The sequence below is a fragment of the Streptomyces sp. NPDC127197 genome (genome assembly GCF_042672405.1).
Classification (GTDB): Bacteria; Actinomycetota; Actinomycetes; order Streptomycetales; family Streptomycetaceae; genus Streptomyces; species Streptomyces flavusporus.
Window position 1 is genome coordinate 57,035 of the sequence record NZ_JBHXVG010000006.1, and the last position, 113,539, is coordinate 170,573.

Consider the following 113,539-nt stretch of genomic DNA (forward strand, 5'->3'; position numbering starts at 1 on the left):
GCCTTCGGAGGGGACGATGCCCACCGGGATACCACGGCCGTTGTCGACGACCCGCACCCCGCCGTCGGCGAGGATCGTGACGTCGATGGTGTCCGCATGCCCGGCCAGCGCCTCGTCGACGGAGTTGTCGACGACCTCCTGCACAAGGTGGTGCAGTCCGCGCTCACCGGTCGAGCCGATGTACATGCCGGGTCGCTTGCGGACGGCGTCCAGACCCTCGAGGACGGTGATGGCGCTGGCGTCGTACGAAGCCGTGACCTCGCCGTTCAAGGCGATGGCCGCGGCGTTCACGTCGGCGTCGGTGGACGGGATGTTCTCGTTGGGGTTGCCGGAATCGGCCACGAAGCGCCCTTTCTGGCACAGCACGAGCCGGGCTCGTCGGCGGGTTGCCGGAGCGGCTGCGGCATGTTGCGTTGGTAAGCCTTGATCAGCGTTGCTCAGCTTTTCCCGGACGTCCCCACGACGGGGGCGGGATTGCCCTCCAGTCTACCGGTAGCGCCGACAGTGATGGGGGTTTGCGGGCACCTGAGTCCTCATGTGGCGCCCTGAACCATCCTCGGCCGGGTCCCGATATGCGGATGGGGGCTCCAAGAGGCTCACAGAGGCACTCAGCGCTTCCGGATGTCAACCCTTTGCTACTCCAGGGCCAGGCCGATATTCGCAACTGTGTCCGGTCATGCGGCAGTAGGCGTTCCGCGGTCGCACCGACGCACCTACGACGGCACCGACGTGATGTCGGTCACTCCTGGCAGACCCGGGCGGCCAGGTCACCCATAGGTGTCGCCGGGGCCCCTGCTGCCGGGCGCACGCAGCGGGCCGTAGCGGCGGGCGGGGCCGCCGGGCCCGTACACCTTGATCTGCCTCACCGCGCCGTGACCGAGGTCCTCGTTGAGGCGGGCGACCAGCGTGGGCGCGAGCAGCCGCAGGTTCGTCGCCCAGGCCGTGGAGTCACACCGCACGACCAGCACCCGCTCGTCCTCGTCGTACTTCTCCGGAATGCAGTGCTTGGCCACGTCCTCGCCGACGATCTGCGGCCAGCGGCCCATCACGCCGCCCACCGCGGCCGGGGCCTCCCAGCCCCGCTCGCTGATCAGCCGGTTGATCGCCGCGCCGAGCGCCATCGGGTCACGGCCGTCGGCGCGCGCCCCGGAACGCAGGCCGCCACGCCGCGCCTGCTTCTTCTGCTGCGCCGCGTCCCCACGCGCGCGTGCCTGCTCCTTCGCCGCCCGCAGCGCGACCCGCGCGAGGTCGACGCCGGAAGGGGTCCCCTTGGGTGCCGGTTCATCGGTGGTCATACGCGCTCCACCGTCCCGTCCGACACCGTGTACCGCACCCCCGCCAGCACATGCGGTACGTCGTCGTCGACCGCAGCCGTCACCAGCACCTGCTCGCCGGGCGCGACCAGCTCGGCCAAGCGCTCGCGCCGGCGGGTGTCCAGCTCCGCGAAGACATCGTCGAGGATCAGCACAGGCTCGTTGCCCTCGGCGCGCAGCAGGTCGTACGACGCGAGGCGCAGCGCCAGCGCATAGGACCAGGACTCCCCATGGGAGGCGTATCCCTTGGCAGGCAGCTCACCGAGTTTGAGAATCAAATCGTCCCGATGGGGCCCTACGAGGGTGACGCCCCGCTCGATCTCCTGCTTACGGGCCTCGGCCAGCGCGGCAATCAGCTGCTCGAAGAGGGCCTCCCGGGTGTGCGCGTCGCCCGGGGACGACGCCTTGTACTCCAGGGCGACCGGGCCGCCCCCAGGAGCCAGCTGCTCGTACGCCTTGTCGGCGAGCGGCTGAAGCGCGGCGATCAGATCGAGGCGCTGGGCGAGCAGCTCGGCGCCCGCGCGCGCGAGGTGCTGATCCCATACGTCGAGGGTGGACAGGTCCATCGAGCGGCCCCCGTGTCGGCGGGCCAGCGCGGCCGACTTCAGCAGCGTGTTCCGCTGCCTGAGGACACGCTCGTAGTCGGAGCGCACGCCGGCCATGCGCGGCGAACGGGCGGTGATCAGCTCGTCGAGGAAGCGGCGCCGCTCCCCGGGGTCGCCCTTCACCAGGGCGAGGTCCTCGGGCGCGAACATCACAGTGCGCACGATGCCGAGCACATCACGGGGCCTGACCTGCGAGGACCTGTTGATGCGGGCGCGGTTGGCCTTGCCGGGGTTCAGCTCCAGCTCGACCAGCTGCTGCCGGTCGCCCTGGCGGACCTGCGCGCGGATGATCGCGCGGTCGGCACCCATGCGGACGAGGGGGGCGTCGGAGGCGACCCGGTGGCTGCCGAGGGTGGCGAGGTAGCCGACGGCCTCGACGAGATTCGTCTTGCCCTGCCCATTGGGCCCGACGAAGGCAGTGACGCCCGGGTCGAGCGGGACCTCGACCCGGGCATACGAGCGGAAGTCGGCCAGCGACAGATGCGTGACGTGCATGGTGGTGCGCCGGCCTCCCCCGGTGTCCTGTATTGCTCGTTACTTCTTCTCGACTGCGTGGCCGCCGAACTGGTTCCGCAGCGCCGCGATCATCTTCATCTGCGGAGAGTCCTCCTGACGCGACGCGAACCGCGCGAAGAGGGAAGCCGTGATCGCGGGCAGCGGCACGGCGTTGTCGATGGCGGCTTCCACAGTCCAGCGGCCCTCGCCGGAGTCCTGTGCATAACCCTTGAGCTGCTCCAGATGCTCGTCCTCGTCGAGGGCGTTGACCGCAAGGTCGAGCAGCCAGGAGCGGATGACAGTGCCCTCCTGCCAGGACCGGAAGACCTCCCGGACGTCGGTCACGGAGTCGACCTTCTCCAGCAGCTCCCAGCCCTCGGCGTAGGCCTGCATCATCGCGTACTCGATGCCGTTGTGGACCATCTTCGCGAAGTGGCCCGCGCCGACCTTGCCGGCGTGCACCGACCCGAAGTCGCCCTTCGGCTTGAGCGCGTCGAAGATCGGCTGCACCTTGGCGACGTTCTCCGCGTCGCCGCCGTACATCAGCGCGTAGCCGTTCTCCAGGCCCCAGACGCCGCCGGAGACGCCGCAGTCGACGAAGCCTATGCCCTTGGCGGCCAGCTCCTCGGCGTGCTTCTCGTCGTCCGTCCAGCGCGAGTTACCGCCGTCCACGACGACATCACCGGGCTCCAGCAGCTCGGCGAGCTCGTCGATGGTCGACTGGGTGGGTGCACCGGCCGGGACCATCACCCACACGACCCGCGGGCCCGTCAGCTTGCCCACAAGCTCTTCGAGGCTGTGGACATCCGCGAGGTCCGGGTTGCGGTCGTATCCGACGACGGTGTGGCCCGCGCGGCGTATCCGCTCGCGCATGTTGCCGCCCATCTTGCCGAGGCCGACGAGACCGAGCTCCATCAGTTGTGTTCCTTAGGTTGCTGTGGCGTGTGAGGCACCTTCGTACCCACGTCCGAGCCTAAACCCGGACTGTCACGCACACCTGTGGGCATACGCGCTCATACGTAGCCCCTCACCTGCGGCTTTCGACGGCCGGGCGGGCCTGGTCGTCCACTCGGAACGCACAGCCTGTGGACAACTGGGGGCAGCGTCAGCCGCTCAGGCGCACCGGCATACTGCGAGCTTGTGGGGGGATAACCCCCACACCCCCAGCAGTCGCCGCGGCTGGCCCGGTTCACACGCTCAGCCACTCAGACGCACAGGCATGATCAGGTACTTGTAGGCCTCGTCCGCCTCGGCATCCAGCGCCGGCTTGCCGCTGAGCAGCGCGGGCTTCGTGGACGTCGTGAACGACAGCTGGGCCACCGGGGAGTCGATGGCGCTCAGTCCGTCCAGCAGGAACGTCGGGTTGAAGGCGATCGAGATGTCGTCGCCCTCCAGCTGGGCGTCCACCCGTTCCACAGCCTGTGCGTCGTCGCTGGAGCCGGCCTCCAGGATGAGCACGCCCTGCTCGAAGCTGAGCCGCACCGGAGTGTTCCGCTCGGCGACCAGGGCCACACGCTTGACGGCTTCCACGAAGGGCGCGGTCTCGATCACGGCGACGGAGTTGAACTCGGTCGGGAACAGCGTGCGGTACTTCGGGAGGTCGCCCTCCAGGAGGCGGGTCGTCGTACGTCGACCGGCGCCCTCGAAGCCGATCAGACCCTCGCCCGCGCCCGAGCCGGACAGCGCCAGGATCACGCTGTCACCGCTGGTCAGCGCCTTGGCCGTGTCCAGGAGCGTCTTGGCGGGCACCAGGGCGACCGCAGAGGCGTCCGGGTTCTCCGGCTTCCAGAGGAACTCGCGGACCGCGAAGCGGTAGCGGTCGGTCGAGGCCAGGGTGACCCGGTCGCCCTCGATCTCGATGCGCACACCGGTGAGGACGGGCAGCGTGTCGTCACGACCGGCGGCGATGGCGACCTGGGCGGCCGCGGCGGCGAAGACCTCGCCGGGGACCGTGCCCGTGGCGTTCGGCATCTGCGGCAGCGCCGGGTACTCCTCCACAGGCAGGGTGTGGAGTGTGAAGCGCGAGGAGCCGCAGACCACCGTCGCCCGTACACCGTCTGTGGAAATCTCCACCGGCCGGTTGGGGAGGGCGCGGGAGATGTCGGCGAGCAGTCGGCCCGAGACGAGGACCGTGCCCTCCTCCTCGACCTCCGCCTCCACCGACACGCGCGCGGAGACCTCGTAGTCGAAGCTGGACAGGCTCAGCTGGCCGTCCTCGGCCTTCAGCAGCAGGCCGGCGAGGACAGGCGCCGGCGGACGGGCCGGGAGGCTGCGCGCCGCCCAGGCCACTGCCTCCGCGAGTACGTCGCGTTCCACCCGGATCTTCACTGTTGCCGCCTCCTGCTGTTGCCGGCGCTTCTCGCCCTGCCTGGCTTCGTCGTCTGTCTCGGTGTCGCGGGCCCCTGGGACGGGAAGGACACCGGGGAACAGTCTGACGCACAGCACTGACAGTAGGTGCCTCTCGGGGTCAAGTCGTGACGAGGGGCAGCAGGGCGCCGAAGAGCGAGTTGTGCACAGGGCCCTCTTCGAAACGGATTCCCAGCTCTCTCTAGTTGGGAGTAGTAGTAGGGCCTGTGGATACCGTGGATAACTACGTTATCCCAGCTCAGGGCGGAAATTTTGTCCACGGCGCCTGTGGGCGGAGGCAGTGGACAACTGAACACTTCTGTGGAGAACGGAAAGTTCTGCACACCCCATGCACAGGGTGGGGCGAGTTCTCCCCAGCGCCGTCCCCAGCTTTACCCATGTTTCCCACAGCCCAACCCGGCAGCTTTGTGTGACGCCTTTCACTCGGCCTGGTGAGCAGGCGCGTCGCGTTGCCGAACAGTGGACAGAGCTGTGGAGAAGGTAGGCGTCACTGGGGACAACCTTCCCCGGCCTGTGGGTGGCCGGTGGACAACTCCGTGCACAGTCTGTGGATCGCCTGCCTGTCCACAGACTGTGGAGATCCTTCGTCCACCGGTCCACAACCACCTGACCTGGTCTGATGGTCCTTCAACAGGTCAGGCTGTGGACACGATCTGGACAACTTCGCAGTCCCCAGGATGTGGACGGCAGAAAGTCACCGAATCTGTGGAGAGCGGCCGTAACTCGGCTCGTAATCGAACCGCGGGTGGCCGACGAACGACGAAGGGCGCCCGGGGACCTCGTCCCGGGGCGCCCTCAGAGGCGTAGGACGGCTGCCGTCAGCCGTTCTTGATGCGGTTCGTCAGCTCGGTGACCTGGTTGTAGATGGAGCGCCGCTCGGCCATCAGATTGCGGATCTTGCGGTCGGCGTGCATCACCGTCGTGTGGTCGCGGCCGCCGAACAGCGCGCCGATCTTCGGCAGGGACAGGTCCGTCAGCTCGCGGCACAGGTACATGGCGATCTGCCGGGCCGTCACCAGCGCGCGCCCGCGCGAGGTTCCGCACAGATCCTCGACCGTGAGGCCGAAGTAGTCGGCGGTCGCGCTCATGATGGCCGTCGAGGTGATCTCGGGGGCGGTGTCCTCGCCGCCGGGGATCAGGTCCTTCAGGACGATCTCCGTCAGGCCCAGGTCCACCGGCTGCCGGTTGAGCGACGCGAACGCCGTCACCCGGATCAGCGCGCCCTCCAGCTCGCGGATGTTGCGCGAGATCCGCGAGGCGATGAACTCCAGTACCTCCGGCGGGGCGTTGAGCTGCTCCTGCACCGCCTTCTTGCGCAGAATCGCGATCCGCGTCTCCAGCTCGGGCGGCTGGACGTCGGTGATCAGGCCCCACTCGAAACGGTTCCGCAACCGGTCCTCCAGCGTCACCAGCTGCTTGGGCGGCCGGTCGCTGGAGAGCACGATCTGCTTGTTGTCGTTGTGGAGCGTGTTGAAGGTATGGAAGAACTCCTCCTGCGTCGACTCCTTGTCCGCCAGGAACTGGATGTCGTCGACGAGCAGGATGTCCATCTCGCGGTACCGCTTGCGGAAGCTGTCGCCCTTGCCGTCGCGGATGGAGTTGATGAACTCGTTGGTGAACTCCTCCGAGCTCACGTACCGCACACGCGTGCCCGGGTAGAGGCTCCGCGCGTAGTGTCCGATCGCGTGCAGCAGGTGCGTCTTGCCGAGCCCTGACTCCCCGTAGATGAACAGGGGGTTGTACGCCTTGGCCGGCGCCTCGGCGACGGCCACCGCAGCCGCGTGCGCGAAGCGGTTCGAGGCGCCGATGACGAACGTGTCGAAGAGGTATTTGGGGTTCAGTCGCGCGGTCGGCTCACCGGGGCCGGTCGCCGGCGCGGGCTGCGCCGCCAGCGGGCCTGGCGCGCCACTGGACGCGGGCAGCGAGGTGCCCGCCGGGCCGCGGTGCGCGGGCCCGGCGCTGCCCTGCTGCTCGGGCAGTTCCCGCCGGGCGTCGCGCTGGTCGTAGTCGCCGCGTGACGGGTCGTAGTCGGAGCGCTGCTGGTCGTACGACGGGCGCTCCATGCCCTGTTGGCGGTACTCCTGCGAGGGCAATCCGTACGAGTCCTGCGACGGGGATCCGTAGGAGTCGCGGGACGGTGATCCGTAGGAGTCCTGTGCGTGGGATCCGTACGAGTCCTGCGACGGTGATCCGTACGCGTCCTGTGCGTGGGATCCGTACGAGTCCTGCGGCGGCGTTGCATAGGGGTCCCGTTCCGGGAAGCCGAGCCGCGGCTGCTGCCAGCTGTACTCGTCCTGCGCCGACCGCGGCCAGGCGCCCGGCTCGGGGCGCTGGTACTCCGCCGGGTAGGCGGGGCGGGCCGTGGGGAGCTGGTCGCCGGACGTTCCGGGGCGCTGTTCGGAGCGGTGCCGGCCGTAGCCCTCGTACTGGCCGGACGGAGCGGGGAGTTCCGGCTCGTCGTAGCGCGGCTGGGGCTGGGTGGGGGGTGCCGGCGGGGCCGGGGTCTCGCCGACGGAGTCGTCGACGGTGATCGCGATGCGGATCGGGCGGCCGCACTCACGGCTCAGCGTCTCGCTCACGATCGGGGCGAGGCGGCCCTCGAGCACGCCCTTCGCGAACTCGTTCGGTACGGCCAGCAGGGCGGTGTCGGCGACCAGCGCGAGGGGCTGGCAGCGCCGGATCCAGTGCTCGTCCTTGGCTTCGACGTCCTGCCCGCGGCCGTCACCGAGAAGCTGCTCGAGAACTCGTGGCCACACTGCGGCAAGATCGGCAGGTACGTCAGCCACAGGGCACGCTCTCTCACGGGTCCCACGAACGTGTGGTTGTGGGACGGGTCGGGATGTAAGTCGGGTTCCGCAGGGATAAGGGAACGAATCGGAGTCCAGCCACGGTAGTCAGGGCGACCGCTGTGGTTCAAGTTATTGTCCCCAGCCTGTGGATAGTGTCTCCCCGCGGCCGCCGGTTTGACCGGATGGCGTAGCCCCGCGTACCGTAACCAGGTCGAGTTGTCGATGGCTGCTGCCGCCTGCCTCCGATGGGCACAGATCGCGTCAAGGTGATCGGAAAGCGGTGCACTCGGGCGTAACGCGAGCTACTCGTGGGCGCACGGTGACAGCCAGGACGGCACCCCGCCACCACCGATTTCTTTCTGGAGCCCCCGAGTGAGCAAGCGCACCTTCCAGCCGAACAACCGTCGTCGCGCGAAGACCCACGGCTTCCGGCTGCGTATGCGCACCCGTGCCGGCCGCGCGATTCTCGCGTCCCGCCGTAGCAAGGGTCGCGCCCGTCTGTCCGCCTGATTCCGGTCAGGTCATGACGTCGTGCTGCCCACCGAGAACCGGCTGAGGCGGCGCGAGGACTTCGCGACCGCGGTTCGACGAGGACGCCGGGCCGGACGCCCACTTCTCGTCGTCCACCTTCGTAGCGGTGCCACGGACCCGCACGCGCCTGGGGAGAGCGCTCCCCCGACGCGTGCGGGTTTCGTCGTGAGCAAGGCCGTGGGTGGCGCCGTCGTGCGCAACAAAGTCAAGCGCAGACTTCGCCATCTGATGCGTGAGCGAGTCGACCAGCTGCCCCCCGGTAGCCTGGTAGTCGTACGAGCGCTGCCCGGTGCGGGTGACGCTGAACATGCACAGCTGGCCCGAGACCTGGATGCCGCTCTTCAGCGGTTGCTGGGAGGGGGCGCGCGATGAAGTACCCGCTGCTGGCGCTGATCAAGCTGTACCAGTGGACGATCAGCCCGCTGCTCGGGCCGGTGTGCAAGTACTACCCGTCGTGTTCCCACTACGGCTACACGGCTATTGACCGGCACGGTGCCCTCAAGGGCACCGCACTCACGGCCTGGCGCATCCTGCGCTGCAATCCGTGGTCGCTGGGTGGTGTGGACCATGTCCCGCCGCGCAAGCGTCCGCGGTGGCACGAACTGCTGCGCAACGCATGGCGCGCACGCAAGGGCGGGCCCTCCGCCGCCGAAACGGCCACCGAAGAGAATGTTTCTTCGAGCAACGTTCCTTCGAGCCCGGCCGCAGAGACCTCGTCCCATGCCCAAGGAGCATGATTAGTGGACACGATTGCCAGCCTCTTCAGCTTCATCACCACACCCGTTTCGTGGGTCATCGTTCAGTTCCACTCGCTGTACGGTGCGATCTTCGGCCCTGACACGGGCTGGGCCTGGGGCCTGTCCATCGTGTCTCTGGTGGTCCTGATCCGTATCTGCCTGATCCCGCTCTTCGTGAAGCAGATCAAGGCGACCCGGGCCATGCAGACGCTCCAGCCCGAGATGAAGAAGATCCAGGAGCGCTACAAGAGCGACAAGCAGCGTCAGTCCGAAGAGATGATGAAGCTGTACAAGGAGACGGGCACCAACCCGCTCTCCTCGTGCCTTCCCATCCTGGCGCAGTCGCCGTTCTTCTTCGCCCTGTACCACGTGCTCAACAGCATCGCGCAGAACAAAAAGGTCGGCGTGATCAACGACCGGTTGCTGGAGAGCGCGCAGCAGGCCCATATCTTCGGTGCTCCGCTGGCCGCGAAGTTCACGGACAGCTCCGCCAAGGTCGAGGCACTCGGCTACTCGATCACCGATGTGCGGGTCGTCACCGCCATCATGATCGTCTTGATGTCGCTGTCGCAGTTCTACACGCAGCGTCAGCTGATGACGAAGAACGTCGACACCACGGTGAAGACGCCGTTCATGCAGCAGCAGAAGATGCTGATGTACGTCTTCCCCGTCATCTTCGCCGTCTTCGGCATCAACTTCCCGGTCGGTGTCCTCGTCTACTGGCTGACCACCAACGTGTGGACCATGGGCCAGCAGATGTACGTCATCCACAACAACCCGACCCCGGGTTCCAAGGCCCAGGCCGCCTACCTGGACCGCCTGTACAAGCACGTCACGCACCACGGCAAGGCCCGCAACCGGCGTGAGCGCGCCATCGTGAAGGCCATCGTCGCCAAGGGGCGCGACCGCAACGACTACGAGCGCAAGTTCATCAACGGACTGAGCAAGGCGGGCCTCGCGGCCCAGGCCGACGGCTCCGTTGTGAAGAGCGAGGCTGCCGTGGCCACCGTGACCGAGGACGGTACGCCGGCCACCGCCGCTCCCAAGCGGCAGCAGCCCAAGCGGCAGCCCAAGTCCAAGCGCCAGGCCGGCGGACCGAAGCCTGCCGGAGGTGCCGAGAAGACGTCCTCGCCGTCGACCTCGCTGAGCAAGTCCGGCGACCCGGAGGACGCCAAGCCGGCGGGGTCCGCTGGGAAGGCGGCCCCCAAGTCCGGAGGCGGTTCCCGCAGCCGGGCCCAGTCCGGCCAGCGCAAGGGTCCGCAGCGGCCCAAGTCCTCGTCCAAGAAGTAAGAAGGAGTCCATCCCGTGACGGAAGGCACCACCTCCGCCGCTACCGAGGGTGCAGACACCCTGACCCGCCTGGAGCAGGAGGGCGACATCGCGGCGGACTACCTCGAGGGTCTGCTGGACATCGCTGATCTCGACGGCGATATCGACATGGACGTCGAGGGTGACCGCGCTGCTGTCTCGATCATCAGCGACACGGGGAGCCGCGACCTGCAGAAGCTGGTCGGCCGGGACGGTGAGGTGCTGGAGGCGCTTCAGGAGCTCACGCGCCTGGCCGTGCACCGGGAGACCGGTGACCGCAGTCGGCTGATGCTGGACATCGCGGGCTACCGGGCCAAGAAGCGCTCCGAGCTTTCCGAGCTGGGCGCCAAGGCCGCCGCCGAGGCCAAGAGCAGCGGCTCGCCCGTGAAGCTCAAGCCGATGACGCCGTTCGAGCGCAAGGTCGTCCACGACGCGGTCAAGGCCGCTGGTCTGCGCAGCGAGTCCGAGGGCGAGGAGCCCGAGCGCTTCGTCGTCGTTCTGCCTGCCTGATTGGTCCCTACGCTCCACCGGCCCCGTCTGTTGCGCAGACGGGGCCGAACTTTGTCAGCCTGGTGGTCAGCGCCCAGTGCGCTTTTGCAGTACGGAAGGACGGTCCCCCGTGACGGAGGCAGCGGAGCTCCCCCCTGCGCCCGAGCAGGCACGCGACGTGTTCGGTGATCGCTTCGCGGATGCGGTGAGGTACGCCGAGCTCTTGGCCGAGGCCGGAGTGCAGCGTGGGCTCATCGGCCCGCGTGAGGTGCCCCGTCTCTGGGAGCGGCATCTACTGAACTGCGCCGTACTCTCGGAGGTCGTTCCCGAGGGCGTGACTGTGTGCGACGTGGGTTCCGGTGCCGGTCTGCCCGGGATTCCCCTGGCGCTGGTGCGGGACGACTTGAAGATCACGTTGCTCGAGCCGCTGCTCAGGCGGACGAACTTCCTGACCGAGGTCGTGGAGCTGCTGGGCCTCGATCATGTGACCGTCGTGCGCGGCCGTGCCGAGGAGGTCATGGGCAAGCTGCCGCCGGTCCATGTGGTGACGGCACGGGCTGTGGCTCCGCTGGATCGGCTGGCCACCTGGGGGATTCCGTTGCTGCGCCCGTACGGCGAGATGCTCGCGCTCAAGGGCGACACCGCGGAGGAGGAGCTGAAGAGCGCGGCCACTGCTCTGAGCAAGCTCGGTGCGGTTCAGACGTCCATCCTGCATGTCGGTGAGGGTGTGGTGGATCCGATGTCCACGGTCGTGCGTGTGGAGGTCGGGGAGAGCCCGGGCGGTGTGCGGTTCGCGGCGAAGCGTGCGAAGGCGGCACGTACGGGGCGGGCGCGGAGGCGGCGCTGAGATCGGTGTGTGCTGGGCCGTGGTGCCGTTCTCCTGAGGTGCCTGCTGATCCGCCCTGAGGGTGAGACGTACTCCACACAAGCTGCCAAACCTATGCATGACGGAGTGTCGCGACAGTCCGGCCCCGGTCGCTGTGCATCGTGTTTCACGTGAAACGTCGCTCACTGCTCCACGGCATCATCGGCCGCGGCCGCGCCGCGGCCGAACCTCGTGACCGCAAGCCTCTCGGTTCCCTGGGCGGGGAGGCTCCTCCCGATTCGGGTGACACTCCGTCTCCCTCCAGAGGCATGGAGTTGTCCACAGCGGTGGATTTCTCCACAGAACACCAGGCCTCACTGGTTCGCGACCCCGAAGACATGGGAGGCTCTGTTCATTGCGAGCCTGAAGTCGAGGAGAGTGAATCCTTGCGGTCCGACGCCAACATCGCGGGACCGATGACCGATCCGGTCCCCGGTCCCCGTACCGAGTCGCCGGGGGAGGATGTTTCACGTGAAACACCGCCCCCGATGGACGACACTCCCATCGGTCGTGCTGCCCAACTGGCGGTCGAGGCTCTGGGCCGGGCCGGTGAGGGTCTGCCACGACCCGAACAGACCCGTGTCATCGTCGTGGCCAACCAGAAGGGTGGGGTCGGCAAGACGACGACGACCGTCAACCTGGCTGCTTCGCTGGCTCTGCACGGCGGCCGGGTCCTGGTGATCGACCTTGACCCGCAGGGCAACGCGTCCACCGCTCTGGGGATCGACCATCACGCCGAAGTTCCTTCCATCTACGACGTGTTGATCGAGAGCAAGCCGCTCTCGGAGGTCGTTCAGCCGGTCCCCGATGTCGAGGGTCTCTTCTGCGCGCCTGCCACGATCGATCTCGCCGGTGCGGAGATCGAGCTGGTGTCCCTGGTGGCGCGGGAGAGCCGTCTCCAGCGAGCGATCCAGTCCTACGAGCAGCCACTGGACTACATCCTCATCGACTGCCCGCCGTCACTCGGTCTGCTCACGGTCAACGCGCTGGTGGCCGGCCAGGAGGTCCTCATCCCGATTCAGTGCGAGTACTACGCGCTGGAGGGGCTGGGGCAGCTGCTGCGCAACGTCGACCTGGTGCGGGGACACCTCAACCCTTCGCTGCATGTATCGACGATCCTGCTCACCATGTACGACGGTCGGACGCGGCTTGCGTCACAGGTCGCGGACGAGGTGCGCAACCACTTCGGCGACGAGGTGCTGCGGACGAGCATTCCCCGCTCGGTCCGTATCTCCGAGGCGCCGAGCTACGGGCAGACGGTGCTGACTTACGATCCAGGATCGAGCGGTGCCCTCTCCTATCTTGAGGCGGCACGAGAAATCGCGTTGAAGGGTGTCGGCGTCAGCTATGACGGGACGCACGCCCATATCGGCGCTCAGAGCGACCAGAGCATGGTGGAGGGGATCCAGTGAGCGAGCGACGGAGGGGGCTGGGACGTGGTCTCGGCGCGCTGATCCCTGCGGCCCCGACCGAGAGGACGCCGGCGCAGACTGCGGTGGGAGGCGCTGCTTCCACGTCCCCCACGGCGGTGCCGGTGCTGAACAATGAACGCGGGGTGGCCGCGGCGAAGGTGGCCACGCTGCCGCCTGTTTCACGTGAAACCGAGGAGCCGTCGGTGAGCGGCGCCGTGGAAACGCCCGCACCTCCCATGGGCGCCCACTTCGCCGAGATCCCCCTTGGCTTCATCACGCCGAACCCGCGGCAGCCGCGTGAGGTCTTCGACGAGGATGCGCTGCACGAGCTCGTCACTTCCATCAAGGAGGTCGGACTTCTCCAGCCGGTCGTCGTACGGCAGCTGGGCATCGACCGCTACGAGCTCATCATGGGTGAGCGGCGTTGGCGGGCCTGCCGTGAGGCGGGACTCGAGGCGATCCCGGCGATCGTGCGGGCCACGGAGGACGAGAAGCTCCTCTTGGACGCCCTGCTGGAGAACCTGCATCGGGCCCAGCTGAACCCCCTCGAAGAGGCGGCCGCCTACGACCAGTTGCTGAAGGACTTCAACTGTACGCATGACCAGTTGGCGGACCGTATCGGTCGGTCCCGCCCGCAGGTCTCCAACACGCTGCGTCTGCTGAAGCTGTCGCCGGCGGTCCAGCGCCGGGTGGCCGCCGGAGTGCTCTCCGCCGGACATGCGCGGGCCCTTCTCTCCGTCGAGGACTCGGAGGAGCAGGACCGGCTGGCGCACCGGATCGTGGCCGAGGGGCTCTCGGTGCGTGCCGTCGAGGAGATCGTGACCCTGATGGGATCGCGGCCCAAGGCGGCTCAGCGCTCCAAGGGCCCCCGGGCCGGGACCCGGGTCTCTCCGGCACTGACCGACCTCGCCACTCGTCTTTCGGACCGCTTCGAGACGCGGGTGAAGGTCGACCTGGGCCAGAAGAAGGGCAAGATCACCGTGGAGTTCGCCTCCATGGAGGACCTCGAGCGGATCCTCAGCTCGCTCGCGCCCGGTGAGGGGCCGGTCCTGCAGAAGAGCCTTCTGGAGGGCGACTCCGAGGAGGCAGAGGACTGAGCCTCGGGCGGCGGGGTGGTTCCGCCCAGCAGTGCCGTCAGTGCGGGCCGTGTCCGGTGTGTACCGGAACGCGGCCCGCACTTTGCTTTTTGGCGGTATCGATGGAATCGCATCGTGGATACGATGCGTTCGGATATGGCGCATCCACCTGGGAGTAGGCTCTAAGGGGAGGCGGGGTCATGCGACCGATGAGCCGGACCGGACTGGTGAGCGCGGGACTGGGGCTGGGCGCGGTCGGCGGGTTCGTCGGCAGCCTGCTCAGGGAACGGAGCGCACTGACTGCCGCCCGCGATGCGGCGGGCGAAGGAAGCGAGGAACAGCCTTCATGGGGCGTCGGCTCGTACCGCTCACGCTGGACAACCTTCCGGACCTTCCCAAGCGCTGTCGCACGTGCGTCTTCTGGGAGTTGGATCCAGTCAGCGGTGAGGCAGCGGTAAAGGCGGGCACGTCCGCGCTGGAGAAGGAGGCCTGGATCTCCGCCGTGCTGTTGGACTGGGGATCCTGCGGGCGGGTCGTCTATGTCGATGAGGTACCGGTGGGCTTTGTGCTCTACGCGCCTCCGGCCTACGCTCCCCGCTCCACGGCGTTCCCCACGAGCCCCGTCTCGCCCGACGCCGTGCAGTTGATGACCGGGTTCATCGTGCCGGGTTACCAGGGGCAGGGGCTGGGCCGAGTGATGGTCCAGACAGTCGCCAAGGATCTTTTGCGGCGCGGCTTCAAAGCGATCGAGGCGTTCGGGGACGCCCGGTGGAAGGAACCCGCCTGTGTGCTGCCCGCTGATCATCTGCTCGCGGTCGGCTTCAAGACCGTCCGCTCCCATCCCACGTATCCGCGGATGAGGCTGGAGCTGCGCACGACGCTCTCCTGGAAGGAAGACGTGGAGCTGGCGCTGGACCGGCTGCTGGGGGCGGTGCAGAAGGAGCCAGTCCTGAGGCCGCTCTAGAACGCCGCACATCACACGAATGGGCCAGCCCTCTCGGGCTGGCCCATTCGTGTTTCACGTGAAACATGGTGCCGTCTGCTCGACGGCACGGCGTCACTCAGCGATGAAGTCCTCGAGGTCGCGGACGATCGCGGCCTTCGGCTTGGCACCGACGATCGTCTTGGCGACCTCGCCGCCCTGGTAGACGTTCAGCGTCGGGATCGACATGACACCGTACTTGGCGGCCGTACCCGGGTTCTCGTCGATGTTCAGCTTGACGACCTCGATCTTGTCGCCGTACTCGGCGGCGATCGCCTCGAGGGACGGCGCGATCTGGCGGCACGGACCGCACCAGGCGGCCCAGAAGTCCACCAGTACGGGCTTGTCGCTCTTGAGGACGTCCTGCTCGAAGGAGTCGTCGGTCACATTCTTCAGGGTGCCGGCCACGGCGGGCTCCTAACTGGTTGGTGCGTGGGGCGGATTGAGGGTTCAGACAGAGGTCTTCTCGGGCTCGGCCTTCTTCGCGTCCGCGAGGGCGGCGAGGAAGCGCTCGGCGTCGAGGGCGGCGGAGCAGCCGGTGCCGGCCGCCGTGATCGCCTGTCGGTAGGTGTGGTCGACCACGTCACCGGAGCCGAAGACACCCGTCAGGTTGGTGCGGGTGGAGGGCGCGTCGACCTTCAGGTAGCCCTCCTCGTCCAGGTCCAGCTGGCCCTTGAACAGCTCGGTGCGCGGGTCGTGGCCGATCGCGATGAACAGGCCGGTCACCGCGAGATCCGACAGCTCGCCGGTCTTGACGTTGCGCAGCTTCAGGCTGGAGAGCTTCTGATCGCCCTGGATCTCGGCGACCTCGCTGTCCCAGACGAACGAGATCTTCGGGTCGGCGAAGGCGCGCTCCTGCATCGCCTTGGAGGCGCGCAGGGTGTCCCGGCGGTGGACGACCGTGACGGATTTGGCGAAGCGCGAGAGGAAGGTGGCCTCCTCCATTGCGGTGTCGCCGCCGCCGATCACGGCGATGTCCTGGTCCTTGAAGAAAAAGCCGTCGCAGGTGGCGCACCAGGAGACACCGCGGCCGGAGAGCGCGTCCTCGTTGGGCAGGCCGAGCTTGCGGTGCTGGGAGCCGGTGGCGACGATGACGGCCTTCGCGTGATGCACCGTGCCCGCGGTGTCGGTGACGGTCTTGATCTCACCGGTCAGGTCTACGGAGACGATGTCGTCCGGAACGAGCTCGGCGCCGAACCGCTCGGCCTGGGCGCGCATGTTGTCCATGAGCTCGGGGCCCAAGATGCCGTCCTGGAAGCCCGGGAAGTTCTCCACGTCGGTGGTGTTCATCAGCGCACCACCTGCGGTGACGGCACCCTCGAAGACCAGTGGCTTCAGCGACGCGCGCGCGGTGTAGAGCGCCGCCGTGTAGCCGGCGGGCCCGGAGCCGATGATGATCACGTTACGGACGTCGCTCACGGCTTGATTCCTCGTCTCTGGACTGCGTCGTTCGACCGGGGGAGCCCCTTTCAGAACTCTCACCCCACCCAACGGATCCTAAGGGGCGCGCATTCCCGCTGTGCCCGGGCACACGGAGTGCTCCCTCGAGGAGATACCCCGCGGGAGCAGAGGCCGGGCGACAGGAGGAGGCGGTGGGTCCTCAGGGGCGAGTGTAGGACTGCTCCAGCAGAACCTTGGCCGTAGCGGACGACGACTGATCCACACAGGTCGCGTCGACGACGTAGGCCGTGACCCGCGCGGGGTTCGAGGTGTCGGGCAGGACCACGAGCAGGGCGCTCGTGCCCTGATAGGTTCCGGGCTCGGTCGCCAGGGCGGCGTCGCTGCGTCCGATGCCCTGCTGGACGCACTCGGGGACCCGGACCGTGGGCTGCTGAAAGACGCGGTTCCGGTCGGTGCTGGGGGCGGACTCCACACCGAAGTCGTCGGGAGTGCGGGAGCCGTTCCCGGAGCTCTGGCCCTTGGCGAGGAGATCCACGACCTGCTGCTCCAGCTTCCCCTCGGAGAAGGTGTCCGCGGAGGCGGACTGCTGCTCGTGGGCCGTGGTGCCCGGCTCCGACCCGGTCAGCGAGGACACGAGGACGGAACCGAGCCCCAGAGCGGCGGCAGAGAAGACCGCACCCAGGACAGCCACCCTGCGGCGCCCGCCCCGCCTGCGGTTCTTACGCCCGGGACCGGTGGTGGAGGTGCCTGCGTGGCCAGAGGGGCGAATCGTGGCTGCCGATGTTTCACGTGAAACACGCGTGCCGTCGTCCGTGTCGGAGGTCGTGCGGGCCGCGTCGACGGGTGCTGAGGTGCTCATCGCATCGGGTGCGGTGGTGTTGAGGAGAGCCTCAGCGGCGAGAGCGGCGTCGATCCGTTCGGCGACGTCGGCGGGCATACGCGGCGGACCCGGCAGTGTGCCGAGCAGCCCCCGGATCTCTTCCAGCGACGCGAGGACATCAGCGCAGAGTTCGCACTCGTCCAGATGCCGTCGTACGTCTGCGGTCCGGTTCGGGGGGAGCAGGCCTTCGGTGAGGTCGGAGATCTCCGTGACGTCCGGGTGCCCGGCCGTATCCGTCGTGGATGTCACGCTCGCCCACCTCCGCCCTTCACAGCAGCTGAATCGCTTGGCCCTGCACCCCGTGGTCCCGCACCGTGCGGTCCCGCTGCCGGTGGGACGGATGTCCCCTGCGCCCGGTTCCGCCCCGCGGCCGGCTCTTCGCCGCGACCGGCGTTTTCCGGACGTAGATGGGTGAGCAGCGGGAGGAGTCTGGCTCTGCCGCGTGCGCAGCGGCTCTTCACCGTCCCGGTCGGGACGTCGAGCATGCGGGCGGCCTCGGCGACCGGGTAGCCCTGCATGTCCACGAGGACGAGGGCGGCGCGCTGGTCGGGCGGGAGCGTGCCGAGCGCTTCGAGGAGCTGGCGATGCAGGTCGTTTCGCTCGGCGGGGGCCGACGCCGACTCGTGCGGCTCCAGCAACTGCTCCAGCCGCTCGGTGTCGTCGACCGGCGAGGTCTTGCGGGAGGCCGCCTTGCGGGCGCGGTCGAGGCAGGCGTTCACCGTGATCCGGTGCAGCCAGGTTGTGACGGCCGACTGGCCGCGGAAGGTGTGGGCGGCCCGGTAGGCGGAGACAAGGGCGTCCTGGACCGCGTCAGCGGCCTCCTCGCGGTCCCCCAGCGTCCGCAGCGCAACCGCCCAGAGCCGGTCGCGGTGCCGCCGCACGATCTCACCGAAGGCGTCAGGGTCGCCTTCCACATGGCGGGCGAGCAGATCCCGATCGCTCACCGCGTCGTACCCGGCGCCTTCCGCCATCGGCCCCCTCCCCCTTCGGTGAGACGTCAGCCCGTGAACTTCACTTCGGTGATGGCCTGCTTGTAGCCCTGGTTGCTGTAGTTGGCCGGATCGTCACCGGAGTACGGCAGCGCCGTCAGCCACACCAGGACGTACCGGCTCTTGACCCGCTTGTCGACCGTCACCTTCGCGGAGGTGCTGCTCGTTGTCGTGGTACCGAGATTCGTCATGGAACTCAGCGGCGTGGACGAACTCAGGGAGTCGGTGGCGTACAGCCCGACCGTTGTGTGGTCGCCGCCGTACCGCAGCGAGAACGTGGCGGCGGATACTTCCTTGGTGGAGCCGAGGTCGTAGACGATGCCGACGCCGGGCTTTATCACCATCTTCGGTCCATCCAGGTAGCTGCTGGTCCGCCAGCCCGTGGACGTGTCGCCGTCGTAGGTCTTGTCCACGTCGGCGGGATGCTGGGAGTCGCCCTTGGCCACGTACTCCTCAGCACCCTGGATGGCGATCGGCTTCGGTGTCTCAGGCTTCTTGTCCTTGTCGTTGCCCTCGGGGTTCTGCGGCTGGTTCGTGTCGTCGGACGAGGTGCCGCCCCGCTCCATGAGGGCGTCTGCGAGCTGCCAGCTACCCAGCCCGAGCGCGGCGATCAGCAGGGCCGACACCGCCCACTTCAGTGCCTTGCCGGTGCGGCTCTGAAGCGGGGGCGGTGGGGTGGGTACCGGCCGCGTGGCGCTCGGGTGGGACGTCTGGCGGCCGTACGTGCCCTGCTGGTACGTCGTGCGCTGATACTCCGGCGGTGCGGTGAACGCGGGCTCCGGCGGGCGGATGCGGGGCATCTCGCCGATCGCCTTCACCAGCTCCTCCGGCGTCGTGCAGGGGGACTCGTGCCGGGAGGCGGTCGCGCCGTCGTTGGCGAGCGCGCGCATGGCGAGCTCCGACAGGCCACGGTGGACGCCGGCGCGCACCTGGTCGGGGGCGATGAGACCGACGTCCTTGGGCAGCCCGGCCAGTCCGTAGGCGTCGTCCTCGTACGGCCAGCGCTGGGTGAGCGACGCGTACAGCAGCGCGCCGATGGCTTCCGTGTCGGTGCGCTGCGGGGTGTCGGAACTGATGCCGCGCAGCGCGGCGTTCACGGCGAGACCGCGGATGCGCCACTGCCCGGAGGAGGTGCGCAGCACGGCGTTGGGGTTCAGCCGTAGGTGGGCCAGACCTTCGCGGTGGGCGGCGGCCATGGCGGCGGAGACCTGGCTGACCATCTGGTAGGCGTCGTGCGGCTCCAGGGGACCGGAGGAGAGGAGCGTGGTGAGCTCCGTGGCGTCCGGCAGCCATTCGTGCACGACGTACACGAGGTCGTTCTCCTCGACGGCGTCGAGGACCTGCACGAAGCGGGGGTCGCCGAGCAGCGCGGAGGAACGGGCTGCGGCCAGGACGGAGCGGGCCCGGGAGTGGTCCGCGGGCAGTACGTGCACGCCGACGGCGCGGCGGAGTTTCTCGTCCACCGCACGCCAACTGCTGAAACCGTCCAGACGGGTGACGCAGTCCTCGAGGCGGTAGCGTCTGGCGAGCTTGTGGCCGCTGTGCAGCTCGGGCGGCGAGGCTTTCGTTCCGGGATCCTCGGCCCCGCTACTCCCCTGTGCCTCGTCGCGCTCCGTGTCCCGCTCCCGGTTGTTGGCCACCCCGTCGGCCGTGGACTGGTCCGCCTGGTCCGCCTTGGCGGTCAGCGGCTCATCGCCGCTGTTGTCTGCCACGTCGACGGCAGCCGTGCTCCGTTCCGCCACCGTCGTTCCTGCCTCCCCATTCGTTGCGCGCCGGCCGACTCCGTTGCGCGCCGTCCGACGCCGAAACCAATTGTGCCCACAGTCCGCCGCTATGCACGACACACGGTGGCGGACGATGGTTGTGCGCGTACCCCCCGATTCAGCGACCCAGACGCCCGCGGACCATGCCGACGAGCGAGTTCAGCTCCGCGATCCGCATGCGGCGGGCGGCGACGTAGAAGATGCCCAGCAGGATGGCACCGCCGGCCAGCAGCGCGGCGAAGGAACCGGCGATGCCCTGGCCGAGGGCCTGGGTGATGCCGTAGCAGGCGGCACCGCTCAACAGTGCCGCGGGGACCGATGCGATGCTCAGCCGCGCGTACGTCCGCAGCACGCGGGTGCCGTCGAGGTCACCGCCCAGCCGCTTGCGCAGCCGGCGCCAGGCGACTCCGACGCCGATGGCATAGGCGAGGCCGTAGGAGGCGGCCATGCCTACGACGGCCCAGCGGGACGGGATCAGGAAGAAGCACAGGGCCGAGGCGCCGGCGTTGACCGCGGCCACGATCACTGTGTTGTAGAAGGGCGTGCGGGTGTCTTCGTACGCGTAGAACGCGCGCAGGACGACGTACTGCACGGAGTACGGGATCAGGCCGAGGCCGAAGGCCATCAGCATGTAGCCCATGTTGGTGGCCTCGCTGGTGCCCGACGAACCGAACATCAGCGTGCACATGGGGATGCCGAGTGCCAGGAAGCCGAAGGAGAGGGGCACGATCGCGACTGCCGTCGTCCTCAGTCCCTGCGAGATGTCGTCGCGGACGGCGCCGCCGTCGTCCTCCGCCGCGGAGCGCGCGAGGCGGGGCAACAGGGCGGCCATCAGGGAGACGGTGATGATGGCCTGGGGCAGGCCCCAGATGAGCTGGGCGTTGGCGTAGGCGGCGAAGCCGGTGCCGTCGACGGGCGAGTCCTTGCCCGCCGCCGTGGACAGTTGGGTGACGACGAGCGCGCCGGCCTGGTTGGCGAGGACGAACAGGACGGTCCACTTGGCGAGCGTCACGGCCTTGCCGAGGCCGTGACCCTTCCAGTCGAAGCGCAGCCGAAGCCGGAATCCTGTCTCCCGCAGGTACGGGATCATCGCCAGAGCCTGCACGACGAGGCCGAGCACCACGCCGATGCCGAGGAGCCGTTGGCCCTCCGGTGGAATGTTCGTGACCGTCATGCCTGAGTGCTCGGCAGTTCCGTACACCCAGAGGAACATGCCGAGTGTCACGATGATGACGATGTTGTTCAGGACCGGAGTCCACATCATCGCGCCGAAACGGCCACGGGCGTTGAGGATCTGACCCATCACCACATGGATGCCCATGAAGAAGATCGAGGGCAGGAAGTAGCGAACGAACGTGACGCCGACCTCGTTGGCGGCGGGGTCGCTGGCGACCGCGTCGGACATCAGGCGAATGAGAAGTGGCGCACCGAAGACGGCGAGCACAGTGAGCGCACCGAGCGTCACCATGACCAGCGTCAGAAGCCTGTTCGCATAGGCCTCGCCGCCGTCCTCGTCGTCCTTCATGGCCCGCACGAGCTGCGGCACGAAGACGGAGTTGAGGCCACCGCCGACCGTCAGGATGTAGATCATGGTCGGCAGCTGGTACGCGACCTGGAAGGTGTCACCGAGCAGGCCGACACCCAGCGCCGAAACGATCATCGCCGACCGTACGAACCCCGTGAGACGGGACACCATCGTGCCCGCCGCCATCACGGCGCTGGACTTCAGCAGGCCTCCGGCCCGTCCGCCCTTCTTCGCCGCCGCGGGTGTCTCGTCGGCGGGCGGGGACGGAGGCGCCTGATACTGCCCGGCAGGTGCCTGGTGCTGCTCCGGCGACGTCTGGGCGCCGCCGTACGGCCCGGCCGCGGCATAGGTCCCGCCGTACCGCCCCGCCGGCCCCTGGTCCGTGCCGGGTGCGGCGCTCGGACCCGGCACACCGGGGTGCTGCATCGAAGGATGGGCACCGCCCTGCTGCTGGTCCCGGAAGAGGTGCGCGAAGGCGTCCGGCTCGTGGCGCTCGCCGCCGACCTGGGTGACCAGGTCGTCGACGCCGACGTACTGGGTCGTGCGGGGGTCGTCGCCGTACGGCAGGTACTGGGTGGGGCCCTCCGGCTCGGGCGGCGGGGTCTGGGCCCACACGCGGGGGTCGGGGGCGTACGGCGACTGGGGCGGCTGGGCGTACAGCTGTTGCGGCGACTGGTACGTGCCGGGCGGCGGCGGGGGGTGTGCGGCGCGGTCGTAGAGCGCCTCGGCGACCGGGTCCTGGGCCGAGAGGTCCCGGTCCCGGTAGGGGTCCTGGTCGTAGGCGTCCTGGAGGTACATGTCCGCGGGGTGCTGCGGCGGCACCTGGCCGTGCTCGGGCGGCGGGCCCTCGGGGTAGCCCGAGCTGCCCGCGGCCTGGCCGCGGTCACCGTCGTACGGCGCGTTCATGGTTACCCCACCTCATCGTCCCGGGCCCACCGGCCACGACATGTCAACGGTCCACTCTCTCACCCGTCCCGGACGGGTCGGCGTTTTCCGCTGGGGTGTCCGGTGTCGGGTCACTCGGCTGCTCCGGGGCGCCTGCCCCGGGCCGGGCGCCCGACTCCTCCCTGAGACGGTGTTCGGGGCTTTCGGGGTTCTGCGGACCGTCGTCGGGCTCGTCCGCGGTCTCGGGAGCGTCCCCGTCGGCCTCGCGGGCGGCCGCACGCTTGCGCTGGGTGTACATCCGGAAGCCGGCCAGGACGAGCAGCAGGACACCGCCGCCGATGACCAGCATCACCGTGGCCGTGATCTCGGTGACCTTCACGTCGAAGCGGACGGGTGCGCCGTACGCATGGCCGTCCTTCGTGAACAGCTGGGCATACACGGTCACCCGGCCGTTGGCGTTGGCGGACGTGGTGAACTTCACGGACTGGCTGTGGCCGCCGGAGACGGCGACGGGCTGCTCGTCATAGGCCTTGCCGTCGATCTCGAGGCGGGTCGGGCTGGTCGAGGTCAGCCGCAGGACCAGGTTGTCGACGCCCTGGACCAGGTTGTTCTGCACGGTCACCGGGATCGTGGCGCTGCGGCCGGAGAGTTTGGTCTCCGACTTGTCGATCAGCGTGACCCCTTCGGACAGGTCGTCGAGATACGACTCCACGCCGTCGCGGTAACCCTGGGCCTCGGTGGCCAGGCCGCGCCACGACGTGGACATCTCGCGGTTTATGGCCCGTCCGAAGGGGGTCACCACCCGGGACTGCTGGGTGAGGATCACCTTGAAGCTGTCGAGCTTGTCCTGCGTCTGCGCGATCTGTTCGAAGGCCGAGCGGGGCAGTTCCTGCTTGCGCAGCGAGGACGGGTAATCGGAGGTCGACGCCACGTTCGTGGTGGCGCCGGGGTCCGGCTTGGCCCTGGCGGCCGCGGTGAGCTCCTGGGCCTCGGTCCAGGTGCCGGCCTGCAGGGCCGTGACCGCTTCGGCCATGGCCCGGGCCTGGCTGGCGGTCGGCATGCGCTGCGGGGCGATGACGATGCTGCGCTGCTGATTCGTCTGGAGGTTGAGGGCGAGGCTCTGGGCGAGGAACTTCTGTACGGCCAGTGTGTTGGCCGACGCCTTGGTCAGGTCGCCCTGGAAAGCCGTCGACAGCCGCGCGTCCGCGACCACCGCCGTGGTGCCGCCGCCGATGGGGCGGGCCGCGGAGGGCGTGTACGGCAGGCCGCTGGTCTCCTCCAGGCTGTCGCTGCGGGCGATCACCTTGTCGGCGCCGGCGGAGGTGGCGACCTTGACGATCGACGGGTCCACGGCGCCGTCCACGGGCCAGGCGAAGTCGGTGCTCGGTGTCACGTGGAGCACGGTTTTCACCGTGGTGGCGGCGACGTCGGTGGCCGCCTTGAACTGGCTCAGTGAGCCGGTGACGTCCGTGCCGTTGTGGGCGAGGGAGGCGAGGTCCGGGTCGGCGAAGGGCAGGGCGACGACCTCCTTGTCCGCCACCGCCTTCTGCAGGTCGGCCAGCCACTGCTTCGCGACCGCCTGGCGGGTGCCCGCCGTGGGGGTCTCGCCCTCGCCCTGGACCCGGTAGCCGCGCGTCATCGCGTCGACGGAGGCCAGGAGGTCCGGGTCGATCACCCAGGTGACGTCGAGGTCCTTGCCCAGCGACACCAGCTGCTCCAGACGGCCGCCCGGAGCGATCTCCTTGGCGAGGTCGTCGTTGAGGAAAACCGGCGTCTGCTGCTCGTTCGAGCCCGTCTCCGCCGTCATATGGGCGGTGGACACCAGCGGCCACAGGACCGTGGTCCTCGTCCTTGCGTCCGCTTCGTCGGGCTGCCACGGCAGGAACGTCCGCTCGATGCCCAGCACCTGCTCCCAGGGCTGCGCGGCCGTCTCGCCGGACAGCGAGACGCCGAGCTGGTAGACACCGCTACCGCCCAGGTCCAGGTCGTCGACCGGTACGGAGATACTGAAGCGCTCGCCGACGCCCGGAGTCAGCTTGGCGAACTCCTGCGTGAACGAGCCGCCGATCGCCGTGCCGTCGGCGCCCGGTACGTACCCGGTGCGCTTGGCGGCGGTGTCGATCGCGGAGCGGGTGGTCAGCTCAGGGCCCACACGCAGGTCCACATGGGCGTCGGTGACCGCCTGCTTGCCGTTGTTGGTCACTGTGCCGGAGACGGTCAGCGTGTCGCCCTCGGTGGGTGCGCTGGGGCTGAGCGAATCGAGGGCGACGGTCACCGTGCGGGAGCCGGAGGCAGCCCGCGCGGAGGTCTGTCCGGCGGCGTCCGCGGCAGGGGCGGCGGGGAGCTGGAGCAGGCCCGCCAGCAGGGGCGCACTGGCCAGCAGCGCCGCGGTGCGCCTCATCCACCGGCGGGCAGGTGAGGGACTCGTCCCCTGGAAGTCTGCCGCCTCGGCCACGCGCTAGCCCGTCCCTCGTCGTCGTCAGTGGTCGTCGGAATGTGCGTCCACGCATGGTAACGATGCGCGCTGAGGGGAAGTGCCGCGGACTGCTCCACAGGATCGGGGAAGGCGGGGCCGCGTCCCGTATGTGCGCGTATAAACGCGTCCCGTATGTGCGCGTAATAAATGCGCGTATCAAGAGGAACGCCTGCGTACGTCGTGAGGGCTGACCTTGTGCCCGTATCGACGGTGGGGTTCGCGTGTGGTTAATCGAGGCGCTCGCGGTCGTCCGGGCCACGTACCCTCTTCTGTTGTGCCGAACGCCAACGATGACACCAGTGCCCTGAGCCAGGTGCGGCACCGCGCGGTGAGTGAGCCGCTGCGGGTCGCCCCGGTCGCCGACGACCTCGCCCGCCGCTTCCAGGACGCGGGATTCTCACTTGCCCTGGTCGGCGGCTCGGTCCGGGATGCGCTGCTGGGCCGACTCGGCAACGACCTGGACTTCACGACCGACGCCCGCCCCGAGGACGTCCTGAAGATCGTGCGGCCGTGGGCGGACTCCGTGTGGGACGTGGGCATCGCCTTCGGCACGGTCGGTGCCCAGAAGGACGGCTTCCAGATCGAGGTGACCACCTACCGGTCTGAGGCGTACGACCGGACGTCACGCAAGCCCGAGGTGTCGTACGGCGACTCCATCGAGGAGGACCTCGTCCGGCGTGACTTCACCGTGAACGCGATGGCCGTCGCGCTCCCGGAGAACGAGTTCATCGATCCGTACGGCGGGCGGGACGATCTGGCGACGCGGGTCCTGCGCACTCCGGGCACGCCCGAGGAGTCCTTCTCGGACGACCCGCTTCGGATGATGCGGGCGGCCCGTTTCGCGGCCCAGCTCGATTTCGAGGTGGCCCCCGAGGTCGTCGCGGCGATGAAGGAGATGGCCGGGCGCATCGAGATCGTCTCGGCCGAGCGGGTGCGGGACGAACTGAACAAGCTGATCCTCTCCGCCCACCCGCGCAAGGGGCTGGCTCTGCTGGTCGACACCGGGCTCGCCGATCATGTGCTGCCGGAGCTGCCGGCGCTGCGGCTGGAGCGTGACGAGCACCACCGCCACAAGGACGTCTACGACCACACCCTGATCGTCCTGGAGCAGGCGATCGCGTTGGAGGAGAACGGCCCGGACCTGACCCTCCGCCTGGCCGCGCTGCTGCACGACATCGGCAAGCCGCGGACGCGCCGCTTCGAGAAGGACGGCCGGGTCTCGTTCCACCACCACGAGGTGGTCGGGGCGAAGATGACCAAGAAGCGCATGACGGCCCTGAAGTACTCCAACGAACTGGTGAAGGACGTCTCACGCCTGGTCGAGCTCCACCTCCGCTTCCACGGCTACGGGACCGGGGAGTGGACCGACTCCGCGGTCCGGCGTTACGTAAGGGACGCGGGGCACCTTCTCGACCGTCTGCACAAGCTGACCCGCTCGGACTGCACAACGCGGAACAAGCGCAAGGCGGCGGCGCTGTCGCGGGCGTACGACGGCCTGGAGGAGCGGATCGCCCAGTTGCAGGAGCAGGAGGAACTGGACGCCATCCGGCCTGACCTCGACGGCAACCAGATCATGGAGCTCCTGGACATCAAGCCTGGTCCTGCTGTGGGTCGCGCCTACAAGCACATGCTGGAACTGCGCCTGGAGAACGGGCCCATGGAGCACGATGCGGCTGTCGCGGCACTCAAGGAGTGGTGGGCCGCGCAGGGCTGAGGCTGTGAAACGGGGTCATGTTTCACGTGAAACATGACCCCTCGCCAGATGTGGAGAGGGCGGTGTTTCACGTGAAACACCGCCCTCGGCAGGTCTGAGGTTCTACTTGGCCGAGTAGTCCTCCAAGCAGAGGGTGAATTCCTCGCTGCCGCCCGTCTCGGTGTACTCGCTGTACTTGGTGCGGTCGCACCCCTCCAACGTGCCGTCCTTCTTCTCGGCGACCTTGTACTCCGCCTTCGAGTCACTGCAGTCGACGACCTCCAGTCCCGGGTCGGTGGTGCTGTCCGGGTTGGAGATGCTCATGCAGTCGCCGACCTTCGCCGTGTTGGCGTCGTCCCGGCTCGCGATCCAACCGCCGATGACTGCGGTCAGGACGGCGATGGCGATGACGACGTTCTTGATCGTCTTGAAGCTGAACCGGCGCCGGGGCTGCTCCGGTGGGACCGGGGCGTACGGCGCGGCACCCTGCGGGGGGAAGCCGGGCTGGCCGGGCTGCTGCGGGTAGCCGCCCTGCGGCGGGTACGGAGCCTGGGGCTGCTGGCCCTGCGCGTAGGGGTTCTGGCCCTGCGCGAACGGGTTGCCCTGGGGCGGCGGAGTTGTCACTTGTGGGTCCCCCTGGAACGTAGGTGTGTGGCGCGAAAGCACGCGCGCATAAGACCCACGTAAGTTATCGGGCCCCACTGACAACTCCGCAGCCGGGAGTGACTCTGTGGCACTGGTGTGACACTTACCGGAGTTCAAAGCGGGCCATAGCCGCCGCAACCGCCCCGTAGAGCGCAGCCACCGTGAGGACCAGGTGCACCGAGCGCCCGTCCGGCGGCAGCATCAGCGCGGCAGCACCGGCGGCGCTGACGAAGGCGATGTTGAACAGGACGTCGTAGAGGGAGAAGATCCGGCCGCGGAAGCCGTCGTCGACCGACGACTGCACGATCGTGTCCGTGGAGATCTTTGCGCCCTGCGTGGTGAGGCCCAGGACGAAGGCCGCGACCAGGACGGGTGCGGTGGCGAACGGGAGGCCGAGGGCGGGCTCCAGGACGGCGGCGGATGCCGCGCAGACGACGATCCAGCGTCCGGGGCCGAGCCGTCCCGCGGCCCAGGGGGTCAGCACGGCCGCCGCGAAGAAGCCGGCGCCGGAGATTCCCACCGCCAGCCCCAGCAGGGCGAGTCCGTCGTCCGTGTTCGTGGTCAGGGCGTACCGGCAGAGCATCAGCAGCATGACCGTCAGGGCGCCGTAGCAGAACCGCATCAGCGTCATCGACGTGAGCGCCCAGACGGCTTCCCGGCGCGTCGGCGCGGCGAGATGGCGTACCCCGGCCACGAGACCGCGGGCGGTTCCGGAGAGCGCCGCCGCCAGGCGTGGCTGCACCAGATCACGGTCCGGACCCAGCAGGTCCCGGGCGATACGCAGGGACGCCAACGCCGAGCACAGATACAGCGTGGCGCCCACCAGCACCACGACGGCATCCGAGTCCGCGATCAGCAGCCGTACGGCGAAGGCGAGGCCGCCGCCCGCGGTCGCGGCGAGGGTGCCGGCCGTCGGGGACAGGGAGTTGGCCATGACCAGGCGGTCCTCGTCCACCACACGGGGCAGCGCGGCGGACAGGCCCGCGAGGACGAAACGGTTGACGGCGGTGACACAGAGGGCGGAGACGTAGAAGAGCCAGTCCGGGACGTGGCTCAGCATCAGCACCGCCGTCGCCGACGCCAGCAGGGCGCGCAGCAGGTTGCCGTACAGAAAGACCTGCCGGCGACGCCAGCGGTCCAGCAGGACGCCGGCGAAGGGGCCCACCAGGGAATACGGGAGGAGCAGAACCGCCATGGCCGAGGCGATCGCGGTGGCCGAGGTCTGCTTCTCCGGGGAGAAGACGACGTAGGTCGCGAGCCCGACCTGGTAGACACCGTCGGCGCCCTGGGAGAGAAGCCGTACGGCGAGCAGGCGCCGGAAGTCCCGGAAGCGGAGCAGGACGCGCAGATCGCGCACGACGGCCATGGGCACAGCCTCACATACGGGGAGGGTCCCCGGGACAGTGCCCGGGGACCCTCAACCGACCGTGAAAGGAGTCGACTTAGCGCTCGACTTCGCCCTTGATGAACTTCTCGACGTTCTCGCGAGCCTCGTCGTCGAAGTACTGGACCGGCGGGGACTTCATGAAGTAGCTCGACGCGGAGAGGATCGGGCCGCCGATGCCGCGGTCCTTGGCGATCTTCGCGGCGCGCAGGGCGTCGATGATGACACCGGCGGAGTTCGGGGAGTCCCAGACCTCCAGCTTGTACTCCAGGTTCAGCGGAACGTCACCGAAGGCGCGGCCCTCGAGGCGGACGTACGCCCACTTGCGGTCGTCGAGCCAGGCGACGTAGTCGGACGGGCCGATGTGGACGTTCTTCTCGCCGAGGTCCCGGTCGGGGATCTGCGAGGTGACGGCCTGCGTCTTAGAGATCTTCTTGGACTCCAGGCGCTCGCGCTCGAGCATGTTCTTGAAGTCCATGTTGCCGCCGACGTTCAGCTGCATCGTGCGGTCCAGGATGACGCCCCGGTCCTCGAACAGCTTCGCCATGACGCGGTGCGTGATCGTGGCGCCCACCTGCGACTTGATGTCGTCGCCGACGATCGGGACGCCCGCCTCGGTGAACTTGTCCGCCCACTCCTTCGTACCGGCGATGAAGACCGGGAGAGCGTTGACGAAGGCGACCTTGGCGTCGATGGCGCACTGGGCGTAGTACTTCGCCGCGTCCTCGGAGCCGACGGGCAGGTAGCAGACGAGGACGTCGACCTGCTTGTCCTTGAGGACCTGGACGATGTCGACCGGCTCCTCGGCGGACTCCTCGATGGTCTCGCGGTAGTACTTGCCGAGACCGTCGAGGGTGTGGCCGCGCTGGACGGTCACGCCGGTGTTCGGCACGTCGCAGATCTTGATGGTGTTGTTCTCGGAGGCGCCGATGGCGTCCGCGAGGTCGAGGCCGACCTTCTTCGCGTCGACATCGAACGCGGCGACGAACTCCACGTCACGAACGTGGTAGTCACCGAACTGGACGTGCATCAGGCCGGGGACCTTGGACGCCGGGTCGGCGTCCTTGTAGTACTCGACTCCCTGCACCAGCGACGCGGCGCAGTTGCCGACGCCGACGATGGCTACGCGAACCGAACCCATTCCGGTTGCTCCCTGTGTGTACTCGGTGAGGCCCTGACGGGAACCTCACATGGCGGTGTCGTCGGGCGAATCCGGCCGGGAGGTGTCCCCGGGCCGGGGCAGGTCGCCCGACGCTCCAGATGTGGTGTCCTGCTGAGCGGGCCCCCCGGTGGCGGAACCACGAAGGTCCCGCCCGGCCCGCTCGCTCTCGATGAGCTCGTTCAGCCAGCGCACTTCGCGCTCCACGGACTCCATTCCGTGGCGCTGGAGCTCAAGGGTGTAGTCGTCGAGGCGCTCCCGGGTGCGGGCCAGGGAGGCCCGCATCTTCTCCAGCCGCTCCTCCAGCCGGCTGCGGCGGCCCTCCAGTACGCGCATGCGTACGTCCCGGGAGGTCTGGCCGAAGAAGGCGAACCGGGCGGCGAAGTGCTCGTCCTCGTACGCGTCGGGGCCCGTCTGCGCGAGCAGCTGCTCGAAGTGCTCCTTACCTTCCGCCGTCAGCCGATAGACGATCTTGGCGCGGCGTCCGGTCAGTGGGGCGGCGAGGGCTTCCTCGGATGTGTTCCCCGGTTCCTCGATCAACCAGCCGTTGGCGACCAGCGTCTTGAGGCAGGGATAGAGCGTCCCGTAGCTGAACGCACGGAACACGCCCAGTGACGTATTGAGTCGTTTGCGCAGCTCGTAGCCGTGCATCGGTGACTCGCGGAGCAGGCCGAGTACGGCGAACTCGAGGATCCCGGAACGCCGGCTCATCGTCGCCCCCTCTCTGCTGCGGTCGGACCGTCACGGTCTTTATGCCGTGCTGATGTATCGACTCGATACATCAGCACGATAGAACGGTGTTGTGGATGCGACAAGAGCGTGGACGGTGAACGGGATCACATCACTGATTCGTTGCAAGTAAGTTGCCTGATTTGGGGTGAATTTCAGACCTAGGTGGGTTTCGTGGCTGCGTAGTCTGTGCGGCATGCACACCACCGGGAACCGAGTTGCGTCTGGGGGCGTCCTCGTCCTCGGTGCAGTACGGGTGAATGCGGGACCGACCACATCCGTACTTCGGGGGGACCGGAAACCAGCCGCCGTTTCCAGGCGCGCCAGGGTGCGCCTGCCCTAGGAGTAGTCGTTCGATGAGCGAGCACCGTCGCAAACCGCCGCAGCCGCAGGGAGGCGGACGTGCCGCGGCCCGACGCGGCCAGTCCGGTGCGTCCTCCGGCCGCCGTGCGGCACCGCGAGGCGCCACCGGGTCCCCATCCGACTCTTACGGGTCGGGTTCCCCCGGGCCGGGAGGCGAGGAGCGGCCGTTCGGCGGCCGCGCCGAGGCCCGGCGCGCGGCACAGAGAAGCGTGGGTGGCCGCCGCAGAGCGGCGGACCCCGGCCGGAGTGGCCGGCGGGCCGTCCCCGGCGGCCCGAACGGGCCCGGGCGGGGGCGCGCGGCGGCCTCCGGCAGAAAACGGCTCGTCGACTATCCGCGGGCGGGACGGTACGGCTGGCGCCGCTGGGTGCCGTCCTGGAAGCTGGTCTCCGGGCTGTGCCTTGCCTTCTTCGGCAGCCTGGTGGCCGTGGCGGGTATCGGCTACGCCATGGTCACCGTCCCGAACGTCGCGGACACCGCGAAGGCGCAGAACAACGTCTACTACTGGGCGGACGGCACCGAGATGGTGTCGACGGGCGGCGAGACGAACCGGCAGATCATCAACCTGTCGCAGATCCCGAAGGACATGCAGAACGCCGTCATCTCCCAGGAGAACAAGACCTTCCGGACCGACAGCGGTATCGACCCGAAGGGCATCGCCCGAGCCGTGTTCAACATGGCCCGGGGCGGCGAGACCCAGGGCGGCTCGACCATCACCCAGCAGTACGTGAAGAACGCGATGCTGGACGACCAGTCGCAGACGATCACCCGTAAGTTCAAGGAGCTGTTCGTCTCCATCAAGGTGGGCGCCTCGGTCGACAAAGACAAGATCATGGAGGGCTACCTCAACTCCGCGTACTACGGCCGCAACGCCTACGGGATCCAGGCTGCCGCGCGCGCGTACTTCAACAAGGACGCCATCGATCTGGACGCGGGCGAGTGCGCGTTCCTGGCGGCCACGCTCAAGGGCGCCACGTACTACGACCCGGCGGGCGCGAAGTCCATCGACCCGGTCGGTGCCACCCCCGAGGCCAACAGGAAGCGAGCCCTGCGCCAGATGCAGGACACGCTGGAGAAGATGGTCGAGTACGGCCATCTGGACGCCGCGGAACGCGCCAAGTACACGAAGCTTCCCAAGGTCCAGAACCCACGCTTCAACACCGCGCTGAGCGGCCAGATCGGCTATCTCGTCGACCTGGCCAACGCCTACCTCATCAACAACAGCGACACGACCGGCATCACCGAGCGGAAGCTGCGGGAGGGCGGCCTCTCGATCAAAACGACCTTCGACAAGAACAAGGTCGATGAGCTCGAGAAGGCAGTCAAGAAGGTCCAGAAGGCCAACATCAAGCCCAAGGAGCGTCCCGACACGGACACCCACGTCCAGTTCGGCGGGGCCTCGGTGAACCCGGACACCGGAGCCATCGAGGCCATCTACGGCGGTGAGGACGCGACCAAGCACTTCACCAACAACGCCGACGAAACCGGCGCCCAGGTCGGTTCGACGTTCAAGCCGTTCGTGCTCGCGGCGGCGATGAAATGGGGCGTGCGCGATCCGGACCTGGAGCCGACGCAGGCTCAGGACGAGCGCACCGTCGTCTCCCCGAAGAGCCTGTACAGCGGCAAGAACAAACTCAAGATCAAGGACTACGACGGGTCGGTCTGGCAGAACGAGAAGGGTGAGGAGTGGCTGCAGGTCAACGACGGTGACAAGTCGGAGGGCAGCCCGCCGAACTACCAGATCGACCTCCGTGAGGCGATGCAGTTCTCGGTGAACTCCGCCTTCGTACAGCTCGGCATGGACGTCGGTCTGGACAAGGTGAAGGAGGCCGCCCTCGACGCGGGCGTGCTGGAGAGCAGTCTGGCCGGCACCGACTACCCGTCGTTCTCCCTCGGCATCTCCAAGCCCAGTGCGATCCGCATGGCGAGCTCGTACGCCACGTTCGCGGCGAGCGGCGAGAAGCGTGATCCGTTCTCCGTCTCGAAGGTCACGGACAAGGACGGCCCGGTCTTCGAGCACGAAGTCAAGACCACGCGGGCCTTCGAGTCGAAGGTGGCCGACAACGTCACCGACGTCCTGAAGACCGTGGTCGAGGACGGTACTGGTACCAACGCCCAGCTGCAGGGTCGTGAGGTGGCCGGCAAGACCGGTACCACCGACGGCAACAAGTCGGCCTGGTTCGTCGGCTACACCCCGCAGCTGTCGACGGCGATCAGCATGTTCCGGTATCCCGACGACGAGACCATCAAGAACCGCACGTTCCTCGAGATGTATGGAACGGGTGGGCAGAAGTCGATTCACGGTGCCTCGTTCCCTGCTCAGATCTGGCACGACTACATGGAACAGGCGCTGAAGGGCGAGAAGGCCGAGAAGTTCCCGACCCCCGAGCCCATCGGCGAGGTGGTCAACGACGTTCCGCCCCCGAGCCCCACTCCCACGGTCACCGAGACCGAGGAGGAGGAGAGCCCGACGCCGACCCCGACGCCCAGCGAGTCGCTGATCACTCCCACCCCCTCGGTGACGGAGACCTGCGGCTTCTTCGGCTGCGAGGAGCCCGATGGCGGCACCGACAACGGCGGTACCGACACCGGAGGCACGGATGGAGGGGTGCCCGTCTCACCATCGCCCACGGATACGGGCGGGGAGAACGGCAACAACGGCAATAACAACGGTGGCAGCCTCTTCGGCGGGACCGGTTAGCAGCCGTATCGCCGGACAAGGGTGTTTCACGTGAAACAAGGGCCGCCGCACCCCCAGGTGCGGCGGCCCTCGGCGTACTCCTGGGCGCGTACGGCAGGATGTGCCCCATGCCCAGTGCAGAAACGACGCAAGCGAGCGCGCATGAGCCGGACCAGGTGCGGCCCACCACGGCCGACGAGGTCGCCGCGAGCGGCAGTGAGCTGATCGGCGGCCCCATCGGGCGGCGCGCCCTGCTCGGGACGTCCTGGTGGATGCCCGTACGGGTGATCGCTCTCGTGGCGATCGGGATGTTCGTCCTCGGACTGGTCCAGAAGGCGCCCTGCTACAACGGCGCCTGGTTCTTCGGCGCCAGTTCGCAGTACACGCACGCGTGCTACTCGGACATTCCGCACCTCTACAACGGGCGCGGTTTCGCCGATGGGCTCGTGCCGTACTTCGACAAGCTCCCCGGCGACATGGAGTACCTCGAGTACCCGGTGCTGACCGGTGTGTTCATGGAGGTGGCCGCCTGGCTCACGCCCGGCAGCGGCAGCATCCAGGACCAGGAGCAGTGGTACTGGATGGCCAACGCCGGGATGCTGATGGCCTGTGCGGCCGTCATCGCCGTGTGCGTGACCCGGACGCACGCCCGGCGCCCCTGGGACGGCCTGCTGGTCGCCCTGGCGCCCGCCTTCGCGCTGACCGCCACCATCAACTGGGACTTGCTGGCGGTCGCCCTGACGGCCGCGGCGATGCTGATGTGGTCCAGGGGCCGCTCCCTCGCCTTCGGCGTCCTCCTGGGGCTCGCCACGGCGGCCAAGCTCTATCCTGTCTTCCTGCTGGGGCCTCTGTTCGTGCTGTGCTGGCGCGCCGGCAAGTGGCGGGACTTCGGCAAGGCGCTGGGAGGCGCGGCCGTCGCCTGGCTGGTGGTCAACGGGCCGGTGATGCTCTTCGCCTTCGAGGGCTGGTCGAAGTTCTACACGTTCAGCCAGGAACGGGGCGTCGACTTCGGGTCCTTCTGGCTGATCATGGCCCAGAACTCCAGCGACCCGCTCAGCACCGAGACCGTCAACACCCTTGCCACCCTGCTGATGCTGCTGTGCTGCGTCGGTATCGCGGTGCTCACGTTCACGGCGCCGCGCCGCCCGCGGTTCGCCCAGCTCGCCTTCCTGATCGTTGCGGCGTTCATCCTCACCAACAAGGTCTACTCGCCGCAGTACGTCCTGTGGCTGGTCCCCCTGGCCGCGCTGGCCCGGCCCAAGTGGCGGGACTTCCTGATCTGGCAGGCGTGCGAGGTGGCGTACTTCCTGGGGATCTGGCTGTACCTCGCGTACACGACCAGCGGTGACGCCCACAAGGGGCTGCCGACCGACGGCTACCACTGGGCGATCGGGGTGCACCTGCTGGGGACGCTGTACCTGTGCGTCATCGTGGTGCGCGACATCCTCGTGCCGGACCGCGACGTGGTGCGCCGGGCCGGCGAGGACGACCCCTCGGGCGGTGTGCTGGACCGTGCGGCGGATGTCTTCGTCCTCGGCCCTGCGGCCCATCCGCCGCAGCACGCGGCCCACTTCGAGGCAGCACAGGTGGAATGGGGCAGCGGGAAAGCGACCGGCGGTTCGCTCTGAGCGAACGGGCTCCGGAGGTGTCGTAGGCCGCATGACCGGCCATGTGAAAGGCCGTACACGGAGATGCCGTGTACGGCCTTCTGGTTGCCGTGGGGCAGGTCCGCCGCGGTCAGCGGTCCATGAGCCGGTCGAACTGCGTGGTGGTGTGCCGCAGATGGGCCACCAGTTCGTCGCCGACCTTCGGTTCGGGGGCGTCGGCCGGAACGAACAGGATGGACACCTGCATGTGCGGTGGCTCGGCGAACCAGCGCTGCTTGCCGCCCCAGACGAACGGGGAGAGATTCCGGTTGACCGTGGCGAGGCCGGCCCGGGCGACGCCCTTGGCGCGCGGCATGACGCCGTGCAGCGCCTTCGGGGCCTCCAGGCCCACCCCGTGCGACGTACCGCCCGCCACGACCACCAGGAAGCCGTCGGAGGCCGCCTTCTGCTGCCGGTAGCCGAAGCGGTCGCCCTTGGTGACGCGGGTGACGTCCAGGACCGCGCCGCGGTACTCGGTGGCCTCGTGGTCCCCCAGCCACAGCCGCGTGCCGATACGGGCGCGGAAGCGGGTCTGCGGGAACTGCTGCTGCAGCCGGGCGAGTTCGTCCGCCTTGAGGTGGCTGACGAACATCGTGTGCAGCGGCAGCCGGGCCGCACGCAGGCGGTCCATCCAGCCGATGACCTCCTCGACGGCGTCCGAGCCGTCGGTGCGGTCCAGCGGCAGGTGGATCGCGAAGCCCTCGAGACGGACGTTCTCGATGGCGGCGTGCAGCTGCGGCAGGTCCCGCTCGCTGATGCCGTGCCGCTTCATCGAGGACATCACCTCGATGACCACGCGGGCGCCCACGAGGCCGTACACGCCGTCCACCGACGACACCGAGCGGATGACCCGGTCGGGCAGCGGCACCGGCTCCTCGCCGCGCCGGTACGGCGTCAGCACCAGCAGATCACCGCCGAACCAGTCCTTGATGCGCGCGGCTTCGTACGTCGTGCCGACGGCGAGGATGTCCGAGCCCAGCCGCGTGGCCTCCTCCGCCAGCCGCTCGTGCCCGAACCCGTAGCCGTTGCCCTTGCAGACCGGGACGAGCCCCGGGAACTGCTCCTGCACGTGCTTGTGGTGCGCCCGCCAGCGCGCGGTGTCGACGTAGAGCGTGAGCGCCATGGCCGGACCTGGAACCTTTCTCGTGGCTGCGGTGTATCAGAGGTGTGGAAGCTATCGAAGCAAACGTCCGGGGCTCAGCGGCGCGACATGTAGATGTCGAGCGCCTTGTGGAGCAGCTTGTTCAGTGGGAAGTCCCACTCGCCGAGGTATTCGGCGGCCTGCCCGCCCGTGCCGACCTTGAACTGGATCAGGCCGAAGAGGTGGTCGGTCTCGTCCAGCGAGTCGGAGATGCCGCGCAGGTCGTAGACGGTGGCACCGAGCGCGTAGGCGTCGCGCAGCATCCGCCACTGCATCGCGTTCGAGGGCCGGACCTCACGGCCGATGTTGTCGGAGGCACCGTAGGAGTACCAGACGTGCCCGCCGACGATCAGCATCGTCGCCGCCGACAGGTTCACGCCGTTGTGGCGGGCGAAGTACAACCGCATGCGGTTGGGGTCCTCGGTGTTGAGGGCCGTCCACATGCGCTGGAAGTACGACAGCGGGCGGGGCCGGAAGTGGTCGCGCACAGCGGTGATCTCGTACAGCCGCTGCCACTCCTCGAGGTCGTGGTAGCCGCCCTGGACGACCTCGACACCCGCCTTCTCGGCCTTCTTGATGTTGCGGCGCCACAGCTGGTTGAAGTTCTTGTGCACCTCTTCCAGCGAGCGGTTCGCCAGCGGCACCTGGAAGACATAACGAGGCTGTACGTCGCCGAAGCCGGCGCCCCCGTCCTCACCCTGCTGCCAGCCCATGCGGCGCAGCTTGTCGGCGACCTCGAAGGCGCGCGGCTCGATGAAGTCGGCCTCGATGTCACGCAGGCGCTTGACGTCGGGGTTCTGGATGCCCTGCTTGATGGACGAGGCCTCCCAGCGCCGGATGATCACCGGCGGGCCCATCTTCACGGAAAAGGCGCCCTGCTGCTTGAGGTGCGCCAGCATCGGCTGAATCCAGTCGTCGAGATTCGGCGCGAACCAGTTGATGACCGGACCCTCGGGGAGATAGGCGAGGTAGCGCTTGATCTTGGGAAGCTGGCGATAGAGAACCAGGCCCGCACCGACCAGCTCGCCGGTCCGCTCGTCGAACCAGCCGAGGTTCTCCGAGCGCCATTCCGCTTTGACGTCCGCCCAGGCCGGGACCTGCATGTGACTCGCCGACGGCAGGCTCTGGATATAGGCCAGATGCTGCTCGCGACTGATGGTCCTCAGGGTCAGGCTCATTCGGGGCGCTCCTCGGGCTGGTGTGTCCCCATGGGTACAGGGGCTCCGGCTCTCGCGCCGAAGCCTACTGCGCCCTGCGAGCGCCCCGACTGGGCACACGGGACTTAGCCCCGGCCTGTCGCGGCCGGGGCGATGATCAGCGTGCCCCGAGGGGCTCTGTGCGGTGTCGGCCGGTCAGAAGAGGCCGCCGAAGAGGCCACCGTGGGCCATGCCCAGGAAGAAGCCGATGGCCGAGGCGCCGAGGCCCAGGATCAGTCCGGAGCGTTCGCGGGTCGTTTCCGAGATCCACAGCCCGTACGCGCCGGTCAAGATTCCCACCAGACCGGTCCACGAGCTCAGCAGATGCAAGCTGTGGAACATCGCCGTGATGAAGGAGACCGCTCCGAGTACCAGGGTCACCGCGAGCAGCGCGTCCTGGACGGGGTGGGGCCTGTCGTCCGTGGCGAAAAGGGATCCGGCGGTGTTGGGTCGCAATGCCTGTGCCATGGGGCACCTCCTGCGGAAGACGGCGCATCGTAGCGCCATACACACCCGATGTGTACAGATTGACGGTCCTCACGGCCGGATTTCAACCGGAAGCCGGTGTGCGGGTACTCTGTACCCTCTGCACCGGTGTCTGCCCAGGCCGCGGCCGGGAAGCCCGATCGGGCCCCCGATTGTCAGTGGTGGCCGATACCGTTGCTTACGCATCACAACCCTCCTGCCACGGAACGACCGTGGCCGCTGAGTCCAAAGGAGGTGGGTTCCACATGCGTCACTACGAGGTGATGGTCATCCTCGACCCCGATCTCGAGGAGCGCTCTGTCTCCCCGCTGATCGAGAACTTCCTTTCTGTCGTCCGTGACGGTGGCGGAAAGGTCGAGAAGGTCGACACCTGGGGCCGTCGTCGTCTCGCGTACGAGATCAAGAAGAAGCCCGAGGGCATCTACTCGGTCATCGACCTGCAGGCCGACCCTGCGGTCGTCAAGGAGCTCGACCGCCAGATGAACCTGAACGAGTCGGTCCTCCGGACCAAGGTCCTCCGTCCCGAGACCCACTGAGCTCTTCCGCTCAGCTGATCTCGGGATTCGAGTAGCAGCACAAGCAGCCAGCAGCACACCCGCCGAGAGGTTCCCCCATGGCAGGCGAGACCGTCATCACGGTCGTCGGCAATCTTGTCGATGACCCCGAGCTGCGCTTCACCCCGTCCGGTGCGGCGGTCGCGAAGTTCCGTGTCGCGTCCACCCCCCGCACCTTCGACCGCCAGACGAATGAGTGGAAGGACGGCGAAAGCCTCTTCCTGACCTGCTCGGTCTGGCGTCAGGCGGCGGAGAACGTCGCCGAGTCGCTCCAGCGAGGCATGCGCGTTGTCGTGCAGGGCCGGCTGAAGCAGCGGTCCTACGAGGACCGTGAGGGTGTCAAGCGCACGGTCTTCGAGCTGGACGTCGAGGAAGTCGGTCCCAGCCTGCGCAACGCCACGGCCAAGGTCACCAAGACCACCGGTCGCGGTGGCCAGGGCGGTTACGGCGGCGGTGGCGGCCAGCAGGGCGGCGGCTGGGGCGGTGGCCCCGGCGGCGGTCAGCAGGGCGGCGGCGCTCCTGCCGAAGACCCGTGGGCCACCGGCGCACCCGCCGGTGGCCAGCAGGGTGGCAGCGGCTGGGGCGGTGGCTCCGGCGGCAGCGGCGGCGGCTACTCGGACGAGCCCCCCTTCTGAGCCGTACGGCTTCAAGGGTGGGTCGTACCCAAACTTCTTGATCACACAGGAGAAACACCATGGCGAAGCCGCCTGTGCGCAAGCCGAAGAAGAAGGTCTGCGCTTTCTGCAAGGACAAGGTCACGTACGTGGACTACAAGGACACGAACATGCTGCGGAAGTTCATTTCCGACCGCGGCAAGATCCGTGCCCGCCGCGTGACCGGCAACTGCACGCAGCACCAGCGTGATGTCGCCACGGCCGTCAAGAACAGCCGTGAGATGGCGCTGCTGCCCTACACCTCCACTGCGCGCTAAGGGAAGGGTGACCAACACATGAAGATCATCCTCACCCATGAGGTCTCCGGCCTCGGCGCCGCGGGCGACGTCGTTGACGTCAAGGACGGTTACGCTCGCAACTACCTCATCCCGCGGAAGTTCGCTATCCGCTGGACCAAGGGTGGCGAGAAGGACGTCGAGCAGATTCGTCGTGCTCGCAAGATCCACGAGATCCAGACCATCGAGCAGGCCAACCAGGTCAAGGCCCAGCTCGAGGGTGTGAAGGTCCGTCTGGCCGTCCGCTCCGGCGAGGCCGGCCGTCTCTTCGGTTCCGTCACCCCGGCCGACATCGCCTCGGCGATCAAGGCCGCCGGCGGCCCCGAGGTCGACAAGCGTCGTATCGAGCTCGGATCTCCGATCAAGACGCTGGGCGCTCACGAGACGTCCGTGCGTCTGCACCCCGAGGTGGCCGCCAAGGTCAACATCGAGGTCATCGCTGCGTAAGCGCTGCGCTCGCTGAAGCAGTCAGTGGGGCCGCATCCTCTGAGGTGCGGCCCCACTGGTATGCCCGGGGCATGGCGGCGTGTTTCACGTGAAACGCCGTCAAACATTGCTGTGTTTCACGTGAAACCGAGCAGAACGGGCGCGTCTCCTCGCGGCTCGCTCAGCGCGTGGCGCCCGTGACGAGCCAGCGTCCCGAGCGGGCGCGGATCCACAGCGTGAGCATCCGAATCATCATCATCAGCGTCATGGTGATCCAGAGCGCGGTGAGCCCGCCACCGAGGGCGGGGACGAAGAGTGCCACGGGCGTGAAGACGGCCAGGGTGAGGAGCATTGCCCAGGCGAGGTAAGGCCCGTCGCCAGCGCCCATGAGGACGCCGTCCAAGACGAAAACCACGCCGCAGAGCGGTTGGGAGAGCGCCACCACCAGCAGGGCGGGGAGTGCGGCGTCCTTCACGGCGGAGTCGCTCGTGAACAGGGGGAGGAAGGCCGGGCGGCTCACCACGACCAGGACGCCGAGTGCGAAGCCGACCACGATGCCCCACTGCACCATGCGGCGGCAGACGTCGCGGGCTCCCTCGGCATCATTGGCACCGAGATAGCGTCCGATGATGGCTTGTCCGGCGATCGCGATGGCATCGAGCGCGAAGGCAAGCAGGCTCCACAGGGACAGGATGATCTGGTGCGCAGCGATATCGGCGTCACCGAGGCGAGCAGCGACGGCCGTGGCGATCATCAGGATCGCCCGCAGTGAGAGCGTGCGGACCAGCAGCGGTACGCCGGCCTGTGCGGACGCCTTGATCCCGGCGGCGTCGGGACGCAGAGAGGCGCCGTGCCTTCGGGCCCCGCGGACGACAACCACGAGATAGACCGCGGCCATGCCCCACTGAGCGATCACGGTGCCCCAGGCGGAGCCCGCGATGCCGAGGCCGGCGCCGTAGACGAGGCCCGCGTTGAGGACGGCGTTGGCGACGAAACCCGCGACGGCGACATAGAGCGGTGTCCTGGTGTCCTGCAGGCCACGCAGGACACCGGTCGCGGCGAGTACGACGAGCATCGCGGGTATGCCGAGGGCCGAGGTCCGCAGATAGGTGGTCGCGTACGGGGCCGCCGTGTCGGAGGCGCCGAAGAGTTCCACGAGGAACGGGGCCATGGGCAGGACGATGGCGATGACACCGGCGCCGAGCAGCAATGCCAGCCAGATGCCGTCCATGCCCTGGCGGATGGCTGCAGGGAGTTCGCCTGCGCCCACGCGCCGGGCCACGGCCGCCGTGGTGGCGTATGCGAGGAAGACGAAGATGCTGACCGCGGTGGTGAGAAGGGCGGAGGCGACGCCGAGTCCGGCGAGCTGCGCTGTACCGAGGTGGCCGACGATAGCGCTGTCGGCGAGTACGAAGAGGGGCTCGGCGACCAGTGCGCCGAAGGCGGGGACGGCCAGCGAGATGATCTCTCGATCGTGCCGGCGTCGGACGGCCTTGAGGGGCGCGGGAGCCTGTGTCATGAGCACCAATCTAATCGTCCACAGGTAAGAGATGCAAAGCGGTAGAGACCCTTACTCTCCGTCTCGCGGTGTGTGCTGTCGTACACAGTTCGAAGCGATCTTGGGCCGACTGGGAAAGTTTTTCTTCTGCACAGCCGGTGGATGGGAAAGGTGCAGGTCAAGGCGGGTCCTTCGCGTCGACTGGGGGCTTGTTCACAGGGCTGTCCACCGCGTCGTGCACAGGTTTCGGGGAGTTCTCCACAGCATCGGGGCCGTCGTCCACATGGCCTGTGGATAACCGGATTGGCTGACGGTGCCCGGGGGCCTACCGTGGTCCGGCGCTCACTCCGTCCGCCGGCTGGGAAATCAGTACAAAACTGACGCGGGCAGAACCGGAGTTGAGCCTCTCATTTGTCAGTGCTGTGCCGTAGAAAGAGGGCATGGCGAGGTCCGCTCGGCGGACGGGAGGAGGTGGCTCGGTGAGCATTTCCGAGCCCTTGGACGACCCGTGGGCCGACAGCGGTCCCAGCGATCGTCTGCCCTCCCGCCGTCGCGGCGACGGTGGCCCCGGACGCGATGAGCAGCATGAGCGAGGCCGGGACAACGGGGCGTGGGACGGCGGAGGTTCGTCCTTCGAAAGGGTCCCGCCGCAGGACCTCAACGCCGAGCAGTCCGTCCTGGGCGGCATGCTCCTGTCCAAGGACGCCATCGCCGACGTCGTCGAGATCCTCAAGGGCCATGACTTCTACAAGCCCGCCCACGAGACGATCTACCAGGCGATCCTCGACATCTATGCGAAGGGCGAGCCGGCCGACCCGATCACGATCGCCGCGGAGCTCACCAAGCGCGGCGAGATCAACAAGGTCGGCGGCGCATCGTATCTGCACAGCCTCGTGCAGACGGTGCCGACGGCCGCGAACGCCGAGTACTACGCGGAGATCGTCCACGAGCGTGCCGTGCTGCGCCGTCTCGTCGAGGCCGGTACCCGCATCACTCAGATGGGATACGCGGCCGACGACGACGTCGACGAGATCGTCAACCGGGCCCAGGCTGAGATCTACGCGGTCACGGAGCAGCGCACGAGCGAGGATTATCTGCCGCTCGGCGACATCATGGAGGGTGCGCTCGACGAGATCGAGGCGATCGGCTCACGCACCGGCGAGATGACCGGGGTGCCCACGGGGTTCACCGACTTCGACTCGCTCACCAACGGCCTGCACCCGGGCCAGATGATCGTCATCGCCGCGCGTCCCGCGATGGGTAAGTCGACGCTTGCGCTGGACTTCGCGCGGGCTGCATCGATCAAGCACAACCTGCCCAGCGTCATCTTCTCTCTCGAGATGGGGCGCAACGAGATCGCGATGCGCCTGCTGTCGGCCGAAGCCCGCGTCGCGTTGCACCACATGCGATCCGGCACGATGACCGACGAGGACTGGACGCGTCTGGCCCGCCGGATGCCGGATGTCTCCGCGGCCCCGCTCTACATCGACGACTCCCCGAACCTGTCGATGATGGAGATCCGCGCCAAGTGCCGCCGCCTCAAGCAGCGCAACGACCTCAGGCTGGTCGTCATCGACTACCTCCAGCTGATGCAGTCCGGTGGTTCCAAGCGCGCCGAAAGCCGTCAGCAGGAGGTGTCGGACATGTCCCGAAACCTCAAGCTCCTGGCCAAGGAGCTGGAGATTCCCGTCATCGCGCTCTCCCAGCTGAACCGTGGCCCCGAGCAGCGCACCGACAAGAAGCCGATGGTCTCGGACCTGCGTGAGTCCGGCTCCATCGAGCAGGACGCCGACATGGTCATCCTGCTGCACCGCGAGGACGCCTACGAGAAGGAGTCGCCGCGCGCCGGCGAGGCCGACCTGATCGTGGCCAAGCACCGAAACGGTCCGACCGCGACGATCACGGTCGCGTTCCAGGGCCACTACTCGAGGTTCGTGGACATGGCGCAGACCTGATCCGGTGCCCGGCGCGGCGGCACGGACGGGCAGGCGGAAATGCGCTCGACGTGCGCTGTCCGGCCGGATGAACTGTGGGCATGACGACAATTCAGGAAGAGCTGCTCCCGGGCACACGCCGGGCGCTGCTGCACCGCATCGCCGTGGCCCAGTCCGAAGGGCGTTCTCCGTCGCTGGTCGCAGCGGTCGTGCGGGACGGGCGGACCGTGTGGCACGGTGCGCGGACGTCGGTGGACGGACACGCGCCGGACGAGAACGTGCAGTACCGGATCGGCTCGATCACCAAGACGTTCACTGCGGTGCTCGTGCTGCGTCTGCGCGACGAGGGCCTGCTCGATCTCGGCGACCGGCTGGAGAAGCATCTGCCCGGCACCGGTGCGGGCGAGGCCACCATCGCCGAACTGCTGGCGCACACCAGTGGTCTGGTCGCCGAATCACCCGCTCCGTGGTGGGAGCGCAGCCCGGGGGTGCTGCGTCCGGAGTTGGCCGATGTGCTCGGCGATGATCCTTTCCTGCATCCGATCGGGCGCCGGTTCCACTACTCGAACCCCGGCTACACGCTGTTGGGTGCCCTGGTTGAGCAGCTGCGCGGGGCTTCCTGGGAGGAGGTACTCCGGCGCGAAGTGCTCGAACCTCTGGGCCTCAACCGAACGAGCGCACAGCCGTCGGCCCCGCATGCGGGCGGCTGGGCGGTGCATCCCTGGGCCGATGTGCTGCTGCCGGAGCCTGCGGAAGATCTCGGCCGGATGGCCCCGGCCGGTCAACTCTGGTCCACCACGGGAGACTTGGCCCGATTCGCGGTCTTCCTGGCGCAGGGCGACGATCGGGTGCTGAGCGCGGAGACTGTGCGGGAGATGCGGATGCCCGCCGCGCCGGCAGAGGCTGCTGATGTCGCGGACGGGGTCACCTACGGGCTCGGGCTCCAGATCCAGCACCATGACGGGCGTCTGCTCGTCGGCCACTCCGGGTCGCTGCCGGGCTTCCTGGCGAACCTCACCATCAGCGTGGCGGACGACGTCGCGGTGGTGGTGCTGGCCAACTGCACCTCCGGTCCGCTGTTGGCCGCCGTGGGCGCGGACCTCGTGCGTATCGTCGCCGAGGCAGAACCGCGGATTCCCGAACCATGGAGCCCGCTGTCGGACGTCGACGCTTCCGTCCTGGAGTTGGCGGGGCAGTGGTATTGGGGGACTTACGCGTTTGCCCTGCGGCTGACCGGCGACGGAGGTGTGTCGCTGGAGCCGCTGTCCGGCAACGGCCGCCGTTCGCGCTTCCGGGCCAATGGTGACGGCACCTGGACGGGCCTGGAGGGCTACTACGCCGGAGAACTTCTGCGTGCCGTGCGCCGTCCGGACGGGTCCGTGAGTCATCTGGACCTCGGTTCGTTCGTGTTCACGCGTCAGCCGTACGACGAGAACGCGGAAGTGCCGGGCGGAGTGGACGCGGAGGGGTGGCGGGGAATCAGGTAGCGTCACCGTCCCGCGACATGAGGAGGGCTGTGTTTCACGTGAAACACAGCCCTCGTTCGTTCAGAGCGCGAGCTTGAAGCCCACGTGGGACGCCGTGAATCCGAGCCGCTCGTAGAAGCGGTGGGCGTCCGTACGTGAGGAGTCGGAGGTCAGTTGTACCAACTGGCAGTTCTGGTTCCGGGATTCATCGATAGCCCACTGAATGAGCTGGGTGCCCAGCCCACTGCCGCGCTCATCGGCATGAATCCGTACACCTTCGATGATCGACCTGGTGGCGCCGCGCCTGGACAGCCCGGGAACGATCGTGAGCTGGAGCGTGCCGACCACGCGGCCCTCGCGAACAGCGACCATCAGATGCTGGTTCAGGTCCGCGCTGAGCCGCTCCAGCGCTGCGAGGTACGGGGCCAGGTCGTCCGGTGACTCGCGCCGGGCGCCCAGTGGGTCGTCCGCGAGCATGCCGACGATTGCGGGGATGTCGTCGGTGACCGCGGCTCGTATCTCGAGATCTCCCATGGCTGCACCCTATGCGGGCACCTTCACCGACTCCACAACCCGGACCAGCGGGGCAAGTTCGGGGTTCTTGGCGGCCTCGTCGAGCGCCTCACGCAGGGCCGCGTCGTTGGTCGGCCGCGCCTCCTCCAGCAGCTTCAGGCCCGCCTCGGTGACGTTGGTGTAGATGCCCCGGCGGTCGGTGGGGCACAGGTAGCGCTCCAGCAGACCGCGGTCCTCGAGCCGGGTGACCAGGCGCGTGGTGGCGCTCTGGCTGAGGACGACCGCGTCCGCGACCTGCTTCATCTGCAGGTGCCCGCCGTCGCCGTCGTGCTGTCGGCTGAGCACGTCGAGCAGGGAGTACTCGCGCACGCTGAGGCCGTGCTGGGCCTGCAGGGCGCGCTCGATGTGCGCCTCGATCCTCCCGTGCAGCAGGGAGAGGGCGCACCAGCCCTGGGCGAGGGCGGTGAGCGCGGGGTCCGTCGCTGTCATTGGCGTTTCCTCCGTCCCGGAGCGGCTGGAATCCAGGATAGAGCACGGCTGCAATAGCCTGCGGTTGCACATAACAAGCGCATGCAACTATTGTCGACGCACGTAAAGCGCTCCTGCAATCTCTGGGAAGGTGTACACCCCCATGCCTCTCGCGCTTCTGGCCCTCGCGATCGGGGCCTTCGGAATCGGCACGACCGAATTCGTGATCATGGGCTTGCTGCCCGAGGTCGCGGCCGACTTCGGGGTCTCCATCCCGACCGCCGGCTTCCTCGTGACCGGCTATGCGCTCGGTGTGATGTTCGGTGCCCCGCTGATGACCGTGCTCGGCACGAAGGTCTCCCGCAAGCGGATGCTGATGGTGTTGATGGGCCTGTTCATCGTCGGCAACCTGCTCTCCGCCATCGCTCCCGTCTTCGGGCTGATGCTCGTCGGCCGCGTGGTCGCCTCCCTCGCCCACGGTGCCTTCTTCGGTATCGGCTCGGTTGTCGCGGCCGAACTGGTCGCCCCTGACAAGAAGGCCGGAGCCATCGCGATGATGTTCACGGGTCTGACCGTCGCCAATGTCGTGGGCGTCCCACTGGGCACGCTCGTCGGGCAGTCCGTCGGCTGGCGGGTCACCTTCGCCATCGTGGCCGTGCTGGGCGTCGTCGGTCTGGCCGGCATCGCCAAGCTCGTCCCGGAGATGCCCAAGCCCGAGGGCGTGCACCTGCGCCACGAGCTGGCTGCCTTCAAGAACGTCCAGGTTCTGCTCGCCATGGCGATGACCGTCCTCGGCTTCGGCGGAGTCTTCGCGGCCATCACCTACATCGCGCCGATGATGACCCACGTCGCCGGCTTCGCCGACGGCTCCGTCACCTGGCTGCTGGTCCTCTTCGGCCTCGGCATGGTCGGCGGCAACCTGGTCGGCGGCAGGTTCGCCGACCGCGCCCTGATGCCCATGCTGTACGTCTCCCTGGGCGCCCTGGCCGTCGTGCTCGCGCTCTTCACGCTGACGGCACACGACAAGATCCTTTCGGCCGTGACCATCGCGCTGATCGGTGCCCTGGGTTTCGCCACCGTCCCGCCGCTGCAGAAGCGCGTTCTCGACCAGGCGCACGGCGCTCCCACCCTGGCCTCCGCGGTGAACATCGGCGCGTTCAACCTCGGCAACGCCCTCGCCGCCTGGCTCGGCGGCCTCGTCATCGCGGCCGGTCTCGGCTACACCGCCCCCAACTGGGTCGGCGCCGTCCTCGCCGCGGCCGCTCTGGTCCTCGCCTTCCTCTCGGCCGCTCTGGAGCGCCGCGAGAGCGCCCCCAGTGCCGTGGTGGCGTCCGGTGCGCCCACCGAGCAGCGGGCTGCCGTCCACCACTGACCCGCCGACCCCCCTCGCCAGTCATACCCGCAAGGAGAAGTCCCGCATGACCACGTCCACCACCGTCGCGCCCCTGACCATCCAGGACGCCGAGATCCTCGTCACCGTGGCCCGTCGCGCCGCCGAGGCCGCCGCAGCGACCGTCAGCGTCACCGTCCTGGACGCCGGCGGTCACCTGCTCGCGTTCCGGCGCGACGACCGGGCCGTGCTGATATCTGGCGAGACCAGCACCCGCAAGGCGTACACGGCCCTCCAACTGAACGCGCCAACCGCCGACCTCGTCGACGCGGTCAAGCCCGACGGGCCCTTCCACTCCCTGCCCACCGCGCTCGACCGGCCGCTGCTGTTCATCGCGGGCGGTCTGCCGATCCATCGCGACGGGCGACTGATCGGTGCGATCGGTGTCGGCGGAGGCGCACCGGATCAGGACCATGGCTTCGCCATGGCCGCCGCGGAGGCACTCGCCTGACCTGGCCCCGATTAGCGGGTAACGCCGGTTCCCTGGAGGGACCGGCGTTACTCGTGCCGGAGTATCAGCCGGCAGCCACCGTCAGCGGAGCGAAGCGCCGGCTCCAGTCACCGGGCAGCTCCGCGACCCCGTACGTCATGACCGCGTTGAAGGCGACCGACGCCAGCCCTCGCTCCTTCGCCCACGCCAGCAGCTCCTCGTGCCGTACGTCGATGTCGGTGCGCAGCGGGCGGTCGGTGTGGGCGGCGAGCGAGGCGATCAGCGCCTTCGCCGTTTCGGTGTCCCGGGCGATGAGCGGGCCCACGACATGGGTGTGCATGTTGGGCCAGGCAGCCGCGTACCCGATGATCCGGCCGTCCTCCTCAGCGACGCGGACCTGGTCGGCGAAGGCCGGCAGCCGGGTGATGATGTGCGTGCGATCGGCGCCGAACACCTCCAGGTCGAGCCGAAGGAGCGTGGTGAGGTCCTCGGCTGTCGCGGGGCGGGTGGCCACTGTGAGCTCGGGGCCGCCCGGCATGAAGGGGCCGCGCAGCATCTCCGCACGCCCAGTGACCTTGAAGCCGAGTTCCTCGTAGAGCGGGCGGCCGTTCGGGGTCGCGTGCAGGGTCAGGGGTGTGGTGCCCATGATCGAGATCACATGGCGCATCAGTCGCCGTCCGACACCCTGGCGGGCGTGCCGCTCGGCGACCAGGACCATACCGACAGCTCCGAGCTCAGGGCGTTCCTGCGGCCCGTATTCGGTGACCGTGCATGCGGCGACGAGCCCTCCGTCGGGGTCGTCGATGCCGTATCCCTTGCCGGCGGTGAGAAGGAAGCCCCACCTGTGTTCCTCTCGCGGCCACCCCCGGTCCTCGGACAAGTCGGCGCAGGCGGTGAGGTCGCGGAGCGTCAGACGGCGGATCGGCAGAGCGGCGAGGGCAGGAGTAGGCACGCAGGTCAGGCTGGCCGACCGATGCCCCCGACGTCCACTGGTTTCAGGAGAGACGTAAGTGCTTTTGGCCATTGTCGTGGCGAGCAGCGGAGTGGGTGGACAGGCGCGGGGTGTTTCACGTGAAACATCGGAGAACGGCGGGCATCCATCTGGCTCAGTACGCGGCGGGAACACTCCTCTCGCCAGGGCCTGTCCGGCCGATCAAGTCGCAGGAAAGTGACGGTGCCTTGGTAGTGCCGGTGAGCGGGGTCTGGTGCGTGCAGCTGCAAGGCGGAGTAGGGAGTCGACGCGATGGGGGCCCCTTCCGCGCGAGCGAAGCCGAGCGTGGGGGAGTCGGTAACCGACGGCAACGCGGCAGATGTGCGTGCCAGACCCCGCGTCTGCGGCATGATCGGCCGGAGAGGCCCTAGCCTCGCATGCCATGGCGAGACTTCATCTCTTCGATCTCGACGGCACGTTGCTGCACGGCAGCTCCGCGCCCGTGGAGATCTCGCGGCAACTCGGGCTGGAGTCCGAGACCGTGGCGCTCGACCAGGAGATCGCAGCCGGGCTGATCGGCCCCCCGGAATATGCGCAGCGGGTACATGCGCTTTGGGCGGATCTCACGGAGGCGCACGTGGCCGCAGCCTTCGACGGTGCACCCTGGCTGGGGCGTATCCGTGACGTCTGGGCGGAGATCAGGCGCGCGGGCGACTACTGCGCTGTCGTGTCACTGTCTCCATCGTTCTTCGTGGAGCGGCTCACGGCGTGGGGTGCGCATGCGGCACACGGATCCCGCTTCCCTGCGGTGCCGTTCACCGAGCCTGTGGACCCCGCCGGAGTCCTCAGTGCCGCGGCCAAGGTCCTCATCGCCGACCGGCTGTGCCAGGAGTTCGGCGTGACGCGCGCGGACTGCGTCGCGTACGGGGACTCGTCGTCGGACCGGGATCTCTTCGGCGCCGTTCCGGTATCCGTCGCGGTCAACGCGGACCACCATCTGGCGGCTCTCGCAACCCACTCCTATACGGGGAGGGATCTGTGGGATGCCTATGAATTGGTCTGCGCCGCCCGGTAATTGAGGGAACTGCTGGTTCGCCCCTTGGTCAAAAGAGTGGTGGGTCAAGGGGGGACTTGTGTGGGGCGCGGGGGCCGGTATGGTCGACTCCGGTTGCCGTCCGGGATGTGGTGCGCCCTTCCCGTGCGGACGGAAAGAGGGGCAAGGGAGCCTAACGGGACGGAGAGATCGACGACCCGCATTCTGGGTTAAGCGGCTGAGGTTTCCGCGTGAAGTGAGACGCTGCGAGGAGAGTACTGCGGCCAATGTCACACTCTTGCCCTACTTGTCCGTACGAAGTGGGAACACGAGTTGAATAGGGCCGCGTTGACCGCGACAGCGAACGGGGAAAAGCAGCCGGCTACGGGGGAAGCAGGCATCTTCCGACCGAGGAAGTGCGCAGACCGACCGAAAGATGTTCGAGGCGAGGCACACCATGGACGCTCCGACCACCACGTCGGCCGACAACGGCACTTCAGACGGCGGGGGCGGCTGGTTCACGCCGCGCAAGAAGCCGATGCCGACCCCGGGCAGCGAGCGGGAGACGGCAGATGGTCGGCGCTTGGCCGCGATGCGCCCGGTAGGCAGGACAACCACCGGGACTGATCACGAGGCGCCGCCGGACGAGGTCGCACGGGGTGCCACACCGCAGGTGACGGAGCCGCACACACAAGCGCAGGCCGCGGGCTCGCCGACCTCAGCCACCCACCCCGAGCCGCGCGGCTACGGAGCTCCTGGCCCCCAGCCGGCCGCAGCCGACGCCGGGACGGATCGTGAGCGAATAACGGCACCCGCGATATCCGCGCCTGCCCCCGCCCCGGCCCGCACCGAGACGCCGCCCGCCGACCGCCTGACCGCAGCCCCCGACGCACCGCCCGCTGCTCAACGCGTCCCCCTCCCTACCGAGGTGCCGTCCGCCGCTCAGCACGTGACTGCCCTCACCGCAGCACCGTCCGCTGCTCAAGGCCCTCCCATCACCACACAGGAGCGGTCCACCACCCAGCGAGCCCCCCTCCCCACCGAGGTACCGCCCGCGCAGCCCGCCTCCACCGCGCCGCCGCCCTCCGCTCACCGCGTGCCCGCGCAACGGACCGCCGCCGCCGAACACACGGAGCCGTCTCTCTTCGCTGCCGGCACGGCGCCCGCAGTCGGCCCCGCCTCCAACGCCGATCTGCCCGCTCCGCACGCTGATCAGCCCACCGCCCACGAGGACGCCTCCCCGGACGCCGTCCTCATCCGCCGGACCATGACCACCGTGGCCCCCGTGGCCGACAAGGTCACCTCGTACTTCTACGCGCTGCTCTTCGTCCGCCACCCCGATCTGCGGCCCCTCTTCCCCGCCGCGATGGACGCCCAGCGGGACCGCCTGCTCAAGGCGCTGCTCACTGCCGCCGAGCACATCGACAACGCCGACGTCCTGGTCCCGTATCTGCAGAACCTGGGCCGCGGCCACCGCAAGTACGGCACGCGCCCCGAGCACTATCCGGCCGTTGGCGAGTGTCTGATCGGCGCGCTGAGCCGGTACGCGGAGTCGGTCTGGGACGGGGAGACCGAGGCGGCGTGGGTGCGGGCGTACACGACCATCTCGCAGGTCATGATCGATGCCGCGGCTGCGGACGAGCTGCGCGCACCGGCCTGGTGGTACGCCGAGGTTGTCTCGCACGACTTGAGGACATCGGACGTCGCGGTCATCACGGTTCGCCCCGACCAGCCGTATCCCTTTCTCGCCGGGCAGTACACGAGCCTGGAGACGCCGTGGTGGCCGCGCATATGGCGGCACTACTCCTTCGCGTCGGCACCTCGCTCCGACGGACTGCTCAGCTTCCATGTGAAGGCGGTCCCCGCGGGCTGGGTCTCCAACGCCCTGGTGCACCGCGCCCGCCCCGGTGACGTCGTCCGCCTCGGCCCGCCGGCCGGTTCGATGACCGTGGACCACTCCACCGGCAGCGGACTGCTCTGTCTGGGCGGTGGCACGGGTATAGCGCCCATCAAGGCGCTGGTCGAGGACGTCGCCGAGCACGGCGAGCGGCGCCCCGTCGAGGTCTTCTACGGAGCCCGCACCGACCACGACCTGTACGACATCGACACGATGCTCAGGCTCCAGCAGACACACCCCTGGCTCTCGGTCCGCGCGATCATCGACCAGCAGGCACATCTCCAGCTCCCCGATGCCATAAGGGAGTACGGCCCCTGGAACGAGTACGACGCCTACCTCTCGGGCCCGCCCGGAATGATCCGCAGCGGCGTGGACGCCCTGCGGGACGCCGGCATTCCCTCGGAGCGCATACGCCACGACTCGGTGGAGGAACTCGTCGCCGCCGGAAGCTGACCCGGGGCCGGCCACGGTCGGGTCAGCCCAGATCGGGAGCGTGCATGGCCCGGACGCCCTCGATGTTCCCGTCGAGGTAGTGCCGCAGCGACAGGGGTACGAGATGGACGGAGGCGATCCCGACACGGGTGAACGGCACCCGTACGATCTCGTACTCGCCCGCGGGCTCGTCCACCTCGGGACCGTGCCGCAGGGACGGATCCATGGACTCGAGTCGGCAGACGAAGAAGTGCTGCACCTTCACACCGGTCGCGCCGCCGTCCTCGCCGATGTGCTCGACGGTGTCCACAAAGCACGGCACAACATCGGTGATCTTGGCGCCCAGCTCCTCGTACACCTCGCGATGCAGAGCATGGACGACGGTGGGGTCTCCTGGTTCGACACCGCCACCGGGAGTGACCCAGTAGGGATCCACGCCGGGCTTGGTGCGCTTGATCAGGATCAGGTCGTCGCCGTCCAGGAGAACGGCGCGGGCAGTGCGCTTGACCACGGGTCGGACGGTCATGGGAGAAATGTGGCCCGGCTGGTTCCACGTGAAACATCGCGAAACGTCATCGGTCGAGCCCAGCGCGTGAGGCCTCCCGATTGCTCGGTTCAGCACCATTCGGCGGCCGCGCGCTGCAGCCACTCATGGGCCCGTGCGATGTGCGGCATGGCCAGGGTGCCGGTGCGCACGACCAGGAAGTACGTCCGCAGCGGCGGTACGGCCGGATCATGCAGAGCGACGACGTCACCACGCTTCAGGGCGGTCTCGCAGAGGTAGCGGGGCAGGACCGACAGCCCGGCACCGGCGGCCGTGCAGGCGAGGACGGCACGCAGGTCCGGGACGATGACGGTGCCGGAGGCGGCGGGGCGGGAGTCGAAGACAGAGGCCCAGTAGCGGGAGACAAAGGGCAGCGACTCGTGCACCTCGACGACGGGCAGGTTCTCCAGGGCGGACGCGCCCTTGTCGTGCAGCGTCCCGGTTCCGATCTGCTCGGCCCAGTGCGGGGCGGCGACCAGGACGTGCTCCTCGTCGCACAGCGCAGTCGCCGTGAGCAGTCCGCCGCGCGGCTGGGCTGTGCAGATGGCCAGATCGTGATGGCCGGCGGCCAGCCCTTCCAGGGTCTCCTCGGCGTTGCCGAAGGACGCGCGTAGCGCGAAGCCCTGTCCGTCCTCGCCGGTCAGTTCCACGAGCGCGGGCAGTGCCCGCTCGGCGGTGAACTCAGGGGGCCCCGCCAGATGCAGGGTGCGTAACGAGGACTCGTCGTCGAGCCCGCTCTCGGCTATCTCCACCAAGGCGTCCAGATGCGGAGCGGCCTTGTGTGCGAGCTCGTCGCCGATGGTCGTCGGCGTCACTCCCCGGGCCTGCCGCAGGAACAGCGGGCGGCCCAGCTGTCGTTCCAGCGTGCGGATCTGCGAGGTGACAGCCGGCTGGGAGAGGCCCAGCAGGGCGGCGGCGCGAGTGAAGGAACCGGCCCGGTGCACGGTGACGAACGTGCGCAGCAAGGCCAGATCCATGGAACGCCCTCCCCTTCCCTGCCTGTCTCCCGCCCCCGGGCAGGGCCCAACTATAAATAAGTCGATAGGTCTCTGTCGCTACTGTGATTGGACACTGACACAGAGTCAACTAGCCTTGTTCGCGCGGTTCTTCGCGCGCAGAACCGAGGACGGTCCGAGCCACGAGGGGGGAGGCTCGGACCGTCCGTTCTACGTAGCCCGGACACCCACCGGGCGTCCGGAAAGCGGTCACTTCGCCGACTCGTCCAGCGCGGCCAGCACATCCGCCACCAGATCCCCGGGATCCTCGGCACCGACCGACAGCCGAATGAAGCCCTCCGCAACCGCGTCCCCTCCCCAGCGCCCACGCCGCTCGGCCGTGGAGCGCACCCCGCCGAAGCTCGTCGCGTCGTCCACGAGCCGTAGCGCGTCGAGAAAACGGTCCGCACGCGCGCGCGTGGGCAGGCTGAAGGAAACCACGCACCCATAGCGGTGCATCTGCTGCGAGGCAATCTTGTACGAGGGGTCGTTCATCAGTCCCGGGTAGCGCACTCCGAGATCCTCGGGCCAGTCGCGCAGCGCCTCGGCGACCGCGAGGGCGCTCGCGTTCTGCCGGTCCACGCGCAGCTGGAGCGTGGCGATCGAACGGTGCGCGAGCCAGGCCTCCATGGGGCCGGGAATCGCACCGACGATCTTGCGCCAGCGGCGTACGGCAGCCATTGCCGCAGGGTCGCGGCCGGCGACGTAGCCCAGGAGGATGTCGCCGTGCCCGGTGAGCTGCTTGGTTCCGCTGGCCACGGAGAAGTCGGCGCCGAGCTCCAGCGGGCGCTGTCCGAGCGGTGTCGCGAGCGTGTTGTCGACCGCGACAAGGGCGCCACGCGCGCGTGCCGCCTCTGCGAGCCGCCGGACGTCGCACACGTCCAGCCCGGGGTTCGACGGGGTCTCGATCCACAGGAGCTTCGCGCCGTCGAGGACGTCCAGCTGGGCATCGCCGGCGGTCGGGGCGGTGCGCACCTCGATGCCGTACGCCTCCAGCTGGGCGCGCACCAGGGGCAGTACCTGGTAGCCGTCGCTGGGCAGGACGACCGCGTCCCCGGCGCGCAGCTGGGAGAAGACCACCGACGAGATGGCGGCCATACCGGACGCGAACACCAGTGTCTCCACGTCGTCCTGCCCGGGCGCCTCCAGCTCGCCGATCGCGCGCTCCAGGTGAGTCCAGGTCGGGTTCTCGTCGCGGCCGTAGGTGTACGGGCCGGTGGGGTCGCCCGGCAGGTGGTAATGGGCGGCGAACACCGGACCGGGCAGCGTCGGCTCGTGCTTCACCGGCTCGGGCAGACCGGCCCGCACCGCGCGCGTGCCGTCACCGACACCGTTGCTCCCACCCGTACCGCTCATGCTGCCCGTCCTTCCACGTGCTCATGTACCGCGGCGAGCAGTCCTTCGCTCGCCGCCTCCACCATCTCAAGGCACTCCTCGAAGCCGTCCATGCCCCCGTAGTACGGGTCCGGGACCTCGAGGTCGCCGCTAGCAGCGGGGTCGTAGGAGCGCAGCAGGCGCACCTTCGCCGCGTCCTGCTCGGTCGGCGCCAGGCGGCGCAGCACCTTGAGGTGGCCCGAGTCGAGCGCGATGACCAGATCGAGCCGGGAGAACCACGACGGCTGGAACTGACGTGCGGTGTGCTCACCGTCGTGGCCGTGCTCCTGGAGCACGGCCACGGTGCGCGGATCGGCCGGATCGCCCTCGTGCCAGCCGCCCGTGCCGGCGCTCTCGACCTCGACCAGGCCGTCCAGCCCGGCCGCCACCACGCGCGCGCGGAACACGGACTCGGCCATCGGGGAGCGGCAGATGTTGCCGGTGCAGACGAAGCAGACGCGGTACGTCATCGGCGCTCAGTCCCCGTCGGGCAGGACGACGTTGAGCGCCCAGGAGACGATCGAGATGATCAGACCGCCCAGGACGGCCGTCCAGAAGCCCTCGACGTGGAAACTCAGGTCGAGCTTGTCGGCCAGCCACGAGGTCAGCAGCAGCATCAGCGCGTTCACCACCAGGGTGAACAGGCCGAGTGTCAGGATGAGCAGCGGAAGGCTCAGAAGCTTCACGATCGGCTTGACCAGGAAGTTCACCAGGCCGAAGATCAGCGCGACGAGGATCAGCGTGCCGACTTTCTTGCCGGTGCTGTCACCCGTCAGGGTGATCTTGTCGAGCAGCCATACGGCGACCGCCAGGGCGCCCGCGTTGGCGATCGTCTTGACTACGAAATTCTTCATGTGTCTGATCGTGGCAGACGAGATCGGTTACGAGTACGGGCGCGAGGCGACGAGTGGCGATGAAGGCATTCCGGCTGGACGAACTGGAGGCGGAACGCGCCGCCAACGAAGGGGCCTACCTGCAGTTTCTGCGGGAGCGGAACATGTCGGTCGGGCTGTACGCGCTCAATGCGGGCGAGCATGATCCACAGAAACCCCACAACCAGGACGAGGTCTACTTCATCGTGAGCGGACGCGCTTCGATCACCGTCGGCCTGGAGACCACCGACGTGGCCCGCGGGAGCGTGGTGTACGTCCCCGCCGGAGTGGCCCACAAGTTCCACCACATCAGCGAGGACCTGCGGGTGCTCGTGGTGTTCTCTCCGCCCGAGAGCTGATGCGCCGGCTCGGGGTTCCCTAGGGGATCGGTCAGGGGAGGACAAGGGCTGCAAGGCCCCCGCTGGCCACCCTCTCGGCCCTAGCCTTGAGGCAGGACATCACAGGACCCGGCAGGACCGGCCGGCTCAGCGGAGCCGGTGCGCCTTGCGGGCGGAGAGAGAGAAGGACAAGGGCGATGCGAGAGATCTTCACGGGTCTGCCGTGGTGGGTGAAGTGGATCGCGGTGCCGGTCATCGCCCTGGTCGTGTTCGGTGGCCTGATAGCCAGCGTCGTGGGCTTCGTGATCGGGCTGCTGTTCAAGGTACTGGTCTTCGTGGCGCTGGTCGGTGGACTCATCTACGTCGTACGGAAGTTCACGACGAGCTCCACGTCGCGCAGCGACTGGTGACAGGAGTGGGTGACGGGAACCGGTAACAGGAATCACCGGTTCCCTCGGGCGAGGGAAGTTTCCGTACGGAGCGTCTGCAAGCGGTGGCAGACGGTTAGAGTCCGGAACTCGACGCGGGGACGACGACCCCGCGAGCGGCGTACACCTCCGTACACCCCCAGCCTTCCCCGCACGGCCCGCCCTCTCGCGCTTCGGGAGTGACCCTTGCCCACGGTTGACACCGCACCCGCACAATCCCCCGCACCCCCCACACCCCCCCGGACCCCCCTCCCGGCCTCGGCGCTCCGCGTCAGGCCCCCCGAACAGCCCACACCACCCCGGGCCAGGCCCGAGCGATCACGCCCGATCTCGGACTCCCCGACGAACTCCCCTCCACCAGCGCGCCCGACGGCATGCGCGACGCGCCGACCGGCGAGTGGCCCGACCTCCCCGTCGACTCCTCCCGCTCCCCAGCAGTCCGCGACCCTCATCGGATCCGTGCAGCGCGCGATGCGCCTGCTGGAATGCGTCGCCGAGCATGAGCACGGCGCACCCGCCAAGCAACTGGCCCGCGAGACCGGCCTGGCCCTGCCCACGACGTACCACCTGCTGCGCACCCTGGTGCACGAGGGCTATCTACGCCGCGACAAAGGGCTGTTCTTCCTCGGCGAGGCCGCTGAGCGGCTGAGCAGCAGCGGGGCGCAGGAGAAACGTCGCAGCACGATCGCCGAGGCACTCGCACACTGGCGGGATGTGATCGGCGTCCCCGTGTACTACGCGATCTACCGCGACGGCGAGATCGAGGTGGTGTGCGTCTCTGACACTCCCGGCAACCCGGCGGTCGAGGAATGGGCCGACTTCCGTGAGACCGGGCATGCGCACGCCATCGGCCAGTGCCTGCTGTCCCAGCTGGACGAGGACGCCCGCCGCGCCCACCTTGACCGCTACCCCGTGCAGTCCATCACCCCGTACACGGTCCGTGACAGCCAAACGTTGCTGCAACGCCTCGACCAGATGGGCCGGATGCAACCGGTCATCGAGCGCCAGGAGTACGCGCTGGGCACCGTGTGCGCGGCGATTCCTATCACGCTGGGCACCACGGCCGGGACGATGGCCATTTCCCTGCCCTGCCACCAGGCCGACCGACTGCTGCCCGCGGCACGGCAGCTGCAGAGCGAGATCGGACGCCTTCTGGGGTCGCTCGCCCTCTCTATCAGTATCTGAAAACTCACTCCTTGTGATCTGGTGTGTACGTTCAGCAAGATGCCACCAGTGTCCGAAGTTCGTTCCCGGCCAGTCGACGGCAAATGACGGGGTAGGCGATGCGCGAGTCCGTACAGGCAGAGGTCATGATGAGCTTTCTCGTGTCCGAGGAGCTCTCCTTCCGCATTCCGGTGGAGCTGCGCTACGAGACGTGCGATCCCTACGCCGTGCGGCTGACCTTCCATTTGCCGGGAGACGCTCCGGTGACCTGGGCATTCGGCCGGGAGCTGCTGATCGACGGGGTGGGCCGGCCGTGCGGGGAGGGCGATGTCCGCGTCTCGCCGGTCGCGCCCGAGTCGCTGGGCGACGTCCTGATCCGGCTTCAGGTCGGCAGCGACCAGGCGCTGTTCCGATCGTCGACCGCGCCGCTGGTCGCCTTCCTCGACCGTACGGACAAACTGGTGCCGCTGGGCCAGGAAGGCGCGCTCGCCGACTTCGACGCCCATCTCGACGAGGCCTTGGACCGCATCCTGGCCGAGGAGCAGAGCGCTGGCTGACGCGTGCGCGACGGGGTGGGGTGGTGTAACGCTTCGCCTGGGGCTCTGCAAGGCCGTGGGTGGCACGGGCGGGGGCTGAGAGGTGCATGTGTAGGTTGCGGCAGGAACGCTTCTTCCTGAGCTCTCCAGGGCCCTCGGGAAGCCTCAGGAGGCGGTCTCCTCAGGGGCGAGCCGGGGCGGCCCTCAGCCGGTGTCTCCTGCTTTCACGCCTGCCGCGCGGCTGGGATTCGTGCTTTCCCGCCTGCCGCGCGGCAGGCGTCTGCCGCATCCGCTTCAGTGCTTGCGCCGCCGCCCCTTCCCGCCGCGTGCCGCCGCAGCTGGGCCACCCCCGGCCGCCGCCGGTGTCGCCGACTCCGTCCTGTGCCGGTCGGCGGAGACCACCAGGGCCGCGAGTCCCGTGGTGACCGGGACCGATGCCACCAGACCGATGGACCCCACCAGCGTGCGCACGATCTCCTCGGCGACCAGCTCGCTGTTGGCGACCGTCCCCACGCTGCTCTGCGCGATCGAGAAGAGCAGCAGCAGCGGCAGTGCGGCGCCCGCGTAGGCGAGGACGAGCGTGTTGACGACCGAGGCGATGTGGTCGCGGCCGATGCGGATGCCTGCCCGGTACAGCCCGCGCCAGCCCATCGTCGGGTTGGCCTCGTGCAACTCCCAGACCGCCGAGGTCTGCGTGACCGTCACGTCGTCGAGCACACCGAGCGAACCGATGATGATGCCGGCCAGCAGCAGACCGCTCATGTCGATCGACGGATACAGGCCGTGGATCAGACCCGTGTTGTCGTCGGTGTTGCCGGTGAGCGCGGCCCAGTCGATGAACAGCGAACCGAGCACCCCGATCAGCAGCAGCGAGACCAGGGTGCCGAGCACCGCAACAGATGTTCGGGCCGACAGGCCGTGGCACAGATACAGGGCGACCAGCATGATGGCGCTCGCCCCGACCACCGCGACGACCAGCGGGTTCGAACCCTGGAGGATTGCGGGCAGGATGAAGAAGTTCAGCACCAGAAAGCTGATGGCCAGCGAGATGAGCGCCATGAGGCCGCGCATCCGGCCGACGGCCACGACGGCCACCGCGAAGATGCCGGCGAGCAGTGCCATCGGGAGCCTGCGGTTCACGTCGGTGACGGAGTACTGCAGGTCCTCAGGGGCGGAAGGCTCGTAGGCGGCCACGACCTTCTGGCCTTCGTGCAGCTGCCGTGACTGGTCCGGCTGCACGATCTCGGTGAACGTACGGCCTTCGTCCTTGCCGGTGTCGATCCGGATCGTCGCCCTCTTGCAGAGGCCGTTCGCCTGCTGCTGTGCGGAGGAGCCCTCGGCGGTGGAAGTGTCGCCGTTCGGCGTGTCCGCCGAGGCGTTGACCGAGTCGCAGGGCAACTCCTCGATCTTGGTGACCGTGGCCTGCTGGGTCTGCCGGTCGAAGCCGACGCCGGTGCGCTCGTGCGGTGGGGCGCCACCGGGCCAGAGCACCGCGAGGCCGACCACCACGGCAGCGGCGAACGGGATGAGGACCGCCGCGATCACCTTGCGCAGGTGCACGGAGACGGGAGCCGCGGGCCCATGACCGTGACTGTGGGAGTGTCCGTGCCCGGCACCGGATCCGGCTCCTGATCCTTGTCCCGGCCCACCGGATCCGCGCCCCGGTCCGCCACCGGAGCCCTGTGCCGGTCCGCTACCGGAGCCTTGTTCGGGCCAGCCTCCAGAGCCGTTCTCCGGCCCTCCGCCAGATTCCTGTCTCGGTCCGCCCCCCGAGTTGTGGCCGCCGGCCCCGGATTGCCGGTCGTCGACCCCGGAAGCCGGCCCGCGCTCTTGTCCACCCGCGGCCCCGGACCCGTATCCATCACCGGCTCCGGGCCTGTACTCACCACAGGCTCCGGACCTGTACTCACCACGGGCTCCGGACCGGTGCTCACCACCGGCCCCGGCCCCATATCCGGCACCGAAGTCACCGAAGTCCTGCCCGCCACCAAAACCGTGCCCACCACCGGTGCCACGGCCGGTGCCACGGTCGTTGTCCGCTCCAGAGCCGGCTCCGGGGCCCATGCCAGGGCCGGTTCCGCGCGGGGGGTCGGGCGGCGGGAACGGGGGCTGCTGATTCGTGGTCACCGACCGATCATCGCAAGAACGACCGGGCCCCTCTGTTCACCGCGCCCGAATTGACGCTAGCGTGGGGGGACCTTTGTACACGCGGGAGCTCGGAGCACCGGGCTGAGAGGGCGCTGACCTCCGTCTTCGCGATGTTTCACGTGGAACATCACTGAGCACGAGTGATGTTTCCCATGAAACGTCGGCAAACGGAAATCGCTGCGTCGACCGCCGAACCTGTTACCGGGTAATGCCGGCGTAGGGAGACGGTCTCATGACCAACAAGGACGCACGCACGCCTGCCTCCACGCAGAACGCGACCAACGACGCGAGCAACGGGGAGGCCGGGAAGTCCATCGGCTGGCACAAGGCGTACGTCGAAGGCTCACGCCCCGATCTGCGCGTGCCGGTCCGTCAGGTGCACCTCACCAACGGGCAGTCGGTGACCTTGTACGACACCTCAGGCCCGTACACCGATCCACTCGTCGACACCGATGTCCGCCGGGGGCTGCCGCCACTGCGGGAGAACTGGATCATCGCCCGCGGCGATACCGAGGAGTACGCGGGCCGTCCCGTCCGCCCCGAGGACGACGGGATCAAGCACACCTCGCCGCGCGGCGGCCTGCGCAACCTCGATGCGGTCTTCCCCGGCCGGCCGCGCCAGCCGCGCCGCAGCCGTGGTGGGAAGGCGGTCACGCAGCTGGCGTATGCCCGCCGGGGCGAGATCACGCCCGAGATGGAGTTCGTGGCCCTCCGGGAGAACGTTTCTCCAGAGGAGGTCCGCGAGGAGATCGCGGCGGGCCGGGCGGTCCTCCCCGCGAATGTGAACCACCCGGAGATCGAGCCGATGATCATCGGTAAGCGGTTCCTGGTGAAGGTCAACGCCAACATCGGCAATTCTGCGGTGACGTCCTCCATCGAGGAGGAGGTCGAGAAGATGACCTGGGCTACCCGATGGGGGGCCGACACGGTCATGGACCTGTCCACCGGTCGCAACATCCACACCACCCGCGAGTGGGTGCTGCGCAACTCCCCTGTCCCCATCGGCACGGTGCCGCTCTACCAGGCCCTCGAAAAGGTCGACGGCAGGGCCGAGGAGCTGACCTGGGAGATCTACAAGGACACGGTCATCGAACAGGCCGAGCAGGGCGTGGACTACATGACGGTGCACGCCGGAGTGCGCCTTCCGTACGTGCCGCTGACGGCGAACCGCAAGACCGGCATCGTCTCGCGCGGCGGCTCGATCATGGCCGCGTGGTGCCTGGCGCACCACAAGGAGTCGTTCCTGTACGAGAACTTCGAGGAACTCTGCGAGATCCTCGCCGCCTACGACGTCACCTACTCGCTGGGCGACGGCCTGCGGCCCGGTTCGATCGCGGACGCCAACGACGAGGCGCAGTTCGCGGAACTCCGAACTCTCGGGGAACTCAACCGAATCGCGAAGCGTTTCAATGTTCAGACCATGATCGAGGGCCCGGGCCATGTCCCGATGCACAAGATCAAGGAGAACATCGACCTTCAGCAGGAGATCTGTGATGAAGCTCCGTTCTATACGCTCGGCCCGCTGACGACGGACGTCGCGCCGGCGTACGACCACATCACCTCCGGCATCGGTGCCGCGATGATCGCCTGGTGGGGCACGGCCATGCTCTGCTATGTCACGCCCAAGGAGCACTTGGGCCTACCCAACCGTGACGACGTCAAGACCGGCGTCATCACCTACAAGATCGCCGCCCACGCAGCCGACCTCGCCAAGGGGCACCCCGGTGCACAGGAATGGGACGACGCGCTGTCCGACGCCCGCTTCGAGTTCCGGTGGGAGGACCAGTTCAACCTCGCCCTCGACCCGGACACGGCACGGGAGTTCCACGACGAGACCCTGCCGGCCGAACCCGCCAAGACGGCTCACTTCTGCTCGATGTGCGGGCCGAAGTTCTGCTCGATGAAGATCAGCCAAAGCATCACAGAGCGGTTCGGTGGCGCGGCGGCTGAGGGGGCGTCGCCCGAGGAGATCGCCGAGGGCATGCTGCAGAAATCCAGGGAGTTCGCGGCGGCAGGAAACCGTGTGTATCTCCCGCTGGCCGACTGAGCCGTTCTGAGGGCTCCGGTCCGGGCCACTGCCCACCCGGACCGGAACCCTCGACTCGATCACGCCGTGACGTCCTGGGGATACCAGCGAAGTTCCACCGTGTTGCCATCCGGGTCCTGGACGTAGATCGAGGTGGCAACGCCACGCGCGCCGAAGCGTTGGACAGGGCCTTCGAGAACGGTGAACGTGCCGGACTCGATGACCGCATCCCAGTCCAGTGGCTCAACGGTGATACAGACGTGGTCGACGTTGGACGTTCCCCGGGGGTGGTGGACCAGGTCAATGAGTGTCTCTGAGCTGACCCGCACCGATGGGAACGGGACTTGGCCGGCCCGCCACTCGGTGACGCGTACCGGTTCCAGGCCAAGGCGTCCGGTGTAGAAATCAAGGGACCGTTCGACGTCCTCGACGTTGAAGACCAAGTGGTCGAGGGCCTTCACCCGCAGGGTGGTGGTCACTTCGCCTCCAGGGCGACAGCACGGCGGATCCAGTCGGTGAACAGCGCGGCGTCGACATCGTCAACAGTGCTGAGCTTCACGGAGGCCATCTGGCGGGAACCGGGATCGAGTCGCCCGGAAGAGTCGAGCACTTCCTGGCCTCTCCAGAGACCGAAGGTGATGTAGGACCTGTACGCCTTGAGCAGGCAGACCGGCATCCGCCCGGGCTTGTCGCCGAGGCTCCAGGTCGGATGGCCGTGCCACATCGCGCCGCTGCCGTCCGGCAGGGCGGCCTCTATGACGGGGACCAGCTTCTCGCCGATCTCCCGCAGCCCGTCATCGAGCCCTGCCAGGTAGGCGGTGACGTCAGTGGTGGTCATGAGGCTTCCTTCCGTGGGTGGAGGAGTCAGGCGCTCTGAGAGCGCGGATCGATCAGCCCGGCGCCTCGAGGGCGGAGGAGCGAGTGTCGGCGATCGGCACCGGGGTTCTCCTCGAGGACCGGGTGGACGCCTCCTACGATCCGCCGGGAGGGAAGCCTCCATCAAGGCAAGATCGCAATACAATTGTTGAGCCAGATTCAACGATCGGGGGATCATGCTGGAACGGCTGGAGCTGGAGACCTTCCTGACACTCGCCGAGGAACTGCACTTCGGCCGGACCGCCGAACGCCTGCACATCACGACGGGGCGGGTCAGTCAGGTGATCAAGAAGCTGGAGCGCCGCATCGGCGGAACGCTGTTCGAACGCACCAGCCGTACCGTCCGACTCACCTCGACCGGGCGGCAGTTGGCCGATGACCTGACGCCCCTGGTCGCGGGGATGGAGGCGGCGCTGCGCAGGGCTGCCAACGCCAGTCGCGGGTTCACGGGAGAACTCCGCGTCGCCTTTCTCGGAGAGTGGACGGCACCTGTACTGCTCAGGGCGGTCGGCCTGTTCGGTGAACGCCACCCCGACTGCCGGGTGGACGTCCGGGAGGTTCAGCTGTACAACTCCCGGGCGAGCTTGATGGACGGCTCGATCGACATCCTCCTCGCCTCGTACCCGTTCGACGGAATGGCCTGCGGACCGGTCCTGATGAGGGAGGACAGGGTGCTCGCGGTGGCGGACGGGCATCCATTGGCCGCCGAGCAGTCGGTGTCGGTCGAAATCCTCGCGGAGTACCCCGTGGTGCAGTATCCGCAGGTGACCTCCACGGCCTTCAAACGGGACCGCACACCGGACCGCACTCCGTCGGGCAGGCCCGTTCCGGCGGGACCGGCCGGCGGGTCGTTCTCCGAAATGCTCACCCTGGTCGCGATGGGCAAGGGCATCCTCCCGGTCGGTGAGCATTCCCGGCAGTACTACCCCCGACCGGACATCGCCTACGTGCCACTGCACGACGCGGAGCCGATCGAACGGGGACTGGTCTGGCGGGAGGGGAACACCACGGAGCGGATACGCGAGTTCGTGCGGGCAGCGACGGACGCCGCCCAGACGGCGCCGACCGAGTGAACCCCGTATCCAGGCCCGCGGCTCCCCTCGATGGAGATCAGCCAAAGCATCACAGAGCGATTGGGCGGTGCCGACGGGGCCTCGGCCGAGGAGATCGCCGAAGGGATGCTGCAGAAGTCGAAGGAGTTCACGGCCGCGGGTAACCACGTGTATCTGCCGATCGCGGGCTGAAGACCGTCAGGCCGAGACCAGGTTGCGGTGCCCCGGTCCGCCGGGGCGCCGTGTCACCCCGGTCAGCCCGGTCCTCGGGAAAGCCGCGCCTCGGCTCTCTCGGCTCGGCAGACTGACTTCATGGCAGCGACTTCACTGAGCAAGGGTGCCAACCTTCCCGTCGATGCTCGGGCGGTACGCGTCGAGCTCTCCTGGTCCGAAGGGCCGGGCGTGCCCGACGTCGACGCCTCCGCATTGCTGCTCACCGCGGCCGGACGCGTTCGGGACGACGGTGACTTCGTCTTCTACAACCAGCCGAACCACGCGTCCGATGCTGTGACCCACCTGGGGAAACAGCGTGCCGCCGGGGCCACCTCCGACACGATCTCGGTGGACCTCGGTTCACTGGAGCCGGCCGTCGAACGGATCGTGCTGTGTGCGTCGGCCGACGGCGGGACGTTCGGGCAGGTGCCCGGACTGATGCTGAGGCTGCTCGACGACGGGACGCGGACCGAGCTCGCCCGGTTCGAGATGGAGGCCGGGGCGGAGACCGCGTTCATCGGAGGTGAGCTGTACCTACGGCAGGGGCGGTGGAAGTTCCGTGCGGTCGGGCAGGGGTACGCCTCCGGGCTGGCGGGCCTGGCCACCGATTTCGGCATCACGGTCGACGACGCTCCGCCGGCCGTGCCGGTCCAGCCCGACCGACCGACCCAGCCGACGGCACCTGTTCAAGCCCCGCCGACACCATCCGCCCCGCCAGCCCCACCGACGGTGCCACCCACCGCACCTCCGATGACACCACCCTCACCCACCACACCCCCCGCCCCCCGCCTGACCAAGGGTGAGGAACACCTGCCCGTGGACATGCGCAAGCGGCTGTCCCTGCGCAAGCAGCAGGTGGCGGTGAGCCTGACCAAGCACGGGGTCGCCGGAACCACCGCGCGCGTCATCCTGGTTCTCGACGCCTCGGGCTCCATGTCGTCCCTGTACTCCCGCGGCATCGTGAGGGACGTGGTGGAGCGCATGGCCGCTGTCGCCGCACAGCTCGACGACGACGGCCAGATGCAGGCCTGGACGTTCGCCTCGAACGCGGCCCGGCTGCCCGATCTCCGGATCGGGGAGCTGCCGGAGTGGCTGCGGCTGCATGTCCGGGTCGGTGAACTGAGCCTTTTTGGCCGCAAGAAGGCGAAGAAGGGCCTCGAGGCAGGTCAGGTCGACATGCGGATGATCGGTATCCAGAACGAGGAACAGAAGGTGATCGCCCAGGTTCGTACATACGTCCGGGAGAACCCGGCCGCGGCTCCCACGCTCGTGCTCTTCTTCTCCGACGGAGGTGTCTACCGCAACGCCCAGATCGAGCGAGAGCTGCGGGAGGCGGTGGAGGAACCGATCTTCTGGCAGTTCGTGGGTCTGGGACGGTCCAACTACGGCGTGCTGGAGCAGTTCGACACCCTGCCCGGCCGTCGTGTCGACAACGTGGGCTTCTTCGCGGTCGACGACATCAGCACGGTCCCCGATCAGGAGCTGTACGACCGGCTCCTGTCGGAGTTTCCGAGCTGGATGGCCGCGGCCCGCCGGGCGGGCATTCTCTGACCGGATGTCGCCGTCCGACGCGCAGAGCACCACGGCGGGCGGGTGGCCCGCGCGGTCGGCATGGCCACGCACAGCCGTACGTACAGCCGGGCGTGTTCGGCTTGCGCTCCCCTGGGTGGGGGCGCAAGCCGAGGATTACTCCGGCTGGTGCTCGGGCCCCCCGAACTCCGGGCTTGTGTAGTCCGGGCTCGTGAAGCTCGGGCGCGAGCCCGATTCCGGGCCGTCGCCGGGGCTGGTGAAGCCCGGGCGGTCGTAGCCGAGGTGCGGGATGCGACTGGTCGGCGCCGACGGGGCCGTACGGTGCAGTGCGGCCGGGCCGGGGTCGGCGAGCGCCTCGCGCAGAAACGGCAGGATGCCGTTCTCCAGCAGGGCCTCGTGCCAGGCTTCCCTGGCCTTGGCCACCTCGCCGCTGAGCTCGCCGTACGGACCGGCCTCCAGCGAGGGCCGGTTGCGCAGCGCGGTGAGCAGCAGCCCGACGGCGGCGACCAGGATCGCGACCGCGGTGACGGCGCCGAACACCCACCCGGTGGTGAGCATGGTCTCGGCGAACGCCGGCTCGGGGTCCAGCATCTTCAGGATGTAGCCGACGAGCAGGAAGATCGCCGCGGCCGTTCCGGCCAGGACGGGGGCGAGGACCGCGACGATGGCGACGGCACCCGCGCCGGCGGTTTCGGCGACCTCTCCCATGGTGGTGGCGAGCCCCACCGCGCCCGTGCCGGGCTCCGCGGAGCCGGACTCGCGAGTGGACGACGGGGTGGACGGCGCCGGGCGGCGCAGTTCCTCGCGGACCTTCACGTAGTGCTGGTACTCGGTCGCCGCGGCCGCCGTGATGAATGCGGTGGCGTTGAGCGCCATGGTGCGCAGCTGTTCAGGGTTGAGCCGCTGTCCGACAGCGGCCAGTTCCGGGCGTTGCGGTGCGGAGCGCAGCGCCTCATCGAGGATCCGCTCGTATTCCTGGCGGTCCTCGCTCAACAGGTGCTGCGGAACGCTGTTCATGTGCATCCCCCGATGCTCCGTAGGGCTGGTGGCTCGCACGCTGACGAGCCGTTGGGCAGAAACGGAGGGGAGCCTGCTACGGATAAGCCGATGGTAGAGCGGTGACGGTGCGCCGTGACAGGGGGTTTCCAGAAATTGGGCCCTGGCCTGCGCCGTCGTGCGCCGGTCCGCCGTCGCGGTACGCCTGCCCGGTAAACCCTCAGATATCCAGGGGGAGTTGCTGGACCAGTAGCTTTCCGGCCATGGTCACTCCGCCGTCCATGGCGATGGCGAGGCCGTCGGCGTAGACGTGCGGTCCTTCGACCACGGGACCGGAGCTGTCCTCGCCGTCCTCGGAGCCGACCTCGCCCAGCAGATACGGAATGGGGCTGTGGCCGTGAACGATGCGGGTGCCGCCGTACGTATCGAGGAGGGAGCGTACGGCGTCGGCGCCGCCCTCGTCGCGGAAGGAGAAGCGCTTGGTGAACTTGCGGAACAGGTCCCAGACTTCATTCGCGTCGTTGCGGGTGAGGGTCTCGCGGACGTTGTCGTTGACTTCCTCGATGGAGTTGCCGTACTCGAGGTAGGCGGTGGTGTCCGAGTGGACGAGCAGATGGCCGTCGACCGCCTCGACGGCGTCGAGGCGGGCCATCCACTGCAGATGGTGGTCCTGGAGGCGGTCCATGTCGGTCTTCTGACCGCCGTTGAGCAGCCAGGCCGCCTGGAAGGTGGCGGTGCCCGCGCCGGAGTTGACGGGGGTGTCGCCGAATCGCTTGGCGCCGAGCAGCAGCAGTTCGTGGTTGCCCATCAGGGCCTTGCAGTAGCCGCCGGCCGCGGCGGCCTCGGCGGACAGCCGCATCACGAGGTCGATGACACCGATGCCGTCCGGACCGCGGTCGGTGAAGTCGCCGAGGAACCACAGCCGGGCGGTGCCGGCGCACCACTGGCCGGCGGCGTCGATGAGGCCCTTCTCCTGCAGGGCGGCCACCAGCTCCTCGAGGTAGCCGTGCACGTCGCCCACGACGTAGAGGGGGCCGGGGCCGGTGCCGGGCTGCGGGACCGGCGTGGGCGCGGGCGTGGGGTCGACGGTCACCTGAAGCGTGTCACCCCGACGGATGACGGGCAGGTCGCGCTCCGTGGGGGTGTACCCCTCCGGGTGGTCGACCGGTTCCGCGACGGGGCTGATGGCCTCGCCGGGATGCGTGCTGTGGACGTACGGACCGGTCTCGTGCACGTACGCGGGCACCCGGAAGTCGCGCAGCGTCGCCGTCCGCTCCACCTCGGGTCCCTGACCGGCCCCCTGAGTCATCGACCCCTCCACCATCGCGCCGCAGCTGCACCGCTTCGGACTGCCTGGTCGCAGCGGCCCGCGGTGCCGTGGGCCCATCATAGGAATGCGGATCGCGCTGTGTGATGACCCAGGGGTGGTGAATCGGAGCAAGACTCCAGTTCACCGCGGCTTTCGCCCCGATTGGGCAGGGCTTTGTCCGCCTGGTGACCGCCCCGCGCCGACCCCCTCCCGGGTGACCGCCCCGCTCTACCCGTTGTCGGGCGACCGCGGCGGGCTGACCGTCGTGCGCGGGGAACGCCGCTGCGACGAGGTCCGCACGATCAGCTCGGTCGGTATCACCTGCTCGACCGGACGGTCCGATTCCACGCCCTCGATGGCGTCGATGAGCAGCTGGACCACGGCCGTGCCGATGCGGCGCGGCTTCAGGGAGAGTGTGGTGATGGCCGGCTCGGTGTTGGCGTACACGGTGGACTCGCTGCAGCAGACCAGCAGCAGATCGTCCGGTACGCGCAGTCCGTAGCGGCGGGCGGCGGCGAGCAGGTCGGTGCCGTTCGGGTCGAACAGGCCGTAGACGGCGTCCGGTCGGTCGGGGCGGGCCAGCAGCCGGTCGGCGGCGACGGCGCCCGCGCACGGGTCGTGCGCCGGGTAGGCCTCGTAGACCGGGTCCTGGCCGACGCGTTCGCACCAGTGCAGATACGCGGTGGTGGACAGGTGTGTGTACGTGTCGGTCGTGGTGCCGGTGAGCAGGCCGATGCGCCGGGCGCCCGCTTCGGCCAGGTGGTCGAGGATGCCGAGGACGGCGGCCTCGTGGTCGTTGTCGACCCAGGCCGTGACCGGGAGCGTGCCGGCCGGCCGGCCGTCGGAGACGACCGGGAGACCCTGCCGGACGAGTTCGCTGACGACCGGGTCCTGGTCGGACGGGTCGATGACGACGGTCCCGTCGAGGGCGACGTTCGACCACACGTCGTGACGCGAGGTCGCGGGCAGGATGACGAGGGCGTAACCACGGGCGAGCGCGGCGGAGGTGGCGGCGCGGGCCATCTCGGCGAAGTACGCGAACTCCGTGAAGGTGAAAGGTTCATCCCCGTATGTCGTCACGGTCAGGCCGATCAGTCCGGACTTGCCGGTACGGAGGGTGCGGGCGGCGGCCGAGGGGCGGTACCCCAGTCGGTCGGCGACCTCGCGGACATGGCGTCGGGTGGCGTCGGGGAGCCGGCCCTTGCCGTTGAGGGCGTCGGAGACGGTCGTGATGGAGACCCCGGCGGCGGCGGCCACGTCTCTGATGCCCGCCCGGCTCGGCCGACTGCCTCGACGTGAGGTTTCCGCGCGGCTCACCTGGTGCTTCCCTGCTGCTGTCATGGCGAGCCGATAGTAGGGCTCACGTGGTGGGGTAGTGCGGACGCATATGCACCCGTTGACAGGCACGTTTCTGCAAGGTCATCGAGTGTCAAATGCCTTGGAATGTAAGGGAGTTGAACCATCCTGTTGCAGTACTTGACTTGTCGGAGCACACAGGCCTGCCAAGTGGTCGATGTTTCGAAGAGGTCTCAACTCACCTGCACGGGTGATGCGCGCTACGGCGTGAGCCACCGGCGCGTAGATATATGTGCAGCACGCCCCCCGATTCACACCCTTCATACGATGATGCCTCTGATGCCAGTGGGACGGATGGGGTTCCTCCGGCGCCCCCGGAGGCCGCACGCGGAGTGCGCGCAGTTGGTGCCGGGCCATACGCAGCCGCGCCGAATCCTCATAAGGTGAGAAGCATTGGAAGCCGGCGGCAGTCAGGGCTGCCGGTGGTTGCGAGGAGGACTGCGGTGAGCGAGACGAGCCCGAAGCTGCGCGCCGAGTTGGAGGGGATCCCCACCTACAAGCCGGGCAAGCCGGCGGCGGCCGGCGGCCCCGTGGCCTACAAGCTGTCCTCCAACGAGAACCCCTATCCGCCGCTGCCCGGCGTGCTGGAGGCGGTGACGGCGGCGGCCTCGTCCTTCAACCGCTACCCGGACCTGGCCTGCACGGACCTGATGAACGAGCTGTCCGACCGGTTCGGTGTCCCTGTCTCGCATCTGGCCACCGGCACCGGCTCGGTCGGCGTCGCCCAGCAGTTGATCCAGGCCACCAGCGGCCCCGGTGACGAGGTGATCTATGCGTGGCGCTCCTTCGAGGCGTACCCGATCATCACGCAGATCAGCGGTGCGACGTCCGTGCAGGTGCCGCTGACCCCGGGCGCGGTGCACGACCTGGACGCGATGGCGGACGCGATCACGGACCGGACCCGCCTGGTCATCGTCTGCAACCCCAACAACCCCACGGGCACCGTCGTACGACGGGCCGAGCTCGAGCGCTTCCTCGACCGGGTGCCGAGCGACGTGGTCGTCGTGCTCGACGAGGCGTACCGCGAGTTCATCCGCGACCCCGAGGTGCCGGACGGTGTCGAGCTGTACCGGAACCGGCCCAACGTCTGTGTCCTGCGGACGTTCTCGAAGGCGTACGGACTGGCCGGCCTGCGCGTCGGCTTCGCCATCGCCCACGAGCCGGTCGCGGCGGCGCTGCGCAAGACGGCCGTGCCGTTCGGGGTGAGCCGGATTGCGCAGGAGGCGGCGATCGCCTCGCTGCGCGCCGAGGACGAACTGCTGGGCCGGGTCGGTTCGCTGGTCTGTGAGCGCAACCGCGTGGTCGACGGGCTGCGCGGCCAGGGCTGGACGCTGCCCGAGTCCCAGGCCAATTTCGTGTGGCTGCCGCTGGGGGAGCGCGCGGTCGCCTTCACGGAGGCGTGTGAGGCGGCAGGTGTGGTCGTACGGCCGTTCCCCGGCGAGGGTGTGCGGGTGACGGTCGGGGAGACCGAGGCGAACGACATCCTCCTGAAGGTGGCGGAAGGGTTCCGTAAGGAGTTCTAGGCGGTCGCCGACGGTGTGGAACGGGCTCGCGAGGTGGCTCTCGCCGCTTCGCGAGCCCGGCGCAGGTCCGTAGGGGACCCCCCTTCGAGGCATCGAAAGCCAGTGCGCCATAATTGCTTGTGAATGTGAACGCGTTCACAAGCGCCCCCACGGCGACGTAAGGAGAGACGACGTGGAATTGGCTTTGGCGCCGGAGACGCTGGCGCGCTGGCAGTTCGGCATCACCACCGTCTACCACTTCCTGTTCGTCCCCCTGACGATCTCGCTCGCTGCCCTCACGGCCGGCCTGCAGACCGCGTGGGTGCGTACGGAGAAGGAGAAGTACCTCAAGGCGACCAAGTTCTGGGGCAAGCTCTTCCTGATCAACATCGCGATGGGTGTCGTCACCGGCATCGTGCAGGAGTTCCAGTTCGGCATGAACTGGTCCGACTACTCGCGCTTCGTCGGCGATGTCTTCGGTGCTCCCCTCGCCTTCGAGGCCCTGATCGCCTTCTTCTTCGAGTCCACCTTCATCGGGCTGTGGATCTTCGGCTGGGACAAGCTGCCGAAGAAGATCCACCTGGCCTGCATCTGGATGGTCTCGATCGGCACGCTTCTGTCGGCGTACTTCATCCTCGCGGCCAACTCCTGGATGCAACACCCGGTCGGCTACCGGATCAACGAGGAGAAGGGCCGCGCCGAGCTCACCGACTTCTGGCTGGTCCTCACCCAGAACACGACACTCAACCAGGTCTTCCACAGCTTCTCGGCCGCCTTCTTGACGGGTGGCGCCTTCATGGTGGGCATCGCCGCCTTCCACCTGATGCGCAAGAAGCACATCCCGGTGATGCGGACGTCGCTCCGGCTCGGCCTGGTCACTCTGGCGGTCGGCGGTGTGCTCACCGCGGTCAGCGGGGACACCCTCGGCAAGGTCATGTACGAGCAGCAGCCGATGAAGATGGCCGCCGCCGAGGCCCTGTGGGAGGGCGAGAGCCCGGCACCGTTCTCCGTCTTCGCGTACGGGGACGTCGACAAGGGGCACAACAAGGTCGCCCTGGAGATACCCGGGCTGCTGTCCTTCCTGGCCCACAGCGACTTCGAGTCGTATGTGCCCGGCATCCACGACACCAACAAGGCCCTGCAGGAGAAGTTCGGGCCCGGTGACTACAAGCCCATCGTCCCCGTCGCCTACTGGGGCTTCCGGTGGATGATCGGCTTCGGCATGGCGTCCCTCTCCCTGGGGCTGCTGGGGCTGTGGCTTACACGGAAGAAGTTCCTGCTGCCGGCCGCCCTGCGGACCGGCGAGGACGAGGTGCCGCATCTGGTGCTGCTGAACAAGCCGCTCGGGTCGAGGCTCACCCGGCTGTACTGGCTGCTCGCGCTCTGGACGATGGCGTTCCCGCTGATCGCCAACGCCTGGGGCTGGATCTTCACCGAGATGGGCCGTCAGCCCTGGGTCGTCTACGGCCTGTTCCAGACCCGCGACGCGGTCTCCCCCGGTGTCTCCACGGGCGAAGTGCTCACCTCGATGATCGTCTTCACCACGCTCTACGCGATCCTCGCCGTGATCGAGGTCAAGCTGCTCGCGAAGTACGTCAAGGCCGGCCCGCCCGAGCTGACCGAGGCCGACCTCAACCCGCCCACGAAGATCGGCGGCGACTCCCGGGACGCCGACAAGCCGATGGCCTTCTCGTACTAGGCCGAGGGAGCTGCACAGTCATGGAACTGCACGACGTCTGGTTCGTCCTGATCGCCGTCCTGTGGATCGGCTACTTCTTCCTCGAGGGCTTCGACTTCGGGGTCGGCGTCCTCACCAAGCTGCTCGCCCGCAACCGGCCCGAGAAGCGGGTGCTGATCAACACGATCGGCCCGGTCTGGGACGGCAACGAGGTGTGGCTGCTCTCGGCCGGCGGCGCGACCTTCGCGGCCTTCCCCGAGTGGTACGCCACGCTCTTCTCGGGCTTCTACCTGCCTCTGCTGCTCATCCTGGTCTGCCTGATCGTCCGGGGTGTCGCCTTCGAGTACCGGGCCAAGCGGCCCGAGGAGAACTGGCAGCGCAACTGGGAGAACGCGATCTTCTGGTGCTCGCTGATCCCCGCGTTCCTGTGGGGCGTGGCCTTCGGCAACATCGTTCACGGCGTGAAGATCGACCAGGACTTCGAGTACGTCGGAAGTCTCTGGGACCTGCTCAACCCGTACGCGCTTCTCGGCGGCCTCGTGACGCTGACGCTGTTCACCTTCCACGGCGCGGTGTTCACGGCGCTCAAGACCGTCGGGGAGATTCGGGAGCGGGCACGGAAGCTGGCGCTCCAGGTCGGTCTCCTCACGGCCGGACTGGCCGTGGTGTTCCTGCTCTGGACCCAGGTCGACAGCGGGGACGGCAAGAGCCTCGTCGCGATGATCGTGGCGGTCGCCGCCCTGGTTGCGGCGCTGGTGGCGAACCAGGCCGGGCGAGAGGGCTGGGCGTTCGCGCTGTCCGGCGTCACCATCGTGGCCGCCGTCGCGATGCTCTTCCTGTCGCTCTTCCCCGACGTCATGCCGTCTTCGCTCAATGAGGAGTGGAGTCTCACGGTCACCAACGCCTCGTCGAGCCCGTACACCCTGAAGATCATGACCTGGTGCGCGGGCATCGCCGCGCCGATCGTCGTGCTGTACCAGTCGTGGACCTACTGGGTGTTCCGCAAGCGGATCGGAACACAGCACATCGCCGCGGATGCTGCCGCCGGCTCCGCACACTGAGTCCGACAGGGGCGTGTTTCACGTGAAACATGCCCCTTGAGACCCCTTCAGGCCTCTTGAGAAGAGGGTGTGTTTCACGTGAAACCGATCGACCCGCGACTGCTCCGATACGCCCGCGCCACCCGGTTCTTCCTGATGGCGGTCGTCGGCCTGGGTGCCGTCGGTGCCGGGTTGGTCATCGCGCAGGCGATGCTGATCGCCGAGACGGTGGTCGGTGCGTTCCAGCACGGGATGTCCGTCGCCGAACTGCGCACTTCCCTGCTGCTGTTGGTGGCCGTCGCCTGTGGCCGCGCGCTGGTCTCCTGGCTCACGGAGCTTGCCGCGCACCGGGCGAGCGCGGCGGTGAAGTCGGAGCTTCGGGGGCGGCTGCTGGAGCGCTCCGCCCAACTGGGGCCGGGATGGCTGAGCGGGCAGCGCACTGGATCGCTGGTCGCCCTCGCCACGCGTGGAGTCGACGCCCTCGACGACTACTTTTCGCGCTATCTGCCGCAGTTGGGGCTCGCGGTGGTCGTGCCCGTGGCGGTGCTCGCCCGGATCGTCACCGAGGACTGGGTCTCCGCCGCCATCATCGTCGGCACGCTGCCGCTCATCCCCGTATTCATGATGCTGATCGGCTGGGCCACCCAGTCCCGGATGGACCGTCAGTGGCGGCTGCTGTCCCGGTTGTCGGGGCACTTCCTGGACGTGGTCGCCGGGCTTCCGACCCTGAAGGTGTTCGGAAGGGCCAAGGCGCAGGCCGAGTCGATCCGGCGTATCACCGGCGAGTACCGGCAGGCGACGATGCGAACGCTGCGGATCGCGTTCCTGTCGTCGTTCGCGCTGGAGCTGCTCGCCACGATCTCGGTCGCGCTGGTCGCCGTGACCATCGGCATGCGGCTCGTGCATGGTGACATGGACCTGTACATCGGCCTGGTCATCCTGATCCTCGCGCCGGAGGCGTATCTGCCGTTGCGGCAGGTGGGCGCGCAGTACCACGCGGCGGCCGAAGGGCTGGCCGCGGCCGAGGAGATCTTCTCGGTTCTGGAGACTCCGGTACCGGCGTCGGGAACCAGGGCCGTGCCGACGGGAGCGGCGGCCTTCGAGGGCGTGACGGTCCGCTATCCGGGCCGCACCGCCGAGGCCGTGTCCGATGTGACCTTCACCGTCGAGCCCGGGGAGACCGTCGCGCTCGTCGGGCCGAGCGGCGTGGGCAAGTCGACGCTGCTGAACGTACTGCTGGGGTTTGTGCGGCCGACCGAGGGCCGGGTGCGGATCGGGGGAGTCGATCTCACCGAGGCCGACCTGGAGCAGTGGCGGTCACGCATCGCGTGGGTGCCGCAGCGGCCGCACCTGTACGCCGGGACGATCGCCGAGAACATACGGCTCGCCCGTCCCGACGCGGACGACGCAGCGGTACGGCAGGCGCTTCAGGACGCGGGAGCGCTTACGTTCGTGGACGCCCTCCCCCAGGGTGTCGAGACCGTGCTGGGCGAGGACGGGGCCGGGCTGTCCGCCGGGCAGCGGCAGAGGCTCGCGCTGGCGCGGGCCTTCCTCGCCGACCGGCCTGTGCTGCTGCTCGACGAACCGACCGCCGCGCTCGACGGAGCGACCGAGGCCGAGGTGGTCGAGGCGGTGCGGCGACTGGCGGCAGGCCGGACCGTTCTGCTGGTGGTGCACCGGCCGGCGCTGCTGGACGTGGCGGACCGGGTGGTGCGGCTCGAGGAGCCCGCCCTCGCCTCGCGCGTGGAAACCGGGCCCCGGGCGTCCGCGGCGCGTCCGATCGAGTCCGCCCCGGCACCCGAGGCCGCGCAGGAGGAGTCCGCGTCCGAACCCGCGGCGCACAGCGGCGGCGTACTCGCCCGCGTCCGGGCCATGTCCGGGGCCCGGCGCGGCCGGCTCGGACTCGCCCTGCTGCTCGGCAGCCTCGCGCTGGGCAGCGCCGTCGGGCTGATGGCCACGTCAGGATGGCTCATCTCCCGGGCCTCGCAGCAGCCGCCCGTGCTGTATCTGATGGTTGCCGTGACGGCCACGCGGGCCTTCGGGATCGGTCGGGCGGTGTTCCGGTACGCGGAGCGGCTCGTGTCGCACGACGCCGTGCTGCGGATGCTGGCCGACACCCGGGTCGCCGTGTACCGCCGACTGGAGCGGCTCGCGCCCGCCGGGCTGCGCCGGGCCCGACGGGGCGACCTGCTGTCGCGGCTCGTGTCCGATGTGGACGCCCTGCAGGACTACTGGCTGCGGTGGCTGCTCCCGGCCGGCGCCGCGGTCGCCGTTTCCGCGGCCACCGTCGGCTTCACCGCCTGGCTGCTGCCCGAGGCCGGGGCCGTGCTCGCCGTCGGGCTGCTCGCGGCCGGGGCCGGCGTGCCGCTGGTCACCGGCGCCGTGGCGCGACGGGCGGAGCGCAGGCTGGCTCCCGCCCGAGGGGTGCTCGCGACCCGCGTGGCCGATCTGCTCACCGGCACCGCGGAGCTCACCGTCGCCGGGGCGCTGCCCGCCCGTACCGCCGAGACCCGGCGGGCCGACGCGACACTCACCCGGATCGCCTCGCGCGCCGCCACCGCCACCGCCCTGGGCGACGGACTCACCGCGCTGATCTCCGGCCTGACCGTCGCCGGAGCCGCCCTGGTGGGCGTCCAGGCGGTCGCCGACGGACGGCTGAGCGGCGTGGCGCTGGCCGTGGTCGTCCTCACCCCGCTGGCCGCCTTCGAGGCCGTGCTCGGGATGCCGCTCGCCGTGCAGTTCCGGCAGCGGGTGTGCAGGAGCGCCGAGCGTGTCCACGAGGTGCTGGACGCCCCCGAGCCCGTACGTGAACCGGAGCAGCCCCGGCAGGCGCCCGCTTCGCCGTTCCCGCTCGTCCTCAAGGGCCTGGCCGCCCGGCACGCGGGACAGGACCGAGACGCGCTCGCGGGGCTCGACCTGACGCTCGACAAGGGGCGCCGCATCGCGGTGGTCGGCCCGTCCGGGGCCGGCAAGACGACGCTGGCGCAGGTCCTGCTGCGGTTCCTGGATGCGCACGCAGGCTCGTACACGCTGGCCGGCGTGGACGCGTACGCCCTGGACAGCGACGACGTACGGCGGCTGGTCGGACTGTGCGCACAGGACGCCCACCTCTTCGACAGCTCGGTGCGGGAGAACCTGCTCCTCGCGAAGCGGGACGCGACCGAGGGCGAGCTGCGTGACGCGCTCGCGCGGGCCCGGCTGCTCGACTGGGCCGACGCACTGCCCGAGGGGCTCGACACGTTGGTCGGTGAGTACGGGGCGTGGCTGTCCGGCGGGCAGCGACAGCGGCTCGCGCTGGCCCGGGCGCTGCTGGCGGACTTCCCCGTCCTCGTCCTCGACGAGCCCGCCGAGCACCTCGACCTGCCGACGGCGGACGCGCTCACCGCCGATCTGCTGGCCGCCACCGAGGGCCGTACGACGCTGCTCATCACGCACCGGCTGGCCGGGCTGGAGACCGTGGACGAGGTGATCGTGCTCGACGAGGGGCGGGTGGTGCAGCGCGGTGCCTACGCGGAGCTGGTCGCCGTGGACGGGCCGCTGCGGGCGATGGCGACGCGGGAGGCGCAGTCGGAGCTGCTGGTGGGGGTGCGGTAGCAGCGCCGCCCCGCAGCACGTCCCGCACTGACCGACGGGGCGTCAATCCGGTAACCGGCCTACCTGTTCGGCCGTAGCGCTGCTCCATCCGTGGCCCGTTGGTCCCCCATGCGTACGACTGAAACAGGACGGGGCCGCCCGCGCGGGCCACGATCGCTGACATGCGCTCACCTCGCCGCCGTCCGCTGCTCGTTTCGGTGCTGCTCTGCGCGCTCGCCGTGCTCGCGGCCCGGCCCGCCGAGGAGTCCCGGCGCAGCCCGGACAACGGCAGCGGGGATGTCGGCGTCGGCACCGAGGTGGCGCAGCTGTACGAGGACGCGGCCGTGGCCACGCAACAGTACGAGGAGGGGCGGCGCGAGGCCAAGGTGCAGCGGGCCCGGGCCCAGCGGCTCGAGGGGCTCCTCGACCGTGAGCGGGAGGAGATCGCCGTGCTGCGCAAGGACCTGGGCCGGATCGCGCGCGCCCAGTACCGCACCGGCGGGGACCTTCCCCTCACCGCGCGCATGATCCTCTCGGACAACCCCGAGGAGTTGATGCGAGGTCAGCATGCCGTGTGGCAGGCGGACCTCGTCGTCAACAACGCGATCGACAAGAGCCGCCGCGCGGAGACCCGGCTCGCGGCGAACGAGGCGAGGGCCGCGGCGGCGTGGCGGGACCTGGAGAAACGGAACGCCGAACTCGCCAGGATGAAGAAGGACATCGAGCAGAAGCTCGAAGAGGCGCGTTGGCGGTTGCAGCGGCAGGCGAACGCCTCGGCCATGGCGGGCGCCTGTCGTGGTGCGGTCCGGCTCGACCAGCCGAAGGGTTCCTTCTCACGCACCTGGGTCGCGCCGGTGGAGACGTACGTGCTGTCCGCCGGGTTCGGCACCGGTGGTGCGCGATGGGCGAACCGGCACACGGGGCAGGATTTCGCGGTGCCGATCGGTACGCCGGTGCGGGCGGTCGGTGAGGGCAGGGTGGTGAGGGTGTCGTGCGGGGGCGCCTTCGGGATCGAGATCGTGATCGAGCATCCGGGCGGCTACTACACGCAGTACGCGCATCTCGCCTCGGTCGCCGTCGACCAGGGGGATCGTGTGCTGCCGGGGCAGTGGATCGGGCAGTCGGGCGACACCGGCAATTCGACCGGCCCGCACCTGCACTTCGAGGTGCGGGTCGCCCCCGAGCTGGGTTCAGGGGTGGATCCGGTGCGGTGGCTGGCCGCACGGGGTGTGGATCTGTGACCTGGTGGTGCCGCTCGTCCGCGTGCAGGACGGCTACTGCACCCGCCCCGCCAGCAGCTGCTCGATCACGACCGCGACCCCGTCCTCGTTGTTCGCGACCGTCCGCCCCGAGGCCGCGGCAATCACGTCCGGGTGCGCGTTGCCCATGGCGTACGACTGGCCCGCCCAGGTGAGCATCTCGACGTCGTTGGGCATGTCACCGAAGGCGACGACCTCCTCGTGCGAGATGCCGCGCTCGGCACAGCACAAGGCGAGTGTGCTGGCCTTGGAGACACCCGGCCCACTGATCTCCAGCAGGGCGCTGGGGCTGGAGCGGGTGACGTTGGCGCGGTCGCCGATGGCGAGCCGGGCGAGGGTGAGGAAGGCGTCCGGGTCGATCTCGGGGTGATAGGCGAGGATCTTGAGCACCGGCTCGTCGGCGCCGGGCGCGTCGGTCGCCAGGAGCTGCTCGGCCGGAGCGAGCATGTCCGGCGTCTCCATGTGCAGCTTCGGATAGGCGGGCTCCTGGTAGAAGCCGTACGTCTGCTCGACGGCGTACACCGTGCCCGGGGCCGCGTCGCGCAGCAGCCGTACGGCGTCCAGGGCATTCTCCCGTGCAAGCTCCCGGACCTTCACGAACCGATGGGTGCCGGGGCCGCCGTGCAGGTCGACCACCGCGGCACCGTTGCCGCAGATCGCCAGGCCATGACCATGGACATGGTCGCTGACGACGTCCATCCAGCGGGCCGGGCGGCCGGTGACGAAGAAGACCTCGATGCCCGCCTCCTCGGCGGCCGCGAGGGCGGCGACCGTGCGCGGCGACACCGACTTGTCGTCCCGCAGCAGCGTGCCGTCGAGGTCGGTGGCGATCAGCCGGGGCGGAACCATGGGGGAGGCCGGGGTCTCGGGCTGTCGAGTCGCTGAGGTCACCGCGCCATTCTCGCGCATATGCCCGCACTGACGTGCAGGAGTCCGCACAGGTGAGTGGATACCGCCCTCACCTGTGCCGTTGCGGTCGGCGGGCTCAGCTCAGCTGAGCCGGTGCCTCCATGGCGATCTGCTCGAAGACCTTGTCCTCCGCGGCGAAGTCCGAATCGGGGATGGGCCAGTGGATCACGATCTCGGTGAAGCCCAGTTCCTGATGCCGTCCCGCGAAGTCCACGAACGCGTCGAGGGACTGCAACGGCCGGCCACGGTCCGGGGTGAAACCGGTGAGCAGGATCTTGTCCATCGCCGAGGCGTCGCGGCCGATCTCGGCGCACGCGGCGGCGAGCTTCTCGGCCTGCCTGCGAATGGCCTGAACCGACTGCTCGGGGGTGCCGTTCTCGTACAGCTTGGGATCGCCGGTGGTCACCCACGCCTGCCCGTAGCGCGCCGCCAGCCGCAGCCCGCGCGGGCCGGTGGCGGCCACCGCGAAGGGCAGCCGGGGGCGCTGCACACAGCCCGGGATGTTGCGCGCCTCGTGCGCCGAGTAGAAGCCGCCCTCGTACGACACCGCGTCCTCGGTCAGCAGCCGGTCCAGCAGCGGCACGAACTCGCCGAACCGGTCGGCACGCTCCCGCGGGGTCCAGGGATCCTGCCCCAGGGCCGTGGCGTCGTAGCCGGTGCCGCCCGCGCCGATGCCGAGCGTGATCCGCCCGCCGGAGATGTCGTCGAGGGAGATCAGCTCCTTGGCGAGGGTCACCGGGTGGCGGAAGTTCGGTGAGGTGACCAGGGTGCCCAGACGCAGCCGGTCGGTGACGGCTGCGGCGGCGGTCAGCGTCGGCACGGCACCGAACCACGGACCGTCCCGGAAGCTGCGCCAGGACAGGTGGTCGTAGGTGAAGGCGCCGTGGAAACCGAGCTGCTCCGCGCGCTGCCACGTCGTACGGCCTCCCTCGTGCCAGCGGCGGTACGGGAGGATCACGGTGCTCAGGCGCAAGGTCATGCCACCGAGCCTAGGGCCTGTCCGGCGGAGCATGCCGCAGACGCCGGGGCTGGCACGCCCATCTGCGGCGTTGTCGTCGGTTGCCGACTCCCCACGCTCGGCTTCGCTCGCGCGGGAGGGGCCCCCATCGCGTCGCCGCCCTCCTCCGCCTTGCAGCTGGACGCACCAGACCCCGCTCACCAGCGCTGATAGGGCGTCGCCGATTTCCTGCGACCTGATCCGCCGGCCAGGCCCTAGCGGCCCGAGCTGTTTCACGTGAAACGCTCACCGTACGCGGCTGCTCAGCCACGGGGTGAGCGTGATCATCGGGATCCATTCGTTGTGCGTGCGGTCGCCGGCCATCGGTACGACCAGCGCGGTTCAGTGCGGCTCGGGAAAGCGCAGGTACTGCGGTGGGACGGCCTTCGTCAGCCACACCCCGTTCGCGCTGACCCGGAAGATGTGGCCGTCTCGGTGCATCGCGCCGGTGTCCACCGACAGTACGACGGGACGGCCGCGGCGGGCGCCGACCCGGGTCGCGGTCTCGCGGTCGGCCGAGAGGTGCACGTCGTGGCGGTTCATGGGCCTGAGTCCGTCGGCGCGGATCGCGTCCAGGTTGCCGGCCACCGTGCCGTGGTAGAGGTACGACGGCGGGGTCGCCGGGGGCAGTCCGAGGTCCACCTCGACGCTGTGCCCCTGGCTGGCGCGGATCCGCGTGCCCTCGATCGCGAAGCGCTTCTTGTCGTTGGTGGCGACCACGTGGTCGAGTTCCTCCCGGGTGAACCGGAAGCCGTGCGCGGCGGCCGCCGCGATCAGCGTGTCGATCTCGACCCAGCCGCCCTCGTCGAGCGTGAGCCCGATCCGCTCGGGCTGGTGGCGCAGATGCTTCGAGAGGTACTTCGACACCTTCACGGTGCGTCTTTCATCCATCTCACCAGCGTGCCGGGCGAGACGTGGATCACGCACATTGTTTTGCTCGGGATGTTTGATCCACAAGCATGGTGAGTTTTCCACAGGGAGAGGGGCGCTCCTGTGGACAACCGGCCCGGAAACTCACAGGGTGTAGGCGCCTCGTGCCCGGCTCCCGCTCACAACGGCGGTTCCACCCGTGCGATCCTCCGCAACGCCCGAGGCATGAACCGGGCGAGCAGATAGGCGCCGCGGGCCTCGGGCGTCACCGGAACGACCGCCTCGTTGCGGACCACCGCCCGCAGGATGGCGTCGGCGACCTTCTCCGGCGGGTAGTTCCGCAGCCCGTACAGGCGCGCGGACCTCTTCTGGCGCCGCTTCTCCTCCTCCGCGTCCACGCCCGCGAACCGAGCCGTGGACGTGATGTTGGTGTTGACGAAGCCGGGGCATATCGCCGTGACGCCGATTCCCTGCCCGGCGAGTTCGGCGCGCAGGCACTCGCTCAGCATCAGCACGGCGGCCTTGGAGGTGCTGTACGCGGGCAGCGCCCTGGAGGGCTGGTACGCCGCCGCCGAGGCGACGTTGACGATGTGGCCGCCCTGCCCGCGCGCGGCCATCTGCCGGCCGAACAGCCGGCAGCCGTGGATCACGCCCCACAGATTGACGTCGAGGACCTTGCGCCAGTCCTCCGGCGTGGTGTCGAGGAAGGAGCCGGCCAGCCCGATTCCGGCGTTGTTCACCAGGACGTCCACCACGCCGTACTCGGTTGCGACCTTCTCCGCGAGCTTCTCCATGGCCTGCTCGTCGGAGACGTCGACGGTCTCCGCCCGGGCCGCCGGAGCCCCGATCCGCCGGGACATCTCCGCCGTGCGGGCCGCGCCCTCCGCGTCCCGGTCGACGGCGATCACGCGCGCGCCGGACTGGGCGAACGCCAACGCCGTGGCCCGCCCGATGCCGCTGCCCGCGCCCGTGACCAGGACGAGCTGACCGCCGAAGCGGTCGGCGTACCGTCCGGGTGCCTCGATCACCGGCCTGCCCGACTCGTTCGCCAGCACGAACTCCTCGATCCAGGCGGCCAGCTGATCGGGGCGCGTGCGCGGGATCCAGTGCTTGGCCGGGAGCGTGCGGCGGGTCAACTGAGGGGCCCACCGTTCCAGTTCGTCGTAGAGCTTCTCGGACAGGAACGCGTCCCTAAGGGGCGTGATGAGCTGCACGGGCGCGTGCGCGTACGCGTCCGGACGGGGCCTGCGCAGCCGGGGCCGTACATTGTCCCGGTACAGCCACGCCCCGTGCGCCGCGTCGGTGGGCAGCGACGAGGTCGGGTAGTCGCCGCCGGGGAACTTCTCGACGCGTTCCAGGATGCGCGGCCAGTGCTTGCCGAGGGAGCCTCGCCAAGCCAGTTCGGGCAGCACGGGCGTGTGCAGCAGGTACACGTACCAGGACTTGGTGCCCTGGCTCAGGAGCTGGCCGACGCGGCGCGGGGTCGGGCGCTTGACGCGCCGCTGGATCCAGTGGCCGTAGTGGTCCAGCGAAGGACCGGACATCGAGGTGAAGGACGCGATCCGGCCCTCGGTGCGCCGGACGGTGACGAACTCCCAGGACTGCACCGAGCCCCAGTCGTGCCCCACGAGGTGCACCGGACGGTCCGGGCTGACCGCGTCCGCGACGGCGAGGAAGTCGTCCGTCAGTTTCTCCAGAGTGAATCCGCCGCGCAGGGGCTGCGGCGCCGTGGACCGGCCATGGCCCCGCACGTCGTACAGCACGACGTGGAAGTGGTCGGCGAGGCGGACGGCCACCTCGGACCAGACCTCCTTGCTGTCCGGGTAGCCGTGCACGAGCACGACCGTCGGCCGCTGCGGGTCCCCCAGCTCGGCCACGCACAGCTCGACCCCGCCCGTATGCACCCGGCGCTCCCGCGCGCCCTTCAGCACCGTCACTTCTCCTCCGCCCAGCGCCTGACGTGCGGCACATCGTCGTCCAGTTGCAGCGGTGGTCCAATCACGCAGCTCGTCACGAGACATCGGCGAATCTGACAGTTGTTAGAGGCTGCGTCAACAGGCGTGGCCGTTCGACCTCAGGGGGACCCTCAGGGTCCCGTACTACTCGAGAGTGACTCCAAGACGGCTCTGCGGTCTGACGACTGGCGTGGCCCGCGTCACTACCGTCTAGGACGTGACTGTGATCGCGACCGAAAGCCTGAGCAAGCGGTTCCCCAGGGTGACCGCGCTTGACCGGCTCTCCGTGGACGTCGGGCCCGGTGTGACCGGACTCGTCGGAGCCAACGGGGCCGGCAAGTCCACACTGATCAAGATCCTGCTGGGTCTGTCCCCTGCCACCGAGGGCCGTGCCGAAGTGCTCGGCCTCGACGTCGCCACCAAGGGCGCCGCCATCCGTGAGCGCGTGGGGTACATGCCGGAGCACGACTGTCTGCCGCCCGACGTCTCGGCCACCGAGTTCGTCGTCCACATGGCGCGCATGTCCGGCCTGCCGCCCACCGCCGCGCGTGAGCGCACCGCGGACACCCTGCGCCATGTCGGCCTGTACGAGGAGCGGTACCGCCCCATCGGCGGCTACTCGACCGGCATGAAGCAGCGCGTGAAGCTTGCGCAGGCCCTGGTCCACGACCCGCAGCTGGTCTTCCTGGACGAGCCGACCAACGGCCTTGACCCGGTCGGCCGCGACGAGATGCTCGGCCTGATCCGCCGCATCCACACCGACTTCGGCATCTCGGTCCTGGTGACCTCCCACCTCCTGGGCGAACTGGAACGCACCTGCGACCACGTCGTCGTCATCGACGGCGGCAAGCTCCTGCGCTCCAGCTCCACCACCGACTTCACCCAGACCACGACGACCCTCGCGATCGAGGTCACCGACACCGACGAGCACCCGGACGGCACCCGCGCGGTGCGCGAAGCGCTCCACGCGCGCGGGGTGACCGTCGACGCCGGCAGCGGCCTGCCCGGCGCCGGACACGTCCTGTTGCTCACCGCGCAGGGCGAGGAGACCTACGACCTGGTCCGGGACACCGTCGCCGACCTCGGTCTCGGCCTGGTCCGCATGGAGCAGCGCCGGCACCACATCTCGGAGGTCTTCACGACCGACACCGACACCGACGAGCAGCGGAAGGAGGCGGTCGGCCATGGCAGTTGAGCATCCCGTAGCGTCCCCGCCGGGTGACCAGACCCGCATCCACAACATCGGCTACCGCAACTACGACGGCCCCCGCCTGGGCCGCTCCTACGCCCGCCGCTCCCTCTACTCGCAGTCCCTGCGCGGCGCCTACGGCCTCGGCCGCTCGGTGAAGTCCAAGGTGCTGCCGATGCTGCTGTTCGTCGTGATGTGCGTGCCCGCGGCCATCATGGTCGCCGTCGCCGTCGCCACCAAGGCGAACGACCTGCCCGTCGACTACACCCGCTACGCGATCATCATGCAGGCCGTCATCAGCCTGTACGTCGCCTCGCAGGCACCCCAGTCCGTCTCGCGCGACCTGCGCTTCAAGACCGTGCCGCTGTACTTCTCACGGCCGATCGAGACGGCCGACTACGTCCGCGCGAAGTACGCGGCGCTGGCCTCGGCGATGTTCATCCTGACCGCCGCCCCACTGCTCGTCCTCTATGTGGGCGCTCTGCTGGCCAAGCTCGACTTCGCCGACCAGACCAAGGGATTCGCACAGGGACTCGTCTCCGTGGCACTGCTCTCGCTGCTCTTCGCCGGCCTCGGCCTGGTCATCGCGGCGGTCACTCCGCGCCGCGGCTTCGGCATCGCGGCCGTGATCGCCGTCCTGACCATCTCCTACGGCGCGGTCTCCACCCTCCAGGCCATCGCCGAGGCGCAGAACAGCACCGGATCCATCGCCTGGATCGGCCTGTTCTCGCCGATCACGCTCATCGACGGTGTGCAGTCCGCCTTCCTGGGCGCCACGTCCGCCTTCCCTGGTGGAGTCGGCCCGACCAACGGGGAAGGCGCGGTGTACGTCCTCGTCGCCCTCGGCCTGATCGCCGCCTCCTACGGCCTCCTGATGCGCCGCTACCGAAAGGTCGGACTGTGACCACGCTCACCATCGACCACGTCTCCCGCTGGTTCGGCAACGTGGTCGCCGTCAACGACATCACCATGACGATCGGCCCCGGAGTCACCGGCCTCCTGGGCCCCAACGGAGCCGGAAAGTCCACCCTCATCAACATGATGGGCGGCTTCCTGGCCCCCTCCACCGGCACGGTCACCCTCGACGGCCAGCAGGTGTGGCGCAACGAGGCGATCTACAAGCACATCGGCATCGTCCCCGAGCGCGAGGCGATGTACGACTTCCTCACCGGCCGCGAATTCGTCGTCGCCAACGCCGAGTTGCACGGCCTCGGCGCCAGGGCGGCCCAGAAGGCGCTCGCCACGGTCGAGATGGAGTACGCGCAGGACCGCAAGATCTCCACGTACTCCAAGGGCATGCGGCAGCGCGTGAAGATGGCGTCCGCACTGGTCCACGACCCGTCGCTGCTCCTGCTCGACGAGCCGTTCAACGGCATGGACCCACGCCAGCGCATGCAGCTGATGGACCTGCTGCGGCGCATGGGTGACGAGGGCCGCACCGTGCTGTTCTCGTCCCACATCCTCGAAGAGGTCGAGCAACTCGCCTGGCATATCGAGGTCGTCGTCGCCGGACGGCACGCGGCCAGCGGCGACTTCCGCAAGATCCGCCGGCTGATGACCGACCGGCCGCACCGCTACCTGGTGCGTTCCAGCGACGACCGCGCCCTCGCGGCCGCGCTGATCGCCGACCCGTCGACGTCCGGCATCGAAGTCGACCTGGCGGAGGGCGCGTTGCGTATCCAGGCCGTCGACTTCGGCCGTTTCACCGCCCTGCTGCCGCGGGTGGCCCGGGACCACGGCATCCGTCTGCTGACGGTCTCGCCGTCCGACGAGTCCCTCGAGTCCGTGTTCTCGTATCTGGTCGCGGCGTAGGAGGCCGAAAATGTACGACCCCACAGTCGCCCGGCTCACCTACCGGGCCCTGCTCGGCCGACGCCGGGCCCTGATCCTCGGCGCGCTGCCGCTGCTGCTGATCGCCATCTCCGTGGTGGTGCGCGGCCTTGCCGGCGCGGACGACCAGACCGCCGCCGACCTGCTCGGCGGGCTGGCGCTCGCCACGATGGTGCCGATCATCGGCGTCATCGCGGGCACGGGCGCCATCGGGCCGGAGATCGACGACGGCTCGGTGGTGTACCTGCTGTCCAAGCCGGTGAAACGGCCGACGATCATCTTCACCAAGCTGATCGTCGCGATCGCCGTGACCATGGTGTTCTCGGCGGTGCCCACGCTCATCGCGGGCCTGATCCTGAACGGCAACGGCCAGCAGATCGCCGTCGCCTACACGGTCGCCGCGCTGGTCGCCTCCATCGCCTACGCGGCGCTGTTCCTGCTGCTCGGCACGGTGTCCCGGCACGCGGTCGTCTTCGGCCTCGTCTACGCGCTGGTCTGGGAGGCCCTGTTCGGCTCCCTCGTGGCCGGGGCGCGCACGCTGAGCGTCCAGCAGTGGTCGCTGGCGGTGGCCCACCGGGTCGGCGAGGGTGACCTGGTGACCTCGGACGTCGGGCTGCCGACCGCGACGGTGCTGCTGGTGGCGGTCACGGTGCTCGCCACCTGGTACGCCGGCCAGAAGCTGCGGTCGCTGACGCTGGCCGGGGAGGAGTGACCGGGGCCGCACGGCCGGCGGCTCGGCCTTGACGTGGGCTTCACCTCTGTCCGCGCACACTGGGCAAAGCGGAATGTACGGGGGAAGTACGGCTGGGAGGAACCGGGATGGCAGGGCAGACGCCGCAGGGCGAGGGTCGCGGTCGGTCCGGGAACGAGGCCGGGGATGGCGCCGGGTCCGAGACCTGGGACGACCTCGTCCTGGACGAGGACTTCATACGCGCCGCCGAGACGTCCGAGCCGTCCGCGCGGGCCAGGATGCTTGCCGAACGCTGGCGTCGTGAGGAGCCCGAGCCGCAGCCGTGGCGCTCCGACGAGCCGCCCGCGGGGTGGTTCTTCAGCAAGGTGCGTCGGCGCAGGTGGCGCCGACGGTAGCCACCGTGCGGCCCGCCCTTAATCAGTGGCGCCCAACTCGTCGTACCGGCACAGTGGTTGTGTCCGCGACGCCGGATCGAGCCGGCGCCACGTTCTGGGAGAGGAGTTGGGCGATGCCCATGCACGGCAGTGCGCCCAGCTCCCGACAGGGCAGCCCGCGGCGGGCTCCGGAGTAGCCCCAACGCTCCGTCGAGCCCGTCCCGCACGGGGGGCGCCCGGGGCGGCCGCTTCGAGCACGTGGGCGCTGCGCTCGCGTGGGCCGCCTTCCCAGGTGTCGCCTCTTTGAGAGGCACCCTGCGCTGGGGCGGGCGGGGCGGGATGCGCAGCTCGGCACTACGGGGTGCCGCTGCGCCCACCCGTGCCGCCCTGGGGTCCCCCCCAGGCCCTTAAGTCACTGGGGGAGGCACGACTGCCCGCAGCTACGCCATCCACTGACCCAGCAACCGCTCCAGCACCACCGCGATGCCGTCCTCCTCGTTCGAGGACGTCACCTCGTCTGCCACCGCCCTCAGTTCCTCATGGGCGTTGGCCATCGCCACTCCCCGGGCCGCCCAGGCGAACATCGGGATGTCGTTGGGCATGTCGCCGAAGGCGATGGTGTCTGCGGCCTTCATGCCCAGGCGGCGGGCGGCCAGTGACAGCCCCGTGGCCTTCGAGAGGCCGAGGGGGAGGAGTTCGACGATGCCCTGGCCGGCCATGGCGACGGTGACGAAGCCGCCCGCAGCCCGGCGGGCCGCCTCGGCGAGTTCGTCGTCCGTCAGCGTCGGATGCTGGATGTAGATCTTGTTCAGCGGGGCGGCCCACAGATCGGACACGTCGGTGAACGGAGTGGCCGGAAGGGCGCCCGTGACCGAGTAGCCGGGCCCGATCAGCACCTCGCCGTCCAGCCCGTCGCGGCTGGCCGCCAGATACAGCGGACCGACCTCCGCCTCGATCTTGGCCAGGGCCACCCCGGCCAGTTGCCGGTCCAGGGTCACCGACGTCAGCAGACGGTGTTCGCCGGCGTCGTAGACCTGCGCGCCCTGCCCGCAGACCGCGAGCCCGTGATAGCCGAGGTCGTCGAGGATGTGCCGGGTCCACGGGACCGCACGGCCGGTGACGACGATGTGCGCGGCGCCCGCCGCGGTGGCCGCGGCGAGCGCGTCACGGGTGCGCTGCGAGACCGACTCGTCGGAGCGCAGCAGCGTTCCGTCGAGGTCGGTCGCGATGAGGCGGTAGGGGAAACCGGTGGTCACTTGGCCACCGGCTCCAGGACCTCCCGGCCGCCCAGATACGGACGCAGCACCTCGGGCACACGGACCGAGCCGTCGGCCTGCTGGTGGTTCTCCAGGATCGCCACGATCGTGCGCGGTACGGCGCACAGCGTGCCGTTGAGCGTGGCCAGCGGCCGCACCTTCTTGTCCTCGCGGACCCGGATCGACAGACGGCGGGACTGGAACTCGGTGCAGTCCGAGGTCGAGGTCAGCTCGCGGTACTTGCCCTGCGTCGGGATCCACGCCTCGCAGTCGAACTTGCGCGAGGCGGAGGCGCCGAGGTCACCGGAGGCGACGTCGATGACGCGGAACGGAAGCTCCAGCGACGTCAGCCACTGCTTCTCCCACTCCAGCAGGCGCTGGTGCTCGGCCTGCGAGTCCTCGGGGGCGACGTACGAGAACATCTCGACCTTGTCGAACTGGTGGACGCGGAAGATGCCCCGCGTGTCCTTGCCGTGCGAGCCGGCCTCGCGGCGGAAGCAGGGCGAGAAGCCCGCGTAGCGCAGCGGGAGGCGGTCGGCGTCGAGGATTTCGTCCATGTGGTAGCCGGCGAGCGCCACCTCGGAGGTGCCGACCAGGTACAGGTCGTCGCTGTCGAGGTGGTAGACGTCCTGCGAGGCCTGGCCGAGGAAGCCCGTACCGCCCATGGCCTGCGGGCGGACCAGCGCCGGCGTCAGCATCGGCGTGAAGCCGGCCGCCGTGGCCTGTGCCAACGCGGCGTTCACCAGGGCCAGCTCCAGCAGCGCGCCGACGCCCGTCAGGAAGTAGAAACGCGAGCCCGAGACTTTCGCGCCGCGCTCGACGTCGATGGCGCCGAGCAGTTGGCCGAGCTCCAGGTGGTCCTTGGGCTCGAAGCCCTCGGCGCCGAAGTCACGGATCGTGCCGTGCGTCTCCAGGGTGACGAAGTCCTCCTCGCCGCCCACGGGGACGTCCGGGTGGACGAGGTTGCCCAGCCGGAGGAGGAGCTCCTGGGTCTCGGCGTCGGCCGCGTCGCGCTCGGCGTCGGCCGCCTTGACGTCGGCGGCGAGCTGGCTCGCCTTCTTCAGCAGCTCGGCCTTCTCGTCCCCGGTGGCCTTGGGGATCAGCTTGCCGAGCGCCTTCTGCTCGGCGCGCAGTTCGTCGAAGCGGACGCCGGACGACCTGCGCCGCTCGTCGGCAGACAGGAGAGCGTCGACGAGCGCGACGTCCTCTCCACGGGCGCGCTGGGAGGCGCGCACACGGTCGGGGTCCTCACGGAGCAGGCGAAGGTCAATCACGCGGTCAAGGCTACCGGTGCGGGGTGAGGGCCCACGACTCACTATTCCGAGATGCGGCTTACGTGCAGGTGTGAGTTAATTGCCATGCTGTCAGTGATGATCTTCGGGTTCCCTTGATCGGAGCATGCAAGGGATGGCTGGTTGACTGGATTTTCTTGTGCAGTACGGGACTTGGGGGTCTGGTTGTCCACAGGAATCCACACCCTCCGATGAGTTATCCACAGGCTGTGTGAAGATCTGTGGATGTCGGAATTGATCATTCCGAAACTCGTGGATGGACCCCAGGATTCCCGGGGTAAAAATTACTTATGCCCACTTTTGGGTGGAAATGCTTCACTCCGAAGGGTTGACCGAGGGGAAAGCGTGGGCGAAGGGTGACCTGCACCCCGGTGGACACGGTGAGGGCATGTCGGCCGATTTGTCGACTGAGTGGCACTCCTCTGTCGACTTGTCCCCAGGTTGAGATGCGGACCTGTGGATAACTCCTGTGGATAACGAAAATACGCTGGTAGCACTGGCCGGAAGAGGGGTTGGACAGGCCTGGCCGAAAGAGCGCTAGAACCGGCCGTCCTGGCACCGAGCCACCCAATCGGCCGCCGACGAGAACTCCCCGTCCGACGTGCCCGGCAGCAGCGGCCGTACGTCCGCCGTGGTCGCGTCCGCGCGCGGGTACGAGCCGAGGAAGCGCACCTGGAGGCAGATCCGCTTGAGCCCCATCAGGGCCTCGGCGACCCGCCGGTCGGAGATATGGCCCTCGGCATCGATGCAGAAGCAGTAGTTGCCGATGCCGGCGCCGGTCGGCCGGGACTGCAGCAGCATCAGGTTGATGCCCCGGGTGGCGAACTCGCCGAGCAGGTCGCGCAGCGCGCCGGGGTGATCGTCGCGCTGCCACAGCACGACGGACGTCTTGTCCGCGCCGGTGGGCGCCGCGGGCCGGGCGGGGCGGCCGACCAGCACGAACCGCGTCTGGGCGTTCTCCGCGTCATGGATCCCGGCCTCCAGGGCCTCGAGGCCGTACCGGGCGGCTGCGAACTCACCTGCGAAGGCCGCGTCGTACCGGCCCTCCTGCACCAGACGGGCGCCGTCCGCGTTCGAGGCCGCCGACTCCCAGACCGCGTCGGGCAGATTCGCCTTCAGCCAGTTGCGCACCTGCGGCTGCGCGGCCGGGTGGGCGGTGACCGTCTTGATGTCCGACAGCTTGGTACCCGGCCTGACCAGCAGCGCGAAGGTGATCGACAGCAGCACCTCGCGGTAGATCATCAGCGGCTGGCCCGCGACCAGTTCGTCGAGCGTGGTGGTGATGCCGCCCTCGACGGAGTTCTCGATCGGCACGAACGCGGCTTCGGCCTCGCCGGCGCGCACCGCGTCGAGCGCGGACTGCACGGAGACGTACGGGATCAGTTCCCGGGTCGCCGCCTCCGGGAGTGTGCGCAGAGCGACTTCGGTGAAGGTGCCCTCGGGGCCGAGATACGCATAGCTCGCTGGCATGTCCTCACCCTAATGGTCACCCGGAAAACCGGCTCACGTGTCCCACGAGCGCCGCTCCACCGGATGACCCTCACCCCTCCAGCAACTCCTGCCCCACATACTGCCCCTCCGCCGCACCGCCCGGCACCGCGAACAGCCCGCTCGCCTCGTGCCTGATGAACTGCGACAAGGCATCCCCCCGGTCCAGCTTGCGCTGCACCGTCACGAACCCGCGCAGCGGATCCGCCTGCCAGCAGATGAACAGCAGACCGGCGTCCGGCACCCCGTCGGTGCCGAAGCCGTCGTGGTACGAGAACGGGCGCCGCAGCATCGCCGCACCGCCGTTCTGGTCGGGCCGGGTGATCCGCGCGTGCGCGTTGATCGGGACGACCAGGTTGCCCTCGGCGTCCGTCTTCTCCAGGTCCATCTCGGTCGTCTCGGTGCCGCCCGACAGCGGCGCCCCGTCGGACTTGCGGCGCCCGATGACGTTCTCCTGCTCCTTCAGCGAGAGCTGCTCCCAGTCGTCGAGAAGCATGCGGATGCGTCGTACGACGGCGTAGGAGCCGTTCGCCATCCAGGCCGGGTCGTTCGAGCCGGACGCCGGCACGAAGATCCGCTGGTCGAAGTCGGAGTCGGCCGGCTTCGGATTGCGCGTGCCGTCGATCTGGCCCATCAGGTTGCGTGCCGTCATGGGGTGGGCGGTGGCGCCGGGCGAGCGGTTGAAGCCGTTCATCTGCCAGCGGACCCGGGCCGCGCTGCCCGCGTCCTTCTGGATCGCGCGCAGTGCGTGGAAGGCGACCAGGGCGTCGTTGGCGCCGATCTGCACCCACAGGTCGCCGTTGCTGCGCGCCTTGTCGAGCTGGTCGGAGGAGAAGTCGGGCAGGGGGTCGAGGGCGACGGGGCGCTGCTTCTGAAGGCCCGTACGGTCGAAGAAGCTGTGCCCGAAGCCGAAGGTGATGGTCAGCGACGAAGGCCCCGCATCACGTGCCACATCCGTGTCGTCCTGTGTCGCCGGCTCGCCCGCCATCAGCCGCTGGGCCGTCTCGGACCAGCGGCGCAGCAGCGCGGTCGCCTCCTTGCGGCCCGCGCCCGCGGCCAGGTCGAAGGCGACGAGGTGGCCGCGGGCCTGCAGGGCGGTGGTGATGCCGGGCTGATGTTTCCCGTGAAACATCACCTGATCGGCGCCCAGCGAGGTGAGCGGCGTCGCCTGCGCGGGCGCGGCGGCATATCCGACGGCACCGCCCGCCGCGCCGAGCACGAGCCCGGTGGCGCCGGCGGTACCGAGCAGCGTGCGCCGCGAGATGCCTTCCTTCTGGGCGGCTTCCGGGGAAACCACCCCCTCGGGGCTCGCCTCGGGAGTACGGGCCTCCGGAATGGACTGGTCAGCCATGGTGGGGTCAGCCGATCTGCGCGTTCTTGGAGACGGTGGTCTGGTCGATGTCGGAGGTCCGTACGGTGACGGCGATGTTCCACTCGCCCGCCATGGGGATCTGCACTCCGTTCGCCGACCAGTGTCCGGTGGTGATGTGGTCCGGGACGACGGGCAGCGGTCCGATGTCCTTGGACTCCAGGGTGAAGGCGACCTTCACCTCGGCGATGTCGAAGGCGCGGCCATTGGGCCGCTGCACATAGACGTGCATCTCGTTGCCGCCGACCCGCGCGGGGTCGATGTCGAGCCGTACGACGCCCTTGCCGTCCGTGCCACCGGTGTCGAAGGTCATGTCGAGGGTCACGGCCCCGGCGTCGGAGGACGAGGACGACGACGCCGACGTGGCCGCCTCGGCCTCCTCCACCGTGCGCCCCGGTTCGGTGGACGTCAGCAGGGTGGTCACCGTGAGCAGGACGACCGCGACGCCCGCCTCGGCCAGCACCGAGCGGCGCAGTCCGTGGCGGATCGGGTCGGCGTCCCGGACGCGCTTCTGGCGTGCGGTGTCCATGGCGGCCCGCTGCCGGGCGAGCTGGGCGGCACGCTTCGGATCTGCTGCATCCGTCCGCTTGGAGCCGGAGGCCGCCTGCTTGCCGTCACCGGAAGCGGCACGTGCCGTGACCCGTTCCTTCGTGCGCTCCCGCTGTTTCCCGCCACTCGCGGTCACCGTGTCCGTCAGCTGGGCGGTCCACCGCCGAGAGATCCATGCGATGCCGACCAGCAGCACCACGAGCCCGACCTTGACGAGCAGCAGCTGCCCGTACCGGGTGCCGGTGAGTGCCGTCCAGGAGCCGACCTGCCGCCAGGACTGGTAGAGGCCGGTCGCGACCAGCGCTGCCACGCTGCCGAACGCGATCTGCGAGAACCGCCGTACGGCACCCGCATCGAGCGCAGCCTCCGCCGGCGCCCAGTACAGCGAGACCAGCAGCGCACACAGCCCACCGAGCCAGGCCGCCACGGCGAGCAGGTGGACGACGTCGACGGGCATCGCGATCCCGGCCTGGAGGCCGGTCGAGGCGTGCTCGGCCATCGCCCAGGTCGCGGCGATCCCGGCGGCCACGACACCTCCGCCGACGGCCAGTCCGAACGTCAGGTCCCGCTTCTCCTCCTCCTCGCGTTTGTCATACGCACCGAAGAGCACGGCGATGAACAGCGCCGCCGCGGCGAGCAGCAGCAGCCGGGACACCAGGGCCGCGCCCGTCTTGGTCTGCAGCACCTGCCCGAGCAGGTCCAGGTCGAAGACGTCGCCGAACTTCCCGGAGCTGGTGTAGGAGCCGCGCAGGAGGAGCAGGCCGAGAGTGGCCGCGGTGAGCGCGACCCACCCCGAGACGACGAGCCGCTGCACGGCCCGTACGCCCGAGCCGCGCGGCCAGCAGGCGAGGACGAAGGCTGCGCCGCCGGCCAGCACGGTGAAGCCGGCGTACGACACATACCGCCCGAACCCGTACAGCCAGCCGACGACCCCGCCCCCGGCCGTCTGGTCCGACACCGTGACGGAGGTCGAGGACGGGGCGCCGATGGAGAAGGTGTAGGCGCCGGAGACGGGGTGGCTGTCGGCCGACACCACCTGGTAGGTGACGGTGTAGGTGCCGTCGGGCAGGCCCGAGTGCAGTTTCACGGCGTACGTCGTTCCGCTGACGTTGCTCGCCGCGCCGGTGTCGGCCCGCTTGCCCTTGGGGTCGAGCACACGCAGCGAGCCGTCGGAGAGCGAGACGGGCTCGGAGAAGGTGAGCGAGACCTGTGCCGGGGCCTTGTCGACCACCGCTCCCTGCTGGGGGTCGCTGCCGGTCAGCGCGGCGTGCGCGGAGGCCGGTGCGGCGCCGGAGAGGAACAGGCCGACGGCGGCCAGGAGCAGCAGCACCAGGCTTCGGACGCGGGGGGCGATGGTCTGCGTCAAGGGGGTCCCTCCCTCAGTGCCCGGTCTTCGGGGTGTACGTCGCCGACTTCACCGGCATGTCCACGGTGACCGGATCGGCCGCGGCGAAGTGCAGCTCGACGGAGACCGTCTCACCCTGCTTCGGCTTGCGCTTCAGCTTCTCGAACATCAGGTGACTTCCCCCGCTCCTGAAGACGAGTCGACCGTGTGCGGGCACCGCGACCTCCTGGGCCTCGTGCATCGCCTGCCCGACGGTCTCGTGCACGGTCACCTCACCGATGTCGCTGGTGACCGAGGTCAACTCGGCTGCCTTGCCGCTCGTGTTGGCGATCGTCAGGAAGCCCGCCGCCATGGAGTCGGAGACGGGCTGCGGCATGTAGGCGGAGCTGACGGAGAGGGCACCCTCGGCGTCGTCGGAGTCCGCGCCGCAGCCGGTGAGAGCCAGCGCCCCGGCCGTCACCGCTGCCGCGACAGCGAGACGCCTCACGGGGTCTCTCCCTTGACGAGCTTGGGGAGGTCCTTGGTGTAGTCGTCGACGGTGGCGTCCTCGCCGTAGAGGACGTAACCCGCGTCGTTCTTCGGGGAGAAGGCGACGACCTGGGTGCCGTGCGTGGAGACGATCTTGCCCTTCTCCTTCTTCGGCGGGTCGATCGAGATGCCGAGGGTGCGGGCGCCGGCCTGGATGGTGTCGAAGTCGCCGGACAGGCCGACGACCTGGGGGTCGATGCCCTTGAGCCACTTGCCGAGCGCGGACGGGGTGTCCCGCTCCGGGTCGGTGGTGACGAAGACGACCTGCAGCTCGTCCTGTTCCGCCTTGGGCAGCTGCTTCTTGGCGACGGCGATGTTGTTCATCGTCAGGGGGCAGACGTCGGGGCAGTTGGTGTAGCCGAAGTAGATCAGTGTCGGCTTGCCCGCGGTCTCCTTGCGGAGGTCGTACTGCTTGCCCCGGGTGTCGGTCAGGACCAGGTCCGGCTTCTCGAAGGGCTGGTCGAGGACGGTGGCGGCCCGGTCGGAGCCGGCCTCCTCGGACACCATGGTGACGGGCGATCCGCCGTCGTCACCGCTGCTGCAGGCGGACAGGGTCAGGGTGGCGGCGGCGAGCAGCGCAGCCGCGGTGAACGTCTTCTTGCGCATGGAAAAGTCCCAGATGTGAGGTCTCCGGTGCGCACCGGGGTGCAGGACGACGCCTCACGCGTCGTCCGGACCCGGCGCGCACCGACGGAGCGGAAGGCTTCAGGCGTTGCTGCGCCGACGGCCGGCCAGCACGCCGTACGCCACACCGGCCGCGCCGACGACGATGCCGACGACGGCGAGGACACGGGCCGTGGTGTCGGTGCTGTCGGCGGGCTCGGCGGTGTCGGACGCGGTGTTCGCGGCGGCGGCCGAGGCGTCGTCGGTGGTCTCCTCGGAGCTCTTCTCCGCCTCCGAGGAGCCGTGGCTGTGGCCGTCCTCCTCGGCCTCGGACAGTGCGAGCACCGGCGCCGGGTTCTCCGGCTCCTCCTGGCCTTCCTGCGGGACCTCGATCCAGCGGACGACCTCGTCGTTGGAGTACGTCTGGATCGCCTTGAAGACCAGCTCGTCGGTGTCCTCGGGCAGCGCGCCGACGGAGACCGGGAACTTCTGGAAGAAACCGGGCTCGATGCCCTTGCCGTCGGCGGTCCAGGTGACCTTGCTGACGGCCTCGGTGATCTGCCGGCCGTGCGAGTCGATCGGCTTGTCCAGCTTGGACTTGGTGACCTTGACGTCCCAGCCCTGCACCGGCTCCGGCATCACGGAGGCCAGCGGGTGGTCGGTCGGGAAGTTGATCTCGAGCTTCGTGGTCGAGGCGTTGTCGCGCTCGTTGGGGACCTTGAAGTCGACGACCGCGTAGCCGCCCTTGGCGGCCGTGCCCTCGGGCTGCACGGAGACGTGCGCGAAGCAGGGGGAGGACAGAACGACGACGGCCGAGGCGGCGACGGCGCCGACGGCGGCGATACGGGAAACCTTCATGGGCGGTGAGCACTCCACTTCGAGTGAGGATCCGATGGTGGTGAAGAGGGGTACGCGTGCGTGCGGGTTGATTCCTCGACGACCCTGGACAGGGCTGCACGCGCGTGTGCCGCGTGACGGCGGCACTCACCCTTCGGCCGGATTCCGAACGAAGTGGCGGTCGCGTCGCGTCAGGCGGCGAGAGCGAGCGCGGCGGACGGCGGGCCGCGCCGGATCACCGTGTGCTGGAGTGCGGTCGTACGGGGCTGGGGGCAGGTGGGCGCGGCGGCGCGCCGGAAGCGCGGGCCGGCCTCGGGCGCCGCCGGGAGCCCCGCGCACAGGGCGCGCACCAGCGCGAGCGCCCCGCGCAGGGACCGTACGAGGGCCCCCTCCGTGACCGAGTACGCCGAGAGTTCCGCCAGGCGCAGCAGGGCGAGATCCCCGCGGCGCAGCAGCCAGCCGGCGGCGATCGCCGCGAGGACGTGGCCGAGCAGCATCGGCAGGGACGGCAGGAGCGCGGCCGGCGAACCGGCAGCGGCGGCCATGGCGTCCGCCGGGTGGTGCGCGGCCTGCGCTCCCGCGTCGGGGGAGATCCCCGCGTCCGTGAGGATCCGCTGGGCCTGCGCCGGGCTGATCGCCGCCGCCGTGGTCCCGCACACCAGCCGCGCGGCCTGTTCGACCAGGGAGGCGTCGGACACCGGCGGGGCGGAGGCCGTGAGCGGGGCCGAACCGTGCTGTCCCAGCCCGAACAGCGTGTGCAGGGCGATCTGTCCGGCCGCGAGCAGCGCCGCGATCCCGGGCAGCGAGCGCTCGCGACCGGCGAGCGGCGCGGCGACCACGAGCACCGCGAGGAATCCCGCGCCCAGTGTCCACAGCGGAACCCCGCCGGACCCGAGCGCGTGCCCGCCCGCGGACAGCACGACGCAGACCGCGGCGAACACCGCGGCCCGCAGGATCCGGAGGTCGGTTCCGGAGCGCACCGTGCGCGGCTGGGGGGCAGTCATGGCGGGCTCATCATCGCACTGGCCGGGTCGCCGCCGTACGGCAGGTCCGCAAGATTCCGTACCGTCCGGAAGGTCACCCGATGCCCCGGACCGGCCCGACTGGTGTATGCAGGCCCCACATACACCGCCTGCCACCCCTGGCGCATCCACCATATGGGCGGCATCACGTCGGTTTCGTGCTTACACACGGGTACGCGCGGTAATACGTATCGGTATGTCGAGCCGCGGCCAGGAGGCTGGAGCATGAGCATCTGGTGGTCACTCCATCTTCGGCGCGAGGCCGCAAGCGTTCCGCTCGCCCGCCGCCTGCTGCTCGGCACGATGGAGACGGCGGGTGTCGACCCCGACGTCTCGTACGACCTCTCCGTCGCGCTCACCGAGGCCTGTGCGAACGCCGTGGAGCACGGCGGGGACACCGTGCACGGCTGCACCTCGGAGGCGTACCGGGTCACCGCCTACCTGGACGGCGAGAAGTGCCGTATCGAGGTCGCCGACTCGGGGCCGGGATTCGCCCGTCCCCAGGCCCGTCCGGCGCCCGCCCACCCAGAGGCCGAGCACGGCCGTGGCCTGTGCCTGATCGAGGAGCTCGCCGACCACGTCCACATCGGCAACAAGCCGGGACCGGGCGGGGCGGTGGTGAGCTTCGACAAGATCCTCAAGTGGCGTGACAACTCCCCCCTGATGACGGCGTCCTGAACCCCGCGGGGAAGCGGACCTCCGGCCGGGCACCCCGTGGGTACCCGGCCGTCAGTCCGACGTCAGCCCTTCAACGAGGCCATCCACGCCTCGACCTCGGCGGAGCGACGAGGCAGCGCGGCCGACAGGTTCCGGTTCCCGTCCGCGGTCACCAGGATGTCGTCCTCGATGCGGACACCGATGCCGCGGTACTCCTCCGGCACCGTCAGGTCGTCGGCCTGGAAGTACAGGCCCGGCTCCACCGTCAGGCACATCCCGGGCTCCAGGACGCCCTCCACATACGTCTCGGTCCGCGCGGCAGCGCAGTCGTGGACGTCCATGCCGAGCATGTGCCCGGTCCCGTGCAGCGTCCACCGCCGCTGAAGTCCCAGCTCCAGCACCCGCTCGACCGGCCCCTCGACGAGCCCCCACTCGACCAGCTTCTCGGCGAGCACGCGCTGTGCGGCGTCGTGGAAGTCCCGGTACTTCGCGCCCGGCTTCACCGCCGCGATCCCGGCCTCCTGGGCCTCGTACACCGCGTCGTAGATCTTCTTCTGGATCTCGCTGAAGCGCCCGTTGATCGGCAGCGTGCGCGTGACGTCGGCGGTGTAGTACGTGTGCGTCTCCACGCCCGCGTCCAGCAGCAGCAGGTCACCGGAGCGCACGGGTCCGTCGTTGCGCACCCAGTGCAGCGTGCAGGCGTGCGGGCCGGCCGCGCAAATGGAGCCGTAGCCGACGTCGTTGCCCTCCACGCGCGCGCGGAGGAAAAACGTGCCCTCGATGTAGCGCTCGGAGGTCGCCTCGGCCTTGTCGAGGACCTTCACCACGTCCTCGAAGCCGCGCACGGTCGAGTCGACCGCCTTCTGCAGCTCGCCGATCTCGAAGTCGTCCTTGACCAGCCGCGCCTCGGACAGGAAGACGCGCAGCTCCTCGTCCCGCTCGGCGGTGACCTTGTCGGTCAGCGCGGTCTCGATGCCGGCGTCGTAGCCCCGGACGACGCGCACGGGCCCCGTCGCCTCGCGGAGCTTGTCCGCCAGCTCGCGCACGTCGGAGGCCGGGATGCCGTACAGCTTCTCCGCCTCGGTGAGCGAGTGCCGGCGGCCGACCCACAGCTCGCCCTGGCCGGAGAGCCAGAACTCGCCGTTCTCGCGGTCCGAGCGGGGCAGGAGGTAGATCGTCGCCTGGTGGCCCTCGCCCTTGGGCTCCATGACCAGGACGCCGTCCTCGGTCTGGTTGCCGGTGAGGTACGCGTACTCGACCGAGGCCCGGAAGGGGTACTCGGTGTCGTTCGAGCGGGTCTTCAGGTTGCCCGCGGGGATCACCAGACGCTCGCCGGGGAAGCGCGCGGACAGCGCGGCACGTCGGGCGGCGGTCTCGGCGGCCTGGGCGATCGGCTGCAGGTCGTGCAGCTCGGTGTCGGCCCAGCCGGACTTCATGTTCTCCGCCAGCTCGTCGGAAACGCCCGGGTACAGGCCGTTCTTCCGCTGCTTGATCGGCTCTTCCTCAGAAGCTGCGTCCGGGGTCTCCGGGAGCTCTTCGGCCACGGTCATCCTCCTAGATACGGCACTGGACCCCCTCCATCGTACGGTCGCACGGAAGGGGGCCCAGGGCCGAAAGACCTCTTACCGCCTCACTCGAAACGCGCCGCCAGCAGGACGACGTCCTCCTCGCTGTCCCCCGCGTCCAGCCCGTCCGGCAGGACGGTCCGCAGAATGTGGTCGACGATCGCCTCCGGGTCGCGCCGCTTGGCCCGGGACAGTCCGGCCGCGGCCGCATGGAGCCGGGCGAAGGCGCGGTCGACAGGATCGCCGGTGCGCTGCAGCAGCCCGTCGGTGTAGAGCAGAACCGTCTCTCCCGCCGTCGCCTGCACCTCCACGCTCGGCGCCTCCCAGCAGGCGAGCATGCCCAGCGGGGCCGAGACGGAGGTCTCCACGAACTCCGTGCGACGCTCCCCGATCAGCAGCGGCGGGGTGTGCCCGGCACCGGCCAGCGTGATCTTGTGAAGGTCGGGCTCGCAGTAGGCGAACAGCGCGGTGGCCGAGCGGGCGGGCTCGGTCAGCCGCAGCAGCAGCTCCAGGTCGGACAGGACGGCGACCGGATCCTCGCCCTCCATCACGGCGTACGCCCGCAGCGACGCCCGCAGCCGTCCCATCGCGGCGACGGCGCTGGGCCCCGACCCGGTGACCGAGCCGACGGCGAGACTGAGGGCCGCGTCGGGCAGCGGCAGCGCGTCGTACCAGTCGCCACCGCCGCGCGGACCGGTGCGGTGCCGGGCGGCGAGCTGGACGCCGGAGACGCGGGGCAGCCGGGAGGGGAGCAGTTCCTCGGAGATCGTCGCCATGCACGCGCGCGTGCGCTCGACTTCGAGGAGCCGCGCGAGGTGTTCGGCTGCGTAGCGGGCGTACAGGCCGATGAGGTGCCGTTGCCGCTCGACCGGTTCGGCGGGCTCGTCGTAGACCCACATGGCGGCGCCGACCCGACCGGCGGTCTCGGCGGACAGGGGGAGTGCGTAGCTGGCGGCGTAGCCGAGGCGGGCGGCCACTTCGCGGTGGCGGGGGTCGAGCCCGTCCTCGGCGAACAGGTCGGGCCGGACGATCTCGCGTACCTCGGCGGGCGGCCCGGGCGGCGTGTCGAGCAGTTCGCCGTACGGCATCGAGGCGCGTGGCACGGTTTCGAGGTGACCGAGGTCGGCCTGGCCGAGGCCGAGCCCGAGGGTCGTGCGGGGGCCGAGTCCGTCGGCCGGTTCCAGAACGACCAGCCCGCGCGAGGCGCCCACCAGGGCGGCTCCGGCGCGCAGCAGTTCCTGGAGCGCTGCGGGCAGTGCGTCCGTGCGGGCCAGGCGTTCGGTCAGTTCGTGGAGGGTCGTGAGGTCCGAGACCCAGCCGGCGAGCCGGTCCTGGAGAAGGGCTCCCGGGCCGGTGGTGACGGCGGACGTGGTGGGGGCGGAGGGGGCGACAGTGTGTGCGGGCGCCGGAACCGTTGAATCGATTCCGGCCACTTTCGAAGGGTGCGGGGCGTTCATGGCGTCCGGCTTTCCGACCGGTGCGTTTTGCGCAAAAGCATCGCGAACCCCCATGTCATTCTGCGCCGCTAGCAGTGTCTCCACATGTACACGCACTCGTGAGGAGATGTCCAGCATTGTCCTGCTGGGATTCCTGGTGTCCGTGGGGCTGCCGTGGTCTAGGGACGGATCTCCTGGGAACTCTTGCGAAAAGCAGAAGTTGGCTGAAAACTGCCTCGGGTAAGGGTCTATTGCGGTCGACTGGGCTTGCTCGACGGAGCGTCACAGCGGTCGTGATGGGTACGTACTCGGAGAAGGCCAGGGGTGGTTGGGGGTCACCCGGAACCTGGCGACGGACCCGGGCGTCTTAACCACCGACGACCGAGCCCCATCCTCCCGTGGCGGCGGCGGAGAGAAATACATCGGGACGGCAAACGCCACACTTCGCCACCCCACGCCACGCCATGCTTTTGCCAGACGCAGTATGGACGCGGACGCAGCCAACGCTCGGCCATAGGGGTTCCCCGTGCCTGAAGAGCACGGGTGTGATGCGCCAACAGGTACGCACAGTGAAGTGATCGACACATGGTGTGATGTGGTCCACGGTGTTGCCAGGCGTGCAACGGAAAGGAACGAGCGCTCATGCGCGAGATCCTCGGAAGGCGACGCAGGCTCCTGTCCAGGCGGAACGACGGGAGGCCTGAGGTGATCAGCGCGGCCCTGACCTTCGCGACGGAATGGAAGTGGCCGGTACTCCCGGGCGTCACGGCGGACCCGCAGGGACGGGCCCGCTGCGGCTGCCCCGACCCCGAGTGCACGGTGCCCGGAGCGCACCCCTTCGACCCCGGCCTGCTCGCGGCCACCACCGACGAGCGCATGGTGCGCTGGTGGTGGACCAACCGGCCCACGGCGCCGATCATCCTCGCCACCGGCGGCCGGGCCCCCTGCGCGGTCAGCCTCCCCGCCCCCGCAGCGGCCCGTGCCCTCGACGCGCTGGACCACAAGGGAATGCGCCTCGGCCCGGTCCTCGCCTCCCGCACGCGCTGGGCGCTGCTCGTCCGGCCGTACTCCATGGAGCAGTTGGGCGAACTGCTCTACGCCAAGGACTTCGTCCCCGGCTCCCTGCGCTTTCACAGCGAGGGCGGCTATCTCGCGCTGCCCCCGTCCGAGACCGGCCAGGGTCAGATTCGCTGGGAGCGGGCTCCGCTGCCCGGCTCGGCCGCTCCCTGGGTGCCCGACGTGGAGGCCGTGGTGGACGCGGTGGTCGAGGCTCTCACTCGTACGGGTGTGAGCGCGCCCGAGTTCTAGGGGTGTCGGGCGCGCGCGGAACCGGGCGCGCCAGCCGGCTCGTTATCGTCCCTTCATGAATGTCCGCCTGCTCGCCCTCGCGGGCGTCGTGGCGTGCGCGGTCGCGCTGCCACTGGCCGTGGCGTCCGCGGGCCCCGTGGGCGAACCGGACCCCGTGACCGTACGACTGTCCCCGCGCGGCGACGCCAAAGGTTCCGGCGCCGCGGGTTCCCGCGGCGGCGCCCTGGCTTCCCGCGACGCCGCCGCCGTCGGCGAAGGCGCGGCGGCGCCCGCCGACCGGCCCGCGCCGAGGCGCTCCCCGTTCCTGCTCGGCCTGGGCCTGGCGACCGCCGCCCGCTGCGGCCCCGAACTCACCTCCCCCGACGGCATCGAGGCGCAGACCTGTGTCCTGACACAGGGCGGGCAGACCTGGGCGCGCACCTACTACCGCAATGCGACCGGCGACGTCCTGGATGCCGTACTGAGCCTGATGGGACCGGGTGGCCGCACGGTGCAGATGCGGTGCGCGGTGGGCGCGGAGGACGAGCCGGCCAGCTGCGAGACGCCCCGCGAGCGGACGCAGGGGGACCCCGGGGACTACTCGGCGGTCGCGGAGTACGCGGCGCGTGGCGGACGGGGTTCGCTGCTGCTGCGCTCGGGCAGCAACTTCGGTGCGCCTACGGGCAGTTGACGCGTGGCGGCGTTCCGTGAACGACGTCACACATGGAAGGACCCGGTTGCTGGCGACGGGGGATGCACCAGCAACCGGGCTACTGGAACGGTAACAAGAGATCGGCTGTTCGCAAATTCGATCTCCGGTTTTCCTCGGCAATCCGGACACCGACTGGCCTGTTAGGAACGGGAGTTGTGGGCCGATGCACCGTTTCGCCGGGTGGTTCGGCTGACCGACCGGTCAGCCGAACCCTGTGACGTCGCTGTGCGTCAGCTGAGAGTGACCTGTCGGTTGGTCAGGCCGCCGCGCGCGCGGCGCTCGTCCGCCGTGAGCGGCGCGTCCGTGGCCAGGGCGGCGGCGAGACGCTCGGCGAACTCGACCGCCGGCTTCTCGATGGCCTCGGCGGTGACACCGCTCGGCAGGTCCCAGACCGGGACGGTGAGACCGTGCGCCCGGAAGGAGCCGACGAGCCGGGTGCCCTCTCCGAGGTTCGACCGGCCGGCCGCGTGCAGTCGCGCGAGGGCGTCCAGAAGTTGCTCCTCCGGGTGCGGCATGACCCAGCGCAGGTGGTTCTTCTCCGGGGTCTCGCACCAGTAGGCGGCGTCGACGCCCTGGAGCTTCACTGTCGGGATGGCGGCGGCGTTGGCCCGCTCCAGGGAGGCGGTCACCTCCGGCGTGGCGTTCTCCGGGTCCGGGACCCAGAACTCGAAGCCCGGGTGCACGACCGGCTCGAAGGCGCCCTTCGGGTCGAGCAGGTCCTGCAGTCGCGGGCCCTCGGCCGGGGCGCGGCGGCCCTGTACCGGCGTGCCCGGCTTGGCCTCCAGGGCGCGCTGCAGGGTGTCGGCGAGGTCACGGCTGATGTCACCGGACGCCGTGTCGTTCTGCAGGCCGAGCAGGACCGAGCCGTCGTCGCGGCGCAGGGCGGGCCAGGCCATCGGCAGAACGGTGGCCAGCGTGACCGACGGGACGCCCTCGGGGAGGCCGCTCTTCAGGGTCAGCTCGGCCGTGGCCGCCGGGACCAGCTCGCGCAGGGCCACCCAGTCGCACTCGCCGGGCAGGCCCTCGAACGGGCGGTGCACCAGCTCGGTCGAGGCCTGTGCGGCGGCCCGGCCGTGGCAGGCCTTGTACCGGCGTCCGCTGCCGCAGGGACAGGGCTCACGGGCGCCGACGACCGGGATCTCTCCGTCCGTGAGCTGCGGGCGCGCGGCCTTCGTCTGGGGTCGCTTCTTGGCCATGGTGGGTGTCTCCCGGTTACGGCTCGTCTCGTACTGGCGGGAGCCTAGCCGTTCGTACGCGGGGTGACGGGAACCTGTGGATGAGGGGGGCGTTGTGGACAACGGTAGCTGTCGGCGGGTGCCCGGTGCGAGGTGCGGCCCGGGTCGCCCCCCGTCGGCGGAGCGTTCAGTCCAGGTCGTCGAACGCGTCCGCGAAGTCCAGGTCCGGGATGGCCGTGACCGACGGGGCCGTGACACGCGTAGCGAAGTCGTCGCGTCGGTGCGCCGCGTCGGGATCGTGTACGTCGTCGTGGACCACGACCCACACCGTGACCTCGCCCCGGGTGTCGTCCCGGACGCCCCAGTCGTCGGCCAGTGCCGTGATGATGTTCAGCCCGCGGCCCCCGTGTGCGGTGACCGAAGGGGTCGCCGGGGCCGGCCGCGTCGGTCCGCCGCCGTCCGTCACCTCGACGACCAGCCGGCCGCCCGGGTCCACGCGCCATGCGGCCCGGACGTCGCCGTCACCGGCCAAGGCGTCGCCCAGTGGTCGGCCGTGTTTGCACGCATTGCTCAAAAGTTCGGAAAGGATCAGTACGGCATCGTCGATGACCGATTCCGCAACGCCACCCCTGCGCAACTGATCGCGCATCCGGTGTCTTGCTTCCCCCACGCCCGCAGGGCCATGGGGTACGGCCATGCTCGACGACGTGGGCACCTCCTGTGCCACCACCAACGCCACCCCCGAGACCTCCTTCGCCCCACGCCACGGTGTGGATGCCCCAATGGCCTGTACCGGAAACCGGCCAATCCACGTCCGGTGACGCATTCGCAACGATCGAACACGGACCGAACGCGCCGGTGCACTCCCCGTGATGAGCCGGTCGGTGTGTGGCTGGATTTCGACGGTGTGGCCGAGACGGGAGAATGGTGCAGGTGAACGATCGGGTCAAGGTTGGTTTCATGGGTCAGCGACCCAGCCGCCCCAGTACCGCGCGGGGGCGGTTGGTGATGATGGCGTCAACGCCCAGGCCGACGCAGAGATCCACGTCCCCAGGCTCGTTCACGGTCCACACGTGCACCTCGTGACCGGCCCGCTTCAGGCGCTCGATGTACGTCGGGTGATTGCGCACGATCCGGATCGAGGGGCCCGCGATCCGGACACCCGCGGGGAGCCGTCCGTCGCGCAGCCGGGGTGAGACGAACTGCATCAGATAGACCGTCGGCAGCGTCGGCGAGGCCGCCCGGACGCGGTGCAGCGAACGCGCCGAGAAGCTCATGACCCGTACCTGCGACTTCTCGGGGGCTGCCGGGGCGTCGAGCCCGAACCGCTTCAGGAGCAGCAGCAGCCGCTCCTCGACCTGCCCCGCCCAGCGCGTGGGATGTTTCGTCTCGATGGCCAGCTCCACCCGCCGTCCGGCGTCGGCGACCAGCTCCAACAGCCGCTCCAGGGTGAGGACGGAGGTCTCGGCCGGGTCCTCCGGACGGTGCTCCCAGTCGGGCTCCTCGTCCCGGTGGCGCGGGGAGCCGCGGTGCTTCCAGGAACCGAAGTCCAGGGCGGCGAGGTCGGCGAGCTCCAGCGCGGAGACCGCACCGCGACCGTTGGACGTACGGTCGACGCGGCGGTCGTGGACGCAGACGAGATGGCCGTCCGCGGTCAGGCGGACATCGCACTCGAGGGCGTCCGCCCCGTCCTCGATCGCCTTCTTGTACGCGGCCAGGGTGTGCTCGGGGGCGTCCTCGGAGGCACCACGGTGGGCGACGACCTGGATCCGGTGCTGTCGTACGTGGGTCACCGCGTCATGGTGCCACCGGGAAGGGGTGGCCGTCGGCTCGGAGGCGTCCCCGTGGCGGCGGGAAGGCATCCCTTTAGTCGGAGAGGTCCTATATAAAGGAGAATCGGACACCCACAGCAACCGCTTATGGTGCCCTGACAGCCTGTGGGAAAAGCTGACGGCATACAAAAGCACAAGCGAGCACATGCACAGCTGCATCGCCAGAACAACAGCCGTGGACCGAGGAGAAAAGCTGTGAGCACCGAGAACGAGGGCACTGCGGTACCCCCGGCCCCGTCTGCACCCCCCGTGCCGGTGGACACTCCCGCAGCCTCCCCCCAGCCGGCCCCGCCCGCCGCCGACGCGCCGACGACCCCGATCCCGGCCGCGCCGCCGGCACCTGGGGCCCCGGCTCCCGGAGCCCCGGCCCAAGGGGCGCCCGCATACGCGTCGGCGACCCCCGAGGGCGGCTCCTCGAACCCGCACCCCGGACCCGCGGCCTCCGGCTCGGCACCCGAGGGCGGCTGGCCGCCCCCGCCGCCGCCCACCCCGGCGTACGCCGCCGGCAGCGGCGGGGCGGGCGACGGCTCCGGCTGGGGATCCTCGTACCAGCAGCCCGCGCCGAAGCCCGGCCGCCGGCGCGGCGGTCTGCTCGCCGCGGTCCTGGTGGCCGCGCTGGTCGCGGGCGGTCTGGGCGGCGGACTCGGCTACACGCTCGCCAAGAACGAGGACGACACCAGCTCCACCACCGTCTCCGCGTCCGACAGCGGCGGCGACCTCAAGCGGGACGCCGGTACGGTCGCGGCCGTGACCGCGAAGGCGCTGCCGAGCACGGTCACCATAGAAGCCGAGAGCAGCAGCGGCGAGGGCGGCACGGGCACCGGCTTCGTCTTCGACACCGAGGGCCACATCGTCACCAACAACCACGTGGTGGCGGACGCGGTCGACGGCGGCAAGCTCACCGCCACCTTCCCGAACGGCAAGAAGTACGACGCCCAGGTCGTCGGCAACGCACAGGGCTACGACGTGGCGGTCATCAAGCTCGAGGACGCCCCCTCGGGCCTCAAGCCGCTCACCCTGGGCGACTCCGACAAGGTGGCCGTCGGCGACTCGACGATCGCCATCGGCGCCCCCTTCGGCCTGTCCAACACGGTGACCACGGGCATCATCAGCGCCAAGAACCGCCCGGTGGCCTCCAGCGACGGCACCGGCAGCCAGGCGTCGTACATGAGCGCGCTGCAGACCGACGCCTCGATCAACCCCGGCAACTCCGGCGGCCCGCTGCTGGACGCGCAGGGCAATGTCATCGGCATCAACTCCGCGATCCAGTCCAGCAGCAACGGCGGGTTCGGCACCGGCCAGTCCGGCTCCATAGGCCTGGGCTTCGCCATCCCCATCAACCAGGCCAAATACGTCGCCCAGGAGCTGATCAAGAACGGCAAGCCGGTGTACGCGAAGATCGGCGCGTCCGTCTCCCTGGAGGACTCGGGCAACGGCGCGAAGATCACCGACACGGGCGCCGGCGGCTCCGACCCCGTCGAGGCGGGCGGCCCCGCGGACGAGGCGGGCCTGCGGCCCGGCGACGTCATCACCAAGCTCGACGACACGGTGATCGACAGCGGCCCCACCCTGATCGGCGAGATCTGGACGCACAAGCCCGGCGACAAGGTCACGATCACCTACGAGCGCGACGGCAGGACCAACACCGTCGAACTCACCCTGGGCTCCCGAGTCGGCGACAACTGACCCACACGGCGCGCGTGCCAACCGGTTACTCTTGTCCCGCGCCGCCCGTGATCGGCGGCGCCGGGTGGGTTGCCCGAGCGGCCTAAGGGAACGGTCTTGAAAACCGTCGTGGCAGCGATGTCACCGTGGGTTCAAATCCCACCGCCTCCGCGCAGGTCATAGACAGTGCAGGTCAGAAGGGGTGTCCCTCCGGGAGGGGCACCCCTTCTGCATGGGGTCTGTCTCACCTTGATCCGGCGGTGTCGCGTTGTTGATCAGTGCGTGTGGACCAGGCGTGGACCAGATACAGGTCCGGTACTTCCACGCGATGACCGCCCATGTCCGCCGTGGTCGGCTCACCGTTGTCACACGGACCGGATCGGCCGCCATCAGCGGCTCGATCCGGTTCTGCATGGCATCAGTGATCAACAACCGGACAGGTACATCCGATCAACTGACCAGCCATCAAGCTGTGAACTCAGTGCCAATCGGGCCACTTGTCGTCGTCGCCGTGCTCGTCGTCGCCGTGCTCGTGGTGGCCGTGCTCATCCTGCTTCTTGTCGTCGTGGCCGTGCTCGTCGTGGCCGTGCTCGTGGTGGCCGTGCTCATCCTGCTTCTTGTCGTCGTGGCCGTGCTCGTCGTGGCCGTGCTCGTGGTGGCCGTGATCGCCGGGCTTGGTGGGGGTGCCGGTGGGGGTGGGGGTGCCGGTGGGGGTGGGGGTGCCGGTGGGGGTGGGGGTGCCGGTGGGGGTGGGGGTGCCGGTGGGGGTGGGGGTGCCAGTGGGGGTGGGGGTGCCAGTGGGGGTGGGGGTGCCGGTGGGGGTGGGGGTGCCGGTGGGAGTGGGGGTGCCGGTGGGGGTGGGGGTGCCGGTGGGAGTGGGGGTGCCAGTGGGGGTGGGGGTGCCAGTGGGGGTGGGGGTGCCGGTGGGAGTGGGGGTGCCGGTGGGAGTGGTCCCGCACTCACCCTGGAAGATCGTGTTGGAGTCCAGCGTCACAGCGCCGTTGCGGGCCAGCAGCCGGCCGTTGACCGTCGTATTCGTGGTGGCGCTGATCGAGGTCAAGGCCAGGACGTTGCCCACGAACGTGGAGCCGGTACCGAGAGTGGCCGAACTGCCGATCTGCCAGTACACATTGCATGGGTTGGCGCCATTGGTGAAAAGTACCCGGCTGGCGGATGCCGTCGTCAGCGTCGAACCGACCTGGAACACCCAGACGGCATTGGGGTCGCCCTGGCCGTTCAGGGTGAGGGTGCCGGTGATCTGGGCGCTGACGGGCACCTTGTAGACGCCCGGAGTCAGCGTCTGGCCACCGAGCTCGACGGGATCTCCGGTGTACGTGACGTCCGCTGCCTGCCCGGCGGCCTGGTTGTACGCCGTGGTCAGATCGTTCTGAGCCTGGGCAGCGACGGCGTCACCAGCGTGGATGGTGCCGGGCGGCAGAACTGCGCCCGGAGGGAACCCCACGACCGCGTTACCCGGACTCACCCCGACGCTGCGCTCGACCGTCGTGGGGCCGGTGTTGGTGACCGTCGAACCAGCCAGTACTCCGAAATCTGCTGCCGTACCCAGAGGTACAGCTGTGGCAATGGCACTTGCGCGTGTCGGTGACATCGCAAGTACGGCAGCGGCGATCACTGCGGTTACTACCGCTGCGATCCAAAGCGACAGGGTGCGCCGTGGTGCACACCCAGGGATATTCAGCGTCATCGGGGGCCAACTCCTGTGAGTGGTGGTGCCTGATCGGCGGTCTGACGACGGCATATTATTCGAGGAAGGGATCGATATACGGTTGATTCGAGAGCCTTCGCTAGAATTGACCAACCAATCAAACCGATGCATAAAAATGCTTAATGGCCCGGATGGTGCCAACTGGTTTACTCCGAACGGACGGGCCGTGACGGGGAGAAGCTGCTTCACGATCTCGGAATTCGTGAAGAGGGCCCAGCAGTTGCCCGTACTTGCCTGGTGGGTGATTGGGTGATCGCGGATCGGAGAGCGGCTGATGAAACCGTCGGAACAGGTCCGAGCCGCCAACGCGGTAATGCTGCTTGTGGGTCGGAGCACTCTTACGTGCGAGTCACGGAAAGGGCGGCTCCGGCGTCTAGACGGCGTAGTCGTTGTGGCAGCCGTCGGCGCGGCATCACGTAAGACTCCAGCACCGCCCGCACATAGGGCCCGCAAGACTGGAAGGCGGGGAGGGCTGCCCAGCCCCCGATGACGGCGACCCAGGCGAAGATCGCGCTGCAGAGCCACCTGTTCGGCGGGTCGTTCAGTCATCCAACCAGCCTTGGACCGCCGTGCAGATCCCCCGGTCGCCGATTCATGGCACGCCCTCGAACCACACGGGCAGTGCATCCCGGCCAATGGGCGGTCCCGAGCGCCAATAGGCGGGAGGAGTCAGCTGCGGTACAGCACGTTCATTACTGTGGTGCCCCCGGCGAAGTCGAGGGCACCGACTGTCAATCCTGGTTCAGAAGCATGATGGTGGGGTTGCCCAGAACGTTAGCGTTGTTCAGGACGCTAGCGTTGTCTGCTTTGACGGGGATGAGGCCGAGGAGTTTATCGTCGGCGCTTGCCGGAGAGCCGAGGGCGGCGACAAGAGCCGCCGATCCGATCAGCACGCTAGCGATTCGACGCATTTTTCTGTCTCCTTGACGTGGTTGGACGCCGACTGACTTCGGCGAAGGCTTGGCAGTCTCATACTTCGCCAGTCGGGGCCGATTTCTGTGATTATCACCCGAATGCTACGAGTGACATCGTGCGGCCCCAGACGACCGAAAGGAAGAGAGATCCCGTGCCCGACCCGCCTGGTAGACCGCTACGAAGCTCGGCAAGCCTCGCAGTAACCCCTCGAAGAAGAAACTGAACGAGAGCGATCCTGAGCCTGCAACGGAGCGATGGGCACGGTGGAACTGGTCGTCAGCGAGTTGGTAACCAACGCCTACAAGTACGCCCCTGGACCGTGCCTGCTGGACCTGGAGATCAGCGACGGGGCCGTGGAGATCAGCGTGTGGGACACCGATCCGACCCTGCCGGCCGCTTGTGCGGCTGATCCGGGCCGGGGCGGGCAGCACGGGCTAGAGATCGTGATGGCCGTTTGCCGCAGCTTCGAGATCCGGCGCGAGTCCGTGGGTAAGCGCGTCAAGGCCGCCATCGTGTTGGCCGACGACCCAGGCGGGCATCCAGCAGGCCGACTGATGTGAACCGCCGATGCGGGGGTTTCCAGACCGGGGCGACTGCTGGAACCTCACGGCGGGAATGACGAAGGCGCCACCCCTCCAACATTGGTGGGGTGGCGCCTGTCGTCAGCCGGACCGCCTGGCCTACTCGCTGTCGGCGGAGTCCAAAGCCCGCTCGATCTGTTGGTTCGCGCGCTGCTGGTTGCGGTGGATGGCCTTGGCGTAAAAGCGGAACAGGACCGCGATGCTGTGGCCCGCCCGGCGCGCGACTTCCGCCGGAGAAACCCCGGACTCAAGCCAGAGCGAGACGCCCGCGTGACGCAGGGAGTACGGCACGTCAGCCAGGGGGGAAGCCGCTTCAGCTTCGGTCAGCACTGCGAGGCGAGCCGCTTTCCAAGCCTCCCCGTACTCCTTGGAAAGCAGGCCGCCGCCCTGGGCCGCGCGGAACAGCCGGCCGTCTTCAGCGGTACCGAACTCCTTGATGTGCTCGCGGACCAGGCGCACGAGGACGGGGGGAATCGGTACAGGCCGAGTCGCCTTGCGGGCTCGCTTCTTGAGACCGCGCGTATCGAACGACTCGCCCGTGTCGGTCCACCCGGAGCCGACGCGCGGCGTGCTCGTGGACAGCAGCACTTCGCCCCAGCCCTCTTCGGGCAAGGTGAAGTCTTCTTCCCGGAGATTGGCCGCCTCCCCAGGACGGTTGGCCGCGTAGTAGAGGCAGCCGAAGAACGCCATCAGGTTGCGTCCGCGTGCCCCTTGTTCGCCTACAGCGTCGATCAGCGCCTTTGCCAGCTTCGGGCCGGGTACGAACCGGAAGTCGATCTCGTCGTCAGTTTCGGGCGGGGTCCAGTCGACCTTGTCGAGGGGCAGGGTCGTCAGCAGCTCCCGTTCGACCGCGTACCGCAGGCAGTTGCTGAAGACCGTTCGTTTGCGATTCACCGTGTTCTCGGCAGCAGCCGTGCCGTCTTGCTTCAGCTTCAGAGCGTCGAGCGCCGTACGCACCACCGAGGGCGTGTTGAGCGCGGTGATGTCGACGGACTTTCGGCTGATCCAGTCCAGCGCCGCCACGATGTCGGCGGGAGGTTCCTCGTCGTCGATACGGGGCTTCAGCGTCCCGTCGTCGCCGAGGACAAAGCGGTAGACCCACGAGTAGAGGGCGATGCGGAGCACCTTGGGAGCAGGGGCCCCGCGGTCGTCCTTGACCAGCTTCGGCGTGATGGTGGCCAGCGTGTCAGCGATGCTCGCGCGGTGCTTGGCCGAAGCGCCGGGCCACTTCATCTCCGCATAGGCGCGCGTGTGGGCGTACCAGGTGGTGGAGTTGAGCGCTTGCATTTCCGAGGCAGGCAGGCCGGTTTCCGTGTCGAACGGCTCGCGGTTACGCAGAGCGGCCAGCAGCTCCGAGCGCCGACCGTCGGCCTGAGCCTTGATCTTGTAGCTCTTGGAGAAGGGCCGGGGGCCGACCCGCCAGCGGAGCTGATAGGCCGCCACACGGTTGGGCCGCTTGCGGATGCCCCAGATCTGTACGTCGTAGGTCAGCACGCTTCCCGCACCTCGCAGGACTCGAACCAGGCGTCGAGGTCGGCGCGGCGTATGCGGATCTGACCGTTGGGGAGCTTCAGGTGCCTGGGAGCCTGGCCCCGAGCGCGCATCCGGTAGAAGGCGGCGCGGGACACCCCGATCTCGTCCAGCACCTCCCCCAGCTTCAGCGTCTGCCTGTCGGCCTTGGTCGGAGCGGTCACAGCCAGGGCTCTCCTTCGTACTTGGTGCGTTCGGCTTGGGCTATGTCGTGTCGGACCTGGGCGGCGAGGAGTTCTTCGCCGGGGCGGTAGCCGCTGCTGAGGTAGGTCCACGAGGAGGCGGTGACGAGGGTGGTCTCGCCGGTGGCGGGGAGGCCGGCGCGGGCGCGGGCGGCTTCAGCCTGGGCGAGGCGCCAGGCACGGCGTACGTCGCGGAGTGCGCCGAGGGCGGTGGAGTAGGCGCGGGACTTGGTGGAGAAGTGGCCGCGGAAGCCGAGCATGTGGGCCCACTTCCAGAGCTTGAGGTGGGCGAACTCCGGCAGGTGGCCGAGGTCCCATGCGGTGCGGATCATCTGCCGTACGTGCTGCTGGATGGGCAGGGCCTTGATGGGTTCGGCCTGTCCGGTGCCGTCGCAGTCGGCGCACCGGTCGTGGAAGCCGTCGGGGCCGCGTAC

At 69.1% G+C, this 113,539-nt stretch carries 102 protein-coding genes, 1 tRNA gene and 2 pseudogenes (2 of these 105 cut by a window edge); 46 read left to right on the top strand and 59 right to left on the bottom strand.

What is annotated here, in order from left to right; genetic code table 11:
- The 6 genes from gyrB to dnaA all read right to left on the bottom strand — a co-directional run.
- Positions 1-366: the 5' portion of a DNA topoisomerase (ATP-hydrolyzing) subunit B gene (gyrB, locus tag ACFVJQ_RS11580; RefSeq protein ID WP_385510451.1), read on the bottom strand. It extends 1,719 nt beyond the left edge of the window; only the first 366 of its 2,085 coding nucleotides appear in the window; it begins with the start codon at positions 364-366; the stop codon falls past the left edge of the window.
- Positions 367-767: 401 nt separating this feature from the next.
- Entirely contained in the window at positions 768-1,295 is a 528-nt protein-coding gene (locus tag ACFVJQ_RS11585) for a DUF721 domain-containing protein (RefSeq protein WP_385510453.1), read from the bottom strand.
- Positions 1,292-2,413: a DNA replication/repair protein RecF gene (gene recF, locus ACFVJQ_RS11590; protein ID WP_385782914.1), complete on the bottom strand. Its 1,122-nt coding sequence runs from the start codon at positions 2,411-2,413 to the stop codon at positions 1,292-1,294. Before recF ends, ACFVJQ_RS11585 begins: the two co-directional genes overlap by 4 nt.
- Before the next feature lie 39 nt (positions 2,414-2,452).
- The gene (gene gnd, locus ACFVJQ_RS11595; RefSeq protein ID WP_385510455.1) at positions 2,453-3,328 is read right to left on the bottom strand and encodes a phosphogluconate dehydrogenase (NAD(+)-dependent, decarboxylating); all 876 of its coding nucleotides are present in this window, start codon (positions 3,326-3,328) and stop codon (positions 2,453-2,455) included.
- 282 nt (positions 3,329-3,610) lie between these two features.
- Positions 3,611-4,741, bottom strand: coding sequence for a DNA polymerase III subunit beta (gene dnaN, locus ACFVJQ_RS11600; protein WP_224734813.1), 1,131 nt, complete (start codon positions 4,739-4,741; stop codon positions 3,611-3,613).
- A gap of 857 nt (positions 4,742-5,598) precedes the next feature.
- Positions 5,599-7,566 carry a chromosomal replication initiator protein DnaA gene (gene dnaA, locus ACFVJQ_RS11605; protein WP_385782919.1) on the bottom strand — a complete coding sequence of 656 codons (1,968 nt, stop codon included), beginning with the start codon at positions 7,564-7,566 and terminating at the stop codon, positions 5,599-5,601.
- Between the two features lie 375 nt (positions 7,567-7,941).
- Here dnaA and rpmH point away from each other — a divergent pair, with 375 nt between their 5' ends.
- The 9 genes from rpmH to ACFVJQ_RS11650 all read left to right on the top strand — a co-directional run bounded on the left by rpmH (position 7,942) and on the right by ACFVJQ_RS11650 (position 14,951).
- A complete protein-coding gene (gene rpmH, locus ACFVJQ_RS11610; RefSeq protein ID WP_003956500.1) occupies positions 7,942-8,079 on the top strand; it encodes a 50S ribosomal protein L34 in 138 nt (45 codons plus the stop codon).
- Between the two features lie 21 nt (positions 8,080-8,100).
- Positions 8,101-8,472 carry a ribonuclease P protein component gene (gene rnpA / locus ACFVJQ_RS11615; protein WP_129798843.1) on the top strand — a complete coding sequence of 124 codons (372 nt, stop codon included), beginning with the start codon at positions 8,101-8,103 and terminating at the stop codon, positions 8,470-8,472.
- Positions 8,469-8,837 carry a membrane protein insertion efficiency factor YidD gene (yidD, locus tag ACFVJQ_RS11620; protein ID WP_385510457.1) on the top strand — a complete coding sequence of 123 codons (369 nt, stop codon included), beginning with the start codon at positions 8,469-8,471 and terminating at the stop codon, positions 8,835-8,837. The genes rnpA and yidD overlap by 4 nt, the downstream gene beginning before the upstream one ends.
- Positions 8,838-8,840: 3 nt before the next feature.
- Positions 8,841-10,127, top strand: coding sequence for a membrane protein insertase YidC (gene yidC / locus ACFVJQ_RS11625; protein WP_385510459.1), 1,287 nt, complete (start codon positions 8,841-8,843; stop codon positions 10,125-10,127).
- 15 nt (positions 10,128-10,142) lie between these two features.
- The gene (locus tag ACFVJQ_RS11630; RefSeq protein ID WP_385510460.1) at positions 10,143-10,655 is read left to right on the top strand and encodes a protein jag; all 513 of its coding nucleotides are present in this window, start codon (positions 10,143-10,145) and stop codon (positions 10,653-10,655) included.
- A gap of 109 nt (positions 10,656-10,764) precedes the next feature.
- Positions 10,765-11,481: a 16S rRNA (guanine(527)-N(7))-methyltransferase RsmG gene (gene rsmG, locus ACFVJQ_RS11635; protein ID WP_224737500.1), complete on the top strand. Its 717-nt coding sequence runs from the start codon at positions 10,765-10,767 to the stop codon at positions 11,479-11,481.
- A 356-nt stretch (positions 11,482-11,837) separates the two neighbouring features.
- On the top strand, positions 11,838-12,911 hold the full coding sequence (locus tag ACFVJQ_RS11640; protein WP_385510668.1) for a ParA family protein: 1,074 nt from the start codon (positions 11,838-11,840) through the stop codon (positions 12,909-12,911).
- Positions 12,908-14,008: a ParB/RepB/Spo0J family partition protein gene (locus tag ACFVJQ_RS11645; protein ID WP_129798838.1), complete on the top strand. Its 1,101-nt coding sequence runs from the start codon at positions 12,908-12,910 to the stop codon at positions 14,006-14,008. The genes ACFVJQ_RS11640 and ACFVJQ_RS11645 overlap by 4 nt, the downstream gene beginning before the upstream one ends.
- Before the next feature lie 325 nt (positions 14,009-14,333).
- Positions 14,334-14,951 (top strand): GNAT family N-acetyltransferase, encoded by a 618-nt coding sequence (locus ACFVJQ_RS11650; protein ID WP_224737502.1) that lies wholly within the window; start codon positions 14,334-14,336, stop codon positions 14,949-14,951.
- A gap of 93 nt (positions 14,952-15,044) precedes the next feature.
- Here ACFVJQ_RS11650 and trxA read toward each other — a convergent pair whose 3' ends face one another.
- The 7 genes from trxA to ACFVJQ_RS11685 form a co-directional block, all read right to left on the bottom strand.
- Positions 15,045-15,377 carry a thioredoxin gene (trxA, locus tag ACFVJQ_RS11655; RefSeq protein WP_003991504.1) on the bottom strand — a complete coding sequence of 111 codons (333 nt, stop codon included), beginning with the start codon at positions 15,375-15,377 and terminating at the stop codon, positions 15,045-15,047.
- A gap of 42 nt (positions 15,378-15,419) precedes the next feature.
- A complete protein-coding gene (gene trxB / locus ACFVJQ_RS11660) occupies positions 15,420-16,388 on the bottom strand; it encodes a thioredoxin-disulfide reductase (protein WP_385782928.1) in 969 nt (322 codons plus the stop codon).
- Positions 16,389-16,569: 181 nt separating this feature from the next.
- Positions 16,570-17,499: an anti-sigma factor family protein gene (locus ACFVJQ_RS11665; protein ID WP_385510461.1), complete on the bottom strand. Its 930-nt coding sequence runs from the start codon at positions 17,497-17,499 to the stop codon at positions 16,570-16,572.
- Positions 17,496-18,221 carry an RNA polymerase sigma factor SigM gene (sigM, locus tag ACFVJQ_RS11670; protein WP_385510463.1) on the bottom strand — a complete coding sequence of 242 codons (726 nt, stop codon included), beginning with the start codon at positions 18,219-18,221 and terminating at the stop codon, positions 17,496-17,498. The genes ACFVJQ_RS11665 and sigM overlap by 4 nt, the downstream gene beginning before the upstream one ends.
- A gap of 26 nt (positions 18,222-18,247) precedes the next feature.
- On the bottom strand, positions 18,248-19,981 hold the full coding sequence (locus tag ACFVJQ_RS11675) for a protein kinase family protein (RefSeq protein ID WP_385510464.1): 1,734 nt from the start codon (positions 19,979-19,981) through the stop codon (positions 18,248-18,250).
- Between the two features lie 139 nt (positions 19,982-20,120).
- Positions 20,121-22,433 carry a murein biosynthesis integral membrane protein MurJ gene (gene murJ / locus ACFVJQ_RS11680; protein ID WP_385782933.1) on the bottom strand — a complete coding sequence of 771 codons (2,313 nt, stop codon included), beginning with the start codon at positions 22,431-22,433 and terminating at the stop codon, positions 20,121-20,123.
- 43 nt (positions 22,434-22,476) lie between these two features.
- Entirely contained in the window at positions 22,477-24,867 is a 2,391-nt protein-coding gene (locus ACFVJQ_RS11685; RefSeq protein WP_385782936.1) for a DUF6049 family protein, read from the bottom strand.
- Between the two features lie 295 nt (positions 24,868-25,162).
- Here ACFVJQ_RS11685 and ACFVJQ_RS11690 point away from each other — a divergent pair, with 295 nt between their 5' ends.
- Positions 25,163-26,602 (top strand): CCA tRNA nucleotidyltransferase, encoded by a 1,440-nt coding sequence (locus ACFVJQ_RS11690; protein WP_385782939.1) that lies wholly within the window; start codon positions 25,163-25,165, stop codon positions 26,600-26,602.
- Positions 26,603-26,704: 102 nt separating this feature from the next.
- On the opposite strand, the gene ACFVJQ_RS11695 is transcribed toward ACFVJQ_RS11690, so the two are convergent.
- The 4 genes from ACFVJQ_RS11695 to ACFVJQ_RS11710 form a co-directional block, all read right to left on the bottom strand.
- The gene (locus tag ACFVJQ_RS11695) at positions 26,705-27,205 is read right to left on the bottom strand and encodes a hypothetical protein (RefSeq protein WP_385510470.1); all 501 of its coding nucleotides are present in this window, start codon (positions 27,203-27,205) and stop codon (positions 26,705-26,707) included.
- Positions 27,206-27,329: 124 nt separating this feature from the next.
- Positions 27,330-28,592, bottom strand: a complete 1,263-nt coding sequence (locus ACFVJQ_RS11700) for an MFS transporter (protein ID WP_385782943.1) — start codon at positions 28,590-28,592, stop codon at positions 27,330-27,332.
- A 76-nt stretch (positions 28,593-28,668) separates the two neighbouring features.
- Positions 28,669-29,751 carry an inositol-3-phosphate synthase gene (locus tag ACFVJQ_RS11705; protein WP_385782945.1) on the bottom strand — a complete coding sequence of 361 codons (1,083 nt, stop codon included), beginning with the start codon at positions 29,749-29,751 and terminating at the stop codon, positions 28,669-28,671.
- A gap of 45 nt (positions 29,752-29,796) precedes the next feature.
- Complete coding sequence (locus ACFVJQ_RS11710) at positions 29,797-30,480, bottom strand: PadR family transcriptional regulator (protein WP_385264180.1); 684 nt, start codon at positions 30,478-30,480, stop codon at positions 29,797-29,799.
- Between the two features lie 374 nt (positions 30,481-30,854).
- Here ACFVJQ_RS11710 and ACFVJQ_RS11715 point away from each other — a divergent pair, with 374 nt between their 5' ends.
- Positions 30,855-33,560: a transglycosylase domain-containing protein gene (locus ACFVJQ_RS11715; protein ID WP_385782949.1), complete on the top strand. Its 2,706-nt coding sequence runs from the start codon at positions 30,855-30,857 to the stop codon at positions 33,558-33,560.
- A 98-nt stretch (positions 33,561-33,658) separates the two neighbouring features.
- Positions 33,659-35,167, top strand: a complete 1,509-nt coding sequence (locus ACFVJQ_RS11720) for a glycosyltransferase family 87 protein (RefSeq protein WP_385782952.1) — start codon at positions 33,659-33,661, stop codon at positions 35,165-35,167.
- A 109-nt stretch (positions 35,168-35,276) separates the two neighbouring features.
- Here the strand turns inward: ACFVJQ_RS11720 and ACFVJQ_RS11725 are convergent, their stop codons facing one another.
- From ACFVJQ_RS11725 to ACFVJQ_RS11735, 3 genes are all read right to left on the bottom strand, one after another.
- The gene (locus tag ACFVJQ_RS11725; protein WP_129798823.1) at positions 35,277-36,308 is read right to left on the bottom strand and encodes an alanine racemase; all 1,032 of its coding nucleotides are present in this window, start codon (positions 36,306-36,308) and stop codon (positions 35,277-35,279) included.
- Positions 36,309-36,382: 74 nt separating this feature from the next.
- Positions 36,383-37,504 carry a peptidoglycan bridge formation glycyltransferase FemX gene (gene femX, locus ACFVJQ_RS11730; RefSeq protein ID WP_129798822.1) on the bottom strand — a complete coding sequence of 374 codons (1,122 nt, stop codon included), beginning with the start codon at positions 37,502-37,504 and terminating at the stop codon, positions 36,383-36,385.
- A 174-nt stretch (positions 37,505-37,678) separates the two neighbouring features.
- On the bottom strand, positions 37,679-37,990 hold the full coding sequence (locus tag ACFVJQ_RS11735; RefSeq protein ID WP_385510477.1) for a hypothetical protein: 312 nt from the start codon (positions 37,988-37,990) through the stop codon (positions 37,679-37,681).
- Between the two features lie 263 nt (positions 37,991-38,253).
- On the opposite strand from ACFVJQ_RS11735, the gene rpsF reads away from it, so the two are divergent.
- The 4 genes from rpsF (at position 38,254) to rplI (ending at position 39,958) form a co-directional block, all read left to right on the top strand.
- Complete coding sequence (gene rpsF / locus ACFVJQ_RS11740) at positions 38,254-38,544, top strand: 30S ribosomal protein S6 (RefSeq protein ID WP_224737695.1); 291 nt, start codon at positions 38,254-38,256, stop codon at positions 38,542-38,544.
- 77 nt (positions 38,545-38,621) lie between these two features.
- A complete protein-coding gene (locus ACFVJQ_RS11745) occupies positions 38,622-39,197 on the top strand; it encodes a single-stranded DNA-binding protein (RefSeq protein ID WP_385510478.1) in 576 nt (191 codons plus the stop codon).
- Between the two features lie 59 nt (positions 39,198-39,256).
- The gene (gene rpsR, locus ACFVJQ_RS11750; protein WP_003949403.1) at positions 39,257-39,493 is read left to right on the top strand and encodes a 30S ribosomal protein S18; all 237 of its coding nucleotides are present in this window, start codon (positions 39,257-39,259) and stop codon (positions 39,491-39,493) included.
- An 18-nt stretch (positions 39,494-39,511) separates the two neighbouring features.
- Positions 39,512-39,958 carry a 50S ribosomal protein L9 gene (gene rplI / locus ACFVJQ_RS11755; protein WP_129798819.1) on the top strand — a complete coding sequence of 149 codons (447 nt, stop codon included), beginning with the start codon at positions 39,512-39,514 and terminating at the stop codon, positions 39,956-39,958.
- Between the two features lie 160 nt (positions 39,959-40,118).
- Here the strand turns inward: rplI and ACFVJQ_RS11760 are convergent, their stop codons facing one another.
- Complete coding sequence (locus ACFVJQ_RS11760; RefSeq protein ID WP_385782958.1) at positions 40,119-41,456, bottom strand: MATE family efflux transporter; 1,338 nt, start codon at positions 41,454-41,456, stop codon at positions 40,119-40,121.
- Between the two features lie 458 nt (positions 41,457-41,914).
- Between ACFVJQ_RS11760 and dnaB the strand changes: the two genes are divergently transcribed.
- Positions 41,915-43,390, top strand: a complete 1,476-nt coding sequence (gene dnaB / locus ACFVJQ_RS11765; protein WP_224739712.1) for a replicative DNA helicase — start codon at positions 41,915-41,917, stop codon at positions 43,388-43,390.
- 80 nt (positions 43,391-43,470) lie between these two features.
- On the top strand, positions 43,471-44,856 hold the full coding sequence (locus ACFVJQ_RS11770; protein ID WP_385510481.1) for a serine hydrolase domain-containing protein: 1,386 nt from the start codon (positions 43,471-43,473) through the stop codon (positions 44,854-44,856).
- Positions 44,857-44,916: 60 nt separating this feature from the next.
- Here the strand turns inward: ACFVJQ_RS11770 and ACFVJQ_RS11775 are convergent, their stop codons facing one another.
- Together ACFVJQ_RS11775 and ACFVJQ_RS11780 are read right to left on the bottom strand one after the other, a co-directional pair.
- Positions 44,917-45,369, bottom strand: coding sequence for a GNAT family N-acetyltransferase (locus ACFVJQ_RS11775; protein WP_385510482.1), 453 nt, complete (start codon positions 45,367-45,369; stop codon positions 44,917-44,919).
- A 9-nt stretch (positions 45,370-45,378) separates the two neighbouring features.
- Positions 45,379-45,837: a MarR family winged helix-turn-helix transcriptional regulator gene (locus ACFVJQ_RS11780; RefSeq protein WP_385510483.1), complete on the bottom strand. Its 459-nt coding sequence runs from the start codon at positions 45,835-45,837 to the stop codon at positions 45,379-45,381.
- Between the two features lie 142 nt (positions 45,838-45,979).
- On the opposite strand from ACFVJQ_RS11780, the gene ACFVJQ_RS11785 reads away from it, so the two are divergent.
- Complete coding sequence (locus ACFVJQ_RS11785; RefSeq protein ID WP_385510484.1) at positions 45,980-47,188, top strand: MFS transporter; 1,209 nt, start codon at positions 45,980-45,982, stop codon at positions 47,186-47,188.
- A 46-nt stretch (positions 47,189-47,234) separates the two neighbouring features.
- Positions 47,235-47,657 (top strand): heme-binding protein, encoded by a 423-nt coding sequence (locus tag ACFVJQ_RS11790; RefSeq protein ID WP_385510485.1) that lies wholly within the window; start codon positions 47,235-47,237, stop codon positions 47,655-47,657.
- 64 nt (positions 47,658-47,721) lie between these two features.
- Here the strand turns inward: ACFVJQ_RS11790 and ACFVJQ_RS11795 are convergent, their stop codons facing one another.
- Positions 47,722-48,588 (bottom strand): GNAT family N-acetyltransferase, encoded by an 867-nt coding sequence (locus tag ACFVJQ_RS11795; protein ID WP_385510486.1) that lies wholly within the window; start codon positions 48,586-48,588, stop codon positions 47,722-47,724.
- 421 nt (positions 48,589-49,009) lie between these two features.
- On the opposite strand from ACFVJQ_RS11795, the gene ACFVJQ_RS11800 reads away from it, so the two are divergent.
- Both ACFVJQ_RS11800 and ACFVJQ_RS11805 read left to right on the top strand, forming a co-directional pair.
- Positions 49,010-49,642, top strand: a complete 633-nt coding sequence (locus ACFVJQ_RS11800) for an HAD family hydrolase (protein WP_385510488.1) — start codon at positions 49,010-49,012, stop codon at positions 49,640-49,642.
- Between the two features lie 415 nt (positions 49,643-50,057).
- Complete coding sequence (locus ACFVJQ_RS11805; protein ID WP_385782965.1) at positions 50,058-51,950, top strand: globin domain-containing protein; 1,893 nt, start codon at positions 50,058-50,060, stop codon at positions 51,948-51,950.
- A gap of 22 nt (positions 51,951-51,972) precedes the next feature.
- Here ACFVJQ_RS11805 and ACFVJQ_RS11810 read toward each other — a convergent pair whose 3' ends face one another.
- From ACFVJQ_RS11810 to ACFVJQ_RS11830, 5 genes are all read right to left on the bottom strand, one after another.
- Positions 51,973-52,455 (bottom strand): NUDIX domain-containing protein, encoded by a 483-nt coding sequence (locus ACFVJQ_RS11810; RefSeq protein ID WP_224736534.1) that lies wholly within the window; start codon positions 52,453-52,455, stop codon positions 51,973-51,975.
- A gap of 89 nt (positions 52,456-52,544) precedes the next feature.
- On the bottom strand, positions 52,545-53,450 hold the full coding sequence (locus ACFVJQ_RS11815) for a LysR family transcriptional regulator (RefSeq protein WP_385510490.1): 906 nt from the start codon (positions 53,448-53,450) through the stop codon (positions 52,545-52,547).
- A gap of 228 nt (positions 53,451-53,678) precedes the next feature.
- A complete protein-coding gene (locus ACFVJQ_RS11820) occupies positions 53,679-54,824 on the bottom strand; it encodes a cystathionine gamma-lyase (RefSeq protein ID WP_385510491.1) in 1,146 nt (381 codons plus the stop codon).
- Positions 54,821-55,312 carry a low molecular weight protein-tyrosine-phosphatase gene (locus tag ACFVJQ_RS11825; RefSeq protein ID WP_385510493.1) on the bottom strand — a complete coding sequence of 164 codons (492 nt, stop codon included), beginning with the start codon at positions 55,310-55,312 and terminating at the stop codon, positions 54,821-54,823. The genes ACFVJQ_RS11820 and ACFVJQ_RS11825 overlap by 4 nt, the downstream gene beginning before the upstream one ends.
- A 6-nt stretch (positions 55,313-55,318) precedes the next feature.
- Positions 55,319-55,696, bottom strand: a complete 378-nt coding sequence (locus ACFVJQ_RS11830; RefSeq protein ID WP_385510494.1) for a phage holin family protein — start codon at positions 55,694-55,696, stop codon at positions 55,319-55,321.
- Between the two features lie 59 nt (positions 55,697-55,755).
- Between ACFVJQ_RS11830 and ACFVJQ_RS11835 the strand changes: the two genes are divergently transcribed.
- From ACFVJQ_RS11835 to ACFVJQ_RS11850, 4 genes are all read left to right on the top strand, one after another.
- Positions 55,756-56,073: a cupin domain-containing protein gene (locus ACFVJQ_RS11835; RefSeq protein WP_224736529.1), complete on the top strand. Its 318-nt coding sequence runs from the start codon at positions 55,756-55,758 to the stop codon at positions 56,071-56,073.
- A gap of 176 nt (positions 56,074-56,249) precedes the next feature.
- Positions 56,250-56,462, top strand: a complete 213-nt coding sequence (locus ACFVJQ_RS11840) for a DUF5326 family protein (protein ID WP_129798802.1) — start codon at positions 56,250-56,252, stop codon at positions 56,460-56,462.
- Between the two features lie 477 nt (positions 56,463-56,939).
- Positions 56,940-57,665, top strand: a complete 726-nt coding sequence (locus ACFVJQ_RS11845) for an IclR family transcriptional regulator (RefSeq protein WP_385510496.1) — start codon at positions 56,940-56,942, stop codon at positions 57,663-57,665.
- Positions 57,666-57,763: 98 nt separating this feature from the next.
- Positions 57,764-58,201, top strand: coding sequence for an SsgA family sporulation/cell division regulator (locus tag ACFVJQ_RS11850; protein ID WP_129798800.1), 438 nt, complete (start codon positions 57,764-57,766; stop codon positions 58,199-58,201).
- A gap of 273 nt (positions 58,202-58,474) precedes the next feature.
- Here the strand turns inward: ACFVJQ_RS11850 and ACFVJQ_RS11855 are convergent, their stop codons facing one another.
- Positions 58,475-59,740 (bottom strand): YibE/F family protein, encoded by a 1,266-nt coding sequence (locus ACFVJQ_RS11855; protein WP_385782974.1) that lies wholly within the window; start codon positions 59,738-59,740, stop codon positions 58,475-58,477.
- 820 nt (positions 59,741-60,560) lie between these two features.
- Between ACFVJQ_RS11855 and thiC the strand changes: the two genes are divergently transcribed.
- Positions 60,561-62,375, top strand: coding sequence for a phosphomethylpyrimidine synthase ThiC (gene thiC / locus ACFVJQ_RS11860; RefSeq protein ID WP_385782977.1), 1,815 nt, complete (start codon positions 60,561-60,563; stop codon positions 62,373-62,375).
- A 59-nt stretch (positions 62,376-62,434) separates the two neighbouring features.
- On the opposite strand, the gene ACFVJQ_RS11865 is transcribed toward thiC, so the two are convergent.
- Positions 62,435-62,821 (bottom strand): VOC family protein, encoded by a 387-nt coding sequence (locus ACFVJQ_RS11865; RefSeq protein ID WP_385783341.1) that lies wholly within the window; start codon positions 62,819-62,821, stop codon positions 62,435-62,437.
- Positions 62,822-62,829: 8 nt separating this feature from the next.
- Positions 62,830-63,192, bottom strand: coding sequence for a DUF1801 domain-containing protein (locus tag ACFVJQ_RS11870; RefSeq protein WP_385782980.1), 363 nt, complete (start codon positions 63,190-63,192; stop codon positions 62,830-62,832).
- Between the two features lie 214 nt (positions 63,193-63,406).
- Between ACFVJQ_RS11870 and ACFVJQ_RS11875 the strand changes: the two genes are divergently transcribed.
- The 3 genes from ACFVJQ_RS11875 to ACFVJQ_RS11885 all read left to right on the top strand — a co-directional run bounded on the left by ACFVJQ_RS11875 (position 63,407) and on the right by ACFVJQ_RS11885 (position 66,046).
- Positions 63,407-64,303, top strand: a complete 897-nt coding sequence (locus ACFVJQ_RS11875) for a LysR family transcriptional regulator (protein ID WP_385510500.1) — start codon at positions 63,407-63,409, stop codon at positions 64,301-64,303.
- Between the two features lie 30 nt (positions 64,304-64,333).
- Positions 64,334-64,474, top strand: coding sequence for a hypothetical protein (locus ACFVJQ_RS11880; protein ID WP_385782983.1), 141 nt, complete (start codon positions 64,334-64,336; stop codon positions 64,472-64,474).
- A 120-nt stretch (positions 64,475-64,594) separates the two neighbouring features.
- Positions 64,595-66,046: a VWA domain-containing protein gene (locus ACFVJQ_RS11885; RefSeq protein WP_385782986.1), complete on the top strand. Its 1,452-nt coding sequence runs from the start codon at positions 64,595-64,597 to the stop codon at positions 66,044-66,046.
- 135 nt (positions 66,047-66,181) lie between these two features.
- Here ACFVJQ_RS11885 and ACFVJQ_RS11890 read toward each other — a convergent pair whose 3' ends face one another.
- From ACFVJQ_RS11890 to ACFVJQ_RS11900, 3 genes are all read right to left on the bottom strand, one after another.
- Complete coding sequence (locus ACFVJQ_RS11890; protein WP_385510503.1) at positions 66,182-67,048, bottom strand: hypothetical protein; 867 nt, start codon at positions 67,046-67,048, stop codon at positions 66,182-66,184.
- Between the two features lie 193 nt (positions 67,049-67,241).
- Positions 67,242-68,345 carry a metallophosphoesterase gene (locus ACFVJQ_RS11895; protein WP_385510504.1) on the bottom strand — a complete coding sequence of 368 codons (1,104 nt, stop codon included), beginning with the start codon at positions 68,343-68,345 and terminating at the stop codon, positions 67,242-67,244.
- 213 nt (positions 68,346-68,558) lie between these two features.
- Positions 68,559-69,671 (bottom strand): LacI family DNA-binding transcriptional regulator, encoded by a 1,113-nt coding sequence (locus tag ACFVJQ_RS11900; RefSeq protein ID WP_385510505.1) that lies wholly within the window; start codon positions 69,669-69,671, stop codon positions 68,559-68,561.
- Positions 69,672-70,129: 458 nt separating this feature from the next.
- On the opposite strand from ACFVJQ_RS11900, the gene hisC reads away from it, so the two are divergent.
- The 5 genes from hisC to ACFVJQ_RS11925 all read left to right on the top strand — a co-directional run bounded on the left by hisC (position 70,130) and on the right by ACFVJQ_RS11925 (position 78,720).
- Positions 70,130-71,209 (top strand): histidinol-phosphate transaminase, encoded by a 1,080-nt coding sequence (hisC, locus tag ACFVJQ_RS11905; RefSeq protein WP_385510506.1) that lies wholly within the window; start codon positions 70,130-70,132, stop codon positions 71,207-71,209.
- 172 nt (positions 71,210-71,381) lie between these two features.
- Positions 71,382-72,887 (top strand): cytochrome ubiquinol oxidase subunit I, encoded by a 1,506-nt coding sequence (locus ACFVJQ_RS11910; protein WP_385510507.1) that lies wholly within the window; start codon positions 71,382-71,384, stop codon positions 72,885-72,887.
- A gap of 20 nt (positions 72,888-72,907) precedes the next feature.
- Complete coding sequence (gene cydB, locus ACFVJQ_RS11915; RefSeq protein WP_385510508.1) at positions 72,908-73,927, top strand: cytochrome d ubiquinol oxidase subunit II; 1,020 nt, start codon at positions 72,908-72,910, stop codon at positions 73,925-73,927.
- A 78-nt stretch (positions 73,928-74,005) separates the two neighbouring features.
- Entirely contained in the window at positions 74,006-77,500 is a 3,495-nt protein-coding gene (cydD, locus tag ACFVJQ_RS11920; protein ID WP_385782991.1) for a thiol reductant ABC exporter subunit CydD, read from the top strand.
- Between the two features lie 161 nt (positions 77,501-77,661).
- On the top strand, positions 77,662-78,720 hold the full coding sequence (locus tag ACFVJQ_RS11925) for a M23 family metallopeptidase (protein WP_385510512.1): 1,059 nt from the start codon (positions 77,662-77,664) through the stop codon (positions 78,718-78,720).
- A gap of 33 nt (positions 78,721-78,753) precedes the next feature.
- Here the strand turns inward: ACFVJQ_RS11925 and ACFVJQ_RS11930 are convergent, their stop codons facing one another.
- The 4 genes from ACFVJQ_RS11930 to ACFVJQ_RS11945 all read right to left on the bottom strand — a co-directional run bounded on the left by ACFVJQ_RS11930 (position 78,754) and on the right by ACFVJQ_RS11945 (position 83,451).
- Entirely contained in the window at positions 78,754-79,647 is an 894-nt protein-coding gene (locus tag ACFVJQ_RS11930) for a Cof-type HAD-IIB family hydrolase (RefSeq protein ID WP_385510514.1), read from the bottom strand.
- A gap of 76 nt (positions 79,648-79,723) precedes the next feature.
- Complete coding sequence (locus ACFVJQ_RS11935) at positions 79,724-80,626, bottom strand: LLM class flavin-dependent oxidoreductase (protein WP_385782994.1); 903 nt, start codon at positions 80,624-80,626, stop codon at positions 79,724-79,726.
- Positions 80,627-80,986: 360 nt separating this feature from the next.
- Complete coding sequence (locus tag ACFVJQ_RS11940; protein ID WP_385782997.1) at positions 80,987-81,535, bottom strand: RNA 2'-phosphotransferase; 549 nt, start codon at positions 81,533-81,535, stop codon at positions 80,987-80,989.
- 158 nt (positions 81,536-81,693) lie between these two features.
- Entirely contained in the window at positions 81,694-83,451 is a 1,758-nt protein-coding gene (locus ACFVJQ_RS11945; RefSeq protein WP_385510517.1) for an SDR family oxidoreductase, read from the bottom strand.
- Between the two features lie 241 nt (positions 83,452-83,692).
- Between ACFVJQ_RS11945 and ACFVJQ_RS11950 the strand changes: the two genes are divergently transcribed.
- From ACFVJQ_RS11950 to ACFVJQ_RS11970, 5 genes are all read left to right on the top strand, one after another.
- The gene (locus ACFVJQ_RS11950) at positions 83,693-84,664 is read left to right on the top strand and encodes an ABC transporter ATP-binding protein (protein ID WP_129799116.1); all 972 of its coding nucleotides are present in this window, start codon (positions 83,693-83,695) and stop codon (positions 84,662-84,664) included.
- Positions 84,654-85,562, top strand: a complete 909-nt coding sequence (locus ACFVJQ_RS11955) for an ABC transporter permease (RefSeq protein ID WP_385510519.1) — start codon at positions 84,654-84,656, stop codon at positions 85,560-85,562. Before ACFVJQ_RS11950 ends, ACFVJQ_RS11955 begins: the two co-directional genes overlap by 11 nt.
- Positions 85,559-86,470 (top strand): ABC transporter ATP-binding protein, encoded by a 912-nt coding sequence (locus tag ACFVJQ_RS11960; protein WP_385510520.1) that lies wholly within the window; start codon positions 85,559-85,561, stop codon positions 86,468-86,470. Before ACFVJQ_RS11955 ends, ACFVJQ_RS11960 begins: the two co-directional genes overlap by 4 nt.
- Before the next feature lie 10 nt (positions 86,471-86,480).
- Positions 86,481-87,200 carry an ABC transporter permease subunit gene (locus tag ACFVJQ_RS11965; RefSeq protein ID WP_129798780.1) on the top strand — a complete coding sequence of 240 codons (720 nt, stop codon included), beginning with the start codon at positions 86,481-86,483 and terminating at the stop codon, positions 87,198-87,200.
- Positions 87,201-87,307: 107 nt separating this feature from the next.
- Positions 87,308-87,574: a hypothetical protein gene (locus ACFVJQ_RS11970; RefSeq protein ID WP_224733437.1), complete on the top strand. Its 267-nt coding sequence runs from the start codon at positions 87,308-87,310 to the stop codon at positions 87,572-87,574.
- A gap of 419 nt (positions 87,575-87,993) precedes the next feature.
- On the opposite strand, the gene ACFVJQ_RS11975 is transcribed toward ACFVJQ_RS11970, so the two are convergent.
- The 9 genes from ACFVJQ_RS11975 to ACFVJQ_RS12015 form a co-directional block, all read right to left on the bottom strand.
- Entirely contained in the window at positions 87,994-88,809 is an 816-nt protein-coding gene (locus ACFVJQ_RS11975) for an HAD family hydrolase (protein ID WP_385783003.1), read from the bottom strand.
- Positions 88,806-90,083 carry a serine--tRNA ligase gene (gene serS / locus ACFVJQ_RS11980; protein WP_224739974.1) on the bottom strand — a complete coding sequence of 426 codons (1,278 nt, stop codon included), beginning with the start codon at positions 90,081-90,083 and terminating at the stop codon, positions 88,806-88,808. Before serS ends, ACFVJQ_RS11975 begins: the two co-directional genes overlap by 4 nt.
- Positions 90,084-90,638: 555 nt before the next feature.
- Positions 90,639-91,571: a prephenate dehydratase gene (pheA, locus tag ACFVJQ_RS11985; RefSeq protein ID WP_385783006.1), complete on the bottom strand. Its 933-nt coding sequence runs from the start codon at positions 91,569-91,571 to the stop codon at positions 90,639-90,641.
- A gap of 70 nt (positions 91,572-91,641) precedes the next feature.
- Entirely contained in the window at positions 91,642-92,940 is a 1,299-nt protein-coding gene (gene efeB / locus ACFVJQ_RS11990) for an iron uptake transporter deferrochelatase/peroxidase subunit (protein WP_385783009.1), read from the bottom strand.
- Positions 92,941-92,947: 7 nt separating this feature from the next.
- Positions 92,948-94,873, bottom strand: a complete 1,926-nt coding sequence (locus tag ACFVJQ_RS11995) for a copper resistance CopC/CopD family protein (protein ID WP_385783012.1) — start codon at positions 94,871-94,873, stop codon at positions 92,948-92,950.
- Between the two features lie 13 nt (positions 94,874-94,886).
- A complete protein-coding gene (locus ACFVJQ_RS12000; RefSeq protein ID WP_385510526.1) occupies positions 94,887-95,339 on the bottom strand; it encodes a copper chaperone PCu(A)C in 453 nt (150 codons plus the stop codon).
- Positions 95,336-95,986 carry an SCO family protein gene (locus tag ACFVJQ_RS12005; protein WP_385510527.1) on the bottom strand — a complete coding sequence of 217 codons (651 nt, stop codon included), beginning with the start codon at positions 95,984-95,986 and terminating at the stop codon, positions 95,336-95,338. Before ACFVJQ_RS12005 ends, ACFVJQ_RS12000 begins: the two co-directional genes overlap by 4 nt.
- 99 nt (positions 95,987-96,085) lie before the next feature.
- Complete coding sequence (locus tag ACFVJQ_RS12010) at positions 96,086-96,841, bottom strand: YcnI family protein (RefSeq protein ID WP_385510528.1); 756 nt, start codon at positions 96,839-96,841, stop codon at positions 96,086-96,088.
- A 170-nt stretch (positions 96,842-97,011) separates the two neighbouring features.
- Positions 97,012-97,824 carry a hypothetical protein gene (locus ACFVJQ_RS12015; RefSeq protein WP_385783016.1) on the bottom strand — a complete coding sequence of 271 codons (813 nt, stop codon included), beginning with the start codon at positions 97,822-97,824 and terminating at the stop codon, positions 97,012-97,014.
- 243 nt (positions 97,825-98,067) lie between these two features.
- On the opposite strand from ACFVJQ_RS12015, the gene ACFVJQ_RS12020 reads away from it, so the two are divergent.
- Positions 98,068-98,520, top strand: a complete 453-nt coding sequence (locus ACFVJQ_RS12020) for an ATP-binding protein (RefSeq protein ID WP_224737554.1) — start codon at positions 98,068-98,070, stop codon at positions 98,518-98,520.
- A gap of 62 nt (positions 98,521-98,582) precedes the next feature.
- Here the strand turns inward: ACFVJQ_RS12020 and ACFVJQ_RS12025 are convergent, their stop codons facing one another.
- Together ACFVJQ_RS12025 and ACFVJQ_RS12030 are read right to left on the bottom strand one after the other, a co-directional pair.
- On the bottom strand, positions 98,583-100,049 hold the full coding sequence (locus ACFVJQ_RS12025) for an aminopeptidase P family protein (RefSeq protein WP_385783020.1): 1,467 nt from the start codon (positions 100,047-100,049) through the stop codon (positions 98,583-98,585).
- A gap of 80 nt (positions 100,050-100,129) precedes the next feature.
- Positions 100,130-101,638: a PP2C family protein-serine/threonine phosphatase gene (locus tag ACFVJQ_RS12030; RefSeq protein WP_385510532.1), complete on the bottom strand. Its 1,509-nt coding sequence runs from the start codon at positions 101,636-101,638 to the stop codon at positions 100,130-100,132.
- A 504-nt stretch (positions 101,639-102,142) separates the two neighbouring features.
- On the opposite strand from ACFVJQ_RS12030, the gene ACFVJQ_RS12035 reads away from it, so the two are divergent.
- Positions 102,143-102,808 carry a bifunctional DNA primase/polymerase gene (locus ACFVJQ_RS12035; protein WP_224737557.1) on the top strand — a complete coding sequence of 222 codons (666 nt, stop codon included), beginning with the start codon at positions 102,143-102,145 and terminating at the stop codon, positions 102,806-102,808.
- A gap of 55 nt (positions 102,809-102,863) precedes the next feature.
- The gene (locus ACFVJQ_RS12040; RefSeq protein ID WP_385783025.1) at positions 102,864-103,478 is read left to right on the top strand and encodes a hypothetical protein; all 615 of its coding nucleotides are present in this window, start codon (positions 102,864-102,866) and stop codon (positions 103,476-103,478) included.
- A gap of 251 nt (positions 103,479-103,729) precedes the next feature.
- Here ACFVJQ_RS12040 and ACFVJQ_RS12045 read toward each other — a convergent pair whose 3' ends face one another.
- From ACFVJQ_RS12045 to ACFVJQ_RS12055, 3 genes are all read right to left on the bottom strand, one after another.
- Positions 103,730-104,695, bottom strand: a complete 966-nt coding sequence (locus ACFVJQ_RS12045) for a DUF5926 family protein (protein ID WP_385510534.1) — start codon at positions 104,693-104,695, stop codon at positions 103,730-103,732.
- A gap of 166 nt (positions 104,696-104,861) precedes the next feature.
- Positions 104,862-105,500 carry an ATP-binding protein gene (locus ACFVJQ_RS12050; RefSeq protein WP_385510535.1) on the bottom strand — a complete coding sequence of 213 codons (639 nt, stop codon included), beginning with the start codon at positions 105,498-105,500 and terminating at the stop codon, positions 104,862-104,864.
- 139 nt (positions 105,501-105,639) lie between these two features.
- Positions 105,640-106,467 (bottom strand): glycerophosphodiester phosphodiesterase, encoded by an 828-nt coding sequence (locus ACFVJQ_RS12055; RefSeq protein WP_385783029.1) that lies wholly within the window; start codon positions 106,465-106,467, stop codon positions 105,640-105,642.
- 234 nt (positions 106,468-106,701) lie between these two features.
- On the opposite strand from ACFVJQ_RS12055, the gene ACFVJQ_RS12060 reads away from it, so the two are divergent.
- Positions 106,702-108,192: a S1C family serine protease gene (locus tag ACFVJQ_RS12060; protein ID WP_385783032.1), complete on the top strand. Its 1,491-nt coding sequence runs from the start codon at positions 106,702-106,704 to the stop codon at positions 108,190-108,192.
- Between the two features lie 64 nt (positions 108,193-108,256).
- Positions 108,257-108,342: transfer RNA gene (locus ACFVJQ_RS12065), tRNA-Ser, on the top strand.
- 135 nt (positions 108,343-108,477) lie between these two features.
- Here the strand turns inward: ACFVJQ_RS12065 and ACFVJQ_RS12070 are convergent.
- The 3 genes and pseudogenes from ACFVJQ_RS12070 to ACFVJQ_RS12080 form a co-directional block, all read right to left on the bottom strand.
- Positions 108,478-108,585, bottom strand: a pseudogene (locus tag ACFVJQ_RS12070) (IS5/IS1182 family transposase); the annotation flags it as partial.
- Between the two features lie 64 nt (positions 108,586-108,649).
- Positions 108,650-109,930 (bottom strand): ice-binding family protein, encoded by a 1,281-nt coding sequence (locus ACFVJQ_RS12075; RefSeq protein ID WP_385783344.1) that lies wholly within the window; start codon positions 109,928-109,930, stop codon positions 108,650-108,652.
- 698 nt (positions 109,931-110,628) lie between these two features.
- Positions 110,629-110,808: a hypothetical protein gene (locus tag ACFVJQ_RS12080; RefSeq protein ID WP_385783035.1), complete on the bottom strand. Its 180-nt coding sequence runs from the start codon at positions 110,806-110,808 to the stop codon at positions 110,629-110,631.
- A 255-nt stretch (positions 110,809-111,063) separates the two neighbouring features.
- Between ACFVJQ_RS12080 and ACFVJQ_RS12085 the strand changes: the two are divergent.
- A pseudogene (locus ACFVJQ_RS12085) lies at positions 111,064-111,372 on the top strand (ATP-binding protein); the annotation flags it as partial.
- Between the two features lie 120 nt (positions 111,373-111,492).
- On the opposite strand, the gene ACFVJQ_RS12090 reads toward ACFVJQ_RS12085, so the two are convergent.
- The 3 genes in view from ACFVJQ_RS12090 to ACFVJQ_RS12100 are tightly spaced (each overlapping or abutting the next) and all read right to left on the bottom strand, a layout consistent with a single transcriptional unit that may run on beyond the window.
- Entirely contained in the window at positions 111,493-112,887 is a 1,395-nt protein-coding gene (locus ACFVJQ_RS12090; RefSeq protein WP_385783038.1) for a tyrosine-type recombinase/integrase, read from the bottom strand.
- Positions 112,881-113,087 carry a helix-turn-helix transcriptional regulator gene (locus ACFVJQ_RS12095; protein WP_385783041.1) on the bottom strand — a complete coding sequence of 69 codons (207 nt, stop codon included), beginning with the start codon at positions 113,085-113,087 and terminating at the stop codon, positions 112,881-112,883. The genes ACFVJQ_RS12090 and ACFVJQ_RS12095 overlap by 7 nt, the downstream gene beginning before the upstream one ends.
- Positions 113,084-113,539, bottom strand: partial view of a replication initiator gene (locus tag ACFVJQ_RS12100; RefSeq protein WP_385783044.1) — the 3' portion only. Its footprint extends 1,029 nt past the window's final position; the window shows 456 of its 1,485 coding nt (coding positions 1,030-1,485); its start codon lies off the right edge, out of view; its stop codon occupies positions 113,084-113,086. Before ACFVJQ_RS12100 ends, ACFVJQ_RS12095 begins: the two co-directional genes overlap by 4 nt.

Excerpts from the sequence above, each read along its gene's own strand:
- ACFVJQ_RS11585 (WP_385510453.1), bottom strand. The coding sequence starts at position 1,295 with ATGACCACCGATGAACCGGCACCCAAGGGGACCCCTTCCGGCGTCGAC.
- recF (WP_385782914.1), bottom strand. The coding sequence starts at position 2,413 with ATGCACGTCACGCATCTGTCGCTGGCCGACTTCCGCTCGTATGCCCGG.
- gnd (WP_385510455.1), bottom strand. The coding sequence starts at position 3,328 with ATGGAGCTCGGTCTCGTCGGCCTCGGCAAGATGGGCGGCAACATGCGC.
- yidD (WP_385510457.1), top strand. The coding sequence starts at position 8,469 with ATGAAGTACCCGCTGCTGGCGCTGATCAAGCTGTACCAGTGGACGATC.
- ACFVJQ_RS11640 (WP_385510668.1), top strand. The coding sequence starts at position 11,838 with ATGGGAGGCTCTGTTCATTGCGAGCCTGAAGTCGAGGAGAGTGAATCC.
- ACFVJQ_RS11650 (WP_224737502.1), top strand. The coding sequence starts at position 14,334 with ATGGGGCGTCGGCTCGTACCGCTCACGCTGGACAACCTTCCGGACCTT.
- sigM (WP_385510463.1), bottom strand. The coding sequence starts at position 18,221 with ATGGCGGAAGGCGCCGGGTACGACGCGGTGAGCGATCGGGATCTGCTC.
- murJ (WP_385782933.1), bottom strand. The coding sequence starts at position 22,433 with ATGAACGCGCCGTACGACGGTGACCGCGGCCAGGCCGCGGGCAGCTCG.
- ACFVJQ_RS11700 (WP_385782943.1), bottom strand. The coding sequence starts at position 28,592 with ATGGCCGTCGTGCGCGATCTGCGCGTCCTGCTCCGCTTCCGGGACTTC.
- ACFVJQ_RS11705 (WP_385782945.1), bottom strand. The coding sequence starts at position 29,751 with ATGGGTTCGGTTCGCGTAGCCATCGTCGGCGTCGGCAACTGCGCCGCG.
- ACFVJQ_RS11710 (WP_385264180.1), bottom strand. The coding sequence starts at position 30,480 with ATGAGCCGGCGTTCCGGGATCCTCGAGTTCGCCGTACTCGGCCTGCTC.
- ACFVJQ_RS11715 (WP_385782949.1), top strand. The coding sequence starts at position 30,855 with ATGAGCGAGCACCGTCGCAAACCGCCGCAGCCGCAGGGAGGCGGACGT.
- ACFVJQ_RS11720 (WP_385782952.1), top strand. The coding sequence starts at position 33,659 with ATGTGCCCCATGCCCAGTGCAGAAACGACGCAAGCGAGCGCGCATGAG.
- ACFVJQ_RS11725 (WP_129798823.1), bottom strand. The coding sequence starts at position 36,308 with ATGGCGCTCACGCTCTACGTCGACACCGCGCGCTGGCGGGCGCACCAC.
- femX (WP_129798822.1), bottom strand. The coding sequence starts at position 37,504 with ATGAGCCTGACCCTGAGGACCATCAGTCGCGAGCAGCATCTGGCCTAT.
- ACFVJQ_RS11735 (WP_385510477.1), bottom strand. The coding sequence starts at position 37,990 with ATGGCACAGGCATTGCGACCCAACACCGCCGGATCCCTTTTCGCCACG.
- rpsF (WP_224737695.1), top strand. The coding sequence starts at position 38,254 with ATGCGTCACTACGAGGTGATGGTCATCCTCGACCCCGATCTCGAGGAG.
- ACFVJQ_RS11745 (WP_385510478.1), top strand. The coding sequence starts at position 38,622 with ATGGCAGGCGAGACCGTCATCACGGTCGTCGGCAATCTTGTCGATGAC.
- rpsR (WP_003949403.1), top strand. The coding sequence starts at position 39,257 with ATGGCGAAGCCGCCTGTGCGCAAGCCGAAGAAGAAGGTCTGCGCTTTC.
- rplI (WP_129798819.1), top strand. The coding sequence starts at position 39,512 with ATGAAGATCATCCTCACCCATGAGGTCTCCGGCCTCGGCGCCGCGGGC.
- ACFVJQ_RS11760 (WP_385782958.1), bottom strand. The coding sequence starts at position 41,456 with ATGACACAGGCTCCCGCGCCCCTCAAGGCCGTCCGACGCCGGCACGAT.
- ACFVJQ_RS11770 (WP_385510481.1), top strand. The coding sequence starts at position 43,471 with ATGACGACAATTCAGGAAGAGCTGCTCCCGGGCACACGCCGGGCGCTG.
- ACFVJQ_RS11775 (WP_385510482.1), bottom strand. The coding sequence starts at position 45,369 with ATGGGAGATCTCGAGATACGAGCCGCGGTCACCGACGACATCCCCGCA.
- ACFVJQ_RS11780 (WP_385510483.1), bottom strand. The coding sequence starts at position 45,837 with ATGACAGCGACGGACCCCGCGCTCACCGCCCTCGCCCAGGGCTGGTGC.
- ACFVJQ_RS11785 (WP_385510484.1), top strand. The coding sequence starts at position 45,980 with ATGCCTCTCGCGCTTCTGGCCCTCGCGATCGGGGCCTTCGGAATCGGC.
- ACFVJQ_RS11790 (WP_385510485.1), top strand. The coding sequence starts at position 47,235 with ATGACCACGTCCACCACCGTCGCGCCCCTGACCATCCAGGACGCCGAG.
- ACFVJQ_RS11800 (WP_385510488.1), top strand. The coding sequence starts at position 49,010 with ATGGCGAGACTTCATCTCTTCGATCTCGACGGCACGTTGCTGCACGGC.
- ACFVJQ_RS11805 (WP_385782965.1), top strand. The coding sequence starts at position 50,058 with ATGGACGCTCCGACCACCACGTCGGCCGACAACGGCACTTCAGACGGC.
- ACFVJQ_RS11810 (WP_224736534.1), bottom strand. The coding sequence starts at position 52,455 with ATGACCGTCCGACCCGTGGTCAAGCGCACTGCCCGCGCCGTTCTCCTG.
- ACFVJQ_RS11815 (WP_385510490.1), bottom strand. The coding sequence starts at position 53,450 with ATGGATCTGGCCTTGCTGCGCACGTTCGTCACCGTGCACCGGGCCGGT.
- ACFVJQ_RS11820 (WP_385510491.1), bottom strand. The coding sequence starts at position 54,824 with ATGAGCGGTACGGGTGGGAGCAACGGTGTCGGTGACGGCACGCGCGCG.
- ACFVJQ_RS11825 (WP_385510493.1), bottom strand. The coding sequence starts at position 55,312 with ATGACGTACCGCGTCTGCTTCGTCTGCACCGGCAACATCTGCCGCTCC.
- ACFVJQ_RS11830 (WP_385510494.1), bottom strand. The coding sequence starts at position 55,696 with ATGAAGAATTTCGTAGTCAAGACGATCGCCAACGCGGGCGCCCTGGCG.
- ACFVJQ_RS11835 (WP_224736529.1), top strand. The coding sequence starts at position 55,756 with ATGAAGGCATTCCGGCTGGACGAACTGGAGGCGGAACGCGCCGCCAAC.
- ACFVJQ_RS11840 (WP_129798802.1), top strand. The coding sequence starts at position 56,250 with ATGCGAGAGATCTTCACGGGTCTGCCGTGGTGGGTGAAGTGGATCGCG.
- ACFVJQ_RS11850 (WP_129798800.1), top strand. The coding sequence starts at position 57,764 with ATGCGCGAGTCCGTACAGGCAGAGGTCATGATGAGCTTTCTCGTGTCC.
- thiC (WP_385782977.1), top strand. The coding sequence starts at position 60,561 with ATGACCAACAAGGACGCACGCACGCCTGCCTCCACGCAGAACGCGACC.
- ACFVJQ_RS11870 (WP_385782980.1), bottom strand. The coding sequence starts at position 63,192 with ATGACCACCACTGACGTCACCGCCTACCTGGCAGGGCTCGATGACGGG.
- ACFVJQ_RS11875 (WP_385510500.1), top strand. The coding sequence starts at position 63,407 with ATGCTGGAACGGCTGGAGCTGGAGACCTTCCTGACACTCGCCGAGGAA.
- ACFVJQ_RS11880 (WP_385782983.1), top strand. The coding sequence starts at position 64,334 with ATGGAGATCAGCCAAAGCATCACAGAGCGATTGGGCGGTGCCGACGGG.
- ACFVJQ_RS11885 (WP_385782986.1), top strand. The coding sequence starts at position 64,595 with ATGGCAGCGACTTCACTGAGCAAGGGTGCCAACCTTCCCGTCGATGCT.
- ACFVJQ_RS11890 (WP_385510503.1), bottom strand. The coding sequence starts at position 67,048 with ATGCACATGAACAGCGTTCCGCAGCACCTGTTGAGCGAGGACCGCCAG.
- ACFVJQ_RS11895 (WP_385510504.1), bottom strand. The coding sequence starts at position 68,345 with ATGGTGGAGGGGTCGATGACTCAGGGGGCCGGTCAGGGACCCGAGGTG.
- ACFVJQ_RS11900 (WP_385510505.1), bottom strand. The coding sequence starts at position 69,671 with ATGACAGCAGCAGGGAAGCACCAGGTGAGCCGCGCGGAAACCTCACGT.
- cydB (WP_385510508.1), top strand. The coding sequence starts at position 72,908 with ATGGAACTGCACGACGTCTGGTTCGTCCTGATCGCCGTCCTGTGGATC.
- ACFVJQ_RS11925 (WP_385510512.1), top strand. The coding sequence starts at position 77,662 with ATGCGCTCACCTCGCCGCCGTCCGCTGCTCGTTTCGGTGCTGCTCTGC.
- ACFVJQ_RS11930 (WP_385510514.1), bottom strand. The coding sequence starts at position 79,647 with ATGCGCGAGAATGGCGCGGTGACCTCAGCGACTCGACAGCCCGAGACC.
- ACFVJQ_RS11935 (WP_385782994.1), bottom strand. The coding sequence starts at position 80,626 with ATGACCTTGCGCCTGAGCACCGTGATCCTCCCGTACCGCCGCTGGCAC.
- ACFVJQ_RS11940 (WP_385782997.1), bottom strand. The coding sequence starts at position 81,535 with ATGGATGAAAGACGCACCGTGAAGGTGTCGAAGTACCTCTCGAAGCAT.
- ACFVJQ_RS11955 (WP_385510519.1), top strand. The coding sequence starts at position 84,654 with ATGGCAGTTGAGCATCCCGTAGCGTCCCCGCCGGGTGACCAGACCCGC.
- ACFVJQ_RS11965 (WP_129798780.1), top strand. The coding sequence starts at position 86,481 with ATGTACGACCCCACAGTCGCCCGGCTCACCTACCGGGCCCTGCTCGGC.
- ACFVJQ_RS11970 (WP_224733437.1), top strand. The coding sequence starts at position 87,308 with ATGGCAGGGCAGACGCCGCAGGGCGAGGGTCGCGGTCGGTCCGGGAAC.
- pheA (WP_385783006.1), bottom strand. The coding sequence starts at position 91,571 with ATGCCAGCGAGCTATGCGTATCTCGGCCCCGAGGGCACCTTCACCGAA.
- efeB (WP_385783009.1), bottom strand. The coding sequence starts at position 92,940 with ATGGCTGACCAGTCCATTCCGGAGGCCCGTACTCCCGAGGCGAGCCCC.
- ACFVJQ_RS12005 (WP_385510527.1), bottom strand. The coding sequence starts at position 95,986 with ATGCGCAAGAAGACGTTCACCGCGGCTGCGCTGCTCGCCGCCGCCACC.
- ACFVJQ_RS12010 (WP_385510528.1), bottom strand. The coding sequence starts at position 96,841 with ATGAAGGTTTCCCGTATCGCCGCCGTCGGCGCCGTCGCCGCCTCGGCC.
- ACFVJQ_RS12015 (WP_385783016.1), bottom strand. The coding sequence starts at position 97,824 with ATGACTGCCCCCCAGCCGCGCACGGTGCGCTCCGGAACCGACCTCCGG.
- ACFVJQ_RS12020 (WP_224737554.1), top strand. The coding sequence starts at position 98,068 with ATGAGCATCTGGTGGTCACTCCATCTTCGGCGCGAGGCCGCAAGCGTT.
- ACFVJQ_RS12025 (WP_385783020.1), bottom strand. The coding sequence starts at position 100,049 with ATGACCGTGGCCGAAGAGCTCCCGGAGACCCCGGACGCAGCTTCTGAG.
- ACFVJQ_RS12030 (WP_385510532.1), bottom strand. The coding sequence starts at position 101,638 with ATGCTGGACATCTCCTCACGAGTGCGTGTACATGTGGAGACACTGCTA.
- ACFVJQ_RS12035 (WP_224737557.1), top strand. The coding sequence starts at position 102,143 with ATGCGCGAGATCCTCGGAAGGCGACGCAGGCTCCTGTCCAGGCGGAAC.
- ACFVJQ_RS12040 (WP_385783025.1), top strand. The coding sequence starts at position 102,864 with ATGAATGTCCGCCTGCTCGCCCTCGCGGGCGTCGTGGCGTGCGCGGTC.
- ACFVJQ_RS12045 (WP_385510534.1), bottom strand. The coding sequence starts at position 104,695 with ATGGCCAAGAAGCGACCCCAGACGAAGGCCGCGCGCCCGCAGCTCACG.
- ACFVJQ_RS12050 (WP_385510535.1), bottom strand. The coding sequence starts at position 105,500 with ATGCGTCACCGGACGTGGATTGGCCGGTTTCCGGTACAGGCCATTGGG.
- ACFVJQ_RS12075 (WP_385783344.1), bottom strand. The coding sequence starts at position 109,930 with ATGCCGTCGTCAGACCGCCGATCAGGCACCACCACTCACAGGAGTTGG.
- ACFVJQ_RS12080 (WP_385783035.1), bottom strand. The coding sequence starts at position 110,808 with ATGCGTCGAATCGCTAGCGTGCTGATCGGATCGGCGGCTCTTGTCGCC.